Origin of the sequence: Pseudomonas sp. R1-18 (genome assembly GCF_051132095.1) — a bacterium.
GTDB lineage: Bacteria > Pseudomonadota > Gammaproteobacteria > Pseudomonadales > Pseudomonadaceae > Aquipseudomonas.
Map to the genome: position 1 here is coordinate 2,214,689 of NZ_CP071658.1, position 112,993 is coordinate 2,327,681.

104 protein-coding genes (1 of these 104 only partly in view) are annotated in these 112,993 nt (G+C 62.3%); 50 read left to right on the forward strand and 54 right to left on the reverse strand.

The window, feature by feature from the left end; translation table 11 throughout:
• The first annotated feature begins 18 nt into the window (after positions 1-18).
• Positions 19-945: a Gfo/Idh/MocA family protein gene (locus J3P77_RS10300; RefSeq protein WP_434681500.1), complete on the forward strand. Its 927-nt coding sequence runs from the start codon at positions 19-21 to the stop codon at positions 943-945.
• Between the two features lie 32 nt (positions 946-977).
• Here J3P77_RS10300 and J3P77_RS10305 read toward each other — a convergent pair whose 3' ends face one another.
• Positions 978-2,267, reverse strand: a complete 1,290-nt coding sequence (locus J3P77_RS10305; RefSeq protein ID WP_434681502.1) for an MFS transporter — start codon at positions 2,265-2,267, stop codon at positions 978-980.
• A gap of 134 nt (positions 2,268-2,401) precedes the next feature.
• Here J3P77_RS10305 and J3P77_RS10310 point away from each other — a divergent pair, with 134 nt between their 5' ends.
• From J3P77_RS10310 to J3P77_RS10320, 3 genes are all read left to right on the forward strand, one after another.
• On the forward strand, positions 2,402-2,869 hold the full coding sequence (locus J3P77_RS10310) for a winged helix-turn-helix transcriptional regulator (RefSeq protein WP_434681504.1): 468 nt from the start codon (positions 2,402-2,404) through the stop codon (positions 2,867-2,869).
• 45 nt (positions 2,870-2,914) lie between these two features.
• On the forward strand, positions 2,915-3,628 hold the full coding sequence (locus J3P77_RS10315; protein WP_434681505.1) for a tRNA (adenine(22)-N(1))-methyltransferase: 714 nt from the start codon (positions 2,915-2,917) through the stop codon (positions 3,626-3,628).
• Positions 3,629-3,729: 101 nt separating this feature from the next.
• Positions 3,730-4,695, forward strand: a complete 966-nt coding sequence (locus tag J3P77_RS10320) for an MBL fold metallo-hydrolase (RefSeq protein ID WP_434681506.1) — start codon at positions 3,730-3,732, stop codon at positions 4,693-4,695.
• 55 nt (positions 4,696-4,750) lie between these two features.
• Here the strand turns inward: J3P77_RS10320 and J3P77_RS10325 are convergent, their stop codons facing one another.
• The 6 genes from J3P77_RS10325 to J3P77_RS10350 form a co-directional block, all read right to left on the reverse strand.
• On the reverse strand, positions 4,751-6,121 hold the full coding sequence (locus tag J3P77_RS10325; RefSeq protein ID WP_434681507.1) for a uracil-xanthine permease family protein: 1,371 nt from the start codon (positions 6,119-6,121) through the stop codon (positions 4,751-4,753).
• 92 nt (positions 6,122-6,213) lie between these two features.
• Positions 6,214-6,642 carry an AraC family transcriptional regulator gene (locus tag J3P77_RS10330; RefSeq protein WP_434681508.1) on the reverse strand — a complete coding sequence of 143 codons (429 nt, stop codon included), beginning with the start codon at positions 6,640-6,642 and terminating at the stop codon, positions 6,214-6,216.
• 363 nt (positions 6,643-7,005) lie between these two features.
• Positions 7,006-7,692: an amino acid ABC transporter permease gene (locus J3P77_RS10335; protein ID WP_434681509.1), complete on the reverse strand. Its 687-nt coding sequence runs from the start codon at positions 7,690-7,692 to the stop codon at positions 7,006-7,008.
• Positions 7,685-8,434 (reverse strand): amino acid ABC transporter permease, encoded by a 750-nt coding sequence (locus J3P77_RS10340; protein ID WP_434681510.1) that lies wholly within the window; start codon positions 8,432-8,434, stop codon positions 7,685-7,687. The genes J3P77_RS10335 and J3P77_RS10340 overlap by 8 nt, the downstream gene beginning before the upstream one ends.
• Positions 8,435-8,444: 10 nt before the next feature.
• Positions 8,445-9,326, reverse strand: a complete 882-nt coding sequence (locus tag J3P77_RS10345) for a transporter substrate-binding domain-containing protein (protein WP_434681512.1) — start codon at positions 9,324-9,326, stop codon at positions 8,445-8,447.
• Between the two features lie 24 nt (positions 9,327-9,350).
• Positions 9,351-10,463 (reverse strand): trans-sulfuration enzyme family protein, encoded by a 1,113-nt coding sequence (locus J3P77_RS10350; RefSeq protein WP_434681513.1) that lies wholly within the window; start codon positions 10,461-10,463, stop codon positions 9,351-9,353.
• A 166-nt stretch (positions 10,464-10,629) separates the two neighbouring features.
• Between J3P77_RS10350 and J3P77_RS10355 the strand changes: the two genes are divergently transcribed.
• On the forward strand, positions 10,630-11,514 hold the full coding sequence (locus tag J3P77_RS10355) for a LysR substrate-binding domain-containing protein (protein WP_434681514.1): 885 nt from the start codon (positions 10,630-10,632) through the stop codon (positions 11,512-11,514).
• Positions 11,515-11,556: 42 nt separating this feature from the next.
• On the opposite strand, the gene J3P77_RS10360 is transcribed toward J3P77_RS10355, so the two are convergent.
• A complete protein-coding gene (locus tag J3P77_RS10360) occupies positions 11,557-12,444 on the reverse strand; it encodes an alpha/beta fold hydrolase (protein WP_434681515.1) in 888 nt (295 codons plus the stop codon).
• A gap of 98 nt (positions 12,445-12,542) precedes the next feature.
• Between J3P77_RS10360 and J3P77_RS10365 the strand changes: the two genes are divergently transcribed.
• Positions 12,543-13,124: a CGNR zinc finger domain-containing protein gene (locus J3P77_RS10365; protein WP_434681516.1), complete on the forward strand. Its 582-nt coding sequence runs from the start codon at positions 12,543-12,545 to the stop codon at positions 13,122-13,124.
• Between the two features lie 27 nt (positions 13,125-13,151).
• On the opposite strand, the gene J3P77_RS10370 is transcribed toward J3P77_RS10365, so the two are convergent.
• From J3P77_RS10370 to xylA, 4 genes are all read right to left on the reverse strand, one after another.
• Positions 13,152-14,288, reverse strand: a complete 1,137-nt coding sequence (locus tag J3P77_RS10370) for a sugar ABC transporter permease (protein WP_434681517.1) — start codon at positions 14,286-14,288, stop codon at positions 13,152-13,154.
• The gene (gene xylG / locus J3P77_RS10375; RefSeq protein WP_434681518.1) at positions 14,289-15,845 is read right to left on the reverse strand and encodes a D-xylose ABC transporter ATP-binding protein; all 1,557 of its coding nucleotides are present in this window, start codon (positions 15,843-15,845) and stop codon (positions 14,289-14,291) included.
• A 149-nt stretch (positions 15,846-15,994) separates the two neighbouring features.
• The gene (xylF, locus tag J3P77_RS10380) at positions 15,995-16,996 is read right to left on the reverse strand and encodes a D-xylose ABC transporter substrate-binding protein (protein ID WP_434681520.1); all 1,002 of its coding nucleotides are present in this window, start codon (positions 16,994-16,996) and stop codon (positions 15,995-15,997) included.
• Positions 16,997-17,143: 147 nt separating this feature from the next.
• Positions 17,144-18,460, reverse strand: a complete 1,317-nt coding sequence (gene xylA / locus J3P77_RS10385) for a xylose isomerase (RefSeq protein WP_434681521.1) — start codon at positions 18,458-18,460, stop codon at positions 17,144-17,146.
• Between the two features lie 170 nt (positions 18,461-18,630).
• Between xylA and J3P77_RS10390 the strand changes: the two genes are divergently transcribed.
• Positions 18,631-19,839 carry a XylR family transcriptional regulator gene (locus J3P77_RS10390; RefSeq protein ID WP_434681522.1) on the forward strand — a complete coding sequence of 403 codons (1,209 nt, stop codon included), beginning with the start codon at positions 18,631-18,633 and terminating at the stop codon, positions 19,837-19,839.
• 23 nt (positions 19,840-19,862) lie between these two features.
• A complete protein-coding gene (locus tag J3P77_RS10395) occupies positions 19,863-20,111 on the forward strand; it encodes a hypothetical protein (RefSeq protein WP_434681523.1) in 249 nt (82 codons plus the stop codon).
• Positions 20,112-20,187: 76 nt separating this feature from the next.
• Here J3P77_RS10395 and J3P77_RS10400 read toward each other — a convergent pair whose 3' ends face one another.
• Together J3P77_RS10400 and J3P77_RS10405 are read right to left on the reverse strand one after the other, a co-directional pair.
• Complete coding sequence (locus J3P77_RS10400; protein WP_434681524.1) at positions 20,188-21,753, reverse strand: hypothetical protein; 1,566 nt, start codon at positions 21,751-21,753, stop codon at positions 20,188-20,190.
• Between the two features lie 78 nt (positions 21,754-21,831).
• Positions 21,832-22,791, reverse strand: a complete 960-nt coding sequence (locus tag J3P77_RS10405) for a GlxA family transcriptional regulator (protein WP_434681527.1) — start codon at positions 22,789-22,791, stop codon at positions 21,832-21,834.
• Positions 22,792-22,979: 188 nt separating this feature from the next.
• Between J3P77_RS10405 and J3P77_RS10410 the strand changes: the two genes are divergently transcribed.
• The 3 genes from J3P77_RS10410 (at position 22,980) to J3P77_RS10420 (ending at position 25,874) form a co-directional block, all read left to right on the forward strand.
• Positions 22,980-23,573, forward strand: coding sequence for a TetR/AcrR family transcriptional regulator (locus J3P77_RS10410; protein ID WP_434681529.1), 594 nt, complete (start codon positions 22,980-22,982; stop codon positions 23,571-23,573).
• A gap of 24 nt (positions 23,574-23,597) precedes the next feature.
• Complete coding sequence (locus J3P77_RS10415) at positions 23,598-24,275, forward strand: type 1 glutamine amidotransferase domain-containing protein (RefSeq protein WP_434681531.1); 678 nt, start codon at positions 23,598-23,600, stop codon at positions 24,273-24,275.
• A gap of 144 nt (positions 24,276-24,419) precedes the next feature.
• Positions 24,420-25,874 carry an aldehyde dehydrogenase family protein gene (locus J3P77_RS10420; protein ID WP_434681533.1) on the forward strand — a complete coding sequence of 485 codons (1,455 nt, stop codon included), beginning with the start codon at positions 24,420-24,422 and terminating at the stop codon, positions 25,872-25,874.
• A 9-nt stretch (positions 25,875-25,883) separates the two neighbouring features.
• On the opposite strand, the gene pstS is transcribed toward J3P77_RS10420, so the two are convergent.
• From pstS to J3P77_RS10435, 3 genes are all read right to left on the reverse strand, one after another.
• Positions 25,884-26,999 (reverse strand): phosphate ABC transporter substrate-binding protein PstS, encoded by a 1,116-nt coding sequence (pstS, locus tag J3P77_RS10425; protein ID WP_434681535.1) that lies wholly within the window; start codon positions 26,997-26,999, stop codon positions 25,884-25,886.
• A gap of 8 nt (positions 27,000-27,007) precedes the next feature.
• A complete protein-coding gene (locus tag J3P77_RS10430; protein ID WP_434681538.1) occupies positions 27,008-28,693 on the reverse strand; it encodes a Na/Pi cotransporter family protein in 1,686 nt (561 codons plus the stop codon).
• Between the two features lie 226 nt (positions 28,694-28,919).
• Positions 28,920-29,078 carry a DUF2986 domain-containing protein gene (locus J3P77_RS10435; RefSeq protein WP_434681540.1) on the reverse strand — a complete coding sequence of 53 codons (159 nt, stop codon included), beginning with the start codon at positions 29,076-29,078 and terminating at the stop codon, positions 28,920-28,922.
• 144 nt (positions 29,079-29,222) lie between these two features.
• Between J3P77_RS10435 and J3P77_RS10440 the strand changes: the two genes are divergently transcribed.
• On the forward strand, positions 29,223-29,999 hold the full coding sequence (locus J3P77_RS10440; protein WP_434681542.1) for a DeoR/GlpR family DNA-binding transcription regulator: 777 nt from the start codon (positions 29,223-29,225) through the stop codon (positions 29,997-29,999).
• Positions 30,000-30,056: 57 nt separating this feature from the next.
• Here the strand turns inward: J3P77_RS10440 and J3P77_RS10445 are convergent, their stop codons facing one another.
• The 4 genes from J3P77_RS10445 to J3P77_RS10460 form a co-directional block, all read right to left on the reverse strand.
• Positions 30,057-30,836 carry a nucleotidyltransferase domain-containing protein gene (locus J3P77_RS10445; RefSeq protein WP_434681544.1) on the reverse strand — a complete coding sequence of 260 codons (780 nt, stop codon included), beginning with the start codon at positions 30,834-30,836 and terminating at the stop codon, positions 30,057-30,059.
• 117 nt (positions 30,837-30,953) lie between these two features.
• Complete coding sequence (locus J3P77_RS10450; RefSeq protein WP_434681547.1) at positions 30,954-33,410, reverse strand: TonB-dependent siderophore receptor; 2,457 nt, start codon at positions 33,408-33,410, stop codon at positions 30,954-30,956.
• Positions 33,411-33,564: 154 nt separating this feature from the next.
• Positions 33,565-34,545: a FecR domain-containing protein gene (locus J3P77_RS10455; protein ID WP_434681549.1), complete on the reverse strand. Its 981-nt coding sequence runs from the start codon at positions 34,543-34,545 to the stop codon at positions 33,565-33,567.
• Positions 34,542-35,057, reverse strand: coding sequence for a sigma-70 family RNA polymerase sigma factor (locus J3P77_RS10460; RefSeq protein ID WP_434681551.1), 516 nt, complete (start codon positions 35,055-35,057; stop codon positions 34,542-34,544). Before J3P77_RS10460 ends, J3P77_RS10455 begins: the two co-directional genes overlap by 4 nt.
• A gap of 276 nt (positions 35,058-35,333) precedes the next feature.
• Here J3P77_RS10460 and yfcF point away from each other — a divergent pair, with 276 nt between their 5' ends.
• A complete protein-coding gene (gene yfcF, locus J3P77_RS10465; protein WP_434681552.1) occupies positions 35,334-35,966 on the forward strand; it encodes a glutathione transferase in 633 nt (210 codons plus the stop codon).
• Positions 35,967-36,079: 113 nt separating this feature from the next.
• On the forward strand, positions 36,080-37,102 hold the full coding sequence (locus J3P77_RS10470) for an alpha/beta hydrolase (RefSeq protein WP_434681554.1): 1,023 nt from the start codon (positions 36,080-36,082) through the stop codon (positions 37,100-37,102).
• Positions 37,103-37,123: 21 nt separating this feature from the next.
• Here J3P77_RS10470 and J3P77_RS10475 read toward each other — a convergent pair whose 3' ends face one another.
• The gene (locus J3P77_RS10475) at positions 37,124-38,839 is read right to left on the reverse strand and encodes an amidase (protein WP_434681556.1); all 1,716 of its coding nucleotides are present in this window, start codon (positions 38,837-38,839) and stop codon (positions 37,124-37,126) included.
• On the opposite strand from J3P77_RS10475, the gene J3P77_RS10480 reads away from it, so the two are divergent.
• Together J3P77_RS10480 and J3P77_RS10485 are read left to right on the forward strand one after the other, a co-directional pair.
• Positions 38,826-39,236 (forward strand): hypothetical protein, encoded by a 411-nt coding sequence (locus J3P77_RS10480; RefSeq protein WP_434681558.1) that lies wholly within the window; start codon positions 38,826-38,828, stop codon positions 39,234-39,236. The two genes, J3P77_RS10475 and J3P77_RS10480, sit on opposite strands and share 14 nt — an antisense overlap.
• A 2-nt stretch (positions 39,237-39,238) precedes the next feature.
• Positions 39,239-39,589: a hypothetical protein gene (locus J3P77_RS10485; protein WP_434681560.1), complete on the forward strand. Its 351-nt coding sequence runs from the start codon at positions 39,239-39,241 to the stop codon at positions 39,587-39,589.
• A gap of 12 nt (positions 39,590-39,601) precedes the next feature.
• Here the strand turns inward: J3P77_RS10485 and J3P77_RS10490 are convergent, their stop codons facing one another.
• Positions 39,602-40,390 (reverse strand): exodeoxyribonuclease III, encoded by a 789-nt coding sequence (locus J3P77_RS10490; protein ID WP_434681562.1) that lies wholly within the window; start codon positions 40,388-40,390, stop codon positions 39,602-39,604.
• Between the two features lie 210 nt (positions 40,391-40,600).
• Between J3P77_RS10490 and J3P77_RS10495 the strand changes: the two genes are divergently transcribed.
• The 4 genes from J3P77_RS10495 to J3P77_RS10510 all read left to right on the forward strand — a co-directional run bounded on the left by J3P77_RS10495 (position 40,601) and on the right by J3P77_RS10510 (position 44,370).
• Positions 40,601-40,771: a hypothetical protein gene (locus J3P77_RS10495; protein ID WP_434681564.1), complete on the forward strand. Its 171-nt coding sequence runs from the start codon at positions 40,601-40,603 to the stop codon at positions 40,769-40,771.
• Between the two features lie 30 nt (positions 40,772-40,801).
• Positions 40,802-41,347 (forward strand): RNA 2',3'-cyclic phosphodiesterase, encoded by a 546-nt coding sequence (gene thpR / locus J3P77_RS10500; protein WP_434681566.1) that lies wholly within the window; start codon positions 40,802-40,804, stop codon positions 41,345-41,347.
• A gap of 151 nt (positions 41,348-41,498) precedes the next feature.
• Positions 41,499-41,744 carry a hypothetical protein gene (locus J3P77_RS10505; RefSeq protein ID WP_434681569.1) on the forward strand — a complete coding sequence of 82 codons (246 nt, stop codon included), beginning with the start codon at positions 41,499-41,501 and terminating at the stop codon, positions 41,742-41,744.
• A 274-nt stretch (positions 41,745-42,018) separates the two neighbouring features.
• On the forward strand, positions 42,019-44,370 hold the full coding sequence (locus tag J3P77_RS10510) for an FdhF/YdeP family oxidoreductase (RefSeq protein ID WP_434681571.1): 2,352 nt from the start codon (positions 42,019-42,021) through the stop codon (positions 44,368-44,370).
• A gap of 31 nt (positions 44,371-44,401) precedes the next feature.
• On the opposite strand, the gene J3P77_RS10515 is transcribed toward J3P77_RS10510, so the two are convergent.
• The 3 genes from J3P77_RS10515 to J3P77_RS10525 all read right to left on the reverse strand — a co-directional run bounded on the left by J3P77_RS10515 (position 44,402) and on the right by J3P77_RS10525 (position 47,033).
• The gene (locus tag J3P77_RS10515; RefSeq protein ID WP_434681572.1) at positions 44,402-45,409 is read right to left on the reverse strand and encodes a sensor histidine kinase; all 1,008 of its coding nucleotides are present in this window, start codon (positions 45,407-45,409) and stop codon (positions 44,402-44,404) included.
• On the reverse strand, positions 45,402-45,842 hold the full coding sequence (locus tag J3P77_RS10520; protein ID WP_434681573.1) for a response regulator: 441 nt from the start codon (positions 45,840-45,842) through the stop codon (positions 45,402-45,404). The genes J3P77_RS10515 and J3P77_RS10520 overlap by 8 nt, the downstream gene beginning before the upstream one ends.
• A 252-nt stretch (positions 45,843-46,094) precedes the next feature.
• Complete coding sequence (locus J3P77_RS10525) at positions 46,095-47,033, reverse strand: alpha/beta hydrolase (protein WP_434681575.1); 939 nt, start codon at positions 47,031-47,033, stop codon at positions 46,095-46,097.
• 532 nt (positions 47,034-47,565) lie between these two features.
• On the opposite strand from J3P77_RS10525, the gene J3P77_RS10530 reads away from it, so the two are divergent.
• The 3 genes from J3P77_RS10530 to J3P77_RS10540 all read left to right on the forward strand — a co-directional run bounded on the left by J3P77_RS10530 (position 47,566) and on the right by J3P77_RS10540 (position 51,470).
• The gene (locus J3P77_RS10530) at positions 47,566-48,888 is read left to right on the forward strand and encodes an MFS transporter (RefSeq protein ID WP_434681578.1); all 1,323 of its coding nucleotides are present in this window, start codon (positions 47,566-47,568) and stop codon (positions 48,886-48,888) included.
• A 190-nt stretch (positions 48,889-49,078) separates the two neighbouring features.
• Positions 49,079-49,396: a quaternary ammonium compound efflux SMR transporter SugE gene (gene sugE / locus J3P77_RS10535; RefSeq protein WP_434681580.1), complete on the forward strand. Its 318-nt coding sequence runs from the start codon at positions 49,079-49,081 to the stop codon at positions 49,394-49,396.
• 139 nt (positions 49,397-49,535) lie between these two features.
• A complete protein-coding gene (locus J3P77_RS10540) occupies positions 49,536-51,470 on the forward strand; it encodes a PAS domain S-box protein (protein ID WP_434681582.1) in 1,935 nt (644 codons plus the stop codon).
• 701 nt (positions 51,471-52,171) lie between these two features.
• Here the strand turns inward: J3P77_RS10540 and J3P77_RS10545 are convergent.
• Positions 52,172-52,633, reverse strand: a complete 462-nt coding sequence (locus J3P77_RS10545) for a globin domain-containing protein (protein ID WP_434681583.1) — start codon at positions 52,631-52,633, stop codon at positions 52,172-52,174.
• A gap of 102 nt (positions 52,634-52,735) precedes the next feature.
• Entirely contained in the window at positions 52,736-55,393 is a 2,658-nt protein-coding gene (locus J3P77_RS10550; protein WP_434681584.1) for an excinuclease ABC subunit A, read from the reverse strand.
• Between the two features lie 296 nt (positions 55,394-55,689).
• Between J3P77_RS10550 and J3P77_RS10555 the strand changes: the two genes are divergently transcribed.
• From J3P77_RS10555 to J3P77_RS10570, 4 genes are read left to right on the forward strand one after another with little or no spacing between them, the layout of a single operon-like run.
• Entirely contained in the window at positions 55,690-56,349 is a 660-nt protein-coding gene (locus J3P77_RS10555) for a paraquat-inducible protein A (RefSeq protein WP_434681585.1), read from the forward strand.
• Complete coding sequence (locus J3P77_RS10560) at positions 56,336-56,956, forward strand: paraquat-inducible protein A (protein WP_434681586.1); 621 nt, start codon at positions 56,336-56,338, stop codon at positions 56,954-56,956. The genes J3P77_RS10555 and J3P77_RS10560 overlap by 14 nt, the downstream gene beginning before the upstream one ends.
• Positions 56,943-59,252, forward strand: a complete 2,310-nt coding sequence (locus J3P77_RS10565; RefSeq protein ID WP_434681587.1) for an MlaD family protein — start codon at positions 56,943-56,945, stop codon at positions 59,250-59,252. The genes J3P77_RS10560 and J3P77_RS10565 overlap by 14 nt, the downstream gene beginning before the upstream one ends.
• Before the next feature lie 29 nt (positions 59,253-59,281).
• Positions 59,282-59,626 carry a hypothetical protein gene (locus J3P77_RS10570; RefSeq protein WP_434681588.1) on the forward strand — a complete coding sequence of 115 codons (345 nt, stop codon included), beginning with the start codon at positions 59,282-59,284 and terminating at the stop codon, positions 59,624-59,626.
• Positions 59,627-59,913: 287 nt separating this feature from the next.
• On the opposite strand, the gene J3P77_RS10575 is transcribed toward J3P77_RS10570, so the two are convergent.
• The 3 genes from J3P77_RS10575 to potE are packed head-to-tail and all read right to left on the reverse strand — an operon-like array spanning position 59,914 to position 64,307.
• Positions 59,914-60,588: a DUF3313 domain-containing protein gene (locus tag J3P77_RS10575; protein WP_434681589.1), complete on the reverse strand. Its 675-nt coding sequence runs from the start codon at positions 60,586-60,588 to the stop codon at positions 59,914-59,916.
• Positions 60,589-60,618: 30 nt separating this feature from the next.
• Positions 60,619-62,904 (reverse strand): Orn/Lys/Arg decarboxylase N-terminal domain-containing protein, encoded by a 2,286-nt coding sequence (locus J3P77_RS10580; RefSeq protein ID WP_434681590.1) that lies wholly within the window; start codon positions 62,902-62,904, stop codon positions 60,619-60,621.
• Positions 62,901-64,307 carry a putrescine-ornithine antiporter gene (gene potE, locus J3P77_RS10585; RefSeq protein WP_434681591.1) on the reverse strand — a complete coding sequence of 469 codons (1,407 nt, stop codon included), beginning with the start codon at positions 64,305-64,307 and terminating at the stop codon, positions 62,901-62,903. Before potE ends, J3P77_RS10580 begins: the two co-directional genes overlap by 4 nt.
• Before the next feature lie 405 nt (positions 64,308-64,712).
• Here potE and J3P77_RS10590 point away from each other — a divergent pair, with 405 nt between their 5' ends.
• Complete coding sequence (locus tag J3P77_RS10590; protein WP_434681592.1) at positions 64,713-65,156, forward strand: transporter suffix domain-containing protein; 444 nt, start codon at positions 64,713-64,715, stop codon at positions 65,154-65,156.
• Positions 65,157-65,938: 782 nt separating this feature from the next.
• On the opposite strand, the gene J3P77_RS10595 is transcribed toward J3P77_RS10590, so the two are convergent.
• The gene (locus J3P77_RS10595) at positions 65,939-68,734 is read right to left on the reverse strand and encodes a glycoside hydrolase family 3 protein (protein ID WP_434681594.1); all 2,796 of its coding nucleotides are present in this window, start codon (positions 68,732-68,734) and stop codon (positions 65,939-65,941) included.
• Positions 68,735-69,202: 468 nt separating this feature from the next.
• Here J3P77_RS10595 and J3P77_RS10600 point away from each other — a divergent pair, with 468 nt between their 5' ends.
• Genes J3P77_RS10600 through gspD form a run of 12 tightly spaced genes read left to right on the forward strand, consistent with a single transcriptional unit; the run spans position 69,203 to position 79,401 of the window.
• On the forward strand, positions 69,203-69,415 hold the full coding sequence (locus tag J3P77_RS10600; RefSeq protein WP_434681595.1) for a hypothetical protein: 213 nt from the start codon (positions 69,203-69,205) through the stop codon (positions 69,413-69,415).
• 58 nt (positions 69,416-69,473) lie between these two features.
• A complete protein-coding gene (gene gspE / locus J3P77_RS10605) occupies positions 69,474-71,129 on the forward strand; it encodes a type II secretion system ATPase GspE (RefSeq protein ID WP_434681596.1) in 1,656 nt (551 codons plus the stop codon).
• Between the two features lie 11 nt (positions 71,130-71,140).
• On the forward strand, positions 71,141-72,346 hold the full coding sequence (gspF, locus tag J3P77_RS10610; protein ID WP_434681597.1) for a type II secretion system inner membrane protein GspF: 1,206 nt from the start codon (positions 71,141-71,143) through the stop codon (positions 72,344-72,346).
• 10 nt (positions 72,347-72,356) lie between these two features.
• Positions 72,357-72,767: a type II secretion system major pseudopilin GspG gene (gene gspG, locus J3P77_RS10615; protein ID WP_434681599.1), complete on the forward strand. Its 411-nt coding sequence runs from the start codon at positions 72,357-72,359 to the stop codon at positions 72,765-72,767.
• Positions 72,764-73,201: a pilus assembly FimT family protein gene (locus J3P77_RS10620; RefSeq protein WP_434681600.1), complete on the forward strand. Its 438-nt coding sequence runs from the start codon at positions 72,764-72,766 to the stop codon at positions 73,199-73,201. Before gspG ends, J3P77_RS10620 begins: the two co-directional genes overlap by 4 nt.
• Positions 73,198-73,566 carry a type II secretion system protein gene (locus J3P77_RS10625; RefSeq protein WP_434681602.1) on the forward strand — a complete coding sequence of 123 codons (369 nt, stop codon included), beginning with the start codon at positions 73,198-73,200 and terminating at the stop codon, positions 73,564-73,566. Before J3P77_RS10620 ends, J3P77_RS10625 begins: the two co-directional genes overlap by 4 nt.
• Positions 73,563-74,183 carry a prepilin-type N-terminal cleavage/methylation domain-containing protein gene (locus J3P77_RS10630; protein ID WP_434681603.1) on the forward strand — a complete coding sequence of 207 codons (621 nt, stop codon included), beginning with the start codon at positions 73,563-73,565 and terminating at the stop codon, positions 74,181-74,183. The genes J3P77_RS10625 and J3P77_RS10630 overlap by 4 nt, the downstream gene beginning before the upstream one ends.
• Entirely contained in the window at positions 74,180-74,902 is a 723-nt protein-coding gene (locus tag J3P77_RS10635) for a general secretion pathway protein GspK (protein WP_434681604.1), read from the forward strand. Before J3P77_RS10630 ends, J3P77_RS10635 begins: the two co-directional genes overlap by 4 nt.
• An 11-nt stretch (positions 74,903-74,913) precedes the next feature.
• Positions 74,914-75,972 (forward strand): type II secretion system protein GspL, encoded by a 1,059-nt coding sequence (locus J3P77_RS10640; protein ID WP_434681606.1) that lies wholly within the window; start codon positions 74,914-74,916, stop codon positions 75,970-75,972.
• Complete coding sequence (gene gspM / locus J3P77_RS10645) at positions 75,947-76,570, forward strand: type II secretion system protein GspM (protein ID WP_434681607.1); 624 nt, start codon at positions 75,947-75,949, stop codon at positions 76,568-76,570. The genes J3P77_RS10640 and gspM overlap by 26 nt, the downstream gene beginning before the upstream one ends.
• The gene (locus J3P77_RS10650) at positions 76,567-77,145 is read left to right on the forward strand and encodes a hypothetical protein (protein WP_434681609.1); all 579 of its coding nucleotides are present in this window, start codon (positions 76,567-76,569) and stop codon (positions 77,143-77,145) included. Before gspM ends, J3P77_RS10650 begins: the two co-directional genes overlap by 4 nt.
• A 3-nt stretch (positions 77,146-77,148) precedes the next feature.
• On the forward strand, positions 77,149-79,401 hold the full coding sequence (gspD, locus tag J3P77_RS10655; RefSeq protein ID WP_434681610.1) for a type II secretion system secretin GspD: 2,253 nt from the start codon (positions 77,149-77,151) through the stop codon (positions 79,399-79,401).
• A 114-nt stretch (positions 79,402-79,515) separates the two neighbouring features.
• Here gspD and mqo read toward each other — a convergent pair whose 3' ends face one another.
• Positions 79,516-81,207, reverse strand: a complete 1,692-nt coding sequence (gene mqo, locus J3P77_RS10660) for a malate dehydrogenase (quinone) (protein WP_434681613.1) — start codon at positions 81,205-81,207, stop codon at positions 79,516-79,518.
• Between the two features lie 342 nt (positions 81,208-81,549).
• Here mqo and J3P77_RS10665 point away from each other — a divergent pair, with 342 nt between their 5' ends.
• Positions 81,550-82,029 (forward strand): MaoC family dehydratase, encoded by a 480-nt coding sequence (locus J3P77_RS10665; protein WP_434681615.1) that lies wholly within the window; start codon positions 81,550-81,552, stop codon positions 82,027-82,029.
• Between the two features lie 79 nt (positions 82,030-82,108).
• Here J3P77_RS10665 and J3P77_RS10670 read toward each other — a convergent pair whose 3' ends face one another.
• Positions 82,109-82,591 carry an Hsp20 family protein gene (locus J3P77_RS10670; RefSeq protein ID WP_434681617.1) on the reverse strand — a complete coding sequence of 161 codons (483 nt, stop codon included), beginning with the start codon at positions 82,589-82,591 and terminating at the stop codon, positions 82,109-82,111.
• A gap of 513 nt (positions 82,592-83,104) precedes the next feature.
• Here J3P77_RS10670 and katG point away from each other — a divergent pair.
• Positions 83,105-85,387 carry a catalase/peroxidase HPI gene (gene katG / locus J3P77_RS10675; protein ID WP_434681618.1) on the forward strand — a complete coding sequence of 761 codons (2,283 nt, stop codon included), beginning with the start codon at positions 83,105-83,107 and terminating at the stop codon, positions 85,385-85,387.
• A gap of 50 nt (positions 85,388-85,437) precedes the next feature.
• Here the strand turns inward: katG and J3P77_RS10680 are convergent, their stop codons facing one another.
• The 4 genes from J3P77_RS10680 to J3P77_RS10695 form a co-directional block, all read right to left on the reverse strand.
• The gene (locus J3P77_RS10680; protein ID WP_434681619.1) at positions 85,438-86,193 is read right to left on the reverse strand and encodes a phytanoyl-CoA dioxygenase family protein; all 756 of its coding nucleotides are present in this window, start codon (positions 86,191-86,193) and stop codon (positions 85,438-85,440) included.
• Between the two features lie 44 nt (positions 86,194-86,237).
• The gene (pvdP, locus tag J3P77_RS10685; RefSeq protein ID WP_434681621.1) at positions 86,238-87,872 is read right to left on the reverse strand and encodes a pyoverdine maturation tyrosinase PvdP; all 1,635 of its coding nucleotides are present in this window, start codon (positions 87,870-87,872) and stop codon (positions 86,238-86,240) included.
• Between the two features lie 375 nt (positions 87,873-88,247).
• Positions 88,248-89,540, reverse strand: coding sequence for a PQQ-dependent sugar dehydrogenase (locus J3P77_RS10690; protein WP_434681622.1), 1,293 nt, complete (start codon positions 89,538-89,540; stop codon positions 88,248-88,250).
• Positions 89,537-89,965, reverse strand: a complete 429-nt coding sequence (locus J3P77_RS10695) for a DUF2231 domain-containing protein (RefSeq protein WP_434681624.1) — start codon at positions 89,963-89,965, stop codon at positions 89,537-89,539. Before J3P77_RS10695 ends, J3P77_RS10690 begins: the two co-directional genes overlap by 4 nt.
• 262 nt (positions 89,966-90,227) lie before the next feature.
• On the opposite strand from J3P77_RS10695, the gene J3P77_RS10700 reads away from it, so the two are divergent.
• Together J3P77_RS10700 and J3P77_RS10705 are read left to right on the forward strand one after the other, a co-directional pair.
• On the forward strand, positions 90,228-91,337 hold the full coding sequence (locus tag J3P77_RS10700) for a hypothetical protein (RefSeq protein ID WP_434681626.1): 1,110 nt from the start codon (positions 90,228-90,230) through the stop codon (positions 91,335-91,337).
• A gap of 34 nt (positions 91,338-91,371) precedes the next feature.
• Positions 91,372-91,686, forward strand: a complete 315-nt coding sequence (locus J3P77_RS10705) for a hypothetical protein (protein ID WP_434681627.1) — start codon at positions 91,372-91,374, stop codon at positions 91,684-91,686.
• A gap of 156 nt (positions 91,687-91,842) precedes the next feature.
• Here J3P77_RS10705 and J3P77_RS10710 read toward each other — a convergent pair whose 3' ends face one another.
• From J3P77_RS10710 to J3P77_RS10735, 6 genes are all read right to left on the reverse strand, one after another.
• On the reverse strand, positions 91,843-92,373 hold the full coding sequence (locus tag J3P77_RS10710) for a glyoxalase superfamily protein (RefSeq protein ID WP_434681629.1): 531 nt from the start codon (positions 92,371-92,373) through the stop codon (positions 91,843-91,845).
• A 161-nt stretch (positions 92,374-92,534) separates the two neighbouring features.
• Complete coding sequence (locus J3P77_RS10715) at positions 92,535-93,713, reverse strand: MFS transporter (protein ID WP_434681631.1); 1,179 nt, start codon at positions 93,711-93,713, stop codon at positions 92,535-92,537.
• Between the two features lie 106 nt (positions 93,714-93,819).
• Positions 93,820-94,197 (reverse strand): GFA family protein, encoded by a 378-nt coding sequence (locus J3P77_RS10720; RefSeq protein ID WP_434681632.1) that lies wholly within the window; start codon positions 94,195-94,197, stop codon positions 93,820-93,822.
• Positions 94,198-94,279: 82 nt separating this feature from the next.
• Complete coding sequence (locus J3P77_RS10725) at positions 94,280-95,584, reverse strand: NAD(P)/FAD-dependent oxidoreductase (RefSeq protein WP_434681633.1); 1,305 nt, start codon at positions 95,582-95,584, stop codon at positions 94,280-94,282.
• Entirely contained in the window at positions 95,562-96,521 is a 960-nt protein-coding gene (locus tag J3P77_RS10730; RefSeq protein ID WP_434681635.1) for a dihydrodipicolinate synthase family protein, read from the reverse strand. The genes J3P77_RS10725 and J3P77_RS10730 overlap by 23 nt, the downstream gene beginning before the upstream one ends.
• A 102-nt stretch (positions 96,522-96,623) precedes the next feature.
• Positions 96,624-97,550 (reverse strand): 4-hydroxyproline epimerase, encoded by a 927-nt coding sequence (locus J3P77_RS10735; protein WP_434681637.1) that lies wholly within the window; start codon positions 97,548-97,550, stop codon positions 96,624-96,626.
• Positions 97,551-97,741: 191 nt separating this feature from the next.
• Here J3P77_RS10735 and J3P77_RS10740 point away from each other — a divergent pair, with 191 nt between their 5' ends.
• Positions 97,742-98,518, forward strand: coding sequence for a helix-turn-helix domain-containing protein (locus tag J3P77_RS10740; RefSeq protein WP_434681955.1), 777 nt, complete (start codon positions 97,742-97,744; stop codon positions 98,516-98,518).
• 60 nt (positions 98,519-98,578) lie between these two features.
• On the opposite strand, the gene J3P77_RS10745 is transcribed toward J3P77_RS10740, so the two are convergent.
• A complete protein-coding gene (locus J3P77_RS10745) occupies positions 98,579-99,772 on the reverse strand; it encodes an MFS transporter (protein WP_434681638.1) in 1,194 nt (397 codons plus the stop codon).
• A 174-nt stretch (positions 99,773-99,946) separates the two neighbouring features.
• Here J3P77_RS10745 and J3P77_RS10750 point away from each other — a divergent pair, with 174 nt between their 5' ends.
• From J3P77_RS10750 to J3P77_RS10765, 4 genes are all read left to right on the forward strand, one after another.
• Positions 99,947-100,837, forward strand: coding sequence for a LysR family transcriptional regulator (locus tag J3P77_RS10750; RefSeq protein WP_434681640.1), 891 nt, complete (start codon positions 99,947-99,949; stop codon positions 100,835-100,837).
• A gap of 145 nt (positions 100,838-100,982) precedes the next feature.
• Positions 100,983-101,699, forward strand: coding sequence for an AzlC family ABC transporter permease (locus J3P77_RS10755; protein ID WP_434681642.1), 717 nt, complete (start codon positions 100,983-100,985; stop codon positions 101,697-101,699).
• Positions 101,689-102,000 (forward strand): AzlD family protein, encoded by a 312-nt coding sequence (locus tag J3P77_RS10760; protein ID WP_434681644.1) that lies wholly within the window; start codon positions 101,689-101,691, stop codon positions 101,998-102,000. Before J3P77_RS10755 ends, J3P77_RS10760 begins: the two co-directional genes overlap by 11 nt.
• A gap of 95 nt (positions 102,001-102,095) precedes the next feature.
• The gene (locus J3P77_RS10765; protein ID WP_434681645.1) at positions 102,096-102,479 is read left to right on the forward strand and encodes a RidA family protein; all 384 of its coding nucleotides are present in this window, start codon (positions 102,096-102,098) and stop codon (positions 102,477-102,479) included.
• 83 nt (positions 102,480-102,562) lie between these two features.
• On the opposite strand, the gene J3P77_RS10770 is transcribed toward J3P77_RS10765, so the two are convergent.
• The gene (locus J3P77_RS10770; RefSeq protein WP_434681646.1) at positions 102,563-103,669 is read right to left on the reverse strand and encodes a Gfo/Idh/MocA family protein; all 1,107 of its coding nucleotides are present in this window, start codon (positions 103,667-103,669) and stop codon (positions 102,563-102,565) included.
• Between the two features lie 86 nt (positions 103,670-103,755).
• Complete coding sequence (locus J3P77_RS10775; RefSeq protein WP_434681647.1) at positions 103,756-104,160, reverse strand: RidA family protein; 405 nt, start codon at positions 104,158-104,160, stop codon at positions 103,756-103,758.
• A gap of 142 nt (positions 104,161-104,302) precedes the next feature.
• Between J3P77_RS10775 and J3P77_RS10780 the strand changes: the two genes are divergently transcribed.
• Entirely contained in the window at positions 104,303-105,244 is a 942-nt protein-coding gene (locus tag J3P77_RS10780; protein ID WP_434681648.1) for a LysR substrate-binding domain-containing protein, read from the forward strand.
• A 449-nt stretch (positions 105,245-105,693) separates the two neighbouring features.
• On the opposite strand, the gene J3P77_RS10785 is transcribed toward J3P77_RS10780, so the two are convergent.
• From J3P77_RS10785 to J3P77_RS10815, 7 genes are all read right to left on the reverse strand, one after another.
• Entirely contained in the window at positions 105,694-106,026 is a 333-nt protein-coding gene (locus J3P77_RS10785; RefSeq protein ID WP_434681649.1) for a DUF3325 domain-containing protein, read from the reverse strand.
• The gene (locus J3P77_RS10790; RefSeq protein WP_434681651.1) at positions 106,023-107,606 is read right to left on the reverse strand and encodes a PepSY-associated TM helix domain-containing protein; all 1,584 of its coding nucleotides are present in this window, start codon (positions 107,604-107,606) and stop codon (positions 106,023-106,025) included. The genes J3P77_RS10785 and J3P77_RS10790 overlap by 4 nt, the downstream gene beginning before the upstream one ends.
• A complete protein-coding gene (locus J3P77_RS10795; protein WP_434681652.1) occupies positions 107,603-107,890 on the reverse strand; it encodes a DUF3649 domain-containing protein in 288 nt (95 codons plus the stop codon). Before J3P77_RS10795 ends, J3P77_RS10790 begins: the two co-directional genes overlap by 4 nt.
• A gap of 57 nt (positions 107,891-107,947) precedes the next feature.
• Positions 107,948-110,179: a FepA family TonB-dependent siderophore receptor gene (locus J3P77_RS10800; protein WP_434681653.1), complete on the reverse strand. Its 2,232-nt coding sequence runs from the start codon at positions 110,177-110,179 to the stop codon at positions 107,948-107,950.
• A gap of 189 nt (positions 110,180-110,368) precedes the next feature.
• Positions 110,369-111,706 carry a histidine kinase sensor domain-containing protein gene (locus tag J3P77_RS10805; RefSeq protein WP_434681654.1) on the reverse strand — a complete coding sequence of 446 codons (1,338 nt, stop codon included), beginning with the start codon at positions 111,704-111,706 and terminating at the stop codon, positions 110,369-110,371.
• Entirely contained in the window at positions 111,703-112,434 is a 732-nt protein-coding gene (locus J3P77_RS10810; RefSeq protein WP_434681656.1) for a response regulator transcription factor, read from the reverse strand. Before J3P77_RS10810 ends, J3P77_RS10805 begins: the two co-directional genes overlap by 4 nt.
• Before the next feature lie 139 nt (positions 112,435-112,573).
• Positions 112,574-112,993, reverse strand: the 3' portion of a protein-coding gene (locus J3P77_RS10815; protein WP_434681657.1) for an SOS response-associated peptidase. Its footprint extends 303 nt past the window's final position; 420 of the gene's 723 nt are visible here — the last part of the coding sequence; its start codon lies beyond the right edge, outside the window — the gene reads right to left on this strand; it ends in the stop codon at positions 112,574-112,576.

Below are 112,993 nucleotides of genomic sequence, written 5' to 3' on the forward strand. Positions count from 1 at the left end.
AAAACACAGGAGTTACAGATGCAACCGATTCGTCTCGGTCTGGTGGGCTACGGCAAGATCGCCCAGGATCAACACGTACCCGCTATCCACGCCAACCCCGCTTTCGAGCTAGTGGCTGTCGCGACCCAAGGCCAGCCCTGCGCAGGCGTCGAGAATTTTCAGTCATTGGGCGAACTGCTGGAAAACGGTCCGCCGGTTGACGCGATTGCCTTTTGCACGCCCCCTCAAGGCCGATTCGCGCTGGTGCAACAGGCGCTGGACGCAGGCAAGCACGTACTCGTGGAAAAGCCGCCGTGCGCCACGCTGGGTGAAGCCATGATGCTGGTGGATCAGACCGCGCGGCAGGGCGTCAGCGGCTTGTTTGCCTGGCACTCGCGCTACGCGCCGGGTATCGCCGCAGCCCGGGACTGGCTGGCCAGCCGCACGCTGCAAAGTGTGCAGATCGACTGGAAGGAGGACGTGCGCAAATGGCACCCAGGCCAGGCCTGGATCTGGCAACCCGGCGGCCTGGGCGTCTTCGATCCGGGCATCAATGCCCTGTCGATTGCGACGCACCTGCTGCCGCTGCCGTTGTTCGTCCAGTCCGCCGAACTGCGCGTACCGGATAACTGTCAGTCGCCCATCGCGGCCAGCATCAGGATGTCCGACGCGCATCACCTCGATATCCGCGCCGAGTTCGACTTCGACCATGGCCATGACGAACTCTGGAGCATCGAGATCCGTTGCGCCGAAGGTACGCTGCGCCTGGACAACGGCGGCGCGCTGCTAAGTATCGACGGTGTGCGCCAGGCCGTTTCGGAGGAGGGCGAGTACGCTGCGGTGTATCGCCACTTCCAGCAACTGATCAGCGACAAGGCCAGCGATCTGGACCTGCAGCCGTTGCGACTGGTTGCGGACAGCTTCTTCGTGGGCAGCCGGACGCTGGTCGAGCCGTTCCACGATTGAACGCCCACTTGGCTTCTGTGGTGAGCGTGTGTTCATCGATGATCCATTCGAGGCGGGCGGCTCGTCGAGCTTCTGGAGGTGAGGAACCACAACGCCAAAGCTGTAGCGCTGATCAACGCCCCTGACAGGCTCACCGCCGTCCAGCCCCAGTGCGCGTAAATGTGCGTTGCGGCTGCGGCGCCGATGGCACTGCCCGCCGAGTAGAAACACATGTAGGCCCCGACCATGCGACTCTGGGCGTCGGGCCGTGCAGCAAACAGGTAGCTCTGGTTGGTGACGTGTACGGCTTGCACCGCAAAATCGAGCAGGACGATGCCGGCCACCAGCGCGATCAGTGACGTCTCGGTAAACGCAATCGGTAACCAGGATAGCGTCAACAGCGCCAGTGACACGCCGGTTACTCGCTGTCCCCAGCCACGATCCGCCCAGCGCCCGGCCCTTGTCGCCGCGAGCGCTCCGGCGACACCGGCCAACCCGAACAGGCCAATTGCCGAATGGGAAAGTGACAGCGGAGGGCTGCTCAACGGCAGTACCATGGCCGTCCACAACATGGAGAAGGCGGCAAACACAAACAGGGCCAGCAGGCCCCGTACCCGCAGAACGCGTTCGGTGAGGAACAGCCTGAAGAGCGACTGGAGGAGCGCGCCGTAAGACTGCGGATGCGGGGGCGCTGATGTAACGGGCAGTTTTCTCCACAGCACCGCCGCGATGGCCAACATCAGCCCGGACGAAACGAAGTAGACAGCGCGCCAGCCGGCAATATCGGCAATCAGCCCGGAGGCGAAACGCGCCAGAAGAATGCCCAGCACAATGCCGCTGGTGACGGTTCCCACCGCATGGCCACGTTGCGCAGGTGCGGCGAGTACAGCGGTATAGGCCACCAGAACCTGAACCACCACCGCCAGCAAACCCACCGCGACCATCGCGCCCAACAGACCTGCCCACCACTGCGAAGCGCCCGCTGCGGCAAGCGCCGCGGCAGACAGAATGATCTGAGCCAGAATCAATCGTCTGCGGTTTATCAAATCCCCCAACGGCACGAGCAACAGCAGCCCCAAGGCATAACCGATCTGGGTCGCTGTCACTACCAGACCTGTCGTAGCGGGTGCCACGTCCAGACTATGCGCCATGGCGTCGAGCAAAGGCTGTGCGAGATAGACGTTGGCGACAGCCAGCCCGCAGGTTGCTGAAAAAAGCAGCGTGGTCGAGCGTGAAAGTCTTTGGCAGCGGTCCGTCACGTCGCCGCCTGGGTGTTCGCCGACCCGGTGCGACGGACCTGCAACGGCTTGGCATTCACCGGGTGAATCTGCCTCTGCTTTCATATGCGCTTCCTTGTCGTTAGACTGGTTGCAATCTGCAACCGGCCGCCGATTCTTGCCTGAAGTGGTTTTTAAATGCAACCACATTCTGACGGTCGAAGACCGGTTTGCCGAGCCACGCCTGGAAGGTCAATGCAATGCTTGCCAATACATCCCCGCAGAACCACGAATGCCCGGTGGCGAGAGCTCTGGAAGCGGTCGGCGATCGCTGGTCGCTGATGATCATTCGCGACGCCTTTGATGGCGTTTGCCGATTCAGCGAGTTTCAGAAAAGCCTGGGTGTGGCGAAAAACATTCTGGCCGCGCGCTTGAAAGCTCTGGTCGAGGCGGGCGTCTTCGAGATACAGCCGGCATCCAACGGCAGCGCTTACAAGGAATACGTGCTGACCGAGAAAGGCCGCGCGATCTTTCCGCTGATCGTCTGCATGAGGCAGTGGGGCGAACGCTTCCTGTTCGAGCCGGGGGAACCGCGCTCAGTCCTTCTGGACAAGGAAGCCGGGCAGCCACTGATGTCGATGGAGGTTCGCTCTGTGAACGGCAACAAACTCGAAGCTTCGGACTGTCACAGGCTGAGCGCCGTCGATGGCGCGGCGGCGGGTTTGTGATCCGTTGTGTGAAATAGTGCAAGTCCGCAGTTAACGAGGTTTCAGTTGAACGAACAGACATTGTCCATGCGCCTGGAGCGAGTGGCGGCGCATGTACCGACCGGCGCGCGGCTGGCCGATATCGGCTCGGATCATGGTTACCTGCCCGTGGCGTTGCTACGCCGTGGCGTCATCGCTTCGGCAGTGGCCGGCGAGGTAGCCTTGACGCCGTTTGACGCAGCGCGGCGAACCGTGCGCGAGAATGGCCTGGAAGAGCTGGTCACCGTGCGTCTGGCAGACGGCCTTGCGGCTATCGAGCCCGATGACCGGATCACGGCAGTCAGCCTCTGCGGCATGGGCGGCGAGACGATTCGCGACATCCTTGCCGCTGGCAAGGCCCGGCTCAGCGGCAAGGCCCGGCTCAGCGGCAAGGAGCGGCTGGTGCTGCAACCCAACGGCGGCGAGCAGCCCCTGCGCCAATGGCTGATGGAAAACGGCTACCGGATTGTCTGCGAAGAAGTGCTGCGGGAAAACCGCTTCGACTACGAAATCATCGTGGCCGAGCCCTCCGGGCCCGTCACCTACAGCGCCGAACAACTGTACTTCGGCCCGCTGCAGATGCAGGCACGCAGCCCGGAGTTCCTGGCCAAATGGCAGCGTAAGCTGAAGCGAAAACAGCGCACGCTTGCCGGCTTTGCCAAGGCCAGAAGCCCGCTGCCCGAGGAGAAGACGCAGGAGCTCGAACGGCACACGCGCTGGATCACCGAGCTGTTGGCGTGATTGCGGTTCACAGCTTGTAACGCTAAGGGGCTCGCTCGGCTCGGCTCGGCTGTCGCTCGCCGGCGCGCTAGACTGCTCCTTTTCCGGCAAGGCCCACGACCATGTACCTGCAGTTTCTCGGCACTTCATCCGGCGCACCCACCAAGGCCCGCAACGTGAGCGGCACGGCCGTCATCGAGGCGTCAGGTAAAGCGTGGTATCTGGTGGACTGCGGAGAGGGCATCCAGCATCAATTACTGCGCACTTCGCTCTCGGTCGCCGACTTGCGCGCGATTTTCATCACTCATGTGCATGGCGACCACTGCTTCGGTCTGCCTGGATTGCTGGCCAGTGCTGGCATGTCCGGGCGCAGTGAAGCGCTGGATCTGGTGCTGCCGGCGGCTCTTCAAGCCTGGGTCCTGCAGAGTCTGGCCGTCAGCGAAACGTACCTGCCATTCGAACTGTGTTTCCACACGCTCGAAACGCTGACCCACTGGAGCAGCGGGACGATCGGGGTCAGCACCGTCGAGCTCTCGCATCGGGTGCCGAGTTACGGTTATGTATTCGCCGAGATCAATCCCGATCCGCGGCTGGACGTCGAGCGTCTGCAGGCTGACGGCATCCCACGAGGCCCGCTGTGGGGCGAGCTTGCGAAAGGGCACGATGTGGAGCATGGCGGGCGGCGGGTTACGGCGAGCGACTACCTTCGCGCTTCGCGCCCCGGCCGACGCATTATCGTATGCGGCGACAATGATCGTCCGGAGCTGCTGGCAGCCGCGGCTGAGGGTGCGGATGTGCTGGTCCACGAAGCCACGTTCACCCAGCCGGTTATGGATCGCGCTCAGTCGAGTTACGGCCATAGCACGGCTGCGGCGGTGGCGCGGTTTGCCGAACAGGCCGGGTTGCCAAACCTGGTGCTCACGCATTTCTCCGCGCGCTATCAGAACAACCCGCAACGCAGTCCTTCCATCGACGACATCCGCCAGGAGGCGACGTCGCACTACAACGGCCGCCTGATTCTGGCGGCCGATTTGCAGCGATATCACCTTGGCAAGGAAGGTCAATTGCTACCGGTAGAGCCGTTGTAGGCGGCGCAACGCCCGGTTTGAGCGGGCGATCCGCGCAATCAGGTATCTGCCCCGATCACTTTTGCTGTGGCAGGAACCAGTTCAGCAGCAGGGCACAGATGCCGCCGGTAGCAACGCCGGATTCGAGCACGTTGCGCAGCGCTGCCGGCATGTGCGCCAGAAACTCCGGTACCTGAGCAACGCCCAGGCCGAGCGCCAGCGATACGGCGATGATCAGCAAGGCACGGCGATCCAGTTCAATGCCGGCGAGGATATTGATGCCCGAGGCCGCGACGGCACCGAACATGACCATCGCCGCGCCGCCCAGCACAGGCTCCGGTACTGCCTGAATCACCCCGGCCACCGCCGGGAACAGACCCAGAACCACCAGCATCAGGGCGATCCAGGTACCGATGCGGCGGCTGGCGATGCCGGTCAGCTGAATCACGCCGTTATTCTGGGCGAAGATCGAGCTGGGAAACGTATTGAACACACCGGCCAGCAGCGAGTTGACGCCGTTGACCAGCACGCCGCCCTTGATGCGCTGCATCCAGAGCGGGCCTTCCACCGGCTGGCGCGACACCTTGCTGGTGGCAGTGACGTCGCCGATGGCTTCCAGCGAAGTGACCAGGTAAATCACCAGCATCGGAATGAACAGGCTCCAGGAAAAACCCAGCCCGAAGTGCAGCGGAGTGGGCACCTGGAAGAGCGCGGCCTGATGCATGCCGGTGAAATCCAGGCGACCCAGATAGCCCGCCAGGCCATAGCCCACCAGCAGCGCGATGACGATGGCGCAGCTGCGCATCCATACCAGTGGAATGCGATTGAGCACGACGATGACCGCCAGCACCACGCCCGACAACAACAGATTTTCGCCATTGGCGAAGGTGCCATTGGCCATGGCACCAAAGCCGCCGCCCATGCTGATCAGGCCGACCTTGATCAGGGTCAGGCCGATCATCAGCACCACGATGCCGGTCACCAGCGGAGTGATCAGCTTCTTGACGAAAGGCAGGATGCGCGAGATGCCGATTTCCACGAACGAGCCTGCGATCACCACGCCGAATATCGCCGCCATCACGCCTTCCACGGGCGTGCCTTGCTTGACCATCAGCGCGCCGCCGGCGATCAGCGGGCCGACGAAGTTGAAACTGGTGCCCTGGACAATCAGCAGGCCGGCACCCAGCGGGCCGAACCGGCGACACTGCACGTAGGTGGCGATACCGGAAACGACCAGACTCAGGGAAACGATCAGGTTCGTATCCCGGGACGAAACGCCCAGCGCCTGACAGATCAGCAAGGCCGGCGTGACGATCGGCACGATGATCGCGAGCAGGTGCTGGAGCGCGGCGAGGATTGCCACCAGCGGACGCGGGCGGTCTTCAAGACCGTAGATCAGATCATCGCCACGGCTGTCGGCCTTGGCTGGGGAGTTAGCTGGTTGCATGGTGAGGCCCGGGCAAAAAAGGGCGGATTCTACAGGCCGCGCGGGCAGATAAACAGATGCCCTTGACCACCGTAGCTACGCCATCCGGGCCGTCAAGCGGTCGCGTAGTTTTTTCGCCATTGCGCGGGGGTGATTCCGTACGAGCGACTGAAGGTGCGGGTGAAGTGTGGCTGATCACAGAAACCGCTCTCCAGGCTGATGTCGGACATCGTCCGATGCTTGCAAAGCAGCAGAGCCAGGGCCTTTTCCAGCTTGAGCTTCAGTAGCCAGGTTTGTGGGGACACGCCCGTTGCCTGCTTGAACGCCCGGGTAAAGTGGCTGCGTGACATGTGGCAACGCGCCGCGACCTCGTTGATTTTCAGCGATCCATGTAACTCGGCGGCCATGACTTCCTGCGCCTTGCGCACCCGCCAATCGATCCTCGCCGGCTCACTCGACGGCCCGCCATCGGCGGACTCGGAGGCCAGAGTGTTTGCAACCACGGCGTTGTTCTGGGATGAAAAGAAAGAGTATGGCTTCATATTGGGCCCTGCCTATGCAGCATCTTGCTTAACGTTGATGGGCATTCCGCACGGTGATACGGGACGCCGAAAAGTTAACGTGCAGGTGCTATTACCTCAAATGCCCATATGACTTGTATCTATTCGGATCTGATATAGAGGTGTTGATTTTTGGTTGCTGCCGCTGCGCGCCAGATCGCGAGCAAGCTAGCTCCTACGCCCTCCGGGCAGAAGCCTGGCCGGTGCGCTCTGAATCTGTAGCTGGCCGGGCGGCGCTCCGCTTGCCTGCGATCTGGCGCGCAGCGGCAGCAAAAGAGGATCACACGTAAGTGGGAGTAAGCTTGCAATCAGCGTGGAGATGCAGCGGGGTGGGGCGCGGCGGTACTACCGGTCGAAGCGCCGTTTCTGCAGCAGCCTGACCAAAGCGACTCCGGCACTGCAGATGCCGAGGTACACCGCCGCGGCGAGAAGGTAGAACTCGATAACGTAGTTATCCCGCTGGCCGATCATCGTGGCCATGCCCAGAAGGTCCTGAAGGCTGACGACATAAACCAGCGTCGTGTCCTTGAACAACCCGATCGACTGGCTGATCAATACCGGCGACATGTTCCTCAGCGCCTGAGGCACAAGAACGGAGGCAAAAGTCTGGGACTGGCTCAGGCCCAATGCTCTGGCGGCCTGCAGCTGCCCGTCCCGGATACCGCCGAACCCGGCGCGGATGATTTCGCAGTAGTACGCTGACTGCGTCAGGGACAGGGCAATGAGCGCCGAGGTCGTCGGGTCCATGGACGCATAGGGATTTCCACTGACGATCTTCAGAGCGTAGGGGGGCAGGGTGAACATCCAGAAAATCAGCAGGATGGTCGGAATCGCTCTGAAGCAATTCACGTAGTGGCCCGCCGCCGATGCCACGGCCTTCGGCGCCAGTTCCCTCAATGCCGCCAGTACGGTGCCCAGGAGCAGGCCGAGAACCAGCGCACCCGAAAACAGCGTCAGCGTGGTGCACAGGCCCTGCACGAGCTGAGGCGCGGCGGCCAAAAACTTCCAGACGATGGACTCGGGCTCAAACAAAGCGGCGCCTGCCTTGAACGATGTGCCGGGCACCGGAACGAGTGTCGAGCCTGCGCATGAGCAGGATCACCCCGTACGAGATCAGCATGTAAATCACGGTTGCCAGAAGGTACGCCTCAAGAGGCTGCCCCGAAAACTCCGCGAGCTGTCGGGATTGCCCGGTGAGTTCCATCAGGCCGATGGTCAGGGCGGCTGACGAGTTCTTGAAGACGTTCATGAAGTCCGAGGTCAGCGCCGGAAGCACAATGCGCAACGCCTGCGGTAACAGGATCAGTCGGTAACAGTCGGTGGCTTCCATGCCTAACGCTTTTGCCGCTTCCATCTGCCCGCGTGGCAGGGCGCGCAGTCCCGCATTGACCTGCTCGGCGACGCCCGCGCCGGTGTAGAAGGTGAGACACAGGACGATGCTCAGGAATTGGTTGCCCTGAGGGTTCATCTGTTTGATGGCGTCGCCCCATTCCGTGGGAAGCAGCTCGGGAAACAGGAAATACCAGAGAAGCAGCTGCACCAGCAGCGGGATGTTTCTGAACGTATGAACCACAGCGGTAGCGAGCCATTTGAGGGTGCCCGTACGCCGCGAACGAAAGATCCCGATCACCGTCCCCAGGCCCAGCGCCAGTACCCAGGACAACACGGAAATCGCAATGGTCCAGGCTATGCCCTCCGCCAGCAGGGCAGCATACAAGCCCTCGCCGGTGATGGACGGCTGGAACAGGAACGCCCAGTCCCAGTTGTAGTTCATACGACCGCGTTCATTGCAGCGGCTTGTCGCTGGGTGCGCGATACAGCTCGGTGTTTTCGCGCGACAGTGGCAGGGCCAGATTTATCCCGCCGCGCACATTGATCGGGCTGTTGAAGTATTTGTCATACAAGACGCGCATTTCCCCCGAGGTCTGCATACCCGCAATCACCTTGTCGGCGATGGCTTTGAACTCAGGGTCGCCTTTGCCCATCATGCAGCCATACGCCTCGTAGGTTCGAGGCACGCCCGTGACCTTCCAGGCAGAAGGGTCGCTGGCCGTGGCGATGTTTCCATGAAACATGATGTCGTCACCCATGGACGCAGTGGCCCGACCGGTCTCCACGGTCATGAAATTGGCGGCTGTATCCTTGGAGAGCAGGATGTCGATGTTCATCTTTTCCGCTGAATTGAGCTGCCGGAGCAGGCGCTCCGAAGTCGTTCCGGCTTCAACCACGACTCTTTTGCCCCTCAGGTCATCGAAGTCATTGATGCCTGAGTCCTTGCGAGTGAGCAGTCGGGTGCCGACGATAAAATAGCTGTCCGAAAACGCGACCTGGTGCTGGCGCTGCTCATTATTGGTGGTGGAGCTGCATTCCAGGTCAACAGTGCGATTGGCAATCAGCGCTACGCGGGTCTGCGGATTGAGAATGAAGGTCTTCACCTCCAGAGCGGGCAGCTGCAGCGTGTCCTTGATCTGCGCCACGATCCTTTGCGATATCTCCCAGCCAAAGCCCGCATTCTGACCGTGATCGTCGATGAAATTGAAAGGCGCCGAGGCTTCGCGCACGCCGACGGTGATCTGCCCGGTCGCGCGGATTTTCTCCAGGATCGCTCCCGATTCTGCAAATGCGACGCTAGGTAGTAAAGCCAGGAGGAGAGCTGCCCTGATCATCGATGCCCCTTCGTTATCAGCTTCTCAAAGAAGCAAATCGAACGCATTCTCCAGATCTTTTATCAAGGTTGCCAGTGGTTCCAGCCCGATATGCAGACGTATGATCCAAGGCGCCTGCGGCCAGCGTCCGGCGGTGCGCGCATCGGCCATGTCGGTCAGGGCGATCAGGCTCTGCGTGCCACCCCAACTGGCGCCGATCCTGAACACGCGCAGGGCGTCGACGAAACCTTCGATGCGTGTCAGATCCCGCTCCTTGAGCACCAGGCTGATCACCCCATTGGAGCCGGTGAAAAATCGTTTGTAGCGGGCGTGCTGGCTGTCGGTTTCCAGCGCCGGGTAGAACACCGCGTCCACGGCGGGATGAGTCGTAAGCCATTTGGCAACGTCGTATCCGTGCCTGGCGTGGTGATTGAGGCGAACGTCCAGGGTTTGCAGGCCTCGCAGGACGAGATAGGCGTCGTCCGAGGACACGCCGATCCCGAGCAGGATCATGGACGTGCGCAAGCGGTCGAAAAGTTCGGGGCCTGAGACGGTGCAGGCGCCCAGGCACACGTCGGAATGGCCGGACGCGTACTTGGACAACGCCGTGGCCACGATATCGATGCCGTGTTCGAACAGGTTGGTCCGGCCAAAACCCCAGGTATTGTCCATCATCACAAGCGCGCCGTGCGTGCGGGCCTGAGCGGCGATGACCGAGATGTCCTGAATCTCCATCGAATAAGAGCCTGGCGATTCCAGCAACACCAGGCGGGTCTGGTCATTCAGCCAGGGCTCGATGCTGCCCGCATCCGAAGGGAAGACGGAGTGCGTGATGCCGAAGCGCGACAGCACGCCTTTGCAGAACTCTTTGGTGGGGCCGTAGACGCAGTCGGCAATCAGTACGTGATCACCGCATCGAAGGCAGGAAAGCAGGGGCAGGGTGATCGCCGCCAGCCCCGAAGGTACGAGCATGGTGTGGGTGCCGCCTTCGATCTCGCTGACGCGCCATTCCAGCGTCTTGATCGTAGGATTTCCATACAGGCCATAGCTGAACCCCTCCAGCAAACGCTGTGACCGGTTCAGAAACTCGTGGGCTGACCGGTACACCACCGTGGTGGCTCTGTGGACGGGCACGGTCAGCGCCTCGAATTCAGGCATCGCCGGCTTGGATCCAGTCTTGATGGCAGACGTTTGCGGTGGTTTCAGGGGTTCCGGTTTCACGGGGCAGGTTCGCATTGGCAGGTAAAGTCTCCCACCTTGGGCGTTCCGGTCTATAACATCCAATGCTAATCTGACTTACCTCCATAACAGATCGGCATAGATTTTGAACCCTCGTCAGATAGAAGCGTTTCGCGCCGTCATGTTGACCGGCAGCACCACTCGCGCGGCCGAGATGATGCACACCTCGCAGCCGATGGTCAGCCGACTGGTGGGGCAACTGGAAACCCGCCTCAGGCTGCGGCTGTTTGAGCGCGAGTCGTCCAGGCTGCGTCCTACGCCTGAGGCCAAGGCTTTGTTCGTGGATGTTGAGCGTCTGTATTCGGGGCTGGATCAGCTTGAAAAGAAGGCCCGCAGCCTGAGGGAAGGGCGCAGCGGGCTGGTGAGTGTCGCCTGTCTGCCTGCGATGGCGTACGGACCCATGCCAAAAATACTGAGTGCGCTACGCCAACAGATGCCGGACCTGACGGTCCGTTTCGAGATCATGTCGTCGGTCGAAGTGCGCGAGCAGGTGGCGAGCGGCCGCTGCGACATCGGATTTGCCGCGGACGAAATCGACACCCACGGTCTGGTGGCACGCTCGGTCGCCCGACGCCGGGCCATGCTGGCAGTACCGGCGGGGCATCCGCTCGCGGAATTCGAGACGGTATCCGTCGAACGCATGGCGGACTTTCCGTACCTCGGGCTGTCCACCACCGATACCGCGCAGCGAGCCCTGAACACCCGGCTGGCCGAGGTGGGCAAGACCCTGAATGTCACGATCGAGACTCCCTACACGCTAACCATCGCCTCATTGATATCGGCGGGCGCAGGCATAGGCATTGTCGATCCCATTGCGCTGGAAGCCTTCGAGTGGCCCAACCTGGTCCTAATCAACCTAGAGCAGGAAGTCCACTTCAACACGCTGGTCCTGCACAACGCCACCGCGCCGCTGTCCGGCCCGGCAAAGAGGCTGGTCGAGCTGGCCGACGAGCACCTGAATCAGCCCTGAAACGGGACAGGGTCAGAGCCCGGGATCACAGCGGGCCTCCCGTCACCGGAGGTTTTCGTCGAGGAACTCACGGATGACAGGAATGATTTCCTTGCCGTGGGTTTCGAGCGCGAAGTGGCCGGTGTCGTAGAAGCGAATGTCCGCCTTGGCGATGTCGCGCTTCCAGGCTTGTGCTCCGGCGGGCAGAAAGAACGGATCGTTTTTCCCCCAGACCGCCAGAAGCGGCGGCTGACAAGCGCGGAAAAAGGCCTGAAATTCCGGGTACATTGCCACGTTGCTCGCGTAGTCCAGAACCAGATCAAGCTGGATATCGGCGTTTCCAGGCCTGGAAATCTGCAGCCCTTCCAGCGTGTAGCCGTCGGGTGATACCAGACTCGCATCGGCAACCCCCTCAAGGTATTGCCATTTGATCGACGCAGGCGTCGGGAAATCATGCAGCGCCTGACGATTCTGTTCAGTGGGCTCGCGCCAATACCTCTGGATCGGCGCCCAGCCATCGCCCAGTCCTTCTTCATAGGCATTGCCGTTTTGCGAAATGATCACCGTCACCCGTGACGGATGGGCAACGGCCAGGCGCCATCCGACAGGTGCGCCGTAGTCATGCACCATCAGCGCATATTTATCGAGTTTGAGCTGGTCTGCGAACTGGCCGATGGTCTGCGCAAGCTGGCTGAAGGTGTAGGCGTAGTCCTGCCGGGCCGGAGCTTCGGTGAAGCCGAACGCCGGCAGATCCGGCGCGATGACATGGTAGCGGTCAGCGAGCGCAGGGATCACATCGCGGAACATGAACGAAGAGGCCGCGAAGCCGTGCAGGAGCAACACTACCGGCGCGCCCGGGCTTCCGGCCTCGCGGTAGAAAACCTTTACGTTGCCCACCTGTTCATACCGGTAATGGATCTGACTGGCCGAGGCCGATGTGGACGAGCTCATGGTAAACCCCCTGTAACCGCTAAAATGTGTGTTTGAAGGTTACGAGGCATTCCGGTAACCTGTCAAACATCTTTTATTGGTTACCCACGATGACGAACATGACCACCCCTGTCAGCTCGGACGTTCTCTTTCTGGCCGACAACCCGGCTCTGGATTTCATCAACAGCGAATACGGAACCGGCGATCAGCGCCACGACTGTTTCACCGACGACGAAACCGTCCTGAGCTGGTTGGAAGCGGCGGGATTGCTGCCCCGAACATTTGAAGGCGCGGCCCCGCAAGGACTGCTGGCGCTTGCCCGCCAGTTACGTGACAGCTCAAGGGAGGTGATAACCGCGGCAATGTCCGGTGTCGCAGCCGAACTCAGTGTGATCAACCATGTGCTGGAAGCAGGCCGGCCGCTCCGGGCTCTGGAGTGGGAGGAGGGCGCGCGGGCGTTTCGCATGGTCAGCAGCCCTCGCGACACAAGCCCGGCTAGTCTGCTTGCGCCGGTAGCGGAATCTCTGGCCAGCCTGATTACCCATGAGAAGTTCGAATTCGTCCGCCAGTGCGAAGCCCATGACTGCGTCTTGCTCTTCCATGACCTGACCAAATCCCACCGCCGACGCTGGTGCAGCATGGCAACGTGCGGCAACCGCATGAAAGTCGCGGCATTCCGTTCCAGAAATAAACCGCAGTAGCGCCGCAGGAGTTCAGGTCGCGCTTCGTTATCGCCGCCCGGTCCGCGTACTCACGTCCACCCACACCGCGAGCACCAGGATGCTGCCCTTGACGATCATCTGCCAGTAGCTGTCCACGTCGAGCATGGACATGCCGTTGTCCAGGCTGGTGATGACCAGCGCACCGAGAAGGGCACCGTATACCGTGCCGGAGCCGCCGCGCATGGAGGTGCCGCCAATGAAGCAGGCGGCGATGGCGTCGAGTTCCCCCATGCTCCCGGCCGACGGCGAACCTGCCGCCAGGCGCGCAGTATTGACCACGCCCGCGAGCGCACACATCACGCCCATGATGCCGAAGATCCATAGCTTGACCGCCTGCACGTTGATGCCCGACAGCCGCGTGGCCTCCATGTTGCTGCCGACCGAGTAGACGCGGCGTCCGAACACGGTCTGGCTGGTGACGTAGCTGAACACGCCCAGCAGCACCAGCAACAGCAGCACCGGCACCGGGATGCCGTCGTAGCTGTTGAGGGTGTAGACGAAGCCGGCCAGTACCGCGCCGATCAGCACCACGCGTAGCACGTCACGCACCAGCGAATGCGCCGCCAGGCCGTGGAACGCGCGGTTGCGACGTTGCTTCCAGGTCAGAAACAGGGTCAGTGCGAAGAGCACGATGCCAAGGCCCGTGCCGACCGTATGCGGCAGATAGCCCTGGCCAAAGTAGACCAGCTCCGGCGACACCGGCGCGATGGTCGTGCCGTCGGTGATCCCCAGCAACACCCCGCGAAACGCCAGCATGCCGCCCAGTCCCACGATGAACGACGGGATGCGCAGGTAAGCCGTCATGTAGCCATTGGCAAGGCCGATCATCAGACCGCAAAGAGCAACCAGGCTCAGGTTCGCCAGTAGCGGAACGTGATAAATAACGTCAAGTATCGCCGCCATGCCTCCCAGCAGGCCCAGTAATGAGCCGACCGAAAGATCAATCTCGCCACTGATGATCACCAGCACCATGCCGCAGGCCAGAATTCCGGTGATGGACATCTGCCGCAGCAGGTTGGAAAGGTTGCGCGGGGTCAGAAACCCGCCGTCGGTCTGCCAGCTGAAAAACAGCCAGATAATCGCCACGGCGATCACCAGTGCGAGCATTTTGTAGCGGGTGAAAAGTTGTTTGACCTGATTCATCTACGCGGACTTCCGATCATTATTGTTTTGGTCAGCGGTCTGGCTGATAGCAGCGGCGAGCACCTGTTCCTGGGTCAGTTCATGGTTGATGAAGTCGCCGCGCAGCCGCCCCTCGCCGATCACCAGAACCCGGTCGGAAACGCCGAGCACTTCGGCAAGCTCCGAGGACACCATGATGATCGACACGCCTTCGGCCGCCAGCGCGCCCATCAACTTGTAGATTTCGTACTTGGCGCCGACATCCACGCCTCGGGTCGGCTCGTCCAGAATCAGCACCTTGGGCCGGGTCAACAGCATCTTCGCCAGCACCGCTTTCTGCTGGTTGCCGCCGGACAGGCTGGTGATCGGCAAAAACGGGCTCGCCGTCTTGAGGTGCATGCGCGCGATTTCCTGGTCGACGCAGGTCAGCTCGGCTTCGGCGTCGATGCGCGTCAGTTTCGAGTAGTTGTCCAGCACGGCCAGGGTGATGTTCTGGCCGACGCCCAGATCCGGGATGATGCCCTGGCGCTTGCGATCCTCCGGCACCATGCACAGGCCGGCGCGGATCGATTTGAGAGGCGTGCTGGTGTCGATCTGCTGACCGTTCAGCCAGACTTCTCCTTCGTGGCGACCGGGGTAGGCGCCGAACAGCGCTGAAACCAGTTCGGTACGCCCGGCGCCGACCAGCCCCGCGATGCCGAGGATTTCACCGCGCCTGAGCACGAACGAAATGTCGTCGACCCGCTTGCGTCTGGGGCTGTCGACGTCATAGCAGGTGACATGACGCGCTTCGAAAATCACTTCGCCCACGTCGTGTGGCTCGGTGGGGTACAGGTTGCTCATTTCCCGCCCGACCATCTGGGTGATGATCCTCGGGATGTTCATTTCCGCCATGGCGGTCGTGGCGATGTGTTTGCCGTCGCGAATGACCGAAATGGTGTCGCACACCGCAGCCACTTCATCGAGCTTGTGCGAGATGTAGACGCAGGCGACGCCCTTGGCCTTGAGGTCGCGGATGATATCCAGCAGCACCTCGATTTCCGAGCGGGTCAGGGCCGACGACGGCTCGTCGAGGATCAGCAGGCGCGCCTGTTTATTCAGCGCCTTGGCGATCTCCACCAACTGCTGGTAGCCGCCGCCGTACTGCGACACCGGCAGCGAAACGTTCATGTCAGGTACTTTCAGCTCACGCATCAGGGCTTCGGCGCGGCGGGTCATGGCCGGGTAATTCATGCGCCCGCCGGGCAGCGTCAGTTCATGGCCCATGAAAATGTTCTCAGTGACCGACAGATCGGGAACCAGGGTCAGCTCCTGGTGAATGATGACAATGCCGGCGGCTTCGGTTTCGCGGATCGACTGCGCCCTGAGCGGCTGGCCGTCCCAGAGGATTTCCCCGTCCCAGGTTCCATGCGGGTAGACGGCCGACAGCACTTTCATCAGCGTGGACTTACCGGCGCCGTTCTCACCGCACAATCCGACGCATTCACCTGGCCGGACCTTGATGTCGATGCCGTTGAGCGCTTTGACACCGCCGAAGGTTTTGACGATGCCGTTCATTTGCAGCAAGTAGTCGGACATTGCGAGGGCTCACTGATAAACAGGCGTGGACAGTCATGGCTCATGCAGGAGCGAATCTGTTCGCGAAGGCGGCAGCCCATCCACAGTCATCCCGACTGACCTGGCGCCATCGCGAGCAAACCGGCCCCGCTCCAAGGCTCACGCGCAGGTCATTTCCCGGCCAGCTGTGCCTTGGTGTAGAACCCGTCCTTTTCGAGCAGGTCGATGTTGTCGCGGGTCAACGGCGTCGGGGTCAGCAGAATGGTGTCGACTTTCTTGCTGCCGTTGTCGTACTGCGAGCTGTAGGTCGGTTTCTCGTTGCGCGCCAGCTGCACCGACAGCTTGGCCGCCTCGGAAGCGATCAGTTTGAGCGGCTTGTAGACAGTCATGGTCTGGGTGCCATCGATTACCCGCTTGACCGCTGCCAGGTCGGCGTCTTGCCCGGAAATCGGCACCTTGCCGGCCAGCTTCTGCGCCGCCAGTGCCTGGATCGCACCGCCTGCGGTGGCATCGTTGGACGCCACGATCCCGTCGATCTTGTTGTTATTCCGGGTCAGCGCGTTCTCGACGATGCTCAACGCTTCGGTGGGGTTCCATTCCTTGACCCACTGCTGGCCGACCACCTTGATGTCGCCCCTGTCGATGGCTGGTTGCAGTACTTTCATCTGGCCTTCACGCAGGATCTTGGCGTTGTTGTCGGTCGGCGCGCCGCCCAGCAGGAAGTAACTGCCTTTGGGCGCTGCATTCAACACGCCACTGGCCTGCATTTCGCCGACCTTTTCGTTATCGAATGAGATGTAGGCGTCGACATCGGCGTTGAGGATCAGCCGGTCGTAGGACACCACCTTGATCCCGGCCTTCTTGGCTTCGGCAACGGCATTGGTCAGTACGGTGGCGTTGAACGGCACGATCACGATGACGTCGACACCACGTGAGATGAGGTTTTCGATCTGGGAGATCTGCTTCTGCTCATTGGCGTCGGCCGATTGAACGAAGACCTTGGCGTTGAGCTTTTCCGCCGCTGCCACGAAGTAGTCCCGATCCCGTGACCATCGCTCCAGGCGCAGGTCATCGATGGAGAAGCCGATCTTGGGGTTGGTCGCGTCGGCCATGGCCGGGATCGACAGCAGCGCCAGGGCGCTGGCAAGAAGCGTGCGTTTGAACGTGTTCATGGTAATGCGTCCTTTTATTGTTTTTGGAAGACACTGCGTGACGATGTGCATCGCGCCGATAGAACTGTAGAAAATTCCTACACGCTGCGCGGACAGATTTGTCGCGAGAATGTAACCGCCCCGCGATGGCGCGGGGCAGGCTGGCCGTCAGGTGTAGATGAACCGGTTGACGACGTTTTCCAGCATTTCCTGTCTGCCACTTACGGGCTGGGGGTTGAGCTCGTTGGCGAACGCATGTTCGGCCAGCGACTGGAGGCTGAATTCGCCGGCCAGCACGCTCTGGCCCAGCGGCTGTTGCCAACCGGCGTAGCGCTGATCCTTGAACTGCTGCAGCCGGTCGTCCTGCACCATGGCGGCCGCGCGTTCCAGAGACAACGCCAGGACGTCCATCGCCGCGACATGACCGTGGAACAGATCGATCTCGTCCAGGCTCTGACGGCGGACCTTGGAGTCAAAGTTGAAGCCGCCGTTAGCGAAGCCACCCGCCTTGAGAATTTCGTAGATCGCCAACGTCATCTCTTCGACGCTGTTGGGGAACTGGTCGGTGTCCCAGCCGTTCTGCGGATCGCCGCGGTTGGCATCGATACTGCCGAAAATCCCCAGCGAGGCCGCCGTGGCGATTTCGTGATGGAAGCTGTGGCCGGCCAGCGTCGCGTGGTTGGCCTCGATGTTGACCTTGATCTCGTGTTCCAGGCCGAACTGCTGCAAAAAACCGAAGACGGTGGCGGTGTCGTAATCGTACTGGTGCTTGGTCGGCTCCTGCGGCTTGGGTTCGATCAGCAGGTCGCCCTTGAAGCCGATCTTGTGTTTGTGCTCCACGACCATGCGCATGAAGCGACCGAGTTGTTCGCGTTCGCGCTTCAGATCGGTATTGAGCAGGGTTTCGTAGCCCTCGCGGCCACCCCATAACACATAGTTGGAGCCTTTGAGGCGTTGCGTGGCGTTGAGGGCACTGAACACTTGAGCCGCCGCGCAGGCGAACACTTCGGGGTCGGGGTTGCTGGCGGCGCCTGCGGCAAAGCGCGGGTTGCTGAAGCAATTGGCGGTGCCCCAGAGCAGCTTGACGCCGCTCTGCTCCTGATGACGCTCCAGATGGTCGACCATCTGTGCGAAGTGATTGCGGTATTCCTTCAGCGAGCTGCCTTCCGGGGCCACATCGGTGTCGTGAAAGCAGTAGTAGTCGATACCCAGCTTGGTGAAGAACTCGAAAGCGGCCTCGGCCTTGCCGATAGCCAGCTCCAGCGGGTCGCCGGTGCGCTGCCATGGGCGCTTGAAGGTCGCTGCGCCGAACACATCGGAGCCCGGCCAGACAAAGGTATGCCAGTAACAGGCGGCCATGCGCAGGTGTTCGCGCATGGGTTTGCCGAGGATGATCCGGTCGGCGTCATAGTGGCGGAAAGCGAGGGGCGAATCGCTGGCGGGACCTTCATAGCGAACCCTGTCGACATCGGGGAAGTACGGCATGTGGCAATGTCCTTTTGTTGTTCTTGGCGGTGTCTCGATACTAGCAACGGCCCCGCGTCCGCCGATTACGAAACTCACCAACAAAGAGTGCGATTTTGAGTATTGAAAAGCCACGTGGGTGCGCCTAGGCTCTGCCGACACCCAGGTGCTGACCGGCCAGGATAAAAATAATGAAAACCGTACCGCCCGTTCACCGCATTGCGCTGTTGTTCAACGGCAGCAAGATCTACGACCGCGGCATCATCAGCGGCATTGGCAATTACCTCAGCAGCACCCGCGCGTCCTGGGACCTGTTCCTTGAGGAGGACTTTCTCTGCCGTCTGAACGGAATCGAGCGCTGGCAGGGTGACGGGATCATTGCCGACTTCGACGATCCGCTGATTGGCGAAGCACTGTCAGGAATCAGGTTGCCGGTAGTGGCGGTGGGCGGCTCCTATCAGGACGAACGCGCCTATCCCAAAGGAATTCCCTACGTTGCCACCGACAATCAGGCGCTCATGACGCTGGCGTACGAGCATCTGATCGAGGCCGGGTTGACGCGATTTGCCTGCTTCAGCCTGCCTGAAGCACAAGCCAATCGCTGGGCGCAGGAACGGGAAAAAGCCTTTCGCCACCTGATGCAGCGCGACGGCCTGCACGTTGAGGTGTATCGCGGCATGGGCACCAGCGCGCCGCTGTGGGACAGCGCCGTCGAGCAGCAGATCGCCTGGCTGGAGAGCCTGCCCAAGCCGATCGGCATCATCGCGGTCAGCGACGCCCGCGCCCGGCAACTGCTGCAGGCGTGCCTGACCGCCGGAATCGCCGTGCCGGAGCAGGTGGCGCTGATCGGCATCGACAACGACCCGCTGACGCGCAGCCTGACCCGCGTGCCACTGAGCTCGGTGGTTCAGGGGACCGAAACCATGGGCCGTACCGCCGCCCGGCTGCTTCATCAGATGCTGCATGGCATGCCGTCCACCGGCATGCAGTTTCTGGTTCCTCCCGACGCGATCAACGTGCAGGTGTCCAGCCTGCATCAGCCACTGGGTGACCCATATGTGATGCAGGCGCTGCTGTTCATCCGCCAGTACGCCTGCCAGGGCATCAAGACCGCACAAGTGGCGGCCTATGTCGGCGTGTCGCGCTCGTCACTGGAATCGCACTTTCGTCAGGTGCGCGGCTGCAGCGTGCACGACGAAATCCTGCGCTTCAAACTCGCCGCCGCGGCCAGGGGGCTGAAAAACGCCGACTCGACGATTGCTGACACCGCCCGCAGCTGCGGCTTCAAATCGGCGCAGTATCTGCACACCGTGTTTCGCCGTGAGTTCGGTTGCACGCCGCGTGAGTACCGGCACGCCAACGCGAGTGAACTGTCAGACGGGGTTGCGGCCTTACCCTGACAAGCGCCGAAGGAGGCAACCTGATGAACAATGATCAATTCAATCAATACGACGGGGAACGCTTCCACCAGCAAGTGGCAGCCCAGCTGGGCATCACGGTTGAAGAACTGAAGACCTGGATGATCAACGACATCGAGCGCGTCACCGAAGGCGGCGACGAAGTCGGGCACATGGTGGTGTTCCGCGAGTCCACGCCTGATGAAGTCCTCGACAAACTCAAAAACAAGCAGAGCCGTTTCACTGCGATGACCGGCGTGATCGCCGAGGAGTGAGTGGCTGGCGCTGCTGGTCGGACTGCCCCGCGCGGCGCTCCTGAGAGTCGCGCCGCCCGATCTACTCAAATACCAGCTAAAGCTCCGCTGACGCGGTTATGCGCAGCACGTTCCCGGCGCGATCCGCAGGCAGAGCAAGCAGCTGACTATAAAACTCCGTGTAGATCTGGCAAACGGTGTCAGGCTCATCAAGATATCTGGATGGCTGCCGTAAATATGCGCGTGCCTCGGGCCAGCGCTCCGCGACACGGCGCAAAATCTCGTCCAGATCGGCTTCCGCTAACGGTCCGGGAGGCGGCGTGTCCTGAGCTTGGAGCGCTGCGCTGATCAGGCCGCTCCAACCATCCAGAACCCGGCGGGCCGTCTCTGACGGCACTGTTCGCGCTATCGTGCTCCCTGACAAAGACTGGCCGGCAATGAATGAAGCGCAGAGCTTCGCGTCGCTTTTCTGAATGGCAAGCACCATATCCAGGTTCGACCGCCAGAGTTGCACCAGCGCTGTTGCGGGAGCGTCCTGCGTGAACATATGGGTCAGAATCCGTCCTCGCTTACGCGCCATCACGTCAAACCGGGCAAACGTCTCTACCGTCGCGAGGGCCTGCGATGCGGCGGCAAGTTCGCCCTGATAGAACTCGGGGTCGGCTTGAGATAAAACACGAAACAGCATCATCTCCTGCAGATAAGCATCCAGCTGTCCCTCTTTTCTGAGTTTTATCAGCCGAGCATCGATAAAGCGTCCCGCTGGCGCTGTGGCTGTGACAATGCGCTCACGTGTGAGCTCGTCCGGGGTGGGGAACCACATGTCGGCAGAACCGGTGTTCATGACCCTGTCGATGAAATCGCGAGTCACGCCCTGATCCAGCAGAGAACGACGATAACTGTCGACTAACACCTGTGGAGCGGTATCGGACCCGTAGAGGAACGCACCGTGATAACCCAAGCGGCCCCGTTCGCCCAGCCAACGATCCTTGCCAGCGCCAAATACCAGCGAACAGGCGCTCAGGCACTCTGCATTGGTGTAGGTGTCAAGATTCTTCTCCTGTATCAGGCGGGCCATGGCCATGGCGACGATGAGCGTTCCACCGTCACTGTCAAGTTGGATGGTTTTGACACCTGGGTGTTTGGTGAGCGCCTGTTCAAAATCTTTCAGGCTCGCGGAGGACAGGCCGCCCGACACTTCCAGTTGGTCGGGAGCAAGCAGCGTTATTTGAAGGGCCGGCAGGGCTTGCGGGTTCAACGCGAACTGAATCCCTGCCTTGATTGCTGGATAAAGGTCGACCGTGGCCACGTAAACCGAGTAGGACACGCCAACGGTCAATAACAGCCGTAATGCCGTTACCCAGTGCTGCTTGCCACCGCGCTGCTTGTGCCGATTTGCCGAACGCGTTACACCGACGACTTGCCAGACGCTAAGCATCAGCAGTCCTGCAAGTATCAGGATCACCGCGATTATTGTGGTCATCGGGCTTGGCGGATGGCGTAGCATCAGCCAGTAAAGAGGAAGCAGCAGGCCCAGGCACACCAAGGTCAAAAGGATCTCATTGACCCAGAAAGCCTTCACCAGCGACAACTCACCACGCCAGTGGCGGATCACATAGTGGCGCCGGCGTACGGCTACGAGTGGGTTGTCTAGTCGATCCATGACGGAAGTGTTCCTTGAGCATTGTTAAATGATTGGCGCGCACAGGGTTGCACCAGAGATCGTTGGCCGTGACCGGTATTACTTTGCTGCAGGCATTGCCTCCCTCATCTCGGAAAAAAACCTCTGCAATGCCTGCGGCGCCTGCCCGAACGCCCGCAAAAACGCCTGCCGCAGGCGTTCCCGGTCACCGAAGCCGGTTTCTCTGGCGATCACTTCAATCGGGTGGCGGCTGGTTTCCATCAGCGCGCGCGCGGCTTCCACTCGCAGGGACTCGATCGCCTTGGCTGGCGTCTGCCCGGTTTCCTCGCGAAATACCCGGCTGAACTGACGTGGGCTGAGCCGTGCCACAGCCGCCAGTGCTTCGACGGAGAGGTCCTCGCGCAGGTTTTCGCGTGCGTAAGCCAGCGCCAGCTGCACGCGATCGGACTTGGGGTCCAGTTCCAGCAAGGCGGAGAGCTGCGACTGTTCACTGCCTCGACGTTGGGGAATGACCAGCTTGCGCGCCACCTGACGGGCGAGGTCTCTGCCCAGGTCGTTCTCGACCATCGCCAGAGCCAGATCGACGCCTGCGCTCATGCCGGCGCCGGTCCACACCTGGCCGTCGACGACGAACAGTTTGTCCTCGTCCAGCTGGATCTCCGGGTAACGCTTGCGAAACGCAGGGGCGTGCAGCCAGTGCGTGGTTGCGCGTTTGCCCGCCAGCAGACCGGCTTCGGCCAGCACGAAGATGCCCATGCACAAGGACACCACGCGTCGCGACTGGGCGGACGCAGCCTTTACGAACTCGGCGAGGCTGGCTTCCGGCAATTGAAACTCCAGATAGCCGCTGACGATCAGCGAGTCGTAGCCCTCGGGCCGGATCGCTGTGGAATTGACCGAGAAGCCCTGGGACGACATCACCGCGCCGCCGGTCTCGGACACCAGATGGAATTCGTAGGCGGGCTCACCGCGCAGCAGGTTCGCGCACTCGAACACTGAGCCGATGGAGAGGCTCAGCGACTGGAAATTCGGATACACGACAAGGGCAACGCTGTGCATGGGCCTTTCCCCGGGGACATGTGGGGTGTCGATTGTCTGCGCCGCACCGGTTGCTGGCAACGTGTTTGTCGCCGGTCATGCGTGTCCGGAATCCTTGCGGATACGACATTGTGAGCGCAGGCCCCGACTCCTAACATCTGCTCCAACGGCTGAGACGACTGGTCTACTCAGCGAAGGGAGCGATAAACATGAACGAGCGCAAAAACGCCAGGCAACACATTCTTGCAGTCGCTCAGCAGATCGTCGGCAAGAAAGGATTTTCCGCGGTGGGCCTCAATGAAGTGCTCCAGGCCGCGCAAGTACCCAAGGGCTCGTTCTATCACCACTTTGCGTCGAAAGACGCGTTCGGCGAGGCGCTGCTGGAGGACTACTTCGAGAGCTACCTGGCCGACATGCGGCTGATCTTCGCTGGCAGTGAGCCAGAAAGCCGCAAGCTGCTGACGTACTGGCAGCGCTGGACCGACAACCAGTCAGGCCAGAACGATGCCGGTAAATGTCTGGCGGTAAAGCTGGGCGCGGAGGTCGCGGACCTGTCCGAGTCAATGCGTCAGGCCCTGGACCGCGGCACCTCGCAGATCATCCAGTGTCTGGCCGGCGCGCTGATGCTGGGTCAGGCGCAGGGGTCCCTGCGACTGGAGCAAGAGCCCGAACCGCTGGCAACACAACTGTATGCGCTGTGGCTGGGCGCAAGCGTCATGGCAAAGATCACCCGTACGTCCTTGCCTTTCGATCAAGCCTTGGCGATGACTCGACAGGCACTGGGCACTCCCGAATACATCTGACTCACTTATCCCGAGGAAACAGCAATGAAAGTATTAATGGTATTGACCTCTCATGACCAACTCGGCAACACCGGTCGTAAAACCGGCTTCTGGCTCGAAGAGTTCGCCGCGCCGTATTACACGTTCAAGGACGCCGGTGCCGAGATCGTGCTGGCATCGCCGGCAGGTGGCCAGCCGCCGCTGGACCCGAAAAGCGATGAGCCGGATTTCCAGACCGAACTGACCCGGCGCTTCAAGGCCGACCCCGCCGCCCAGCAGGCGCTGGCAAACACTGTGAAGCTGGAAACCGTAAGCGCTGAAGATTTTGACGCGGTGTTCTACCCGGGCGGCCATGGACCGCTGTGGGATCTGGCCGAGTCAAGCGTATCGATCGCCCTGATCGAAGCGTTTCAGCGCGCCGGCAAGCCGACCGCGTTCGTCTGCCACGCACCTGGCGTGCTGCGCCACGTCAAGGCCGCCGACGGCCAGCCGCTGGTCAAGGGGCGTCGCGTCAGCGGCTTCACCAACTCGGAAGAAGAGGGCGTAGGCCTTACCGACGTCGTGCCTTTCCTGATCGAGGACGAATTCCAGGCGCTGGGCGGGCGGTATGAAAAAGGTCCCGACTGGCAGTCCTTCGTCATCGAAGACGGACTGCTGATTACCGGACAGAACCCTGCCAGTTCCGAGGCCGCCGCTAAAGCGCTGGTCAATCGCCTGTCCTGATCCGCCCCGTCCACGCACACACACGAACACGCATAACCCCCGACCGCCGCGCGATTCTCGAACAGACATCGACAGTCTGTTCGCTGGATCGACGCGCCCGGACTTTCATGGCGTCGAGAACGCCAGATACCAAGGAGAATCGTCATGGCTGCCGTATTTGAAGAGAATGTTTCCGCCCAACCGTTCAATGGCCCTTATTACCTCAGCATCGCCGGCCAACTGGTAGAAACCGAGGCCACGTTCCCGGTGGTCAACCCTGCCACGGGAGAGGTCTTCGCCCATGCTCCAGCCGCCACCGCCGAGCAGCTGGACACTGCGATCAGCGCCGCCAAGGACGCCTTCAGGGGCTGGTCGGCGCTTGGCTACGAGCGTCGCCAGGCGTACTTGAATGCGTATGCCGATGCGCTGCAGGCACATCGCGACGAGCTGGCTCAGCTGCTGACCCTTGAACAGGGCAAGCCGCTCAAGACCGGGGCCGAGCCGGAGGTCGATCAGTCCATCTCATGGATTCGCCAGATCGCCGCGCGACGCATTCCGGTCGAAATCGTGGAAGAGAACGACAGCCACATCGTCGAGCTGCATCACACTCCGCTGGGCGTGATCGGCGCGATCACGCCGTGGAATTTCCCGGTGTTGCTCGCCTTGTGGAAGGTCGCGCCGGCCTTGATCACCGGCAACACCATGGTGATCAAACCGTCGCCCTTTACGCCGTTATCAACCCTGCGCTTCGGCCAGATCGCGCAGAGCGTGCTGCCGCCAGGCGTGCTGTCCATTGTGTCTGGCGGCAACGAGCTGGGCCCGCAGATGACTGCTCATCCGGACATCGCCAAGATCAGCTTTACCGGTTCCACCGAAACCGGCAAACACGTCATTCGTTCGGCGGCCGCAACCATGAAGCGCCTGACGCTGGAGATGGGCGGCAACGACGCCGCCATTGTGATGCCGGACGCTGACTGGCAGTCCATTATCCCTAAGTTGTTCTGGGGCGCGGTCGGTAACTCCGGGCAGTGGTGCGTCGGCATCAAGCGCCTTTACGTCCACCGTTCTTACCATCCGGCCTTCGTTTCGGCATTCGTCGATTACGCCAGGCAGCAGAAGATGGGCAATGGCATGGACCACGACGTCACCATCGGCCCGGTGCAGAACAAAATGCAGTTCGACAAGGTCCGGACGTTCCTCGACGACATTCAGCGCAACGGCCAGGATGTAGTGCTTGGCGGCAGCGTCGACGAGAGCCGGCCGGGCTACTTCATCCCCGTGACAATCGTGGACAATCCACCGGAAGACGCGATGATCGTCCAGCAGGAGCAGTTCGCGCCAATCGTGCCGATCCTGGTCTATGACGACATCGAAGACGTAATCGCGCGGGCCAACGACACCCCGTACGGCCTGGGCGGTTCGGTCTGGGGGCGAGACACTCAGGCTGCCGTGGCGGTCGCCAACCGTCTGGAAACCGGCATGGTCTGGGTCAACGAGATTCACACCCAGGGCGTGGATATTCCGTTCGGTGGCCACAAACAGTCCGGGCTCGGCACCGAGCATGGCGTCGAGGGACGCGCGCTGTTCACCAACCCGAAAACGGTGCTGATCAAGAAGTAGCCCGCAGCACTAAGCATTGCCTACCGGCGCCAGCAACTGCTGGCGCACTTGCTGGGCCAGCAGCGCGGGCAAGGCCACGTAACCCAGTTCCCTTGCGCTGTTTTGTCCGTTGGCCAGTGCCCAGGCCAGAAAAGCCCGGGCACGGCGGTCGCCGCTGGACCGGGGTTGCCGGTTCAGCAAGGCCAGAACAGTAGCGACAATCGGGTAGCTGGCTTCGCCCGGCGCGTTAATGAACTGCGGTTGGGTTTGTTCACTGGCCTTCCACGGCACGGCTTGGGTAGCGGCTGCGATGGACTCGGCGTCGGGCGCGACGAAGCGCCCGGCGCTGTTTTTCAATTGGACGACCTGCAGTTTGCTGGCCTGGGCTTGCACGGCGTCGAGGTAGCCGATGCTGCCCGGCGTCGCGGCCAGCTTCTGGGCAACGCCAGCGCTGCCGCGCGCGGCATTGCCAACCGGCCAGTGCACCAGGGCGTCGACGCCGACCGCTTCAAGCCATCCGGCATCCTGCGTCGCAAGGTAACGGGTCAGGGTGTAGGTGGTGCCCGAGCCTTCGATGCGCTGGACGGGTTCGATGACCTGGTCCGGCAACGCAATATCGGGGTTGAGGGAAATAATCGCCGCGTCGTTCCAGCGCGTGATCCGGCCTCGAAAGATCGCGGCCAGCGTCACGCCGTCGAGCCGCAAGCCGCCCCTGACGTCTGGAAGATGGGTAACGATGGCAACGCCGCCTGCCACCACCGGTATCTGGATCAACTCATGTCGGGCAAGCTCCTGCGCCGACAACGGCAGCTCACTGAAAGCGAAATCGACCGCCTTGGCTTGCAGGCGCAGTAGCCCTGCCTGTGAACCGACGGCTTCGTAGTCCAGTGCCGCGCCACCCAGCAGGTCACCATCAAGCCCGGCACTGCCGGCTGAAAGCTCGGTGCCGACAGGCCCGCCACGGTACAACTTGAGCCATTGCCGAACCAGCGGCAGGACGAAGGTAGAACCTGCGCCCTGCAACAGCGCCTGACCGAACGCATCCTGTGCAAGCGCTTGCGGCAGGAGGCATGTACCCAGCGTGCCGGCGCCCGCCAGCTGAATGAACCGGCGACGCGTGATGGAAGATGCCTGGCAGATGTCCATGGCTGTCCTCAAACGGGTTTGGCAAGCATGCCCGCAGGCGGATGGTCAGCAGCGCCCGAGCTTCCCTGGTTCAGCTCTCGCGAAACGGTCAAGCGCTCGTCGTTGATGCGCTGCACCAGAGTGATCGCGCGTTTGGCGCTGCCGAGCAGTGTCAGAATTGCACCGCGTTCGTCCCAGCCCAGCTTCTGTTCGTTTTGCAGACAACGCTCGCGTAGTTCGGCGAGCTTGTCGGCGTGAGCCTGCGGAAGGTAGATACCCTGTGGGCCGTTTTTCACAACAGGCTCGACGATGTCCAGGAGCGCTGTGACGATGGCCTGGCCGTTCGCGGAAAACAGTTGGCGCTCGATACGCCGCGTGATCTGCGACAGCGTTTCGGTCAGGCTGGCGTTGAAATCCTGCTCCTCGATCAGGCTGGCGAGCAGGTTGGTCTGGCGCGAGCTCAGGTCGTTGTTGAACATCTGCGCGGTATACGCGCGGATTTCCTGACTGAGGGTATCGAGTGCCTGCTCATGTTCGGCTGCGTTCTTCAACGCGCTGCGCTCGCCACGAGCAGCGGCAAGCAGCAGGCCCGCGCCCTGGGTATACCGCGCCAGTTCCTTGCTCACCGCAGCCACGCCGCTGTTGACGTCGCTCAGGGCGCCGCGGTCCAGATAGCGGGGCACGGCGTAGTCTTCTTCGGTGTTTCGGCTCGCGCCAACGCGTGACAGAACGCGGTCGAATACGCCGATGAAGGGGAACATCAGCGCCGTATTGAAGATGTTGAAGCCGATGGAGTAGACGCCCACCGCTACCGGAACCAGCGGGAAGGTTTCCTTGCCGTCGACCACGACTGACTTGGCTACATCCATGCCGAACAGGCCCATGGTCCACTGCAACAGGTCCATCGACAGGAAGAAGAGCGGGAACATCACCGCCACGCCGATCACGTTGAACGAGATATGCGCATAAGCCGCTCGCTTGGCGTTCTTCGACAGGTTGAGCGAAGCCAGCCAAGAGGTAACAGTCGTGCCCAGATCGGCGCCCAGCGAAAAAGCCACGGCAGTCTGCCAGTCCAGAACGCCCGCCGCGCCCAGGCCCATGACTATGCCGATGGTTGCCGAGGACGAGTGGATCATCGCCGTGATGCCCGCCGCTGTCAGCACGCAGATGGCCAGCCCGCCGAAGCTGTCGGCCTGCAGGCTGGAGATCACGCTCATGACCTCGGGCAGGTTACGTAACGGCTTGAGTCCGCCGGTCAGCAGGTTGAGGCCGTAGAAGATCAGCGAAAAGCCGATGATCGTGAGCGCGATATTCCGGACCTTGTCGCTCTTGCTGAACACATAGACCAGCGCGAACAGCCCGGCGAATATAAGCCCCAGCGGTCCCAGGGGCAGGGCAATCAGGCCGTTGCCGAGCGTGGTGCCGATGTTGGCTCCCATGATCACGCTGATCGCCGGTCGCAGCCCGACGACGCCCGCGTTGACCAGCCCGACCACCATGACGGTCATCGCGGTGCTCGACTGCAGAACCCCGGTAATCATGGTGCCAGCGGCAAGTCCTTTAGTGGGCGTGCCCGCCAGTCTGGCCAGCCAGGCCCGCATGCGGTTGGCGGCCAGATTGTTGATGCCGTCGGACATGAACTCCAGCCCAAGCATGAAGATGCCCAGCCCGCCAATGACGGGCACCAGCAATTCCTTGAAGATGTCGATATCCAAGACCCTTCTCCGATAGAGGGAGCGATTGCCAGCGCACATCTCGCCCACCGGCGTAAGCCGGTTGGCGCGCAGGGTTCGAAGACTGAACGCTAGAGGGGACGTGTGACGGTTCAGTGACAGCCTGGCTGCTGGATGGGCCTGGGCGACAGCCGGTGCGGCGATGGTGGTCAGCTATTCGAAGGAAAAACATCGTGCGCGGTTGCAATGCCCGCCGCGCTCCGGCACATCACTCGGATGCAACGCTGCCCTCGGCGTCGGATTCAGCCGCCAGCTTCAGGCGGTCAGCCTTGCTGATGTACTTCTTCTTATTGGGCGGTGCCAGCTTGGCACTGGCTTTTTTGGCATGGGCTTTGAGCAACTGGTTGATCTTTTTGCGACGATTCATGGCGTTCTATCCAGCGTTTGAGGATCGGATGATATCAGCTTGAACCAGGGGCGAAGGGACCACGCGAATTTGACGCCATCGTCGATAACCTGCATATTTCGCTCGGTTACGCTCGATGATGAGCGGTTATGCAGGTTTTGATGCATGACAACAGTTTCTGAAGTGTTTCCCGGCGAACGTCAGCAGTTGATTCGAGAACGCCTGGCCCGCTATGGCAGGGTCATAGCAGCAGACCTTGCGAGCGAGTTCAACGTTTCGGAGCACTCCGTACGCCGCGATCTGAGCGCGCTGGCGGCGGCCGGTTTGTGCAAGCGGGTGTATGGCGGCGCTATCCTGATGCGAGAAGCTGAAGGCCCGATCGAGGCACGGGTGTTGCAGGATACTTCACGCAAGGATCGCCTCGGCCAGGCAGCGGCTGCGCTGCTGACCGCGGGGCAGCACGTCTTCATCGACGCCGGGTCGACCAACCTGGCGATTGCCGCTGCCATCGACCCTGAACTGCAACTGACCGTGACGACCAATTCGCCGTTGATCGCGGTGCAGCTGATGAAGCTGCAATCGGCCGAGGTGATCCTGTTGGGTGGCCGCCTCAATCCGGTCACCGGTGGCGTCACCGGCTTGCGGGCTGTGCAGGAACTGCGGCAGTTCAACTTCGACCTGTGCTTTCTTGGCGCCTGCGCCATCGACCCGGCCAATGGGGTGACCGCATTCGGCCTCGACGACGCCGATTTCAAGCGCGCGGTAGTCGCCGCGAGCGGTCAGGTAATCGCGGCGGTGACCAATGAAAAGCTGTCCAGCGTCGCCCACTATCAGGTGGCGGAGTGCGAGGAAGTCGCGGCCCTCATCGTGGAACACGACGCACCGCGTGAGCGCCTGGACCCGTTTCTGGGCCGGATTTCCAGTGTGGTGAGCGCGCGGTAAGGTATGGCGGGCATCGATGCCTTTTCCAGCCCCAAGCCTTTCAAACCCAGGCCTCTTTCAACCCCAGGCTTCTTTCAGTACCGAGCGGAACAGTTCCGACAGCAACAGCTCGACCTCTCCGCGCTCGCTTCGTGTTGGTCTGATGGTCTCCAGTCGATCCAGCTCACGCTCGATGAACCGGTGAATCGGGACGACCTGCGGCGATAGACCCATCTCGGGCGACGCACGTTTTACCGCCAGCAGGTCATCGATGGCCTGCTGGAGCCCCGGGTCGTTTTCAATAACGTCTCGCAGTTTGTCGAACTCTATGGGTGCCGGCGTCCCGAATCTTTCCAGCCACCGTACGGACAACAACGGGCGCAGCACGTAAAAGTATTTTTTCAACGGCACCTGAGGGGTCTGTAAATAGCCCCGAAAGTTGGTTTTCGCCATGCTGCGGTAGTGGTAAATCCCGCTTTCGACCGAATACACCTGCGCAAGTAACTCTTTCGCTCGCTCGTGAAAACTTCCCGAGTGCTCGTAAACGATGTCGGACTGAACCCATTCAACGAAGCCCGGATTGGATTTCCAGAACAGGCGAAGCGCCTTGCGAAGATCCCAGCCGTTGATGTCCATGTCATCAACGATGGGATATTCGATGACGTCCCTTTGCTCTTCAAGGCCGACAGAAAGGTACCACTCGGGCCGATTCACGTAGATAAACCGCGCATCGTAATCGCTGTTGGGGGAAGCGAAACCCCAGGCGCGACTGCCTGATTCCACCGCCAGAAGTACTTTTACCTCATGCTCCCGTTCGGCCCGGCGAAGGCGGCCTCTGATTTCTTCCTGAATGGCCATGTCGATCATGAAATTGCTCTGACTGAATACATTTGCACTGCACGCTACTTGCCCGGCAACGCCCTGTCCAGTGCGCCTGGCGGCACAGGCTGTTTCAGGAACCGCAGCACCTCACCGCTACCGGAAGGTGCCGCGTAGCGTCAGCATGTGGTTGCGCGGTTCGCCGTACCAGTTGGTGGCGGACGTAGAGCCCACGGTTGCGTAGTAATGCTTGTCGAAGAGGTTGTTGGCGTTGTAGGTGAGCGTCCAGTGCTCATCCACCTCGTACTCGGCCAGAGCGTTCCAGACAGCGTATCCGGGCTGGCTGAAATCGTAAGCATTGGTCGCGCCGCCTGAAGTTACGGTGCCTCGGAAGAAGTTCGAGCTCTGCACGTTGGCGCCGCCACCGATCTTGAATTTCGACAGCGCACCGGGCAGTCGGTAGGTCGAGAACAGTTTCAACAGATGTTTGGGCGTCTGCGTGTTGAAGGTGTTGCTGGAGCTTCTGTTCTGGTTGATGTTGAAGGTGTAGCCGGCCATCAGCATCCAGTCGGGAAGTACCTCGCCGGAAATGGCCATGTCGATGCCTTTGCTGACTACCTCGCCGCTGCTTATCCAGCAGCAACTGCCGGCGAAGGCAAAATCGTCGACAGGATAGCTCGGGTCGCGGACGCCCTGATTTTCCCGCTTGGTGTAGTAGAGCGCGAGGCTGGTGTCGACCTTGCCGTCGAACAGCTCGCCTTTCAGACCCGTTTCATAGGTGGTGCCAACCAGAGGCTCCAGCGTACGCCCGGCGCCATCTTTGAGACTGACCTGGGGTTTGTAGATCTCCGAGTAGCTGCCATACAGCGACCACTCTTCGTTGAGGTCGTAGACCAGCCCACCGTAAGGCGTCAATTTGGTCGGCTCGCGCATGTCGATCGCTGACTGAGCAGTCCAGGTCGCGCCGGTGCGTGTCCGGTACAGCTGCTCGAACGAATAACGCTGCGCTCGCGCTCCGAGGATCAAATGCAGGGGTTCGGCCAGCTGCAGGCGCACGCTGCCGTAGACACCGTATTGGGTCTGGTCATTGGGTTGGTAGTCGCGACTGTAATTGCGGTCATTTGGCGGCTCGGGAAACGGCGTGCTGCCCGGATCAAAGACGTTGACCGGGCCGCCGGCGCTTGGGTAGCGCGTCGTACCTTGCCAGCGGCTGGAGATTTCCTGATAGTCGGCGCCCACCACCAGATCATGGTGCAGACCAAGCAGCTCGAAAGTGCCCGACAGGTTGGTGTCCCACATCCGCTGCTGGTTTTCCTGCTTCACCGAGGTCCCGAACCAGCTGAGTCCGGTGCCTGTTGCAGGATTGATCCCCACACCGTTGGTGGTGGCGGTCTTGAAATAGCCGTTATCCCAGATATCGGTGTAAGAGATGTTCAGCTTCCAGTCGTCGTTGAGGTAGTGGTCCACTTTGGCGAAGATTTCCCGGCCGGTGGTGTCGGTATAGGCCCAGTTCTGCGTCAGGCCGGTGCTGCGTGGCAGGCCAATGTCGGAACCGTCGAGGTAGCGGGGCAGCGAACCCTGCGTGCCGTTTTCGTGGGCTTTGTTGTAACGAAAGCCTGCGGTCAGCGTCGTGCTCTCGGTCACATCCGCTTCCATGACCCCGTACACGAACGGTTTTTCGGTGCTTCGGTTATCGGTGAAGTATTGCCGGTCGGTGTTGGCGACCACCAGTCGCCCGCGCAGCCGGGTGCCAAACGCAATGGGACCGGTGACGTCCAGCTCCTGGCGATAGTTATCCCAGCTGCCGGCCGATGCCGTGAGCTTGAGCTGGTAAGCGTCGAGCGGGCGCTTGCGGACCATGTTGACGATACCGCCGGGGTCGCCCGTACCACCGAACAGCGCGGCAGCACCACGCAGCACCTCAACGTGATCGAATTCGGCAAGGTCGTACACGTTCGACGAGTAGAAGCTGCCCAGCGAGGTGCCCAGTGCCATCGGGGCGGCACCGTCGAGCTGGATGTTCTGAACTGGAAAACCGCGAGAAAGAATTTCAAACGTGCGGTAGGTATTGCTCTGCAAGGTGATGCCGGGCGTCACCTGCATGGCTTCGTTGATGTCGGTCAACTGGCGGTCCGCGATCAACTGCTGGGTCAGTACCGAAACCGTCTGCGGCGTTTGTCGCAGGCTGACGGGTGTCTTCGAGCCGACGCTGACCAGACCTGGCCGGTAAGAGGCGGAGTTTTCGGTCGCCTGCCCCATGCCCTGGCCGGTGATGGTCGTCGCATCCAGGTCCAGCACGGCTGTCGATCGGTTGACCGGATGAAGCTGCCAGCCGCCAGCGTCGCTGCGGGATGGCGCGAGGCCGCTGCCCCCCAGCAGGGCGTCGAGGCCCGATTGCACCTCATACTCGCCTCGCAATGCCGGCGCCTGTTTCCCCTGAACAAGCGTCGGGTCGAAGGGAAGCGTGATGCCGGCAACCTGGGCAAAGCGATTCAGCGAATCCTCCAGCGGGCCGGCGGGCAGATCGTAGCGCCGGAGCTCGGTTTGTTCGGCCTGAACGCTGAAGCTTGCAATCGATGTGCTGGCAAGGCCCGCGCACAGGACACTGCGCATGGCGAGCGCCAGGGTGGTTCGACAGGACGGTCGGGATTGGATCGAGACGGATGACATGAATGACGGGCTCCATTCGAATGGCAGGGTGTTTTGCCTATCTGTCGAACAAACGAGGAAAACCCGCAGTGTTTTTTTGAGAAATTTGCTATCCCGCTCAGCGCGCGACGATGCGCGTCCAGAACGGTGCCAGGCGTTCGGCCCTGACCGGCAGCGCATCGCTCAGGGCGCTTATCGCCTGGTCGATGTCATCGAGCTGGAACACCCCGGAGATTTCCAGCGCGGCTATCTCTGGATCGCAACTCAACCAGCCGCGTCGATAACGCGCGAACTCCTGCACCAGTTGCTCCAGGCGCATGCGTCTGGCAACCAGTTGGCCTTGCGTCCAGGCGCTGGCGTTCATGCTGCTGGTCTCGACCCTGCGGCTGCCCTCGAGGTCGATCAGGTATTCCTCACCGACAGCAACGCGAACGGTCTGATGGCGTTCATGAATCGCCACCACGCCTTGCTCGACCCGCAGACGTGTGCTGTTGCGGTCTTCCCGAACGCCGAACGCAGTGCCGATCGCTTGAAGCCGCGCATGGCGGCTCTCGACCCATAGGCTGCGCACCACGCTTCCGGCGGCCGCATCCGGCCCTGTGGTAACGAATACTTCGCCTTGTCGCAGCGCGATCAGTCGCCGCTCGGCGCTGAATTGTATGTCCACAGCGCTAGCGGTGTTGAGGAGCAGACGTGTGCCGTCACTCAGGTTGATCTCACGGCGTTCGCCAACGGCAGTGGCGTAATCCGCCCCCCAACTGGCCGGTGCCCCTTGGCGCAACGCCATCGCCCCGGCTCCGCTAATGAGCAGGCCGACACCCAGCAACTTCAAGGCATTGCGTCGACCGACGCTCTGGGTGTGCAAGCGCTCAAGGGTGTCCAGCGCGATTGCGCTGGTAGAGCCGGGCAGGCTCTGGAACACCGAACCGCTGCTCTCGAGCGCTTGCCACGCCGCTTCGTGCAACGGATCTGCCTGACGCCAGCGCAGACACGCCTCGCGGGCCCGATCGTCTGCGCTGCCTGACTGCATTCGCACGAGCCAGCTGATGGCCTGGTCGAGTACTGCATCCGGCAGCTTCACCTGTGGACCTGGGTTCATTGCTGCGCCAGATAGCAGTGACGGATCGCACGGGCCATGTATTTTTCCACCGAGCTGAGGCTTACGCCAACGCGCCTGGCAATCTGCTTGTAGTCCATGCCTTCAAGGCGTGACAGCAGAAATGCCACTCGCACTTTGGGCGGCAAGCCGTCCAATAGCGCATCGATACGTGCCAGGGTTTCGAGCAGGATCAACTGGTCTTCGGGCGATGGCGCCTGCGCTTCCGGCAGGTGCGCGAGCGTCTCGCGATAGGCGCGCTCGACCCTCTGGCGTCGAACGCGGTCGACCAGCAGGCCGTGCGCCACCGTGCTGAGCCAGGCCCGTGGCTGGCGCAGCTCAGGGAGGCGCTCCGGTTTGCCGAGGATGTGCAGGAAGGTGTCGTGCGCCAGGTCAGCCGCGTTGTCGCCATGGCGTAGTCGTTTGCGCAGCCAGCCGAGTAGCCAGTCGTGATGGTCCAGGTAAAGCGTGTGGACATCGACGTGAGGAGCAGGGGAAGCGGATGGCGGCGTCACTGCGACCTCTACACGACAATAAGATGCATTTGAGAATACATCGCATTCTAGTGGAGGGCTGGTGAAGTGGGCAAGCGTCTTCTGTTTGCAGCGGGCTGCGCCGTGCCGCCCAGGCAGGCTTCGCAACCTGTCGAGAGCTCCGGCAAACGCTGGCGGGCAGGACGGACTCGAAGGCGTTCTCGGTATTCCCTGCTGGAATACGCCCATGAAAATCATGAATTTTATTTCCTGCCGCGCATCTCGTAGCGTGGGGTCTCTTGCATAAGGAGATGAACCATGAATGATGCCCGCCTGCGTTTGTATGTCGATGCCCAGTTCACCAGCCCCTACGCTATGTCGGCGTTCGTGGTGCTGCGCGAGAAAGGTATCGAATTTGATGTACGCACGCTTGATCTGGATGCGTCTGAGAACCGGACCGAGGACTATGCCCGGCTTTCGCAAACGCAGCGGGTACCGACGCTGGTGCACGACGGGTTTGCCCTGTCTGAGTCGTCGGCAATCACTGAGTATCTGGAAGAAGCCTTTACCCAGTCACCTGTCTACCCGTTGGGCGTGAGACAGCGAGCCAAGGCCCGACAAGTTCAGGCCTGGTTGCGCAGCGACCTGCTGCCCATTCGCCAGGAGCGATCTACATTGGTGGTGTTTTACGGTGTCAAGGCACAGCCACTGTCAGCCGCCGGCGAATCGGCGGCGCGCAAGCTGTTCAGCGCTGCACAAACGCTGCTCGCAGAGAGCCCTGAGTACCTCTTCGGTCAATGGTCGATTGCCGATGTCGACCTGGCCTTGATGCTCAACCGGCTGATACTGGGCGGCGACAAAGTGCCGCAGGAGCTGGTCGAGTATGCCCTGCGCCAGTGGCAGCGCCCCGCGGTACAGGAGTGGGTGAAGCTGCAAAGGCCTGCGCTGTAACGGCATTTCTGCGCCGTGGCGCGGTCTAGAGGGCTTGTCTGCCCGCTCCACAACGAGTGGGCCATTGTGCCTTAGGCGCCGGCAGCAGACCCGGCCTGAACAGCGAGGAAACGTTGGATATCAAACCGTCTTTGTCCTTTGATGAGCGTGAACTGGCGCAGGTGCACCGTTTCAACAGGAAGCTGGCATGGCTGCCACGGTTCCGGATCCGCAATCGCGTTACACCGGCGCTGATCCAGGCGCTCCTGCGCGTCGGCCAGTTGGGCGGCGATGCGAGAGTCGCCCGGCAAGGCCTGCGCGTTGAAAGTAAAACGGTCGGCTTCGACGGCGTGCCGGTCGCCGTACGTATCATCAGGCCCAAGGGTAAGCCCAAAGGCGTGGTGCTGGATTTCCATGGCGGTGGGTGGGTCATCGGTAACGCGCAGATGAACGATGACATGAACATTGCCATGGTCGAGGCGTGTGAAGTGGCCGTGGTGTCGGTCAATTATCGGCTCGCCACTTCAACGCCTATCGAGGGCCTGATGGATGACTGCCTGGCTGCCGCATGCTGGCTGTTGAGCGACGATTGCGAGGAGTTCACGGGTCTGCCGGTTATCGTTGTCGGCGAATCGGCAGGCGGGCATCTTGCGGTTGCCACTTTACTCAATCTGAAAACCCGGCCCGGGTTTCTCAAGCGTATCTGCGGCGCGGTCCTTTATTACGGCGTCTACGATCTGACGGGTACGCCCAGCGTGCGTGCCGCGGGTCCCGACACGCTGGTGCTGGACGGGCCCGGCATGGTCGATGCGCTTCGCATGCTGACGCCTGGGCTCAGCGATGAACAGCGCGGTCAGCCGCCGTTATCGCCGCTCCATGGCGACTTCACTGATTTCCCTCCGGCGCTCATGTTCGTCGGCGAGCTGGATCCGCTTCGCGACGACACGCTCCAGCTGGCGGAGCGCTGGGACGACTCGGCCACGGTCGAACTGCACCGGCTGCCCGCTGCGCCGCATGGCTTCATTCATTTCCCGACGATCATGGCGGGCAGGGTGCTTGGCTACAGCAGGGCCTGGATATCGAGCCGGATTGCCGCGCCGGAGTGCGGCCTGCGCTCGGGCGAAGCTGATGTGGCCGGCGGGAGCGGCCGGCACTGACCTCGCAGCGCCGCCTTGATGCTACCGCTGCGAGGATCGCAGTGGCGGAGTGCGAGGCGGGATCAGGCGCTTGCTGCCCGTGGACTCGAACGCCGAGGCAAAGCGCAACAGATTCGAATCGTCATACGCGCGCCCCGCGAACGTCAGCCCGACCGGCATGCCGATGTCCGCCATGACGCCCATGGGCACGGTGACAGTCGGCACCCCCAGGTGGCGAATGGCGAGGTTGCCGTTGGCGACCCACACACCGTTGCTCCACGCGATATCGGCCGAGTGTGGGTCCACATCGGCGTTCGCCGGGCCGACATCGGCCACAGTCGGGAACAGCACCGCATCCAGGCCGAGCGCCTGCATCCAGTCTTCCAGATCGATGCGCCGGGTCTGCTCCAGGCCACGCAGGCCATCGGCCAGGGTAGGGATCTCGTTCCAGGGCGTGATTCCGCGTTCGGCCATCCGGACATATTCATCCATGCCGGCTGCCAGATCGTCCTCACGGTTGGGCAGGGTGCCGGGATCGTGGGGGAAAATCTTCGCGCCATCGACGTCGGCCAGACGATTGAGTTTCGGATCGTCATTTGCCCGCAGGAAGTCATCGAACGCCCATGCCGACAAATCCCACAGTTCATGGTGCAAAAACTCTTTGGACACCAGCCCGCGGGTGAACACGGTCGGCGCGCCGGGACGGTCTCCTTCACAATTGGACACCAGCGGGAAATCCACTTCGATAACCTCGGCACCAGCCGCTTCCAGCAACCGGCGCGCGTCCTGCCAGAGGTCGATCACTGAAGGCCGAGTGTTGATGCGCTGGCCGGTCGGCCCGCCGATGCCCGGTTTTTCCGAGGTGCCGGCCAGCGGATCAGCATTGATGTACATGCGCGGCACGCCGAAACGCTTGCCGACCAACACCTCGGAACCCACGGCCAGCTCTGCGTAGCTTGCCGGTCGTACCGAGGCGACGCCCGGAATCGGAACCCAGGGCTGCATCCGCCACAGGTCGCCGCGCGGGTCGGGATCCTCCGCGACCACCACATCGAGCACTTCGAGCAGGTCAGCCATGGTTCTGGCGTAGGGCACTACTACATCCATGGTCGGCGTCAGCGGCCAGTTGCCGCGAACCGAAATCACGCCGCGCGAGGGGGTGTAGGCGCACAAGCCATTGTTGGAGGCGGGGCCGCGACCGCTCGACCAGGTTTCTTCCGCCATGCCGAAAGCGGCGAAGCTTGCCGCTGTCGCAGTGCCCGCGCCGTTTGATGAGCCGGAAGCAAAGGGCGCGGTGAGATAGTCGGCGTTGTAAGGGCTTTCCGCGCGGCCATAGACGCCGCGTTGCATGCCGCCGTTGGCCATCGGCGGCATATTGGTCTTGCCCAGGCAGATCGCTCCGGCGGCACGCAGCCGGCCGATGGTAAACGCATCACGCTGCGCAACCAGATCGGCGAACGCCGGGCTTCCCGACGCAGCGGTCAGGCCTTTGACCAGATAACTGTCCTTGGCGGTGTAGGGGATGCCATCCAGCGGCCCGAGCAATTTGCCTGCGGCCCGGCGCGCATCCGAGGCTTTTGCCTCTTCAAGCGCATCAGGATTGCGGACCACCACGGCGTTCAGCGCGGTAGCGGTGTCGACGCCGTCATAGGCGTCTATCCGTTCCATATAGGCCTGCACCAGCTCAACGGCGGTGGTGCGACCGGACGCAAGGGCGCCGCGCAGTTCGGCAATGGAAACTTCAGTGACTTCGATCATAGGGACCTTACCGCTTGCTGACGGAAAACGGCACAGGCGCTTTCAGCAAGCTGAATGTGGCGCGCAATGGCGGTGTGTGGCTCAAGCTGAATGTTCATGGCAATTTCTTCATCCGCTGCAATGCGATACGGGAGCTGAATTCATCGGCAAGCTTATCCGCAGCGTATGGCCCGGACAAAATTATTCTGCGCTGGCGTCGACTCTTGCAGCTGAGGATGGCGATTTTATTCCTATGCTAAACCTAATTAGAGTTATGTTTATGGCTCTGTTAAACTCGCCGTCCGGTCTTTTTTGGGTGTCGTCATGTGCTGGTTTGCATCAGTGCGGCCACGCCGCAGTAAGGGGCTTCGACAATCAAAACGGCGTTTCGCTGGTGTTTACGGCATTGATGGCTTGATTATGAAATACGAGCATTGGCTCGAACTGGCGATTTTGAGATCGGTGCAGGTGTTGAGCGACGACGAGTCCCGAAAACTGACATTCGGGCAGATCTACATGCAGCTGGTGCGCATCTGTCCAAGCGTTCCCTCCATCGCACAGTGCGTCATGGCCGTGGATGTGCTGGTCAGGGAGGGGCTCATTCTCTCGGAGAAAGTGCTGGATGCCGACCCGCGCTTTCCCTATACGCAGCACCTCATCACGGGGCTTACCGAAGTTGGTGCTGCGTCCCTGAGCAGTCTGGAACAGACCCCGCTGACGTCCGCCGGCCGAGCATGGTCGAGCATCGGCAGCCCTGGCCGATGCAGGTGAGGGGCAGGGCAATCACTCCGCGCCGCTCACTTCGATCCAGGTAGGTGCGTGGTCGCTGGCGTGCGCTTCGCCACGCACCCATGCGTCGACACCGGCACGCATAAGCCGGCTGGCGAGCACCGGGTTTAACAGCAGATGGTCGATTCGCAGCCCGGAGTTTTTCTGCCAGTGCTGTCGGAAATAATCCCAGAAGGTATAAACCCGTTCCCCGGGATGCAAATGACGGATCGAATCGGTCCAGCCCTGGGACAACAGACGCTCGAAACACTCGCGGCTTTCAGGCTGGATCAACGCGTCCTTCAGCCAGGAACGAGGGTTGTAGACATCCAGATCGGTCGGAATCACATTGAAGTCGCCAGCCAGCACCACGGGATGTTCACTCGCCTGCAAGCCTGCCGCATGGGCAATCAACTGCTCGAACCACCTGAGCTTGTAGTCGAACTTCGGACCCGGCTGCGGATTGCCATTGGGCAGGTACAGGCACCCGACAATCACGCCGTGGGCCGCGGCCTCGATATATCTGGCCTGGGTATCGTCTTCGGCGCCGGGCAGACCTTTGCGGATCAGTAACGGCTCGGCGTCCCGGGCCAGAATGGCCACGCCATTCCATGACGGCTGACCATGGTGCAGACAACCGTAGCCCGCGTCCTCCAGCTCCTGAGCCGGAAAGGCCGAATCGCGGGCCTTGAGCTCTTGCAGGCAGACCACATCCGGCTGCTCGCGCGCCAGCCATTGCAGAAGATTCGGCAGTCGCGCGCCAATACCATTGACGTTGAATGTGGCTATTTTCAGGTTGTCCATTCGCTGTGCCTCCAATGGTCCCGGTTCATCGAACTGCCTGTATTGCGCGGCTGGTGCCGGCATCGAGTGCGCATTTATCTGCGGATTCTGTTCTGAGGCGATCGCAAGACATTAGTTCGAGGTTTCTCCCGCTCAAGCAGGGGGAACGTTTGCAGCCCGGCTTTCTCCAAAACGATGTGGCAAGCATTTCATTCATTTCTGGAGGCGACTATGCAGCCCGAGACCGAAGGCAACGAAGAAAAGGGACCCAACCACGTTCCGTATATCAACGATCCCGGCAAACGCCCGCATCCCGACGGCGGCTCGCCACGGGACGGCGAGCCTGAAATCACGGATGCCAATGGCGAAAGCCTGGACAACGATGACAATGTCGCCGGTTGACTCAAGCAGGATCGGCAGAGGAGACCACGTGTGATCGATGCATCCGGTGAACCGCTCAGGCGACTGTTCTTCGCACTGGATTGCCCGCCCGAGCAACGACGGGCGATTGCCCGGTGGCGCGGAACGCTTGGGCTGCGCGCCGGGCGCCCGGTCCCGGCGGAAAACTTTCACGTCACGCTGCTGTTCCTCGGCGCGGTTGCAGCGGCGCAGGTGCCCGACATCTGCACGGCGGCCGCCAAGGTCCGGGTGCCGGGCAAGGCGGTCCGACTGATACTCGACCGACTGGACGTCTGGCGCCGGTCCGGCGTGATGGTGCTGGCCGCTGAGCAGGCGCCGCCGGAGCTGCTGCGTCTGGTCTACGCACTGGAGCAGGCCATGCTGCCCTTCGGTCTTGAAGACAGACCGAAGGAATTCCGACCGCATCTGACCCTGATGCGTGACTACCGCGCTCAGGTGCCGGAAGCGACGATACCTGCGGAGTTTTATCTGCGCGCCGAGCACTTCGCGTTGTACGAATCCCATAAAGGCGGCTACCGCGTCCTGGCCGAATGGCCGCTGCTGGCGGCTCACAGCTGAAAAGCGCACGCGCATTGCAGTTGCTCGCCAGATACCGAGCCAGCCGCCACCGACGACCGTCCGTCGACCTGTGCCGATCTCACCTCAACCGAATAGCAGGTAACCGCTCTAAACAAGTGATTCCAGCATTCGCGTAAATAAGGAGAACGCTATGCCTGTTTCTCACGATCTTTATCAAGACCTGCATTACCCGAGAGAAATCATTCAGCAGCGCCGCCAGACCGACCCGGAGCTGGACCGCCTGCTTGATGCGTATGTGGATATCGATAACCAGGTACTGGCGGCGGAATCCATCAGCGCCGGTAACGTCGACGATCAGGGACTGCGTGCCCTCAAGGAACGACGCCTGGCAACCAAGTACATGATTGAAAAGCAGCTGGACAAAGTTCGCGCCTAGGCTGAGATAGCCAATGGTGCATCGCGCGACACCACTGCCCATGCCTATCTGGGCCTGGGTTTTACAGTAGCGTGAACGCCTTAAACTCGCTCCTGATCCCGGCCTTGCGTCCGCTCGTGTCCGAGCCCGATGCAGGGCCGGGATCTTCGTTTGGCCGATAATAAACCGGCCTTTCATGACCGAGCGCAGGTCTTCTGAACCTTTTGTCTCTCCGCCCCCTCGTAACATTCGGACATAGCCGGGCCGTTCCGGATTTGCTTGCGAGGAACCACCAATGCAGCTGCTTCACCCCAAAGCGCACTATCGGCCTTACAGCTCGGCGTCGGGAGGCTGGGGCTCGGCGCAGTCAGTGATGCGCATCCTGTGGCGGGAACAGGCGGTGCGAAAAGGCTCGCTGGCCTTGTTGCGGCAAAACAAGCCCAAAGGCTTTGGCTGCGTCAGTTGCGCCTGGGCCAAGCCCGGCAACCCGCATGCGCTTGAGTTCTGTGAAAACGGTGCCAAGGCCACCGCCTGGGAACTGACGTCGCTGCGGACCGGCCCCGAGTTTTTCGAACGCCACACGCTCAGTGAATTGCGGACATGGTCTGATCACGCGCTGGAGCAGCATGGTCGCCTGACCCACCCATTGCGCTACGACCCGGCCACCGACCGTTATCTCCCGACTACCTGGGAGGCGGCCTATGCCGAGATCGGCACGCAGATGCGCGCGCTGGATCCCGAGCAGGTGGTGTTCTACGCTTCCGGCCGGGCATCGCTTGAAACCTCGTTCATGTATCAGCTGATGGCCCGCGCCTACGGCAGCAACAACCTGCCGGACAGCTCGAACATGTGCCACGAAAGCACCTCGGTCGGCTTGCAGGAGAGCATCGGCGTACCGGTCGGGACGGTGACGCTTGCCGATTTCGAGCACACCGACTGCCTGTTCTTCTTCGGCCAGAACGTAGGCAGCAACAGCCCGCGTATGCTTCATCCGCTGCAGGAAGCGCGCAAGCGGCAGGTGCCGATCATCACTTTTAACCCGATTCGCGAGCGCGGGCTGGAACGCTTCGTCAATCCGCAATCCCCCCGCGAAATGCTCGGCCCGGAATCGACGGTCATCAGCACCCAATACCATCAGGTGGCAATCGGCGGAGACATTGCGGCGTTGACCGGGATCATCAAGACGCTGCTGGCAATGGACGAGGCAGCCCGGGCGCAGGGTAAGCCTGCGGTGCTGGACCATGCTTTCATCAGTCAGCACACCGAGGGTTTCGACGCGCTGGTCGCACAAGTCGACGGTCACTCCTGGGCAGAGATCGAGCAGCGGTCGGGGCTGACCCGCGCGGCTCTGGAAGCGGCTGCCACGGTGTATGCCCGCAGTGAGCGAGTGATGGTGGTGTACGGCATGGGCATGACCCAGCACCGTCACGGCGTGGAGAACGTGCAGATGCTGGTCAACCTGTTGTTGCTGCGCGGCAACATCGGCAAGCCGGGCGCGGGGATCTGTCCGGTGCGCGGGCATTCCAACGTGCAGGGGCAACGCACGGTCGGCATCACCGAGGACCCGGCCAAGGTGCCGGCCGACAAGATCCAGCAGCTGTTCGGCTTCCAGGTGCCGGAACGCATGGGTACCAGTACCGTTGACGCCTGTGCCGGCATTATTGACGGCAGCATCAAGGGTTTTATCGGTCTGGGCGGCAATTTTCTGCGCGCCGTTCCCGACACCGGGCGCATGGAGCCTGCCTGGGCCAGCCTCGAAATCAATGTGCAGGTGGCGACCAAGCTCAATCGCACCCACCTTGTGCCGGGCAAACGTGCCTGGCTGCTGCCCTGTCTGGGCCGTATCGAAATTGATCGGCAGGAAGGGGTCGAGCAGGCTTATAGCACTGAAGACAGCACCGGGTGCATCCACGGCTGGAAGGGCACCACCGAGCCCGCGGGTGATCAGCTGCGCGCGGAAGTGGCGATTGTCGCCGGCCTGGCTCAGGCCATTCTCGGCGACAAGACGCGCATTCCGTGGGACGACTGGCGTCGTGATTACGCAAGGATTCGTGCGGCCATGGGCGCGGTCTACCCCGAGATCTTCCATGACATGGAAACACGTATGTGGGAGAAGGGCGGTTTTCATCGTCCGCTCGGCGCGTGCGAGCGACAGTGGGCGACCGAGTCGGGCAAGGCGCAGTTCATCGCCCCGCGAAGCCTCGATGAAAACGACGATGTCGCCGTCGGCGCCCGGCGCGACGTGCTGCAACTGATGACGCTGCGCAGCAATGACCAGTTCAACACCACGATCTATGGCTTTGACGATCGGTTTCGCGGCGTACACGGGACGCGCAGCGTCATCTTCCTCAACCGCAACGACGTGGTGCGCCTCGGCTACGCGCCCGGCGACTGGGTCATGCTGCGCACGGCCATCGAGCCTGAGGTGCGGCGCGAGGTCGGCCCGATGCAGATCATCGCCTACGATATTCCGACCGGTTGCGCGGCGGCGTACTACCCCGAGTGCAACCCGCTGGTGCCGCTATGGCACTACGCCGAGCGCAGCAAGGTTCCCGCTGCCAAGTCGGTGCCGATCACGCTCCACGCCGCGAACCCATCGGCGGTCGATGCGCGACTGGTGATTCCCGCCGGGGATCAGGTCCTGTAAACGCATGTGACATGCCGGCGGCGCGCAGGACTCAGGGAGCCGGAAACGTTACCCTGACCACCGCGCCGCCGTCGTTTTGTCGGCTGATCACAGCGTTACAGCGCTTGGCCAGAGCATCTATCAGCCCCAGACCGCGTACCTTCGACTTAGTCTCAGCAGGCTGATCAAGGTGCTGAGGCGCAAACCCCGGGCCTGTGTCCCGGACTGTGACCTGCACCGAATCATCCGCTAGCCGTTTGATCGAGAAGCCGAGAGTGCATGCTTCGCCACCGCCATGCTTGATGGCATTGGTGACAAGCTCATTGACGATCAGACCCAGTTCGGAAGCCAGCTTGAACGGCGCCCTGACGGACTGTACGTCGATAGACAACGGCGCTGCCGTACCGGTGTCCGCCTGGAGCGAAGCGCGGACCAGATTGGTCAGATACTCGGCAAGATCGACAAAACCGGTGGGGCTGCGATGCAGCTCGGCCTGTACGGCGCCCACGCCCTGAATCCGCGTGATGGCCGATTCCAGCAGACGCCTTGCTTCGTCGCCCTCGGCGCGCATCCTCGATATTTGCAAGAACGCGATGATGAGCTGCAGGTTGTTTTTGACCCGATGGTTGAGCTCGTCGAGCAGAACCTCCTGGTGCGCTTCAAGGTCCTTCTGCTCTGTGATGTCGATGCAGCTGCCGAAGTAGCCGGCAAACTCGCCCTTTCGATAGAACGGTGCGCCGTTGTCCAGAAACCAACGGTAAACGCCGTCGCTGCGACGCAGCCGGTAGGGCATGGTGAACCGTTCCCGGGCCTCAAAAGCTTCGGTGTAGATCTTCACGCAGCGATCGAAGTCGTCAGGATGTACATCTTCCGCCCAGCCAAAACCGAACAGCTGCTCCTGTGTCCTGTCGGTAAAATCCAGCCACGGCTTGTTGAACCAGTCGCAGAGTTTGTCCAGGCGCGACCTCCAGATCATCACCGGGGCGTTGTCGGCCAGTTCGCGAAATTCGGCCTCGCCAAGCTCTGCGGCGTGATCCGTGCCGTTGTCGGGTTCAGTCATTTTCATTTCCATACAAACGGCCTGATTCGGTAAAGATCATCAGAGGTCCGGGCATCGTGGTCGTCGGGGAAGGGCCACCCTTTATCAGTGCGTGGACGATGCGGGCACTTCGGGCGAGGTCATCGGGGGTGTAGGGCTTGGACAGCAAACCGAGCGCGTGACCGGTGTTTGTCTTGGCGACCTTGGTCTGGCCGCTTACATACAGCGACTGAATGGCGAATTGTTCGAACAGAACTCTGACAAGCTCGACGCCCTCGTCGTGGCCGTTAAGGTTGATGTCGACAAAGGCAAGGTCAGGGCTGCGTTCCTGAGCGAGCGTGAGGGCCTGACTGACGTCGTAAGCCGGGCCGACCACCTCGTGACCGTCTTCTTCGAGCGCAATTTCCGCCAGAAGGGCCAGTATGGGATCGTCTTCAACCAACAGGATACGCATTCAGTTGTTCTCGATTACAGCAAGGGTCAGGTGCTTTGGTGCGGTGGTCGGCGCTCCGATCAATGTCGGAGGCCAAGGTGCGGCCTGCCAGGGGTCGCTGTCTCCTGGAGTGTCTCGCTGGACGGCCGGGATGACCCCGCCTGGCGCGGCGATGGCGGTCAGTATGCCCGACATGACATGCCATGTGTCAGGAAACGTTACGCCTCCTGCCGTGTCCAGGGCGGGGTTTAAAGCGCATCAGGTAGCACCCGGCTACTCGGTCATCTTCTTTAGAGCGCGCACGATGTCCTCGGCGGACTGCTGCGTTACAGCGCCCGGATGCTGATCGAACATATGCGGAACGCCGGGGTAGACGTGCAGTTCAACCGGCACGGCGCAGCGCGAAAGTTGCAGGGCGAACGCGACGCCTTCGTCCAGAAACAGGTCCAGCGCGCCGACACTCAGAAAGCTGGCCGGCAGGCCGCTGAGGTCACTGGCCAGCGCCGGTGAAAAGTGCGCCTGGCGCTGGTCGTCCAGCGCATAGGAGCCCTGCATGCATTGCCAGCAGAACCGGTTTGCGTCGCGCGTCCAGCTCAAATGGCCGGTGGTGGGATTGTCGTGAGGTGCCTGCGCCTGACCGGTGCGGTGATCGAGCATGGGATAGACCATCAGCAGCCCGGCGAGCTGATGTTCGCCTTTGTCACGCGCCAGAATTGCCGTTGCCGCAGCCAGCCCACCGCCGGCGCTGTGGCCCATGATGACCACGCGCGCGGGGTCGACGTGCAAGGAGCTGCTCTGCTCGAAAATCCATTTCAACGCCTGGTAGCAGTCTTCCAGAGGGACAGGAAAAGGATGTTCAGGCGCAAGGCGATAGTCGACGGCGACGATCAGAATCTCCAGTTCCTGCGCCAGCCCGGCCAGATAGTCATCAGCCATCTCCGGCCTGCCCAGCACAAAACCGCCGCCATGGATGTACAGCATTGCAGGCAGACTTTCCGCTGACGGGTTCGCTGGCCGATACACGCAAAGACGCAGGTTGTGGCCGTCCAGCGGTGAGATGATCTGGCGTTGGTCGCCACGAGACAGCTCCATTGCTTTATAGGATGCGTCGATCCGCGCTCTGATGGCGGGCAGCTCGGAGAGGGTCCAGCGGCTCATCGGCTCGTTAATGAAGGCTGCGTATTCGGGGTCAAGCAATTGGTCAAACTTCATGGGCGGTCCTTTCTTTCGGGGCCGGCCATCCGGGGCGTGAAACCCGGGGCAGCAGCGAGGCCCGTTTCTTATTCGAAAGCCAGACCTGTATCACGACCGGCCGGCATGCCGGCTGCCGATGGCAGGCCCTTTGCGTTCAGGTTTAACACAAGAAGCCGGTCGGGTCGAAACAGCCATGTCGCGCGACGCGGCCAGCAAACCGTCGGGCTGATTTCCGTTAAAAATCCGCTCGCTGTCTCTTCTACTCGGCACGCTCTGCCGCTACCATTGCGCGCCCCGGTTTTTGCATGCCGGGAGGTTTGCAATGCTGGCGTCCCGCCGGCCCTGCACATGGTCCGAAACTCGCCCGCCACTCACTGCAGCGGCGTCGAGCGAAGCCGAGTCACCCATTTCCGTTCATTCGTCACGCCCCGGCACCCGCCGAGAGGCGCCGTTGTTCGTGGTTTGGAAATATTTTTTGCGCTGCACCCGCGGCGCTTGTTTCACCCGCCATGGGCGGGTTGGCAATCGATCAACGAGGTCTTGAGGGAATATGTCTGTCCAACTGCTGGCCATGGCGCTGGCGCCTTTGCTTGGGCTGTTCATCATCAGTATCGGCAACGGGATGCTTTCGTCGCTCACCACATTAAGGCTCGATGCGTTAGGCGAATCGGCCACCATGGTCGGCGTGGTGTCGTCAGCTTATTTCATCGGGTTGACCCTGGGTTCGATCTTCAATGACCGGCTCATCGTCCGGATCGGCCACATCCGCGCTTACAGCTGCTTCGCGGCGCTGATCGCCACCAGCATTCTGTTCCAGGGAATGTCCACCGAACCGTGGACGTGGTTTGCGCTGCGTCTGATCAACGGCTGGGCCAGCGTCGGGGTGTTTCTGGTCGTGGAGAGCTGGCTGCTGCTGGCGGCCGATCCCAAGATTCGCGGGCGCCTGCTGGCGATGTACATGATCGCCCTGTATGGCGCGGGCCTGCTCGGCCAAGCCAACCTTGGCGCTATCTCACAGACGGGCGACACCATACCGTTCATGATCGCCGCGATTCTCGCTTCGCTGTCGCTGCTGCCGATCGTGATGATTCCCCGCGTGACGCCCATCGTCGAGCGCGCCGAACCACTGATGCCCCTGCAACTGTTGCGCAGCACGCCAACCGGCGTGATCGGCTGTTTCGGGTCCGGCATCGCCATCGCCGCGGTGTACACCTTGCTGCCGCTGTACCTGCAACGCATCGGGATGGACGTGGCGGAAGTCGGGTACATGATGGCCAGCGTGATTCTTGGCGCGATGTTGCTGCAGTATCCGGTCGGACGCTGGTCCGACCATCAGGACCGGCAACTGGTACTGATCGTGCTGGGTGCCGCATGCGCGGTTCTGTCGGTGGTTATCCTGATGCTGCCGCCGACCTCGCCGCTGCTGACCGTAGCGTTCTTTCTGCTGGGCGGCGGGGTGTTCGCGATCTATCCGGTCGCAGTCAGTCACTCCGCGGACCACGCCTCGTCCGGTGCGATCGTGCGCATGATTCAGGGCCTGCTGCTGATCAACTCGCTCGGCTCTGCGATCAGCCCGCTGCTGATTTCTCCGCTGATGACCAGGGTCGGCGAGGCAGGGCTGTTCTGGGCGATGGCGGTGCTCAACGTCTGTCTGGTGGCGCTTTTCGTATGGCGTCGAGGCAAGCGTTCGGAGCCGGTCACCGCGGCACCCTTTACCGCCGCCGCGCAAATGTCGCCGGTCGGCGTGGAGCTGCGAGTGACCGAAGACCTGGCCCAGGCGGTGCACGACCACCAGCTGGAAACCGAAGCGGCCGCTCAAGAGCAAGCGGAGCAGGAACAGGCCGTGCAGCCGATACTGCGCAACGCATCGTAGAGCTTCAGGCTTCGACAAGGCAGCGCATGCCGGGCAGGTCGCCCGGATTTGGCCGGCCACCGGTTTCGTCGTATGCTGCGCCAGCAATCGGTTGTGGGCGCAATGCCCATGCACCGACTTGAGGACGACCTCACCCATTTTCGGGCATGGCTATCCGGGACGGCCCGGTTCTTTGACAAGGGGACCGAGCATGGCTTGGGTTTATCTTTTGCTGGCGGGTGTGCTGGAAGTGGTCTGGGCGTTCGCCATGAAAAACTCGGATGGCTTCAGCAAGCTCACGCCGTCAGTCATTACCATGGTGGCGATGATCGCAAGCTTCGGCCTGCTGGCAGTTGCGATGAAAAGTCTGCCGCTTGGCACCGCTTATACCATCTGGACGGGCATCGGGGCGGTCGGCGCTTTCATCGTCGGCATCACCGTGCTCGGCGAGCCGGTCAATACGTGGCGGATTCTGGCGGCGGTGTTGATCGTAAGCGGGCTGGTGATGATGAAAGTGTCGTCCAGTTAAGCGCGGTCAAGCTCAGACAGTTCCTGATGCCCCCACAGGAGCGCATGGCACGGGCAGTGCATTGATGCGTGCTTGATATCGCGCGCTGAATGCCCAACCATGCGCCCCATTTCGACCCCTATCGCCATCGAGTCGCCAGATGAATCAAGCTCCGCCACAACCCTTGGTTGATGATCGGTACAAGTTGCTGGTCGATTCGGTTACTGACTACGCCATCTACATGCTCGGGCCCACCGGTGAGGTGGCCAGCTGGAACCCTGGCGCCAGGCGTTTCAAGGGGTACGAAGCGCACGAGATCATCGGCCAGCATTTCTCTCGCTTCTACACCGAGGAAGACCGCGCGTCGGATCTTCCGCAGCGCGCGCTCGCCACTGCCGCGCAGGAAGGCCGGTTCGAAAAAGAAGGCTGGCGGCTGCGCAAGGACGGCACGCGTTTCTGGTGCCATGTAGTGATCGACCCGATCCGCTCTCCGGACGGCGAAATCGTCGGCTTCGCCAAGGTGACTCGCGACCTCACCGAGCAACGCCTGGCCCAGGAGACCCTGCGCCAGTCCCAGGAGCAATTCCGTCTGCTGGTCCAGGGCGTCACCGACTACGCCATCTATATGCTTGATCCGACCGGACGGATCACCAACTGGAATTCGGGCGCACAGCGCATCAAGGGTTATGCACCCGAAGAAGTCATCGGCAGGCACTTTTCGCTGTTTTTCGAGGAGCCCGAGCGTCTGGCCGGGGTGCCGGAACGCAGCCTGCATACAGCACGGGCCGAAGGACGTTTCGAAAATCAGGGCTGGCGGGTCCGCAAGGACGGCAGCCGTTTCATGGCCAACATCGTCATCGATGCCATTCGCAGCGACGGCGGCGAGCTGCTGGGCTACGCCAAGATCACGCGCGACATCACCGAGTCGGTGGAAGCCCAGCGGGCACTCGATCAGGCGAAGGAGGCGTTGTTCCAGTCGCAGAAGATGGAATCCCTGGGTCAGCTCACTGGTGGTATCGCCCACGACTTCAACAACCTGCTGATGGCGATCCTCGGCAGCCTGGAAATCGTGCGCAAGCGGGTGCCGGAAGACCCGCGCGTGACACCGTTGCTGAACAACGCCATTCAAGGCGCTCAGCGCGGTGCCTCGTTGACCCGCAGGATGCTCGCCTTCGCCCGACGGCAGCAGCTGGTGCTGGAGCTGATCGATGTGGCGGCCATGGTCCGCGGCATGTCCGAGTTGCTGCAAAGCTCGCTCGGCACGCGTGTCCAGATCGACACGCGCTTCCCGCTGTTCCTGCGATCGGTGCGCGCCGATAACCATCAACTGGAGCTTGCCGTGCTGAACCTGGCGCTCAACGCCCGGGACGCGATGCCCGATGGCGGCACGCTGACTATTGAGGCCAAAGAGCACCAGGTTGCCGACACGCCGGGCGGGCTCGCGCCAGGCGCCTACATCTGCCTGTCGTTGCGGGACACCGGCGAGGGCATGGATGCCGCTACGCTGGCCAAGGCAACTGAACCTTTTTTCACCACCAAGGGGGTGGGCAAGGGCACTGGCCTTGGTTTGTCGATGGTGCATGGCCTGGCCGAGCAGATCGGCGGCAAACTGGTTCTCAACAGCAGCAAGCCGGGCGGCACCACCGCCGAACTCTGGCTGCCAGCGGTCGACGGCGTCGCCTCGGGTCCCGAGCAGACCTCCGCCGAGCAGTCGCGCCGCACCCGGGCATGCACGGTGTTGGCAGTGGATGATGATCCGCTGATCCTGTTCAGCACTGCGGTGATGCTTGAGGACATGGGTTACAGCGTACTGACCGCGGGCTCTGCGGAGCAGGCGTTGGTCGTTCTTGATGAGTCCGGGAAGGGCGTCGACGTGCTGGTGACCGATCAGATGATGCCAGGCATGACCGGGACAGAGCTGGCCGAGCGGGCACGAGCTGCCCGGCCTGATCTTCCGGTCCTGCTGGTAACCGGCTACGACGATGGCGACAGTACGGTCGGCCTGTATCCGCAGTTGTCCAAACCCTTTGATCAACAACGCCTGGCAACGGGGCTGGCGGACCTGCTGGATCAATGGAATCTGCCGCCTGCGTGATGCCGTGCCCAGGCTGACCGGTGCAGGAGCCGTCACGCTCTGATGAGCGGACGCCGCCCGACGGATCGCCGCTGTAAAGGCGCAAGGCGATCTCAAGCCGGGCACGAAAGCCAGTAACAACGCGGTCGAGGCCTGTGGGCAGATCCAGATGCTGCATAATGGCCGCCACCGGTTTCGCCTTTACGGCGACCCCCTTTTTGTTACGGCAAAAAGGGGGGAAAAACCATTGCTCCTGGTTTCGGCCCCTTCGGGGTTCCCTCGCTCCGGCGCTGCTCCGGGGGCCGCACCGATGGGCCGTCCCTGGCCCTACGGCGCTAACTCGCCATCCATGGCTCGTTTCCCCCTGCGCAACGCCTCCACTCGGCCTGCACAAGTCGCGTTCTGCGTCGCCAGCGACATCGTTGTAAGAGCCAAATGTCTTTCGTCACTCTGATCAGCGGGCGCAGCCAGACGGATAGCCGCCCGACGGATCGCCGCCCGGTCCGCTCCCACGGCTTGCGCAGACTCTGTTGGAGCTAGCTTGCTGGCGAGGACATGACAACAGACGACACAACAGCTGCGACTGTGCCGGCCTCTTCGCCAGCAAGACGGATCGCCGCCTGCTGGCTCCCAGATGGATATCCTGCGCCCGTGCCTGCACCTGAATCTGCGTAGCGATCGGGCGGCGATCCGTCGCGCGGCCCTTCGCTTGTCCGCAAAAGCTATGCTCGCGCGGCGTTGCTTGAGACGTCCCGATACAGCGCTTTTTCACGCTCGATCATCAGGTCGGCAAGGTACCAGTACGCCTGGCCCCACGCGTTGAGGATTTCATCGGTAGCAGCATCGCCCAGCACATCCTTGATGGCCGGCAACAGCGCTTCAGCCACTGCCGGGTAATGTTCGGCTTTCACTCGGGTTGCCACATGGCGCGCACAGATCGCGTTGACTGCGCCTTCGATCACCTCAAGCCGGTCGACGTTATTGGCAAAGGCCAGGATCGCCGCCGCCAGGCGTTTGGGCTGCTCCCCGGATTTCTGCGCAGCCTGATCGAACAGCGCCGCGATGTCCGGATTGACGAACAGGCGCTCGTACATCCGCGTGGTGATAGCCACGCCATGCTGCTGCAACGCCGGTGCCGTCGATTTGATCACTGCAATGGTTTCGGGTGAAAGCGGCTCGCTCATACATCACTCCACATCGGCTTTTATGTAATACGGTGTCCCGAGTCTAGACTCACGAGCGCCCTCTGTAACTGAGCTACATCAGTGTTCTGGCCGATGCGGGCGCTACAGAGCCCGCTTGAGAAATGGCGCCGTGCGGCTTTGCGCACAGTCCGCGACTTGGCTCGGTGTGCCGCTCGCCACCACCTTGCCACCGGCGGTCCCGGCGCCCGGTCCGATGTCGATCACCCAGTCGCTCTGGGCAACCACCCGCATATCGTGCTCGACCACCACCACCGTGTGGCCGCTGTCCACCAGGCGGTTCAGCTGTATCAACAGACGATCCACGTCCTGCGGATGCAGGCCGTTGGTCGGTTCGTCCAGAACGTACAAGGTTTCACCTCGCGCTGTGCGCTGCAGCTCGGTCGCGAGCTTTATCCTCTGCGCCTCGCCGCCGGACAGTTCGGTCGCAGGCTGACCCAGGCGCAGATAACCAAGGCCGATGTCTTGCAAAACCTGAAGCGAGCGCCGGGCTGCCGGTTGCCCGGCGAACACGTCACAGGCCTGATCGACGGTCAGTTGCAGAACCTGCGAGATGTTCAGACCCTGCCAGTTCACTGCCAGCGTTTCGGGGTTATAGCGTGCTCCGTGACACGTAGGGCAGGGCGCGTAGACGCTGGGCATGAACAGCAGTTCCACACTGACGAAGCCTTCGCCTTCGCAGGTCTCGCAACGGCCTTTGGCGACGTTGAAAGAGAACCGGCCGGCATCGAAGCCAAGCTCCCGCGCCTGCTCGGTCGCGGCGAATAACTTGCGTACGTGATCGAACAGGCCGGTGTAGGTCGCGAGGTTCGAGCGCGGGGTCCGGCCGATGGGTTTCTGGTCGACCTGAACCAGCCGTCTGACGGTTTCGAGACCGGCGCTGACGTGACCAGCGCTGGTCTGCACCGGTTCGTCTTCCAGGCTCTGCTCATCAGTCTCGGCATTGTTGGCGGTCTGGCCGAGGTGAGCACCGACCAGTTCCAGCAGCGCCTGGCTGACCAGGCTGGACTTGCCCGAGCCGGAAATTCCGGTAACCGCCGTGAAACAGCCGAGCGGGAAAGCCGCGTCGAGGTTGTCGAGATTGTTGCGGGTGATGCCTTCGAGCCGCAGCCAGTTGCGCGGTTCGCGCAGGTTGCGGCCCGGCGTGTTCTGCCCCGAGGCCTGCTCGGGAAACAGATAGGCTCGGGTCCGCGATTCGCCAACCTGCTCAAGCCCCGCCGGCGGCCCGCTATAAAGGATGAGGCCTCCGTGTTCGCCAGCGTCCGGGCCGACGTCGATGATCCAGTCGGCGCGGCGCATGGTGTCCAGGTCATGCTCGACCACAAACACCGAATTTCCGGTCGCCTTGAGACGCTGCAGCGCACCGAACAGCGCTTCGCTGTCGGCGGGATGCAGGCCGGCAGAGGGCTCATCCAGCACATAGATGACACCGAACAGCTGGGAGTTGAGCTGGGTGGCCAGGCGCAGGCGTTGCAGTTCGCCGGAAGACAGCGTGGGCGTACTGCGTTCCATGGCCAGGTAGCCGAGGCCGAGGTCGATCAGGGTGACGATGCGCTCCAGCAGTTCGGCGGCAATACGTTGCGCCGCGAGGCGTTTTTCCACGGAGAGATTGGGCGTATGGCGGGCATCCGGGCCGCCGGCGTGCGGGTTTTCACCTTTGGCCGCGCGCTGTTCGCGTGCCGCGCGGGTCTGCTGATGGCTGAGGATAGCACCGGGCTCTTCGGCCTGCTGAAGATAGTCGGGGGCGGCGACGGCCTTGAGCACTTCGGCCAGATCGAGCAACGGCAGGTGCGACAGCTCCGCGATGTCCATGCCGGCAAAGGTGACGGTCAAGGCTTCACGTTTGAGACGCTTGCCGTCGCAGACAGGGCAGGCGCTGGCACGCATATATTGCGAAACGCGTTTGCGCATCTGGGCGCTTTGCGAGTGCATGAACGTGTGCATCAGGTAACGCCGCGCACCGCTGAAAGTGCCCTGATAACTGGGCTCGAGCTTGCGTTTCAGTGCACTGCGCGTCTGCTCCGGGGTCAGCCCGGCGTACACCGGAACCGTGGGTGTTTCTTCGGTGAACAGAATCCAGTCGCGCTGCTCTTTTGGCAGGTCGCGCCAGGGAATGTCCACGTCATAGCCGAGGGTCACCAGAATGTCGCGCAGATTCTGGCCCTGCCACGCCATTGGCCATGCGGCCACGGCTCGCTCGCGGATCGTCAACGACGGGTCCGGAACCATCGACGCTTCCGTCACCTCATACACGCGCCCCAGCCCGTGACATTCCGGGCAGGCGCCTTGCGGCGTATTGGGCGAGAAGTCTTCGGCATAAAGCATGGGCTGGTCGGCGGGGTAACTGCCGGCCCGCGAGTAGAGCATGCGGATCAGACTCGACAGGGTGGTCACGCTGCCCACCGATGAACGCGCACTGGGCGTGCCACGCTGCTGTTGCAATGCGACGGCTGGCGGCAGACCTTCGATGGCCTCCACATCCGGGACGCCGACCTGATCGATCAGGCGCCGGGCGTAGGGCGCAACTGACTCGAAATAGCGGCGTTGCGCTTCGGCATAAAGGGTCGAAAAAGCCAGCGATGATTTGCCAGACCCCGATACGCCGGTGAACACCACCAGCGCATCGCGAGGGATTTCCACGCTGACGTTCTTCAGGTTGTGTTCGCGGGCGCCACGCACCCGGACGAAGCCACTGCTTTGAGGCAAGGCGGGGTTTGAGACGGTCGGCTTGTGTGACGGCATTAAGCGTTCCTTGTGAGGTGCGTGGTTTGCGGCCTGGCTCTGCAAGCAGACAGAAGGGTGCCGGAATCGAACGGTGCGGCGACGCAGCGGCGCGAGTGTCCCGAACGGCCCTGTATGGAAGCCGATCCTGAGCTACGCTGATCAACACTCCGGCGGCTCGCTGATCACCGGGGTGAAAGGTATGACGCGCAGCGCGTGTCCCGGTTCCTGCTCGTTTGGGTTGGAGGCCGCATCAGGTTGCTGCCCGAACGACCTTGCGCATTCCTTACTGCATCTCGAATGCCGGAATAGCCACCATGCATGCAGCCATCGCGGGACCGGACGGGTCGCAACGCCCACTGAGCACTCTGGTGGCGTGTCATGAGTGCGACTGGCTGATGGTCAGAATGCCGGTGGCCGCCGGCGAGAGCGCGCAATGTCCGCGCTGCGGTTATGAACTGTACAGCCATCGCCGAGGTATGTTGCAGCGCTGTCTGGCATTGACAGTGGCGGCCTTGCTGCTCTTCATTCCGGCCAACTTCCTGCCGCTGATCTCCTTGAAAATGCTCGGGCATCACGCTCAAGACAGCGTGTGGGCGGGCGTACAGGCGTTGTGGCGCACCGGCATGCCGGCGATTGCCTTGGTGGTGCTGCTTTGCGCAATGGTGATTCCGCTGGTGAAGCTGCTGTGCGTGCTGGCGGTGCTATTGAGCATCCGGTTCAACCGCGCACGTCATATCGGGTTGCTGCTCTACCGCATTTATCACCGTTGTCGCGCATGGGGCATGCTTGAGATCTACCTGATGGGTTCGCTGGTGGCCATGGTCAAACTGGCCGGGCTGGCTCAACTGACTCTGGGTGTCGGTGCCGCTTGTTTCGTCGCGCTGGTGCTGCTTCAGATCTGGCTTGAGGTGACGCTGTCCTCGCATCAGATCTGGGAAGCCTTGTCGGGGGAGGACGTCCATGCGTGCCATTGATGCTGGAATTCTGGTCTGTCCGGATTGCCATCGGCTGGCGCCGATGCAGCCGAACGGCAGCGCCGAGTGCACGCGTTGCGGCGCCGCGCTGCACGCGCGTCGACCAGACAGCCTGAAACGCACCTGGGCGCTGCTGCTGACGTCGCTGATCCTGTATGCGCCGGCTAATCTGCTGCCGATCATGACCGTCAACACCCTGGGCAGTGGCGAGCCGGACACCATCATGTCCGGCGTACTGACGTTGATCCGCTTGGAGATGTGGCCCATCGCAGCCGTGGTGTTCGTGGCCAGCATCGCGGTGCCGACCTTCAAGTTGGTGGCCATGGCCGTATTGCTGTATTCGGTGCAGCGCAGGCTGGCCATGTCTCCCCGTCAGAGGGCAGTGATGTTTCGCTTCATCGAATGGATCGGTCGCTGGTCGATGCTCGATATTTTTGTCATTGGCATTCTGGTGGCGCTGGTCGATTTCGGTCATCTGGCGAGCATCGAAGCAGGTTATGGCGCGGTGGCATTTGCAAGCGTCGTGGTGCTTACCATGCTGGCCGCGCTGGCTTTCGATCCACGACTGATCTGGGATAACACAGATGCCGCCCATGGCCAGCCCTGAGAACTCCGAGCCCGTCATCCGGCCGGCGTCCAGCTGGTCGGTGATCTGGATTTTGCCCATTCTGGCGTTGTTGATCGGTGGTTGGCTGTTGTGGCGGGCCTACGATCAGGCCGGCGTGGAAATCCAGGTGATCTTCGCCACGGGGGAAGGCCTGCAGGCGGGCAAGACCGAAGTCATTTTCAAGGGCATGCCGATCGGCAAGCTCAAAAGTATGACGCTGGATGAGAGCGGCGCGCGGCGTGGTGTTATCGCCACGCTGGAAATGGACAAGCGCGTCGAACCCTACCTGCTCCAGCGCACGCGATTCTGGCTGGTCAAACCCAGCGTGAGCCTGGCTGGCGTGTCCGGCCTCGAAACCCTGATGTCAGGTAATTACATTGCCGCGAGCCCCGGTGACGGCGAGCCGACACGCGAATACGTGGCGCTCGCCGAGCCGCCGCCGCTGGCCGATACCTTGCCTGGGCTGCACCTGACCTTGCGCGCCGAACGACTCGGTTCCCTGAGCCGGGAAAGCCCGGTGTTCTACAAACAGATCGTGGTGGGCCGGGTCAAGAGCCACGGTCTGGCCGCCGACCAGGCCGCGGTTGAAGTGAAGATAGTCATCGATCCCGAGTACGCTTCGCTGGTGCGCCAGAACACCCGCTTCTGGAACGCCAGCGGTGTGACCGTCGACGCCGGGCTGACTGGCGTGAAAGTCCGCACCGAATCGCTTGCGAGCATCATCGGCGGCGGCATCGCCTTTGCTTCGCGCGATCAGGAGCGGGACCCTCCACTGAGCGATACATCCCAGGTGATCCCGTTGTATGAGGACTTCGACGCCGCGCAAGTGGGCATTGTGGTCAAGGTAAGGTTTCCGGATTTCGAGGGATTGCAGGCCGGGCACACGCCGGTGATGTACAAAGGCATCCACGTCGGGACACTGAAAAGCCTGGTCGGCACCGATGACCTGAACAGTGCGGCGGCGGAGCTGACCCTCGACCCGCGCGCCGAGCCGTATCTGCTCGAAGGCACCGAATTCTGGGTGGTCAAGCCGACCATCTCGCTCGCGGGCATCAGTGGCCTTGAGGCGCTGGTCAAGGGTAACTACATCGCCGTGCGTCCTGGCAAGAAAGGCGCGCCTGCCGCGCGCGAATTCGTCGCCCGCACCAAGCCGCCGCCGCTGGACCCGCGCGCGCCCGGCCTGCATATGGTGCTGTTCGCAAGCGTACTGGGTTCGCTGGAGGTGGGCAGCCCTGTGCTCTACAAGCAGATCAAGGTCGGCTCGGTGCAAAGTTATCAGTTGTCGCGAGACCGTACCCAAGTGGCGCTGGGGGTGCATATCGAGCCGGACTACGGCGGATTGATCAACACTTCGACGCGTTTCTGGAACGCCAGCGGGGTCACGCTTACCGGCGGGCTGGCCGGCATAAAGCTCAAGAGCGAGTCACTGCAAAGCCTGCTGGCGGGCGGAATCAGTTTCGAAACGCCCAATCCCGCAGCGCCGGTCTCCACCAGAAAAGTCCAGCGCTTCAATCTGTTTGCCGACCGCGACAGCGCGATGAAGCCCGGCGTGCTGGTCAGCATCCAGGTCGAGGACGGCGAGGGCCTGCGTCCGGGCGCACCTATTCGCTACAAAGGGCTGGATATCGGTACGGTGGAAAGCCTTGAGCTGTCCTCCAGCCTGACGACAGTGGTGCTGAAAGCCAGGATCACCGAGGGCGCGGAGCGGGTCGCACGAGCCGGCACGCAGTTCTGGGTGGTCAAGCCGCAGTTGGGGCTGACCCGGGCGGCCAATCTGGAGACCGTGCTGACTGGCCGCTACGTTCAGGTGCAGCCTTCGCCAAGGCCAGGCGTGACCCAGACCTCATTCACGGCGCTGGATGGCCCGCCCGCGCAGGTTGAACCCGAAGCGGGGCTGAGCCTGGTCCTCAGCACGGCGCGGCGCGGTTCGATCAAGCCTGGAGTCGAGGTGACCTACCGGGAGATCCCGGTGGGTAAAGTCACCCGCGTCCAACTGGGGCCCAGCGCCGACCGGGTGCTGATCCACATTCTGATCGAGCCGCGCTACGCGACACTGGTGCGCAGCGGCAGTCGCTTCTGGCACGCCAGCGGTTTCGGGTTTGACTGGGCGCTGTTCAAGGGCGCAACGATTCGCACCGAGTCGGTCGAGGCTCTGCTGGAAGGCGGAATCGCTTTCGCGACGCCCGATAGTGCGCAGATGGGCACGCCTGCACGGCCCGAACAGACCTTCGCGCTGATGGACGAAGCCGATGAGGAATGGCTGAAATGGGCGCCAAGTATCAAGCTGGCACCGTGATCGCTGCCCGGTCCGGGTACAGGAGACCGATGAAAAAGTTGTGGCAGCAGTACCTCGCCTTGCTGGAAAACGACCTTAGCGCGAAGGTTTTCGACAACGTCAAAAACCTGCTGGTCTGCGCGCTGCTGTTCGCCGCCGGCACCAGCGCGCTACGCGGTGAGCACCCGGTGCTGCTCGGGCTGCTGGGGACACAGGTCGCCGGCTGGAGCCTGATCGCGATCTCGGCGGTGCTGATGTTTCTCAACATCAGCGACGGCCCGCACCGCGTGGCCCGCCAGCGCTACCACGTTGTGATCCTGGTGGTGCTATGGGCTTTCTATCTGGTCGTGGCCATGAGAATCGTCGAGATCGTCTGGAATTTCAGATCGGACTGACTGACCGAGCACTTCGGTGTCGCTCCGGCCTGGACCGAGACACAAGCCCGGCCCGGACTTGTGGGAGCGGACTTGTCCGCGAAGAGGCCTGTACAGGCTCACCTCCCGCTTCGCTCGTCACGACGCTTTCGCGGACAAGTCCGCTCCCACTAAAATCCGCGTCTGAAGCTGATCCCCAAGACCCGCCGGACTTGTCGGAGCGGACTTGTCCGCGAAGAGGCCTGTACAGGCTTAGCTCCCGCTTTGCTTGTCACGACGCCTTCGCGGACAAGTCCGCTCCCACCCGTCTAAGGCTTGGCCACCAGTTTCTGATAACCCATGCGCATGTCCGTAGCCCAGCCGTCCAGTACTGGCTTCACATCTTCCAGCGTCAGCTGGGTGGCATCGTTTTCCAGAGGCGTACCGGAGCCTTTGCGCACCAGCTGACCCACTATCTTTTTGCTGTCGCCATCCAGGAACGCCAGTTCTGTGGCGATGACCACAATCTGGTCGCGGCCCCCGGCAGCGGTGTTGACCGCGGCGGCGACCAGCGCTATGGGGATGATCTCATAGGGCTGCAAACCCTCGGTGCTGGTGTAAACCGCGGTGATGGCCGGGCGCACGACGATGGTGCCGGGGCCGGGACCTTGTGCGAGCGGCAGATCCTTGCCCAGTTCGCGCTTGAGCGCGGTGTCGTAATATCTGGAAATCGACTGCAACGCCTGGCTGCTGACCACCGCGGTTGGCTGTGGCATCGGATAGAACTGGCTCGGCTCTATATAGACCTGCGTATAACGCGCCGGGTCGATGTCCGCAGTGATCCAGCGCATGACCGGCGCGCCAGTGGCGCTTTTCTCAGGCTTGAGCTGGCTGTAATCCTTGAGAAAGCCGGAATAATCGCCGGGGTCAACCTGTGAACTGGTACATGCGCCAAGGGCCAGCACAGCGCAGCAGCACACTGCTTTCACGGCCTTGATGTTCATCGAGTCACTCCTTGTCTGCGTAAAAGCCGGTTATCTGAGTACCAGCAGGTGATAGGTCCCTGCTTCGTTCTCGATGCCATGGGTGTCGTGGGTAAAGCCTGGGAACGACGCGTCGAAATGCTCCAGCGCGCTGAGGTAGCCCAGTACCGGACCGTCGGCGAGCCCCGCGTTCTCTCCGGGCATGAGCAACGGTATGCCCGGCGGATAAGGCACGATCCCGGTGGCGGCGATCCGCCCGGCGGCTTCGGCGAGGGGTACCAGTTCCACTTCGTTTCTCACCAGCTTTTCATAGGCTTCCACCGGACTGAACTCCGCCTGCGGCAACAGACCGAACGCCTTGGACATGGTCGACGTCGTGCGGTATTGCTTCATGGCGGCAAAGATTTCTTCAGCCAGGTCGCGCAGCCCCATGCCCGCGTAGCGTTGTTGATTGGCGGTCAGCAGGTCGGGCAGGCAAAGCTCCAGTTCCAGGTTGCTGTCGTAGTCGCGCTTGAAGTCCAGCAGCGCGTTGACCAGCGTGCCCCATTTGCCTTTGGTGATGCCGATGGAAAACAGGAACAGGATGGTGAAATCGGTGGTTTTCTCGACCACGATCCCCTGATGCCCCAGGTAGGCAGTGAGCACGCAGGCAGGGATACCGAAATCCAGCAGCTCGCCATCGTCGCCCATGCCCGGGCTGAGCACGGACACCTTGATCGGGTCGAGCATGCAGTAACCTTCTTCGATATCCCCAAACCCGTGCCATACCTCGTTGGGGTGCAGCACCCAACAAGCGGGGTCGGTCTTGAGCGCTACCGGGTCGGCCTTGTGAAATGGCACCGACACGCCGTCGACCTTGACCGACGGCGGCTGCCAGCACGAGAAAAACCAGTCGTCGTGGCCGAGCATTTCGCTTTTCATCCGCGAGATGACCTGGCGAAAGGCAATGGCTTCCTCGATGGATTCATTGGTCAGAATCTGCCCGCTGGGCGCTTCCATCATGGCTGAGCTCACGTCGCACGAAGCCATGATCGCGTAGTTGGGCGACGTCGAGGCATGCATCATGAACGACTCGTTGAAACGCCCGTGGGGGATCGGGTTACGACCGTTGCGCACGTGAATCATCGACGCCTGGGAGAGTGCCGCGAGCAGTTTGTGGGTGGACTGCGTGGCGAACACAGTGGGCCGCGATTCATCGTGGTCTTCCGGGCTGCCGTGCATGGCGAAGCGTTCGCGGTACAACGGGTTGAACCGCGCATAGCCGTACCAGGCCTCGTCGAAATGCAGACGGTCGACGCTGGCGCCGAGCAGCTGTTCGACCCGCGTAACGTTATAGGTAAGGCCGTCGTAGGTGGAGTTGGTGATGATCGCATGTACCGGCGTCGGGTCGATGCGCTCTTTCACCAGCGGGTTGTTGGCGATGGCGGCCTGAATTGCTTCACGGCTCAGGGTCTGCGGCAGGATCGGGCCGATGATGCCGTAGCGGTTACGGGTCGGCACCAGATAAGTCGGGATGGCACCTGACAAGGTCATCGCGTGCTCGGCCGATTTATGACAATTGCGGTCGCACAGCGCGATCTGGTCGCGGGTGACGCTCGCCATCAGGATGACGCGGTTGGACATCGATGAGCCATTGGTCACGTAATAGGTGCGATGCGCGCCAAAGACCTTTGCCGCATAGCGCTCGCCCTGGCCGATCGGGCCGCTGTGGTCAAGCAGCGAACCCAGTTCACCGACCGAAATCGACAGGTCCGAACGCAGCAGGTTCTCGCCGAAGAACTCATAAAACGCTCGACCCGCCGTGCTCTTGAGAAACGCCGTGCCGCCGGCGTGGCCGGGCGTGTGCCAGGAGTATTCGTAGGAGCGGGCGAACCGCAGCAAGGCGCCGAACATCGGCGGCAGGACCGCCTGCCGATAGCGCTCGATCGCGGCGAATATGCGGCCGCTGAGGAAGCGACTGGTGTCTTCGGGCAGCCAGATGAAGTCATCGGCGTGCTGCATCACGATCAACGGAATGTTCGAAGCGGTGCTGCGATCACTGATCAGAAACACCGGAACGCGGGTGTTGCGCTCGCGAAGATCGGTCAGCAACCGGATGCATTCGACGCGATCTTCGCTCTCGTCCATCTCCCAACTGAGCAGGACGCACTGGATGGCAGGATCGGAGTGGAGAATCGACGTCGCGTCGGCGAGGCTTTCCGAGAGCAGCACGCTGATCGAGCGCGCCTCCACGTCACTGAGGAGCTGGTTCAACGCTCGGCCGAACACGGTACGTTTGTCGGGGGCGCTGCTGATCAGCAAGGCCAGCATGCCGAGCAGCGGTTTGGATTCCGTCATGCGCGTATCTCCTGCAGGTTTTCAAGGCTGTTGACCGGCACCGGTTCAGCGGTGATGTGCTGGGCACTGACGGTCTGGGTGGGCACGCTGTTGTTCAGCGCTTCGAGGCGAATCAGACGGTTATTGACGAAGCCGAACAGGGTGTAGCCGAAGATGGTCGCGACGCCGCCGAGCATCAGCGCCTGGGCACCGGAGCTGTACAGCGCCAGATAGCTGTAGGCGGCGCCGACCCATGCGACGATATTGGAAATCAGCGCCTGCTGAGGAGGCACCTGAGACACCATCTGGATCGTCATCAGCGACGCCATCGACAGGATGTACGGCACCAGATTGGTCACTACCGCGAGGTTGACCAGAATGTCGAACTGTTTGCTCAGGTCGGGGCTGATCGTCAGCAGCGCCAGCGCCGTCTGCAACGCAAGCAGGATCAGCATGCCGACGATGGGCGTGCCGGCCCTGTTGACCTTCGCGAACACGGGGATGAAGTAGCCGGTGTCCGCCGAGCTTTTGAAGACCTGCGCAATGGTGAACTGCCAACCCAATAGCGAGCCGACGCAGGCCAGCACCATCAAGGCCATTACCAGATCACCGATCATGGGGCTGAACATTTTGGCGAACACCAGTCCGAAAGGCGCCGTCGAGCTGGCGAGTTCAGCGTTGTCGACGATGCCGGCAATCACGTTGGTGGAAACGATGTAGATCACCGCCGCGCCAAGCGTGCCGCCAAGTACCGCGATGGGCACGTTCTTCTCGGGGTTCTCGACCGCGTCGGTGTTGGCGCATGCCGATTCCAGCCCGAGGAATGCCCAGAGAGTAATTGCCACCGAAGCGCCGGCCGCTTCTAACCAGCCCTTGTCATGCGGGTTCCAGCCGGCCGCGTAAATGCTGCTGTCAAACCAGAACCAGCCCACCGTCGACACCAGGACGACCGGAGCGATGACCCCCCAGACGGTAATCGAGCCGATCTTGCCGGTAATCCGTGCCCCGCCGAAGTTCGCAAAGGTGGTGATCCATAACAATGCGATAGTGGCCAGCCCGACCTGCAATGAGTTGAGCTGTATATTAAAAAGCACCTGGATATAACCAACAGCTGTAATGCTGATCGCCACGTTCGCGATCAAAAGCGACAGGCCATATGTGTAGTTGGTGATGTAGTTGCCACTTTTGCCGAAGGTATATTCGGCGTAACCGCCCATGCCGCCGGTCTTTCGACTGAGCATGCCGCAGCGCGCGAAGGCATAAGCCAGAGCCAGCGAACCCGTCGCCGTTACCAGCCATGACAATATTGAAATAGCGCCAACTTCGGCGAGTTTTGAAGGGAGTAGCACAATTCCCGAGCCCAACATGTTGACCGCCGTCAACATAGTGAGCTGTCCCACGCTCATTTTCTTTGCGCCTGACATTGGATTGCTTCCCGATGCGTTAGAGGAGCCTTAGGCATAGCAAAGCACGAGCGGAATACAAGTTAGTGACCGGATTTAGTGCGGGTTTATTAAAAAATCCGAACAACGGTAAGTTAATCATCTGTACTGGCAGATTGTCGCACCGAGTGCTCTGAAGTTTAGCTGGTGAAAAAAACGAGCGGAATTAACCGCATAGCGGAACCGTCACTAGTCGGGTGCTCCTGTTGTCGGTTTACAGGCGCTGGAGACTTGTAGCACAAGGCTGGCGGGCGATCAGGGTGCTACGCTGCTTAACAGTTCAGATGTTGACCACGGCCTGAATTCACTTTAATTGGAGTCGCTATCATGGCTTATCAAGCGTCAGAATCAACGTCCGGCGGATGGCGTTTCCAGTGCGGCATCGGCATGATCATTCTGATAATTGTCTCGTGGGTTCTGGTGCCCATCGCTTCCGCCGCCGGCGTTTCAGGCACCGGAATAGCAACACTGGTCGGAGTACTTTTCATATCCAACAAAGTGCTGCTGATAGCCGCAATCGCGGTCATGGGCAAGTCGGGTTTTCAGGAGTTGAAGGCTCAACTGCATAAATACATTAAATCCGTCGTTTCCTGGCCCGCAGAGGTCGGAACGCTCCGGCATCGGGCAGGCGTGGTGTTGTTCTGCATACCGGTCGTTGCAGCGTTTCTGGACCATCATCTTGACGTGCTGGCTCCACAAATCAGTCCGTACAAGTTGCAGCTTCGACTGCTGGGCGATGTGATGCTGATCGCCAGCGTCTTCCTGCTGGGCGCGAACTTCTGGGAAAAGCTGCGAGCGCTCTTCGTCCGGACTGCCAGAGTGGCTTTGTAGGAGCGGACTTGTCCGCGAAGGGCCCGTGCGGCGACAGATAATCTCTCGCCTGTTACAACGCCTCCGCGGATAAGCGGAGCACCGCCCGACGGATCGCCGCCCGACGGATCGCCGCCCGGTCTCTACCACAAAGTGATCCTTCACATCGCCAGTCCAGACACCGCCAACCGCGACGTTGGTGCAGGCCGAGTGGAGGTGTCGCGGAGCCGGGGAGCGAGGCAGGACGCCGAGCCAGCGCCGCTGGGCCAGGGACGGCCCATCGGTGCGGCCCGGTGGAGCGGCGCCGGAAGGAGGGAACCCCGCAGGGGCCCAACCCGGAGCAATGGCTTTGGTTACTTTGGCCGAAACCAAAGTGACGCGCCGTAAAGGCGCAAAGCGATCTCAAGCCGGCCGCGAAAGCCAGTAACTACGCGGTTGAGGCCGGTGGGCAGATCCGGATGCTGCATAACGACCGCCACCGGTTTCGCCTTTACGGCGACCCCCTTTTGTTTTGGCAAAGGGGGGAAAACCATTTGCTCCTGGTTCCGGCGCCTTCGGGGTTCCCTCCCTCCGGCGCTGCTCCGGGGGCCGCGCCGATGGGCCGTCCCTGGCCCTACGGCGCTAACTCGCCATCCATGGCTCGTTTCCCCCTGCGCAACGCCTACGCTCGGCCTGCACAAGTCGCGTTCTGCGCCGCCCGCGCCATTGTCGCTTGAGCCAACTCTCTTTCATCACCTCTGATGAGCGAGCGGCGACCCGCTTGTCCACGAAGGGCTCGTGCAGACGCCCCCAACCGCAACACATCATTGAGCGCTTCCACCTACCGGACTTTCACCTCTCGAACTTCCACCTCCCGAACTGCCGCCGCCCGAGCCGGGCGGTGTCACTGGAGGGGTGACAGGTGGAGTCGCCGGATCGTCGATATCGTCGCCCGCGGCCTGGTCCGCGTCCGGGCTGCGGTTCAGCTGCCGGGCCGTGACTCGCGTGGCGGCCAGCACCGATGGCGGCAGCGGATTGCTGCTGCCAACCGAGAGCGACTGCCGATACAGACTGAGCAGGCGGGTTCTCAAGCGAATGTCATCCGACGCAGCGCCCACGCTGATATCGAACACATCCGGGTCGATCACCCAGTTGCTGCTGCCGGGGTTGTAGTACGCCAACGAGCGACCGTTGAGTTCGATGGTCACGCGACGGCTCTGTCCGGGCTGCAGCAGGACCTTGCGATAACCCTTGAGCTCCTTGATTGGACGGTCGACGCGTGGATTGCGCTGGCCCACGTACAACTGCGCGACTTCCGCGCCGGCACGCTGGCCGGTGTTGGTAACGTCGAACGACACGCGGATCGGCAGATCGCCGATAGCGACCGCGGGCGTGATGCGAATGTCCGAATAGCTGAACTGGGTATACGACAGCCCGTAGCCGAACGGGTAGAGCGGCCTGGTGCCTTTTTTGTCGTAGCCGCGGTAGCCGAGGTACAGATCATTCGCATAGCTGATTTCGGTGATGGTCCCTTCGTTGTCAAACTGCGGAAAATCCGCGTAGAGCGGGTTGTCCTCGATATTGCGTTCAAGGCTGATTGGCATTTTCGCCGAAGGGTTGACGCGGCCGAAGATGATTTCGGCCAGCGCCTGGCCGCCGTTCTGGCCGGGGTAAAACGCGTGCAGCAGCCCGGACACCTGATCGACCCAATCGCTTACCTTCAGACCGGTCCCGCCATGCAAGGCGACGACGGTCCTGGGGTTCTGACTGGCGATGCTCTGAATCAGCTGGCTCTGATACTCCGGCAGCTCGAACGGGTGGTCCCAGCCTTCACCTTCGTATTCGTTGCTATTACCGGCCGCAACCAGCACCACGTCGTAGTCGGCGATGTTGCTCGGCGCAACCAGTGATGCCCAGCTCATGCGCACGCCGGTGTAGCCGCCCAGGCTCGCGACATAACCGGGCCTGCGCGAATATTCCAGCGTCACGTCGTAGGTCTGGCCGGCCTGCAGCGACAGCTTGGCGTATTCGGGAATAGTGGGGGGGATGAAGTTGTTGGGCAGTGGCAGTCCGTCGCCGTTGTCGATGATGCGCTGGCCGTTGACCGTCAAGCGGATCACCCCGTCGGCCCGCACCTTGAAAATGTGCTCGCCGCTGATGGTCGGGGTGACCCGTCCGCTCCAGCGAATCGAAGTGCTGGCGGTGTTGCCATCCGTAGGCAGACCGGTGTCGCTGTCCCAGTCCAGGTCGACGTAGGTTTCCGCACGGGTCGCCGCGGGGGTTCCGGACCAGTCGGCGTTGGTGAAGTACTCGGCGTTCAGACCGGCTACCGAAGTGGTGCCGTCGCTGGCCAGATGGCTCCAGACGACACCGGCCGGATCCAGTGAAAGACTGTCGAGGAATGTCACTTCCGCATTGGACGCGACTTGCGCCATGCCGCTGGTTTCGCTTACATAATTGCGCGCCGATATGAAGGCGCTGCCAAAGCCGGTAGGCGGCGCGTATTTGCCAAGATCACCGACCACCGCAATTCTCTGCACGTTATTACGGTCCAGCGGCAGGAAGTTGTCCTTGTTCTTCAGCAGAACAATACCTTCGCGCGCGACATTCAAGGCGGCCTGATTACTGGCCGGATTATCCATGTCGTGATTTCTCAGCGGGACATAAGTATCGAAGTCGAACAGGTAGATCTGGCGGAGAATGCGCAGCACTTTATCATCAATGGTGGCGACACTCAGAACACCACTTTCAATATACGGCGTGAGCACGGTACTGTTCATTTGCGTGCCGAACAGCATGTCGACATCTGTGCCGGCCTGGGCGGCATTGAGTCCGTTGATCACCGCGCCATAGTCGGATTGTACAAACCCGGCATAACCCCATTGGGTTTTAAGGATTTCCCGTAACAGCAGACTGTTTTCGCAGGCATATTCGCCGTTGACTTTCTGAAAGGAACACATCATCAGCGCAACTTTGCCGTTCTTCGCCGCTGACTCGAAGGGCGGCAATGTTATTTCCCTGAGTACCCGTTCCGGCGTGGTCTGGTTGAGAACAAAGCGATTGGTTTCCTGATCGTTGGCCGCGTAGTGTTTGGCGTCGGCCCAGACACCTTGCGACTGAATGCCGTTGATGACGGCCGGAGCCATGCTCGCACCGAGAAACGGATCTTCGCCGGTCAGGTATTCGAAGTTGCGTCCGCCATAGGGCGTCCGGTAGGTGTTCATCCCGGGGCCCGTGATGTAGTGATAGCCGCCGGTGGCCGTGTCATAACCCAGCGCCCGGCCGAAATCCACGGCTCTTCGCAAGTTGAACGTGGACGCAAGGCTCGGCCCGCTGGGGTACACGACGCCCTGTTCATTACCCTGATTGGTGTAGCGCACGCCAAGGCCGCCGTCCGCGCCGAGAATCTGCGGCAGATTGAAACGGGGTTGAGGCTTGATGTCCCAGCCACCGGTGCCGCCAAGATAGTTGAATTTTTCTTCCAGAGTCATCTGACTGAGGGTCTGCTGAGCCATGGCCTCGGCTTCCTGTGCATTCCGGGCAACGGCGGAGCTGGTGTAGAACTGGGCAATACTGACAGCGAGAAGGGTCAAAGCAGTTGCAAATCGTGGTGAAGTCATTGTTCTCATTTTAATTACTCCCACCGGCGATCTTCCGAAAAAAGATCGGGCGTAATAATAACGAACGAGGCCAAAGTGTTAATCAGGTATTACAGATTTGCCCAAAAGTGCCTGTAATAAGGACTGCGGAGAGTCTGTACCGCTCCGCTTTGTCGGGCGCATCGTCATTCTGCAGTTCCCGCCTCGTATAGCCGTTGTTATTGCCGGGATGGCGGTTTTATAACCTCCCTTCAATAACCCGTGCATAGGACGCCCAAACCATAAAAGCTGTCAAATGCCAGCGGCGCAGCGGTTATTGTAATTATCTATCCGCTGTTTGTTTTTTATAAATTCCGCAGTGCCAGGTGCCGACGGTGTTACGCAGGTTGCGCGGTTGGCAATGCACGGCTAAGGTGACTTCTTGATTCACTCAAAGGACGGAGAACATTCATCGGGATACTTGCTTAGCTAACTAAGTTGGAGAATTTTATGAAGCGCTCCATAACAACGATAACGGTATTGATCGCGCTGCTCGCAGTATCAACTCTGGCAAGAGGTGCCGACGCTACGAACACCGCAGGCGCCGCGGATTCAAAAGTCATGACCCAGACTCACGACACCAAGGCGGCGGGCGGCAAACATGACAATTCGACAAAAGGCGGCCGTCCCGCCACCCAGACTGGAACCACTACCAAGCCTTGACCGCGGCGCTGAACGCGACACTGCGCACGACCATGACGCAGCTTTGTGCCAGTGGCTTATGTCGAATGCCGGCCTCAAGGCTGGCGATCTGGAGCGGGTATCACGGCTGCTGCCTGACGGGGCGGAGCGCGGTGAACTGCCGGGGATCCTGACCCGGCTGGGCATCGTTTCCGAGCTTGAGATGGCGCAAGCCTGGGCGGCGGTATTCGGACTGCCGCTGCTGAGCGCCAGCGAGGCGCCCGTCTCACTCGATCCGCTGCCGCCGGTCAGCGAACGGTTTCTGCGCCACCAGCACGTCGTGCCTGTGGGATGGGAGACAGACAGCTTGCAGATAATGACCAGTGATCCGGGTGATCCTTATCCAGCCCGCGCGATGAGTTTCGCCTGCCAGACCGGGGTGCGGCTGCGCGTAGGGACGCGCAGCGACATAGAGGCTCTGATCGAGCGCTATTACGGCACCGGTCGCTCGGCCATGGGCAGCATCGTCGACAACATTGACAGCGACTCGGGCGGTCAGGCCGAAGACATCGAACATCTGCGCGACCTCGCCAGCGAGGCTCCGGTGATCCGCATGGTCAACCTGATCCTGCAGCGCGCGCTGGAACAGCGGGCATCGGACGTTCATATCGAGCCGTTCGAGCATCTGTTCAAAGTGCGGTATCGCATCGACGGCGTGCTGATCGATGGCGAGGCGCCGCCGGCCGCGTCTGCACCGGCCGTGATTTCGCGGATCAAGATCATGGCGCACCTGGATATCGCCGAGCGTCGCCTGCCTCAGGATGGGCGGATCATGCTGCGCCTGCAAGGCAGGGAGCTGGATCTGCGGGTGTCGACCGTGCCGACCCGTTTCGGCGAATCGGTCGTCATGCGGTTGCTCGATCGCCGGACCGTGAGTTTCGATCTGCAAAGCCTGGGTTTCGATCAGCAGCAGTTACCGGGTCTGCTGGCGCTTCTTGAACGTCCGCACGGCATTTTGCTGGTGACCGGGCCGACCGGTTCCGGGAAGACGACCACGCTGTATACGGCGCTGACCCGCCTCAACACCAGCGAGCGGAAAATCATCACCGTCGAAGACCCGGTCGAATACCAGATCGAGGGGATCAACCAGATTCAGGTCAAACCTTCGATCGGTCTGGATTTCGCCATGACGTTGCGCTCGATCGTGCGCCAGGACCCGGACGTGATCATGATCGGCGAGATGCGCGATCTGGAAACCTGCCGCATCGCCATCCAGTCGTCGCTGACTGGCCACCTCGTGCTGTCGACACTGCACACCAACAGTGCGGCTGCGAGCATTACCCGCCTGCTGGATATGGGGGTGGAAGGCTACATGATCGCGTCCACCGTCATCGGCGTTCTGGCTCAGCGCCTGGTCCGCAGGCTAGACCCTGAGCATTGCGAAGCGTTCGACGCGCCCGCGGCCCTGGTGGCCGCGCACGACCTGGAACGCTTTACCTCGCAGCGTCCGGTGCGACTGTACCGCCCCAGACCCGGCGCGCCGGGCGGTGGTTACCACGGCAGGTGCGCGATCACTGAACTGCTGGTGATGGACGACGAGCTGCGCACCCTGCTGATGAGCCATGCCGATGCCGGCACGCTGGAGCAGGCGGCGCGGCGCGGCGGGCTGCGTACGCTCTATGAAGATGGCCTGCGCCAGGCGCTGGCCGGAGTCACAACTCTGGAAGAGGTGCTGCGCGTCACGCGCAGCGAGTGAGCAGACCCATCATGGCGATGTTTCGTTTTCGCGTTCTGGAAACCGATGGCAGCACGCGTCAGGGCCTGATGGAGGCGGGTGATCCGCTGGATCTCGCCCGCCAGTTGCAGCGTCAGGGGGCAATGGTCCTGCACGTCGAACCGGCGCATGAAAACTGGGCGCGGTGGCGCCTGGACCGCCGCCTGGGTGCCCAGGCGTTGCTGGCGTTCACCGAGCAGCTGGCGATTCTGCTCAACGCCGGGCTGCCGCTTGAGCGCGCTCTGGGCATTCTGATCCAGCAGCCGGGAAGCGAGCAGTCACGCATGCGACCGGTATTGATCCGCGTACGTGAACGGGTCAAGGCCGGGCAGCCATTGTCGGCGGCGCTGGCCGAAGAGCCCGGGCAGTTCAGCGGCTTGTACCTGAGCCTGGTGCAAGCGGGTGAGGCGGGCGGTGCCTTGCAGGAAAGCCTGCGGCAACTGAGCGATTACCTGGAACGCAGCCTGGCGCTGCGTGGCGAGGTGATCAATGCGCTGATCTATCCGGCGTTTCTGGTGGTGGGCGTGCTCGGTTCACTGGTCTTGCTGTTGGCGTATGTGGTGCCACAGTTCGTGCCGATCTTTCAGGATCTGGGTGTGCCGATCCCGCTGGTGACCGAGCTGATTCTGGGCCTTGGCGACTTCTTCAACCGGTTCGGGTTGCTGGTGCTGGCCGCCCTGGTGATCACGGGCGTGGTCGCGAGTCGGGCGTTGCGTAGCCCGGCGCGGCGCGTCCACTGGGACCGGCGGCTGCTCGCCTGGCCGGTCGCCGGCCCGTTGCTGCAACGTCTGGAAGCCGCGCGCCTGGCACGGACGCTCGGCACGCTGTTGCAGAACGGGGTCGGCCTGCTTGCCGCGCTGAAAATCGTCGCGGAGGTGGCGACCAATCAGGCTGTCCGCGCCCAGGTGCAGGCGGCCATCGACAGCGTGAAAAGCGGCGGATCGCTGGGGCTGGCATTGGCCAGCGACAGACTGCTGCCGGATCTGGCGCTGCAGATGATTCATGTCGGTGAAGAGGCCGGCCAGCTCGACACCATGTTGCTCAAGGTCGCTGAAGTCTTCGACGGTGAAACCCGACGCAGCATTGCCCGCCTGCTGGCGGCTCTGGTCCCGACGCTGACCATCGTCATGGCGGTGCTGGTGGCGTTCATCATGCTGGCCATCATGCTGCCGCTGATGAGCCTCACCAGCAATATCTGAGGGTTCGATCATGACGTTCCGGGCGCGCCCGCGTGGCTTCACCCTGTTGGAGATGCTGGCGGTCATCGTGCTGCTGGGCATCGTCGCGACCATTGTGGTGCGACAGGTCGGCAGTAATGTCGACAAAGGCAAGTACGGTGCCGGCAAGGCGCAACTGGCCAGCCTGAGTATGAAAATCGAAGGCTACGGTCTGGACATGGGGGCGCCGCCCGGCACACTGGCTCAACTGGTGGAAAAGCCCGCCGGCGCGACCCACTGGTCCGGGCCTTACGCCAAGCCGTCGGACCTCAAGGACCCGTTCGGACACGAGTTCGGCTATCGCTCCCCCGGTCAGCACGGCAGCTTCGATCTGGTGTTCTACGGTCAGGACGGCCAGCCAGGCGGCGAAGGCTACAGCGCCGATCTGGGTAACTGGGAATGAACGCCCGCGCGTCGGCAGGCGGGTTCACGCTGCTGGAGCTGATCATGGTCATCGCCTTGGTGGCGCTGGCGCTCGGTGTGCTGGGCAGCGGGCTGGGACGCGGACTGCAAGCGGCGCGTGAGCGGCAGGCGCTGGGCGAAATCGTCGCGGCGTTGCGTCAGACGCGCACGCAAGCCGTGCTCAACGGCGCGGCCAGACAACTGCAGTTCGACCTGCAGGCTCGCAGCTTTCAGGTGCCCGGCCAGGCTCCTCGCCGCTGGCCTGAAAGCCTTGCCTTACAGCTGACCACCGCGGCCGAACTGGGCCCGGCCGTAGCGTTTTTCGCCGACGGCAGCTCCAGTGGCGGGCACCTGCTGATTGACCGAAAAGGGCGGCGCTGGCGCATAGACATCGGCTGGCTCACCGGTCATGTTGACTGGCAGGTGGTGCGATGAAGCGCGTGGCCGGTGGATTCGGGCTGCTGGAAATGCTCGCGGCGCTGGCCATATTTGCCCTGGGCTGCACGGTGTTGCTGGTCGCGTTCGGCCAGGCGGCGCGGACCCTGGAGCAGGTTCGCGCCGGCGACCGTCTCAGCCTGGCGATCCGGACGGTACTGGATGAGCAGCGGGAACAGCCGCTTCAGGTCGGGGTGCGCCAGGGCGTCGAGGGCGGCGTGGACTGGCAGGTGCGGGTCAGTCGCGAGCCCGGTCCCGCGGCCCTGTTACCGCTGTTTCGAGTCCAGCTTACGGTCGGCGAAGCGGGCCGCGAGCTGCGGGTCAGCACCCTGGTTGTTCAGTCACAGCCGAAGCTTGCACCATGAGGCGGTCGCAGCGCGGCTTTACCTTACTGGAGATGCTGCTGGCGCTGGGGCTGCTCGGGGTTTTGATGGGGCTGCTCGGCACGGCGCTGGTGGGCGCAAACCGCGCGTTGCTCGCCGGGGAGCGCTACAGCCAGCGGCTGGAAGAAATGCGCTCGACGCAGAATTTTCTGTACCGGGCTTTGCAGGGCGCCTTGCCGCTGGAGATCGGGGCATCGGGGGGCGAACAGGTCATGGTGTTCGACGGCCAGCGCCGGCAGCTGAGCTTTGCAGCCGGGTTGCACAGCGCGCTCGGCGGCGGCATTCGGCTGCATGTCGTCGAGACCGTGCCAAGCGGCGCTGGCCGGGCCATGCAGGTTCGTTTCGCGCATCTGGCCCGCACCGGCGGAGCCTCGTGGGGGCAGCCGCAGATTCTGCTCCACGACGTTCGTGCCTTGCGGTTCAGTTATCGCGGCCGCGACGAGCAGGGCAGGCCGACTGACTGGTTGACCCAATGGCCCTGGCCGTCGAGGCTGCCACAAGCGGTGCGCATCGAAATGACCAGCGACGGGCCTGTGCCCTGGTTCGCCCAAGTGGTCGCCCTGCGTCTGGAGCTTAGCGGTTTGCAGGCCGCGCCATGAAACATCAGCGCGGGATGGCGCTGTTGATGGTGTTATGGACCATGGCGCTGCTGTCCATATTGCTCGGCACGCTGGTGGTCGAGGTGCGCCAGCAAGCACGGTTGGCGTTGTGGCAGCGCGAGCACACCCGAGCGAGTCTGGCGGCGGAGGCCGGAATGAACCTGGCCGTAAGAATGCTCAGTGATCCCGCGCTGAATCGCCGCTGGGTCGCCGATGGCACAACCCAGACGCTGGTGTTCGACGACGCCCGGTTACAGGTGTCGGTTCGCAGCGAGCGCGGCAAGCTCGACCTGAACGCCGCACCGGCCGCCGATTTTGCCCGGCTGCTGATGCTGCTCGGGGCGTCACCGGCTCAGGCGCGCGGTCTTGCGGACAGCCTTGAGCAGCGTCGGAGCCTGGGTCAGCCTCCGTTGCGGGCGCTCGAAGAGCTACGCGATCTGGCGACGATGAGCGCCGCGTTGTATCTGGCGGTGCGTGCCCACGTCACTGTGTGGAGCGGGCTGGAGTCGCCAGAGCCGGCCTTCGCCACGCCGGTTCTGCAACGCGCGCTGAATCTTCCGGGCCTGCCGCCGCTTGGCGCTGACGCCGGGCAGGCGCTGGAGATTCGCGTGCAAGCCTATTTACCCGACGGGTTCACCGCCGCGCTCGACAGCACGGTACTACTGTTACCCATGGAGAGCGGTGTACGGCCTTTCAGGGTCGTGCGCTATAACGAGTGAGGTCATCGCTCATGAGTTCCGAATCCCTTTGGCGCCGGCAGGCACGGCTCAAAGCGCAGTGGCCAGGCAGCGCCGCGCGGGCGTTCCTTTACGCCTGGGGCCGGGAATTGCTCGCCAGCCTGCCTCTGGCGATGCAGCGCTCGTTTCGATCCGGCAACGAGCCGCGTCGGTTCAACTGGCCGCTGACCGATGCCGCTGAACTGCCAGCCGATAAGCCGCCTAGACCCGGAACCCGCGGCGTGCTGGATCTGCCCAACGACGCCGTGTTGCTGCACAGCCTTACTCTGCCCGCCGCGGCGGCGCGCGATCTGCACCAACTGATCAGTTATGAGCTGGACCGCTTCACGCCATTCAGTGCCGAGCAGGTCTACTACGCCGTGCGCCGTGAGCCCGGCAGCGATGAGCGGCCCAGGGTCACACTTGTGCTGGTGCGTCGCGAGTTTCTCGATCAATGCCTGAGCGATTGCCAGGCCGTCGGACTTGAACTGGAAGCGGTGGACGTGCGCGATACCGGCGGCGCGCCGATGGGTATAAACCTGTTGCCTGCTCAGTATCGACCGGCCGGCAATCAGCGAGGCCGCATTCTGACCATGGCGCTCAGCCTGGCCTGTATCGCGCTGGTCATTGCCATCCCGCTGCTCTGGCTTCACAACCGCGAGTCCGCGCTGGCCACCATGCAGGCCGAGGTTCAGGAGCTGCGCCAGCAGGCCGGTGAGGTGGCTGCGCTGCGCAATGCCTGGGATAACTCGCGGGGCGCAATGCGGTTTCTGATCGAACGCCGGACGCGTCAGCCGGGGCGCGCGCAGCTGCTGAGTGAGCTGACTGGCTGCCTGCAGTCGGACACCTGGCTGCAAAGTCTGGAGATCGACGTCGAAGGGCAGGTCGATATGGCTGGCCTGAGCGCACGGGCCAGCGGGCTGATCGGGCAGATCAAGGAATGCCCGCATCTTGCGGAGCCGCAGTTCCAAGGCGTGATTCAGCCGGACCCGGCCAGCGGCCGCGAGCGCTTTTACCTGCGCGCCAGAGTCCGCGGGGAGGCCGGTCATGCGGCGCTCACTGACCGCTCGTGAACGCCGTATCGGCGCGTGGCTGCTGGTGGCGTTGCTGCTGGCTGTCTTCCATGGCCTGATCGTCGAGCCGCTTGTCCTCGGCCCCTTGCGTCAGGTGGAAACTCAAATGGCCGTGGTCCGCGAGCAGCACCAGCGCTTCGAGCGATTGCTCGCCCAGCGTGATCGCTTGCAAAAGACGATGCAGGCCACGCCGACTGTCGAGGCGCTGGATGGCATGCTGCTGGAAGGCGACGACCCCAGCGCGGTTGCCGCGGACCTGATGCAGAGTGTCGCTCAGAAAGTAGCGGCCAACGCGTCGCGGGGTGCCGGATGTGAACTCACGCAGCGGATGCCGATCGTTGCTCAGGAACAGGCTGCGGAGCCGTTTCGCGCCGTACGGCTGAGCCTTGACCTCAACTGCGCCATCGAACCGCTTGCGGCCCTGTTGCACCAGCTGGAAACGAGTCAACCCTGGCTGTTCGTCGACGAACTGAGGATCCGCAGAGCCGGCAACGCGCCAGTCGACGGGGGGGCGGGGCGTATGAGTGTGCACATGCTGGTCAGTGGTTATCTGGTCAGGAGCGCTTCTACGTCTGATACGCAAGAGTCGGGGCAATGAGCGCCTGGCGCCAACCGCTGATTCAGGGCCTGGCGGCTCTGACGCTGGTGCTTGCCCTGGTGGTGGTCTGGCTGCTGAGCGGCGCGGGTCGCGAGCCGGTATGGTCCCAGACCACGGAACCGGCTACCGACCCGACCTCGACGGCGCTCCCAGTGCTGCCCGCGCCAGTCGCCCTCGACAGTTTGGCCAATACCTGGCAGACGCCGCTGTTCAGCCCGACCCGCCAGCCCGACCAGGCCGCGCGTACCGTCAGGGCAGGCGCGGCCGACCTTGGCGGCCTGAAGCTGACTGGCATCGTGTTCGCCCAAGGCGTTCGCCGCGCGCTGTTCAAACAGGCGGATGGCCGCGACCTGAGCCTGCGCGAAGGCGCAAAGCTGGGTAACGGCTGGCGTTTGCAACACATAGAACAACAGGCCGTGCAGTTCGAGCTCGACGGTCGTACTCAGCGTCTGCAGCTGCCCACGCCCAGGCTGCCGAATATCAAAAGCGTGGGGCCTGCAGGCAAGTCCGTTCCATCCGCATCGAGCGCTGCCGACGGGCTCGCACCTCCAACCGCTGTAGTCGAAGGTCGCTAAACCATGCCGTCATCCGTTCACATCACAGCGTTTGCCGTGTTATGCATCCTCGGCGGATGCACCGCGCCCCATGCGCTGGACGAGGACGACAGCCTCACGCGGGAGGCCTTGCGTGGAACGGGCATGCAGCGCGGCCCTGTGCCGGAGGAAAGCCTGTCGGCGACGCCCGGCAGCGCGCCGGGCCCGGCGAGTCGCGCGCAGCGCCAGATCATCCGGGGCAATCAGCGCTTCATTCAGGGGCCCGCCAATACGGTGGGCCGCCCCGTCCCGATGGGGCCGCGTCAGGGCGACGGCAGCGGCGGGGTGATGTTCAACTTCAACAACCAGTCGATTGTCGCGGTCATCAACACCATCATGGGCGACCTGCTGCAAGAGAGTTACAGCATTTCCCAGGGGGTGACGGGCGAGGTGTCTTTCTCGACTTCCAGCCCGGTGGACAAGGCTCAGTCGATGGCTATCCTCGAATCGCTGTTGTCGTGGACCAACAACGCGATGATCCGTCAGGGTGATCGCTACCTCATCCTGCCGGCCAGTCAGGCGGTCGCCGGCCAACTGGTGCCGTCCATTGGCATGCGCCAGCCGGGCGCCGGGCTGTCGGTGCGGCTGTTTCCGCTGCGCTTCATTTCGGCGACGGAAATGCAGAAACTGCTCAAGCCCTTCGCACGGGAAAACGCCTTCCTGCTGGTGGACCCGGCGCGCAATCTGCTGGGCATGGCGGGCACCGCCGATGAGCTGGCCAACTATCAGGCCAGCATCGACACCTTCGATGTCGACTGGCTGCGTGGTATGTCCATCGGCGTGTTCGGGTTGCAACGTGCAACGGTTGCCGAACTACTCCCCGAGTTGCAGAAGGTGTTTGGCCCGGACAGCGGCACGCCGCTCGCCGGCATGCTGCGCTTCATGCCCATCGAACGCACCAATTCGGTGGTCGCCATCTCCTCGCAACCGCAGTACCTGGAGGAAGTGGGTGAATGGATTCGCACCATCGACAACGGCGGCGGTAATGAACCGCAGCTCTACGTATATGACGTGCGTAACATGAAGGCCACCGATCTGGGCCGCTACCTGCGGCAGATCTATGGTTCCGGGCAGATCCAGGATGAAGCCGCGGTCGAGGTCGCGCCGGGCATGAACACCACCACCCTGTCATCGCCCATCGGCGGTCGCCAGAACGGCGGCGGGCTCGACAGTCAGGGTAGCGGACTGAGCGGCGGGTTGAGCGGTAGCTCGGGCGGCGGCCGCAACAACAGCTCCTTCATGCAGAACGACGTCGGGCGCAACCCGGCCGCCACCGATACGGACACCGAGGTCGGTGCCGAAGAAGAGCCGGGCGCGGACGGTCGCAAACAACTGGACGACAGCACCCGTATCACCGCGCAAAAGAGCAGCAACCAACTGTTGATACGAACCCGACCGAGCCAGTGGGCGGAAATCGAAAGCGCCATCCGCCGCCTCGACAACCCGCCGATGCAAGTGCAGATCGAAACACGCATCCTTGAGGTGTCGCTCACTGATGAACTGGATCTGGGCGTGCAGTGGTATCTGGGCCAACTGGCGGGCAATTCCACAACGCCCGGTATCGGCAACGCGCGCGGCAGTCAGGGCGCGCTGGGTTTTGGCGGGGTCGGGCTGGGCGCCGCCGATACCTTCTTCTACTCATTCGTCGGCGGCGATCTGCAAGTGGCGATTCGCGCGCTGGAGACCAATGGCAAAACCCAGGTGCTGTCCGCGCCGTCGCTGGTGGTGATGAACAACCAGCAGGCGCAGATTCAGGTAGGCGACAACATCCCCATCAGCCAGACCACGGTCAATACCATCAACACCGACACGACCCTGAGCAGTGTCGAGTATGTGCAGACCGGTGTGATTCTGGACGTGGTGCCGCGCATCAATCCTGGCGGTCTGGTGTACATGGACATCAAGCAACAGGTCAGCGATGCCAACGACACTGCTGATCCTGACGTCAATCCGCGCATATCCACGCGCTCCATCGCTACTCAGGTGGCGGTGCAAAGTGGCCAGACCGTACTGCTCGGCGGGCTGATCCAGCAGGACGACGCCCAGGGTGTCAGCAAAGTGCCGTATCTGGGGTCGATCCCAGGGCTGGGCTGGCTGTTCGGTGCATCGTCGCGCAGCAAAGGCCGCACCGAGCTGATCGTGCTGATTACCCCGCGTGTCGTCACCAGTAACAGTGAAGCGCGGGAGATAACCGACGAATACCAGCGTCAGTTCAAACTCATCCAGCGCCCGAGATGACGGGTCATGGGCGCCGCTGCAGCGAACGAAAACCAGCAGGCCCGGAGATATCCGGGCCTGTGGCATGCACAACGGCTGACGCTGAGCTATTGCGGTTTCAGGAGTCCTGATGTTTCAGGGCTTCTTCGCGTCCGACTTCTGGCTCTCGGGCTTGAGCGGCTCGGGGTTCAGATCGGGGTCGATGGCGCTGTTCTTCTGGCCGACCGGGTCGGTGGCCGGCTTGACGGCGGCCGGATGATCTTCGATGGAAGGCGGCGGCGTCAGTTGCAGGACGCGCGAGGTATACGTCCATTCCTCCATCACGCGCTTGGGGTCGTCGTTGAGGCGTGTGCCGTAGCTGGGGATGACCTGATGCAGTTTCTCCTGCCAGGCCGGTGTGGCGACCTTGTCCTTGAAGAGGCGTTGCAGCACGTCCAGCATGATCGGTGCCGCGGTCGATGCGCCTGGCGATGCGCCGAGCAGACCGGCGATGCTGCCATCCTTGGAACTTACGACTTCGGTGCCCAGCTTGAGAACGCCACCCTTTTGCTCATCGCGCTTGATGATCTGCACGCGTTGGCCCGCTTGCCACAAGCGCCAGTCTTCCTTCTTGGCGTGCGGGAAGTATTCCTTGAGCGCGTTGAAGCGGTCGTCATCAGACTGCATCAGTTGCCCGGCCAGGTATTGCACCAGATCAAACTGGTCGACACCTACCTTGGTCATCGGCCAGACGTTGTGGAGCGTCATGCTGGCGAACAGGTCGAAGTAAGAACCCTCCTTGAGGAACTTGGTGGAGAAGGTTGCGAACGGCCCGAACAGAATCACTCGCTTGCCGTCCAGCACGCGAGTGTCCAGGTGCGGAACCGACATCGGCGGCGCGCCGGTCGACGCGATTCCGTAGGCTTTGGCCATATGCTGCTCGGCAATGGTCGGGTTCTCGGTGACAAGGAACGAACCACCGACCGGGAAACCTGCGTAGTCCTTGGCTTCCGGTATGCCGGCTTTCTGCAGCAGCGGGAGCGCGGCGCCGCCGGCACCGACGAACAGGAACTTGGCGTCGGTGGCCGAAGTAGTGCCGTCCTTCAGGTTTTCGTACTCCACATGCCAGGAGCCATCTTCGTTTCTCGTGATGTTCTGAACTTCGTGAGAGACCTTGAGGGTGAAGTTGGGCTTGCTTTGCAGATGGCCGACGAACTGGCGGGTTATTTCACCAAAGTTCACGTCGGTACCGATCGGCGTCCAGGTCACGGCAAGTTTCTGGTTGGGGTCGCGGCCTTCCATCATCAGCGGCACCCACTTTCTGATCTGTTCGTGATCCTCGGAGAATTGCATAGGGCGGAACAACGGGCTGGCTTGTAACGCCTCATAACGCTTCTTCAGGAAACTGATGTTGTCATCGCCCCAGACAAAGCTCATGTGCGGTGTCGAATTGATGAACGAGCGGGGATTCTTCAGCACACCCGCCTGCACCTGCCAGGCCAGGAACTGCCGGGTTATCTGGAACGCTTCGTTGATCTCGATAGCTTTGGTGATGTTGATCTTGCCGTCCGGGTCCTGGGGCGTGTAGTTCAGCTCGGCCAGTGCCGAATGGCCGGTCCCCGCGTTGTTCCAGCCGTTGGAGCTTTCTTCAGCCACCTTGTCGAGGCGTTCCACCATTTCCATCGACCAGCCCGGCTCCAGCTCGTTGAGCCAGATGCCAAGCGTGGAACTCATGATGCCGCCTCCCACCAGCAAGACATCGACCTTCTTCGTTTCGGCAGCCTGTGCACTACCAATGCTTATGGAAATACCCACGGCTGCTATGGCCATAAAGATCGTGTCTTTCATATCTCACTACTCCATCGGGGGAACCGCCTGCCCCGTACTTTTGCCGGTACTGTTGAAAGATTGCCGGTGCAGGGTCTTGCCCGCTCCTGGCCAGGTTGCACTTGCCGCCTGGCTCACTTTTCCGACCGCGCTGCTACGGGACTGTGCCAAGTCGGCGACGGATGGTGTTACGCGGTGTTACGAACTCCTGTTAACGGCCGGCTATTGATGTAGCGGCCGCAACTCGATCCACTACCAAGGGGCACAGCATTACCTGCTCCGGCGGCTTGAAGAACACGGTTTTGTCATTACGCTGATGGAGGCGCAGTCACTTGGGCTGCAACTGTATTACGGAGCTTTTCAATGGCAGCTGAGCAGACGCAGGATGTGCTTTATCTGGAAGACCTGACGGTCGGGCGAACCTTCGCCAGCCGCACTTACGTGATGGAACCGGAGCGTATCAAGGCCTTTGCCGAAGAATTCGATCCTCAACCGTTCCACCTCGACCCTGAGGCCGCGCAGCAGAGTTTTTTCCAGGGCCTGGCGGCGAGCGGCTGGCATACCTCGGCGGTGATCATGAGGCTGCTGGTGGAAAGCGTTCCGCTGGCGCACGGGCTGATCGGCGCCAACAGCGAGGTGAGCTGGCCACGGGCAACGCGCCCCGGCGATGTTTTGCGGGTGATAAGCACGATCAAGGAGAACGCGCCGTCGAACTCCAGGCCTGATCGCGGCTGGGTCATCATCGAGAGCGTCGCGCTTAATCAGGACGACGAAATCTGCCAGCGCACTCGTTCTCGGGTTCTGGCTTTTCGCCGTGACGCGGCGGAGCGCGCTGCGACGTAGGAACACATTTGTTCGCAACAGAGCGGCAGGTCGCGGGCGAGCGCGCTGCTGCGGACAAAAGCGGGACGCATATCCTGGCTTATGGAGCGCCCTTGGCCGGCCACGACCGGTTGAATTGCCGCCCATCGAGATCGTCGCCCGGCGTCTGAATGGTGATCCTTCGGGTCCTGGCCTCCTCGGGGACGGCGCGCAGCAGGAAAATCGTCAGCAGGCCGTTTTTGAAGGTGGCACCCTGCACCTCGATGTGATCGGCGAGGTGGAAGACCAGCCGAAACGTCCCGTGGGCGATGCCCTGATGCAGGTAAGTCGCGCCTGCATCGGTCACGGCTTCGCCGCCGCAGACGATCAGCACGCTTTTTTCGATCTTGAGTTCCAGGTCATCGGCACAGAGGCCCGCGGCGGCAATGGCAATGCGGTAATGGTCGTTTCCGTAGCGTTCGATGTTATGGGGCGGATAGCAAGAGGCTGTTTCGCTGCGCAGCGCTGACTCCAACAAATCGTTGAAACGGTCGAAACCCACCGAGTGACGGAGCAGCGGTGCCAGTGAAATTGCAGTAGCCATGTCCAAATCTCCTGAGTGTCACACGGTGATCAAGACGCGAGTCGCATTCGGCTTCGCATCTAACAGTTAGGCCTACTGGCGGAAAAAAACAAGCACATGCACCCGCGATTTCCGTCGGCTGCGCGGCCTTGCAAGGCGGCGGTTGCCGGCTCGCAGCGTTGGCCCTGCGGGTCCTGGCGGAAGTGGGCGCCACGCGGATTGGGCTGACAGAGTCTCTCTATCGATCACGAATGCTTTGACTATTAGAAGTCTGGCGCAACGCGACTAGGCTTGACCTAGCGTCGGCTTCGGCCGTCCCGCTTAGCCTGAACGTAAACAAGATGAGCTCAAGCTTACTGCGCACTTTGTGGACTCGCGTGCCGGCGGTTTTCGCCGCCGCCTGAGTCTGTCAGAACCGACCGATTGATTGATCGCGCGACCGGTCCGGCACCGTGAGCTACAGCGTTCACTCGCCGCTGTCCGACGCCTGCATGGGCGGATGGCTGGATGAAGACGACCAAAGGTGGATCAATCATGTCAACCGAATCGAAATGCCCGTTCAACCATGCTGCCGGCGGCGGGACGACCAACCGTGACTGGTGGCCGAACCAGCTCAATCTCAGGATTCTTCACCAGCATTCCTCGCTCAGCAATCCGATGGGTGAAGGCTTTGACTATGCCAGCGAGTTCAAGAGCCTGGACTTTGCCGCTGTCAAAAGGGATCTGTTGGAAGTCATGACCAGGTCACAGGACTGGTGGCCGGCGGATTTCGGCCACTACGGTCCGCTGTTCGTGCGCATGGCCTGGCACAGCGCCGGCACGTACCGCACGGCTGACGGGCGGGGCGGCGCGGGTGCCGGTCAGCAGCGATTCGCACCGCTCAACAGCTGGCCCGACAACGTCAACCTCGACAAAGCGCGCCGACTGATCTGGCCGATCAAGCAGAAGTACGGCCGCAAGATTTCCTGGGCGGACCTGATCGTTCTGACCGGCAACGTGGCCCTCGAATCCATGGGTTTCAAGACGTTCGGTTTTTCCGGAGGCCGCGCGGATGTCTGGGAACCCGCTGAGGACGTGTATTGGGGCGCGGAAACCACCTGGCTTGGCGGCGAAGACCGTTATGGCGCTCACAAGGACATGCAACAGCCGGGCGAGGGCACGCTGGTAGCCGAGCCGGAACATCACGGCGAAGAACAGACCCGCACCGACCCCGCCGGGCGTAATCTGGAGATGCCGCTGGCAGCGGTGCAGATGGGCCTGATCTACGTGAACCCCGAAGGCCCCGAGGGCGTGCCGGATCCAGAGGCGTCGGCGAAGGATATTCGTGAAACCTTCGGTCGCATGGCGATGAACGATGAAGAAACCGTTGCGCTGATCGCCGGTGGGCATGCGTTCGGCAAGACCCACGGCGCAGGCCCCGCCGACAACGTCGGCGCCGAGCCCGAAGCCGCAGGCCTGGAAGAGCAGGGACTGGGCTGGCGCAGCAGCTTCGGCAGCGGCAAAGCCGGCGATACGATCACCAGCGGCCTGGAAGTGACCTGGACGTCGACACCGACCCGTTGGAGCAACGAGTACCTGGAAAACTTGTTCGGCTTCGAGTGGGAGCGGACCAAGAGCCCGGCCGGTGCCAACCAGTGGAAGCCGGTGAACGGCGCCGGTGCCGGGAAGATCCCGCACGCCCACGATCCAGCGAGGCGGCAGGAGCCGCGCATGCTCACCTCCGATCTGGCGCTGCGTTTCGATCCGGCGTATGAACAGATCGCCAGACGCTTTCTGGAGAATCCGCAGCTTCTGGATGACGCGTTCGCGCGTGCCTGGTTCAAGTTGACGCATCGCGACATGGGGCCTCTCGCTCGCTATCTGGGCCCGGAAACGCCAGGCGAAGAGCTGCTCTGGCAAGACCCGATACCGGAGGTGAATCACCCGCTGGTCGATGAGAACGATGTGACTGCGCTGAAGGGCAAGATCCTTGCCTCGGGGCTTTCGGTGTCGCAGCTGGTGTCCACCGCCTGGGCGGCGGCTTCCACCTTCCGTGGCTCGGACAAGCGGGGCGGTGCCAACGGCGGACGTCTGCGCCTGGAGCCGCAGAGAGCCTGGCCGGTCAACGAGCCTCAACAGCTGGCCACCGTGCTGGAAACGCTTGAGGGCATACGCAACGAGTTCAACGGGACTCAGTCTGGCGGCAAGCAGATCTCGCTGGCTGACCTGATCGTCCTGGCGGGTAACGCGGGTGTCGAACAGGCGGCGAAGGACGCAGGCCATCCCGTGGCCGTACCGTTTACACCGGGCCGCATGGACGCCTCGCAAGAGCAGACCGATGTCGTGTCCTTCAGCGTTCTTGAGCCGTTTGCCGACGGATTCCGTAATTACCTCAAGGGCCGTTATCGGGTATCCGCGGAAAAGCTGCTGGTCGACAAGGCGCAGTTGCTGACCCTCACCGCGCCGCAGATGACCGTTCTGCTCGGTGGCCTGCGGGTACTGGATATCAACGTCGGGCAAAGCAGCTACGGCGTGCTGACGCGTCGGCCTGGAACCCTGACCAACGACTTCTTCAGAAACCTGTTGGACATGAGTGTGCAATGGAAGCCAACCTCGGACGCCAACGAAACCTTCGAAGCCCGCGACCGCCAGACCGGAGAGATCAAATGGACAGGCACGCGTGTCGATCTGGTGTTCAGCTCGCACGCCCAACTGCGGGCGCTGAGTGAGGTGTATGCCAGCGACGACGCGCAGGAGAAGTTCGTCGCCGACTTCGTGGCGGTGTGGAACAAAGTCATGAATCTGGACCGCTTTGACATTGCCGCGCAGGGTCGCTGATCCGTAGCCGGATCGTCGGTTTGCCGCCCGGACCGGAATCCGGGCGGCGATCAGTCATATTCAGCCTCTGCGTGGTCGCCCAGCAAACGTCGCTGGCGTGGCGTCGCGGCGGCGATGATCGCCGGGTCGAACCGCCACTCCAGATAAGGCGAAAATTTCTGCGCCACCATGCGGCGTCCGTAGTGAACCTGAAGCATGTAACGACTACGGTGCGGATCGCGGTTGGGGCTGCCGCCGTGCCAGAGTTCACTGCGAAACACCAGGGCATCGCCCGCCCGGCAGTGGATCGGATGGGGCGGTTTCCCGCGCCAGTGCGTTTCGCCCGCCTGGGGCGGTCGGCCTGCCCGATGGCTGCCGGGTATCACCCGGGTCGGTGCCAGGGCTTCGTCGATATCGTCCAGATACAGTTGCAGGGTGCAAATGGTCATCGGCAGTTCGAAGGCCGGATCGTCCAGCAGCTGCGGCGGCATTGCCATCACTAACTGAGGCAGGTGGTCGAGGTGCAGGTCACTGCCGATGAAGCCGGGATGGCAACGCCAGGCCGTCTGGCCGATCACATGGCAGTCGGCGCCCAGCACGGCCTCGGCCAGATCGATGGCTGCAGGCAGGTCGAGGAACAGCAGCCAGAACGGATCCCGGTTGAACACGCATTTGTAGTGATCAAGCACGCCCTGATAGTCCCAGTGCTGCGCCCGCAAGGCATCGATGGCATGGCGCGCCGCCCGGACGCGGTCCTGATCGATCAGCGCTGGCAGCAGGGTATAGCCGTCGTGGTGCAGAGCCTGTGCATGTTCGATGGTAGTCACCGATGGTTCCTCGTGGCGGCCGCGACGCGCTGTGTTCACACAGGCTACACCTTGCCGTGGGTGCGCACGGGCAGGTTGCGTGCATAATCCGGGCGTCGCGGCGCTCGTTGCACGGCGTCAGATGCATCATCGTCGTTACGGGTGGCGATTTCCAATGCCAGTTTCATGACGTCGATGTCGGCTTCCATGGGTTTGATGGCGTTGATGCCGGGCTGCGAAAAGCAGCCGTGGGTCAGCGGCCCCATCCATGGTTGATCGATCTCGACCCATGGACCTGGCTCGAACCAATCGACGTCCAGCAATCGGCGCCGCACCACCTGGCCTGGATGCACGCGTTGGTGGGCGTCGAACCAGTCTTCCAGGCGGTCGTCGATCCAGCCGTGGAAGCACCAGAACACCGGGTTGAGATGGGATGACAGCGAGTCGACCAGGCAGTCGTATTCGGGGCCAAACCAGCGCTGGGAGAAATCGGCGGGTTCGCGGCCGGCCGGCACCAGGCTGCCGTCGCCCGGATCACGCGGAATACTGGCCCAGCGGATATGCAACCAGTCGTGCAGCCCCAACTCAACCTCGGTGCCGAACTGCCCCAGTGTCAGACGCGACAGATACTCGACATCGCGGTAGCGTGAATCCCACATCTGGAAGTTGGCGTGGAACGCTTCGGGGCTTTTCAGAATCTCCAGGCCTTCGGTAAACCTTTCGTCAGAGGGGCTCAGCCAGATCGGCGGCACAGAACAACCGTCGACGTTTTCAAAGTAGCGCGCGAAGCCCGCCCAGTCCTGCTCCACGGCGGGATGGGGAAGGGGAAAATGTCGCCAGGCGGGTGGCGCGTTCAATGGGCGGGCGATGGTCAGCATGTGGCGGTGCATGAAGAAAAAATCCACGCCTGAGCCATTGCGATCCATATTGCGACCTCGCGCATGCCGTTCCTTGTCCAGCGGGCCTGGTTGCCATCCCAGCCCGCGCAATGCGTTGCGTTGCGCCTGGGACAATTCGTGCCAACGGTCTCGCGAGGCGTGCCAGAGCTGGTGGTAAAGGCGGTTCTCCGGGGCTGTCCCCCAGGCCAGCAGCTCCTTGCTGCAACCCCGATGCTGACGGGCAGTGGGCATCGGACGCTTGATCATCTCGATCCCACGGCCCGGCACGGGCAGACCGCTGCTTGCGCCCATCGTCTGGACGCGACCGGTCAACAGCTCTGTTCGCAGCCCATCGCGGGCAGCTTTGGCATCATCGAGCATGACCGTGAATTCACAGATCGGCACATAGCGTGTCGAATCCCGGTCCAGCAGTTTCCAGCGTATCGAGGCGGGGGAGGCACCCACCAGGTCGCCGACCACCTTGTAGCGTGGCAGCGTCGACGCGCGCAGGTTATCCGGTGTATCGAGAAAACCGCGCAATGCGCGGCCCCGCTCGGCGGTGTCCAGAAACAGCTCCATCCCTTGCCCGTGCAAACCGTACGTCGGATCGGGTTCCCCGCTGATATTCACTGTCCAGATTCCGCGAAGCCGGCTGCTCAGCCGTTGCATGGAACGCTCTGCGGGCTCGACGCGGGCCTCGGGCGGTGTGCCATCGTGTTTCTCAAGAAAATTACTGACTTTGCGAGTGCCAAACCAGGCGGCAGGCACCAGAGCGCTCGTTACAGCCAGTCCGGCCAACAGACTCCGTCGCGTCAATCGCATCTCAATCTTCCTTTATCAAGATCAGCCTGAACGAGGCTTTGTTTGATGATAGGAAGTAGGGTTAGTTGATTTATTGACGATTTACAAGGCGTTTTAAATAACGTCAGATGATTGACACAAAACCGCTGATGACCAGCATTTTTCCATCGTGTCGAAAAGGCAAAGCCTGCTACAGACCGCGTAAAACGGGGCTAGGAGGGCAACAGGTAGTGGACGGGCGATGATGTTAGAAATTCGAGACGGCTGGATGAAAATGCCATTACGGAAGAGCAACTGCATCTGTTCGACGCTGGGCGCGTCGCCACCAGCGGGGAGCTGGCGGCTTCGCTATCGGCTGGAACCCGGAGGCGGCGACGCACCTCCGGTTCTGCGGACTTACTGGTTGCGAGTGACTCTCCAGATTGTATTGGCAAGGTCGTCGGCGATGATCAGTGCGCCGCGCGGATCGACGGTGACACCGACCGGCCGGCCACGGGTCTTGCCATCGGCATCGCGGAAGCCGGTGGCAAAGTCGATGGGCTCGCCGGCAGGGCGACCGTTGCTGAATGGCACAAAGATCACCTTGTAACCCACAGGGTTCGGACGGTTCCAGCTGCCGTGCTCGCCGACGAAGGCACCGTTGGCGAATTTCTCGCCCATTGCCGGTTCCGAAAAGTCGACGCCGAGTGCAGCGACGTGCGACCCCAGGCTGTAGTCCGGTTTGATGGCAGCCGCCACTTTGGCCGGGTTCTGTGGCTGGGCGCGCGGATCGACGTTCTGGCCCCAGTAGCTGTACGGCCAGCCGTAGAATCCGCCTTCGCGCACCGAAGTCAGGTAATCGGGCACCAGATCCGGCCCCAGTTCGTCACGCTCGTTGACCACCGACCACAACTGCCCGGTTTCCGGCTGAATCGTCAGGGCGGTCGGGTTGCGCAGGCCTGTAGCGTAAGGACGGTGCGCGCCGGTCTGGGCATCGATCTGCCAGACCAGTGCGCGGTCTAGTTCGGCTTCCATCCCGCGCTCGGTGATGTTGCTGTTCGAGCCGATGCCGACGTACAGGTAGCGGCCATCGGGGCTGATGGTCAGCGCCTTGGTCCAGTGGTGGTTGATCTCGGCCGGCAGGTCGGTGAGCTTTGTCGGCTCGCCGCTGGCTTTGGTCTGGCCTTCCTGATAGTCGAAGCGGACCAGCGCATCCTGGTTGGCGACGTACAGCTTGTTGTCGGCGAACGCCAGGCCGTACGGCGCGTTCAGGTTCTCGGCAAATACTGTTTTCGTCTCGTAGGAGCCGTCGCCGTCGGCATCGCGCAGCAGAGTCAGGCGGTTACCGCCCTTGACCTGGGTGTTGCCCTTGGCCTTGATGACGCTGGCGATCACGTCCTTGGGTTTGAGCTTCGCGGCGCTGCCGCCACGGCCCTCGGCAACGATGATGTCGCCGTTGGGCAGCACCAGCGTCTGTCTCGGGATTCGCAGATCGGTCGCGATGGCAGTGATGCTGAAGCCTTCGGGTACGGTCGGCTTCTGATCACCCCATGCCGCCGGCTCGGCAATCTTCATGCTCGGCAGCAGGCCGCGCTCCTGTTCAGGCAGCTTGGGGTCCGGGCCGAGGGCTTGCTTGCTTTCCCCTTCGCCACCGCATGCGCTCAACAACAACGCCATACTCAAGGCAGTCAGTGCGATTGGTGGTCTCATTGCGCATCTCCCGAACGTAGGTTGGTCAGTCCCAGCCACGCGGTGACGCACGCCAGTACCGTTACGATCACCGACAGAATCAGGCTGGAAGGCATGGTGGCCCAAGCGTCCTTGGCGTGTTCGAAGGCGTTGATCAGGCCCAGCACCCACGTCACCAGCAACAGCAGGAAATACACAGTCGGGCGACCGGCCTTGCGATCGGCGCGGATGAGGTTGACCAGCCCGAACAGCAACGCAAGACCGCAGAACAGCAGCCCGCCTGCGATCAGCCAGGAAGCGAAGTTGCTCCACTGGATCTGGTAGGTCTGGTAGTAGGCGATGTCATTCAACAATGCACCGAGAAACAGCGGAACGGTTCCGGCAAGCAAGATCGCATGCAGCGGGCTTGGCGTGCTTCGGTAAACGGGGTGGGCGGTAACGGTCACGGCGGCTCCTTATCGTTCAACGACCCTGGACTCATGCTCAGCGCGGATGCGCTGACCCATCAGGCTCGCGCAAATTGCGCATATGCAAAGAGCGTCTGCCGTTGGCGTTAGTTCAACGCATCAGTCAAGTGAAACATATTGAAAGATTTGCGCGGGCAGGGCACCGGTTGCGCCATCTGCCAGCCGGTTGTGCCTCGCCCGGTCCTGCTACCTATACTCCGGTTACAGCATCAGGTCAGATCCACTTCCAGGAAGTCGCGCCTTGAACCTGCGTTCGCTGATTGTCGCCGTGCCAGTCGGCGTGCTAGCCGCACTGGCGGGTTGCGCCTCGACCCCGCCGGTGCCGGTGAAGGTCACGCCGGTATACGTTTCCCCGGATACCTGGCGGCAGGTGGACAGGGAAATCGTCGATGCTTCACGGCGGGCCACCGAACAGGCCAAGGTATTCGCCCGAGGCTCCATGGATCACTGGCGCACGCGGGTCTATCAGCAGACCGAAGAACAGTTCATACCGTGGTTCAGCAGCTATTGGACCCAGGAATGGCTGTCGATGAAGGTCGGTTGGTACACCTTGAGCGCGAAGGGTGAAGAAGACGCGTCGGCCAGGCGACTGGCGGCGTATCTGCTGGAGGAGTACCACAAGCAGGTGCTGGCACCCGTGGCGGTGGAAATCGATCCGGATGCCATTCTGGGCCAGGCAACCGCCTGGTACGCGCAACAGATGGGCACCCAGCTGAAACAGATTGCCCAACGCCATCGGGTGCCGATGGCGCAACTCAACGGCCGCATCGAAAAAATCCCCGCGATCAAGCTGGGCCCGCCCACCGCGCGCAATGCTTCGCTGTTGCAGATCGTAAACACCGAGCCGTTGCACAGCTTGCCCGCGTACGCAGCATTGATCGAGCGGATTCACCAGGCCGGCGGTGACCGGGGTATCGGTTCGACGGATGCCGGCATGGCGCCGGTGGCCACCCGTGCAAGCAAGCGCATCGAGGCAGAGATGGCGCCGCGCAGCGCCGCCAGCGCGGTTGCGGCGGTAGCAGGAAAACTGGCGGGCGCGTTGATCTCGGTAGGTGTCATCGGCGTGCGGGCAATCATTCAGGCCAACGATCGCCCGGACAGCGAGGCCTTGATCCGCCAGACCCTCGGCTCGTCATTCGACAAGGCCTGGGTCAAGCTGGTCCAGAATCCCACGACCGGCGTGATGGCGGGCACGCTGTACCTGGCGGGTCAGATCGAAGGCAGCCTGGCGGTTGAATACCAGAGCAGCAAGGTTCAGGGCGAAGGACTCCAGAGCAGCAACGACGACACGAGCTACGCCGAGCCTTCACTCAGGCGGACGGCCCCGGAATACCCCGAGGACATTCGCTGATACGCAGTGCCTGCACCACGTAGAGGAGAAAGTAATGAAGGCAAGACAACCGATCCACTGTTTTTCACGTAGCGTGGTTTCCTTGAGCCTGCCGTCATTGCTCACGCTCAGCCTGGCGTTGACCGCCGGGTGCTCGGGCAAGCCATCCACCAGCCGCTATATGGTCGCGAGCGTCGGGTCAAACTGCTATGCGAAAGCGCTGCCTACCGCTGGCACGGGCGGTCTGGCCTGGGGTGACACCCTCAACATGGCGCGCAAGAAATCCATGTCCAACTGCATGCGCTATGCCGGTCGATCGGGCGGAACACCCAGCACCTGTCAGGTAGTCGTGGCGCAATGCAAAAACTGAGCGAGGGATTTGCCCGGCGTTCGTCAAGCCGGGCCGAATCAAGGAATACGAGCTGGCGCAGCTACCTGTGGATCAGTTGCCGCTTGAGCGTCCGGTCTGGCTCGCATTTCATGAGGATTCGAGTCAGGCTCCGGCGCCTGCCGGCCGCAAGGGTCCTCAGCTCTGGCAGAACCTGATGCGGTTGCCGAACGGGTCGTGGACTTCCAGAATCTGGCCCCAGTCCTGCTGAACGATTTCCGGTCGGCCATAGCCGTAGCGCCGGGCTGTCAGCTCTTGGTGAAGCAGGTCGATGTTCTGCACCGGCATGAATATCGTCGAGCCGGGGCTGGCGTCGCCGTGATGCTCTGAAAGATGAAGCTGTACACCGCCGCGGCCGATACCCAGGTACAGCGGCAGGTCTGCCGCGAAGCGATGTTCGAATTCGACGGTGAAACCCAGAAAGTCCAGGTAGAACTCTCGTGCCTTGGTTTCGTCGAACATCCGCAGGATCGGGATGGGCTTGTCGAAAGTGATCGACCGCTGAGCGGGCTGGCCGGGCAGCAGCGCTGCCGCGGTGTTCCAGTCCTTGTGACCCAGTTGTCGGGCGACCAGCTCAAGGGCGGCGCTGTGGGATACGTCGTGGCCTTGCGCCTCCAGCGAGGTGCGCAGCCGCCTGGCCATCTGCCTGGCTTGCTCGATTGAAAACATCATGACTCCTGTCGCCGGGGTTTGCTGGCGCTCGCGTTGCCAAACCCGGACGTTCAAGAGAACTGACGTGGTTTGCACATACACCTGCTTTCACCATTCCGGTCGGAGCGAGCGGCGGGCAGCAGTAGCCCGCGTCGATAGTACAGGGTCGTGGCCAGGACTCAAGCGCAGGGTTTGACGACAGCGCGCGCGGGCCATGGTCGCGCCAGGCTGAGCAGCCCCAACAGCGCCATGCCTGCGCCCACCCACAGCGGCGCGCGCAGGCCGTAACCGGCGTCGATCACGCTGCCGCCGGCCCAGCTGCCAAAGGCGAGCCCCGCGGTGATAACCGAAGTGTGCAGGGTATTGACCAGCGCACCCGGCTCCGCGGCTTTCATCACCCGCGCGACCATCGCCGGGTTCAGCGCGACGCCGGTCAAGCCCACTGCGATAAAGCAGCCCAGGTTCAGCCACAGATGGTCACCCGCCAGAGCGAATCCGGTCAGCGCCAGCACCAGTAAGGCAAGACCCCAGCCCAGCGCTGGCAGGGTATGGCTGTCGGCAATGCGGCCGACGAGCATATTGCCCACAAGGTTGGCAACACCGTAGAGCGCCAGCAGCGGCGCCACGTGCTCGGGTGCAATGCCCACTTCCTGAATCAGAATGGGCGTGCAATAGCTGAACGCGGCGAAGGTTGCGCCGATGATCAGCCCGCTGGTGACGTAAGCGGCCCAGAGGCTGCGGTTTTTCAGCGCCGCCCACTGCCGGCCGAGGGCAGGTTCGCTGCCGGCCGCGACTGTCGGCAAGCGGCTTGCCGCCAGCGCCGTGCAGATCAGAGCCAGCGCCACGACCAGCCAGGAACTGGCCCGCCAGCCGAAATGGTGCTCGGCCCAGGCGGTCATCGGCACCCCGGCAACGGGTGACAGCATCAGCCCGGCCAACACGACCGAAACCGCCTTGCCACGAGCGTGAGGCGCGACCAGCCCTGCGCAAAGCGTCATGCACAGGCCGATGCACGCGGCGCTCGACACGCCCATCAGGATCCGGGCCAGTGCCAGCACCGTGTAGCTCGGCGCCGCGGCGGCAAGCGCACCCGCAACTACATAAACCGCCAGCAGCCCGACCAGTGCGCGCTTGTTGCTGACGCCGCGCGCAAGCAGCAACAGCGTGACGGGCGGGCCGCCCAATGCCATGCCCAGGGCATACAGCGCGATCAGGTTGCCCACCTGGGCCAGGCTCACGGAAAAGGCGGCGGCCAGCGCCGGCATCATGCCTGCGACCATGAATTCGGCGGTTACCAGAGAAAAGATCGTCAACCCCAGCAGGTAGACAGTGGAGGGCAGCGTAGAGCGGGTGGTCATCAGGTGTCTCGAACAGGAACAAAGCCGGCCACCCTAAGGAATGTGGACCGGATGGTCAAATCTCTATGACCGGGTGCAAGGCTCCGCCAGCCTGGCGCTAGTTGCGCTACGACGATTCCCGATCACCCACATAGCGCTTCAGAAACGGGAAGCGCGGTAGCCAGGATTCGCGCCTGATGGTCCAGCATTCGTAGGTCGGTTTGAACTGGTCCGGCGCGTCCAGCGAACCCAGGTTCAGTTCGATTTCCCCCGCAGAGCGTGAGAACACCGACGATCCGCAGCGGGGACAGAAGCACCGGCCGGCGTATTCGCGGGTTTCGCCTTTTATGGTCACGGCTGCTTCCGGGAAGATCGCGGCGGCGTAGAACAGCGCGCCGTGGTGCTTGCGGCAGTCCAGGCAATGACACAGACCTGTACGGTCGGGCAGTCCCGAGGCTTCGAATCGAACGTCGCCGCACAGGCAACCACCAGTGAACCGCTTCATGTCGCACCTCCATCGCCATCCGCCCAATCGATGGCTCTGAAGGCTAGCAGCTCCTGATGCCGCGCCCTGTGGGGGCTCAACCTTAAAACCGGTCCAGACGGAACGCGGCTAGTGTGGGCGGTGTTTGAAGAGCGGTGTCAGCTGTTGCGGGCGCGGCGAGCCCGGCGACCCGCTCGGCGGTAATCGCCGCCTGGGTGAGCCCCAGATGCTGATGACCGAAGGCGAGCAGTACCTTGCCGTCGCAGACCCGGTCGATGATCGGCAACGAGTCCGGCAGCGACGGGCGAAAGCCCATCCAGGGTGTAGCGGCCTCGATATTCAGCTCTTCGCGAAACAGCCCTTGGCTGAGTCTGTGCAGCTGCCAGGCGCGAGCCATGTTGGGCGGGCTTTCAAGGCCCGCGAACTCGACGGTCCCGGCGAGCCTGAGGCCTTCGCTCATCGGCGTCATGATGAACCGCCGCTCCAGCGACGTGACGGCAAAGGGCAGCTTGTCGGGCTCGCCAGGCAACATCAGGTGATAGCCACGCTCGGTGTCCAGCGGCACCCCTTTGCCGGTCAACTGCCGGGTAAGTGTGGCCGAATGGGCGCCGCAGGCGATCAGCACTTGCCGGGCGTCCAGACCGCCAACGGCGGTATCCAGCGACACGCCACTTTCACGCAACACGGCGCCAGTGACCTGTGTTTTCTGGAAGATCACCCCGGCCGCTTTTGCCGCCTCGACCAACGCGCATACGACCTTGTAAGGATCGATGAAATGGCCGGTCGCCGGAAAAAACAGGCCGCCGAGAAAATGCTCGCTCAGCTGCGGCGCCGCCTGGCGTACGGCTTCGGGAGGCCAGAGGTCTACCGGCACCCCGTGCTCGCGCATGCGTGTCTGCAAGGCCAGCAGGGCGGGACGCGATTCGGGGCGTTCGAACACCAGCAACGAGCCATCCTGTCTGAGCAGGTCTGGCCGGTCGATGGCGGCGAGCAAGCGTCGCCAGGCGGCAAGGCTCTGCTCGTTCAGCGCGCGCAGCCCCGCGACGGTTCGTTGCCGCGGCTCGGCGCGCAGGTTCAGCAGCAGGCGGGCGAACCATGGCGCCGCTTGCGGCAAGTATTTCCAGTCCAGACGCAGCGGGCCCATGGGGTCCAGCAGCATGCCAGGCAAGCGTTTGAGGATAGACAGGTCGGCGATGGGGAATACTTGCTCGGTCGCCAGGTGTCCCGCGTTGCCAAACGAGGCACCGCGTCCTGGCTCCAGCGAATCGAGCACCAGCACCTGGCGACCCTGTCTGGCCAGCGCCAGTGCGCAGGCAACGCCAATGATGCCGGCGCCGACCACGGCAATGTCTGCCGCCTGGCGCCTGTCTTTACGACGCTGCACTTCAGCGGCCGTCTGGGAAGTCACTGTGTGCGGAAGACCAGCTGGCGTACCAACGGCGAAACAGCGTGTATTGCTGCTCGGCATAACGACGCTGGGCGTCGCTCAGCGCATCGGTTTCGTTGAAATGCAGGTCGTAGCCGGAATCGCCGTTGAGCGTCATCAGGTGCTTGTAATACAGCACAAGGTCGGTGCCTTCATCGAACGATGACAGCACGGCAAGCGCCGATTCCAGCTCAGTTGCCAGTCGCCGCGCCTGGGCGTCCCCGTCGGCGGCCTGTCTGCTCAGCGCCACCAGACGCAGCACCTCGCGCGGCAGTGCGTTGCCGATGCCGGTGATTGCGCCGGTTGCGTTGCAGTTGACGAAGCCATGGACCACTTGGGTATCGACACCGACCAGAAGCGCGACCTCATCATCTTGAGAAGTGATGTGTTCGGCGGCATGGCGCATGTCCGCAGCGCCGCCGAACTCCTTGAAGCCGATCAGGTTGGGGTGTAGGCGACGCAACTCGAAAAACAGCTCGGCGCGCGTGGCGAAACCGTAATACGGGCTGTTGTAGATGACTGCCGGCAACTGCGGCGCGGCCGCAAGGATCGCGCAAAAATGGGCTTTCTGTGCCGCATGTGAACTCCCGCGAGACAGCAACCGCGGGATGACCATCAGGCCCTGCGCGCCGACTCTGGCCGCATGCGTCGCATGGGCCACCGCCTCGCGGCTGTTGACGGCGCCGGTCCCGACGATGGTCGGAACGCCCGCCGCCACCAGGCGTGCAACCCCTTGTTGACGCTGGTCCTCGCTGAGCAGCGGCCAGTCGCCCATCGAGCCGCAATAGACCACTGCGTTCATGCCCAGCGCGATCAGCTCGCTTGCCTTGGCGACCAATGCATCGAAATCCGGTTTGCGCTCTGCCGTGCAAGGCGTCATCAGAGCAGGGATGACGCCGGTGAAGATGCTGTTGTTCATGGTAGTTCCCTTGACATGGTAGTTCCCTGGACATGATGGCCCCCTGAAGAGGGTCATTCGGATTCGATGCGTTTGCCCGTCTTTGTTTACAGGCCCGAGGGTTCACAAGCCCCAGGCGAACGGGTCCTGCTCGTCGATCAGCAGGGTGCTGGCGGCCGTCACATAGGCGCGGCCAGTGATGAAGGGCCGGATGCGCTCGCCGTCCCGTTCGAACCTGCCTTCGAACCGGCTGCCGGTGATCCCGGCCTGAATCCAGCGCTCGCCCTCGGCCAGTTTGCCGTCCGCCGCCAGGCACGCCAGCTTGGCGCTGGTGCCGGTCCCACAGGGTGAGCGGTCGTAGGCCTTGCCCGGACACATCACGAAATTGCGGCTGTCGGCATGGTCATCGTCGGCGAACAGTTCGACATGGTCGATGAGCGCGCCGTCGTCGCCACGGACACCTTGCGCTTCCAGCGCCTGCAGCATCTTCCAGGTGAAGTCGCTCAGTGCTTCGACATTGCCCATCTCAAGCGACTGGCCATGCTCCGACACCAGATAGAACCAGTTGCCGCCCCAGGCGATGTCGCCATGGAACCGGCCATGGCCAGGCACGTCGACCGGGACCTGCCGGCGGTAGCGATAGGCTGGAACGTTGCCCAGCGTGACCGAGCCGTCCTCGTGCAGCGTGGCGGTGACCTGGCCGACCGGCGTGTCGATTCTGTGCTCGCCCGGAGCCATCAGCCCCAGATGACGCAGGGACGCGACCAGCCCGATGGTGCCATGGCCGCACATGCCGAGGTAGCCGGTGTTGTTGAAGAAGATTACGCCACACGTGGCCTCGGCCGAGACCGGCTCGCAATACAACGCGCCGACCAGCACGTCATTGCCGCGCGGTTCTAGCAGGCAGGCGCGACGCCACTGATCGTGTTGCTCGCGCAGCTCATCGCGCCGCTCGGCCATGGTGCGGCCGGACAATGTGGGGAAACCTTCCATCACCAGGCGGGTGGGTTCGCCGCCGGTGTGTGAATCGATGACTTGCACCTGTTTCATAGGGCTGTCCATGGGGTACGGATCCGGTTGGCTGCAGCTGCCTCTACAGTGACCGCATCATGGCGCGGGCGCTTGATGACTTTCGTTATTGCGGATGACGAAATCGGCACAATTGCTCAGACCGGATCGGTGTCTTGTGGCGCTTATGAATGTTAGATTCACGCCCGACGATCAGCAGCAAGGGGCAAGTGATGACGCCAAACACACTCGCTGCGCTGTGCCAGAGCAGTGGTCCGGGGCGGCCGGACAGTATCGAGGACATGCTCAAAGGCGTGGCGCCGTTACTGCCGATGCTGGACGTGATTCCTAATGCGGTGATTTTCATCAAGGATCTTCACGCCCGCTACCTGATGGCCAACCGAACGCTGGTCGAGCGGTGCGGATTCCGGGATTTGCAGCCGCTGCTCGGAAAAACCAGCGCGCAGGTCTTTCCCGCCCAGTTGGGGCCCGCTTACACCGAGCAGGACCGGCGGGTATTGCAGCAGGGTCTGTCGCTGGAGAATCAGCTGGAACTGCACCTGTACGGCAGTCGCGAACCTGGCTGGTGCCTGACCCACAAACGACCCATCCGGGACAGACAGGACCGGATCATTGGTCTGGCAGGGATTTCCGTGGATCTGCAATCGGCCAGCGACAGTCATCCCGCTTACCAGCGCCTCGCCGCCGTGGACGAATACATTCGCGCGCACTTCAGCCGCCCGGTGACCATGAGCGAGCTGACGGAGATCGCCGGAACGTCGGTTGCGCAGCTGGAAAGGTACTGCAAACGGATATTCCACCTCACGCCGCGGCAGATGATCCATAAGGTTCGTCTGGAGCATGCGCATCGGCTGCTGCTCAGCGACCTTCCGATCACCGATGTCGCTTTGCGCTGTGGCTATACCGACCACAGCGCGTTCACGCGTCAGTTCAAGACCCTGACCGGCTTCACACCCCGGCAATACCGGCAAGCAATGGGCGAGCGATAGATGCCTGCGCAAGCGTACGGTCTGCCAAGACCATTGCTGTCGAGGGCGGCTGCACGCCTGTCAGTGACGAACGGGAGCGGCGCGGGAGACGATCACCGCCAGCATCGCTCCGGCCAGAAGCAGCGCGGCGCTGGCGCCGAACGTTGCCTGGTAGCCGACGCGGTCGTACAGCAGTCCGCCGCAGGTGGCGCCGAGTGTAATCGCCAGCTGGATCATCGCGACCATCAGGCCGCCGCCGGCCTCCGCGTCGCGCGGCAGGGTTCTCGACAGCCAGGTGAACCAGCCCACCGGCGCGGCAGTGGCGATCAATCCCCAGGCTCCGAGCATGACCGCGGTGACGCCGATGTGGTCGCCAAATATCAGCAACGCGAATGCGATCCCCGCCATCAGCAGCGGAATGGTGATCAGGACGCGATACAGGTTGTGGGTCAGCAGTGAGCCGATCAGCAGGGTGCCTGCCAGCCCCGCGACGCCGATCAACAGCAATACCAACGACAGCCCGTACACATCCACGCCCGTGACGGTTTCGAGAAATGGTCGCAGATAGGTGAACAGCGCGAATTGACCCATAAACAGCAGCGCGACAGCCGTCATGCCCAGGGCGACCTTGGCACTGCCGAGCAACCGGAAGACGCCGACCGAAGAACCCGCTCCATGCTCGGCCGGCATCTTTGGCAACGTGAGCGCCTGCCAGCACAGCGCGACGGCCGCCACTGGCACCACGCAGAAGAACGCTCCGCGCCAGCCGATCTGCGCGCCCAGAAAGCTGCCGAGCGGCGCGGCCACTGCAGTCGCCAGGGCACTGCCGCCCTGCAACACGGCAAGGGCTTTGGGCACGAAGGTTTGCGGCGCAATGCGCATCATCACCGCCGTCGACATCGACCAGCAGCCGCCAATCGCAATCCCCAGCAGCGCGCGGCCGGCCATCAACGTCGTGTAGTCAGGCGCGACGGCAACCAGGACGCCGGAAAACACCATCAGTCCGGTCATGGACAGCAACAGGGTCTTGCGGTCCAGTCTGCGTGTCAGCGAGGCGATGAACAGGCTGGTCAGGACCGCGAAAATGCCCGAGATCGAGATGGCTTGCCCGGCCTGGCCCTCGGTGAGGCGGAGTTCGTCCGCAATTGGAGTGAGCAGGCTCACCGGCATGAATTCCGACGCCACCAGAGCGAAGGCGCACAGCGACATCGCCAGCACGGCGCCCCAGACCTGGCGCGTAGCAGACTGGACGGGCAGGGCGGTGGTTGTGGTCATTGAAGGTCCTTGGAGGATAAGGCTCGGGCTCCGAGCGAATGGTCAGCTGTAAGGGCACATCGTGCGGGCTTGCCGTATTGTCATGGAATGGGGCATGCTTGATAAGCTAATGAACACTGAACCACGCTATAAGCGCAGCTTATCAATATCCATCAGCCCGCCGGGCCGCACGCCATGCCTCGACACAACCTCAACGACCTGCATGCCTTTGTGATGGTGGCCCGGGAAGGCAGCTTCACCCGCGCGGCCGCCCGGTTGGGCGTCACCCAGTCGGCGCTCAGTCAGACGCTTTCCGGGCTCGAAAAACGCCTGGAGATTCGCCTGCTGACCCGCACCACGCGCAGCGTTTCGCCCACCGCCGCCGGTGAGCGGCTGATGCAGAGCATCGGTCAGCGCTTCGACGAAATCGAAATCGAGCTGGACGCCTTGACCGAGCTGCGCGACAAACCCGCCGGCACGGTGCGTATCACCTGTGGTGATTTCGTGCTTCAGTCGACCCTGCTGCCCAAACTGACACCGGTGTTGCTTGCCTATCCGGACATCAAAGTCGAGTTCGACATCAACTACGGTTTTCGCGACATCGTGGCCGACCGCTTCGATGCGGGCGTGCGCTTCAGCGATACGGTTCACAAAGACATGATCGCCGTGCCGATCGGGCCGCAACTGCGCATGGCGGCTGTCGCGTCACCGGCTTACTTTGCGCGCAACCCGCCGCCCAAAAAGCCGCAGGATCTGGTCAACCATCGTTGTATCGATATCCGTTTTCCCACCAAAGGCGCCGTGGACGCGTGGGAATTCGAGCGCCGGGGGCGCAAGGTCAATGTCCGTGTCGAAGGCCAGCTGATCTTCAACACCACACCCCATATCGCGGCGGCGGCAGTCGATGGACTGGGGATAGCCTACCTGCCCGAAGACGAGTTCAAGCCTCATCTGGACGAGGGCCGGCTGGTGCGCGTTCTTGAAGACTGGTGCCCGTGGTTCTCCGGATACCACCTTTACTACCCGAGCCGACGCTTGCCTTCACCGGCCTTCAAGCTGGTGCTTGAGGCTTTGCGCGCAAGGTAACCGCGGACTTCGCCTTGAAAGCAGCGCGGTTTGTGGCGTCCTGACCTGTAGACGCAGGTGGTCTGGATGGTAGTCTTCGCGGGCCCGCGCAGCGCTGGAGTCAGTCGCGGTATGAAAGGAGTCATTCTGTGAAGGAGGCAATATCTTGTCATCTGTAGACGAGGGTTTATCCCGCCTGCAACTCGATGGTGTATGGGCGGGTTTCAGGCAACTGCTGCCCATCTCCCTGTTTGTGGTCGTTTTCGGCATTGCATTCGGCCTGGCAGCTGCGCAGACCGGGCTTGATGATTCGGTCATTGTCATGATGAGCGGCCTGGTTTTCGCCGGGGCGTCGCAATTTGCCGTGCTCAAGCTGTGGGGAGCCGAAGTCCCGCTGATCCCGCTGATCGTCACAGTGTTCGCGATCAACGCCCGGCACTTGCTGATGGGAGCGACCTTGTACCCCTGGCTGCGCAATCTGCCGCCTGCCCGGCGTTACGGGGTCATGCTGGTGGTATCGGACGCCAACTGGGCAATGTCCATGCAGGCTTTCGGCCGTGGCGAACCGGGCCTGGGGCTGTTGCTCGGCGGCGGCATTGCGTTGTGGTCGACGTGGCTGCTGGGCAGCTGGCTCGGGCTCTATTTCGGGGCGGCGATCGCCGATCCGGTGAGCTGGGGGCTGGACATGGTGATGGGCTGCTTTCTGCTGGCGATGGTAGCGGGGGGCAAAAAGGACTTGCGCATACTGGTCATCTGGGGCGTGGCGGCCTGCGCATCGCTGCTGGCGTACAAGTACCTGCCGGCCAACAGTCATGTGGTAGTGGGTGCAATAGCAGGCGGCCTGCTGGGTGCGGTATGGATGGAGAAGCACGATGCACATTGACGCGACCACCGGCTCCGGTGCATTTCTCATCGTTCTGATCATGGCGATCGTCACGCTGGCCACCCGGTGGGGCGGTGTTTTCGTGATGTCGTTCGTACCCATCAACCGTCGGGTTCAACTGTTCATCGGGGCCATGTCCGGCTCGGTGCTGGTCGCACTTCTTGCGCCGCTGGCAGTGGCGGGCGACAGCGGCGCACGGCTCGCATTGCTGACCACGGCGGTGGTCATGTTGCTGATCAAAAAGCCGCTGCCCGCCATCGCGGCGGGAATTGCCGCCGCAGCGCTGATCCGGCAGATCTGAAACCGAGGGCGTCATGGTGTTATCGGATGACGCCTGTAAACTTCGCCCTCGATCCAGCCTTCAATTCCGCTCTAAATCAGACAAAAGAGACCCTAATGGCAAACTCCGACATCACCTTCCTCCCCGACCCGGACGCCGAGTCCATCTCATCCGACGTGGCAGGCTTCGGTGGGCTGCTGGTTTCCACGCAGATTCCAACGCGTGCCGACGGCAGTCTGGAACTGGGCGGAATCGTCGAGCAGAGCGAATGCACGCTGCAGGCGCTGAGGGTTGCGCTGGAGCGGGCCGGCAGTTCCATGGATCGCGTGCTGCACCTGACCATCTACCTGACCGATATGGCCGACCGCGCCGCGTTCAACGAAGTGTACCAACGCTTTTTCGCCAGGCCCTGGCCAGTACGCGCCGCGGTCGGCGTGTCCGCGCTGGCGGTGGAAGGCATGCGTGTGGAAGTCACCGCGATGGCGGCCAAGGGCAACTGAGGTCCTTCCGCGTCTGGTTGAACGACAGGCGCTTGCAGGCATTGGCCTGGCTGCAAGCGCCGGTCAGAGTTCAGCGGCAGACGTTATTCGGTCGGCGACTCCGTGTTGATGTATTCCGGAGCCTTGGCCAGCGGGTACTGGCGCTGCTGGCTGCGACGGGCGGGTTGTCTGGATGGCAGCGGATCAAGTTTCTGCGGCTGTCCGGTTTCCAGCGCTCGCTCGATGGCCTGAACCACAAGGACATCACGCCAGCCTTCCTCGCCGTCCGGCTCTGGAGCCTGGTCATTGAGAATGCAGTCCGAAAAGTAGGCGGTCTCGCCGGCGAACTGATCCACCACCGGATGAACGTGCTCGCGGGTCTGCTCGCCGATCGTGGCGCGGTAGCTGATCGCCACGCCTTCCCCGTATCCGAAGCACGGTGACGCATCGATATGGCCGCCGGTCGCCAACAGCTGAAAACGCTCGCTGTCCGGCAGACTGGAACTGACAGTGAACTGCGCCAGACGCTCGTCCGGGAATCGCAGGGAAACGGTAACGGTGTCGGGCGTGCTCATCTTGCTGCCGGGGGTGCGGATGCCGGTTGCGCTGACTTCGATTGGCTCGGCATTGAACAGCTGGCGAACCATGTTCAGCGGATAAGGCCCCATGTCACTCACAGGCCCCGCGGCAAAGCCATGCTCGGTACGATGGTTGCTGGCTTTGACGGTCTGGGTGAAGGTCGAGGTGAACAGGCGCGGGTCGCCGAATTCTTTCGCTTGTACCCGCTCGATCATCTCCAGCGTGCCCGGCTCGCAATGCAGGCGGTAAGCGATCATCAGTTTTGCGCCGGAGCGTTTCGAGGCTTCGATCATCGCCTGGCAGTCGGCCTCGCTGGTGGCCATGGGCTTTTCCAGCAGCACATGGATGCCGGCTTCCAGAGCGGGCACCACGAACTGCCGATGCAGAAAGTTGGGGGTTGCAACGTAGACCGCGTCGACCTCACCGGATGCCAGCAGACTGGCGTAGTCGTCATAGCTGTAGCTTTTGAGTCCGTACTGACGCGCCAGGCGGTCGGCCTTTACCGGGTCGCCGGTCACCAGTGCGGTCATGACTGAGTTCTCCGTCTGACCGACACCGGGCATGAACGCGCCCTGGGAAATTGATCCGCCCGCTACTACGCCATAGCGGATTTTGCCGTCTGAACTGGGCATTACAAGGCTCCTGGTCAGTGGGCAGACGATGTGCCTGCCCCTGAAAAGTGAGCCCTGTGAATGCCCTGAGTTCCATCCGATTCGGTTTACTGCTGCTCGGCCTCGGGCAGACGGGCGACGACCTTGATCTCGAAATCGAAGCCATACAGCCAGGTGACGCCAACGCCGGTCAGCGTCGGATGGGGTGCTTCGCCCCAGAATTCCGGGACGATCGCCCACACGGTTTCGAAATTTTTCTGCGGGTCGACGATAAACATCGTGACGTCAATCACGTCATCGAAGGTGCAATCCGCAGCGGCCAGGACCGCGTTGAGGTTGGTGAAGGCCAGGCGCACCTGTTGCTTGAGGTCCGGCTCCGGCGAGCCGTCTTCACGGCTGCCCACCTGCCCGGAAACGAATAGCAGACCATTGGTACGAACGGCCGGCGAATAACGGTTGCGCTCATACAGCGCCTGGCGTCCAGCAGGGAATACAACGTCGCGATGGGGCATGAGTCTCTCCAGTCGGAAGGTCTTAACGAACTGATTTGTCGTTGAAGAGACTCTAGGCGCTTGCGCGAAGGCGATAAATGGCCAACCCTAGCCAGCACTGTTTGTAAATTCCAAACAATCGCCGCCATAAGCAGGGGCTCCGATGGACCGATTCGACGCGATGCAGGCGTTTGCGCGGGTAGTGGAAGCGGGCAGCTTCACCAAAGCCGCCGATACCCTGCACATGAGCAAAACCAGCGTGACGCAGCTGGTGCAACAGCTCGAAGCCCGCCTGCGGGTCAAGCTGCTGAACCGTACCACGCGCCAGGTCAAGCTGACCGCCGATGGTGCGGTTTTCTACGAGCGCGCGGTGCGCCTGCTGGCTGATCTGGACGACGCGGAAACCAGCCTGTCCGCCGCGGCCGCGCTGCCCAGAGGCCGGTTGCGGGTCGACGTGCCGAGCCCGTTCGCCAACCTGATTCTGGTCCCGGCGCTGCCCGCGTTCCATGCGCGCTACCCGGATATCCAGATCGATATGGGCGTGAGCGACCGCGTCGTGGACCTGATCGGTGAAAACGTCGACTGCGTGGTGCGCGGCGGCGAACCGACCGATCAGGGGCTGGTGGCGCGGCGGGTGGGGGATCTGCGCCTTGGCGTTTATGCGGCGCCAGGCTACCTGCAACGTCTCGGCACGCCCGCGCACCCCCGGGAGCTGGAGGATTCGGATCATCGAATCGTCGGTTTTCTGTGGGCACGCAGCGGCAAAGCCTTGCCTTACGCAATGCGCCGCGACACCGAGACCGTCCACATCCAGGGCCGCTACGTGCTGGCGGTAGACGACGGCAATGCGTATCTGGCCGCAGGTCTGGCTGGCCTGGGCCTGCTCTGGTTGCCCGATTACATGGCGCGACAACCGTTGGCCCGGGGTGAACTGCTGCCATTGTTCGAGGACTGGCAGCTTGAACCCATGCCGATGTACATCGCCTACCCGCCAAATCGCCATATCAGCCTGAAGCTGCGAGTGTTCATCGACTGGGTCATCGAATTGATGAACGAGCACGCCCCGGTGATTGATCGATCTACCATGGACGAGCGCGAGCTGTAGGCGCGCGCTTGCCCGCGATGACACATCTGCTGCGCCTGTTCCGGCCTCCTCGCGGCTAAAGCCGCTCGTATAGCTTGCTGTGCTGCGGCCCTGTGGGAGATTCTATGTTTGGGGGAAGCCCTAAACCGCCCTTGGGCAGAAACTCCTGGTGCCCGCGAATCCGCTTTTGATTCTGCCCGCAGGGCGTGGGAGTGAGCTTGCTCGCGATCTGGCGCGTAGCGGCAGTAATCCTGGCGACCTTGGTTATACCGCATGAACCATCTTGCTGCCGGTTCCCGGCAGATCGCAGGCAAGCCAGCTCCTACAGTTCGTGCAGCGCTGCGGTTCTTGTGGGAGCTTGCTCGCGATTGCTCTTTATCAGACGATGCAGATGTGTAGCTGGAACGGCACTATCGCCAGCAAGCTGGCTCCGCAAGATCAGCTCCCGCTCCACGGCGTTTCGCCCGTTGTCAAAACAGCGTGAGCAGCCCGACCACCAGCCAGCCGATAAACAGCAACGCGATCAGCCAGCGCATGACATAGGGCGACAGCATGACCAGCGCCAGGCCGGTCAGGGATACCAGGCCGAACCAGCCCACCGGGCCCATGGCCCAGCCCCAGCTGGCCACGCTGCTGGCGAAGCTCGCCGCCAGCGCCAGCCAGCCAAGCGCGCGCAGGGCTCGCAGTAGCCCTGCGCGGGGCGGACGTTGCAGCAGCTGCCGGTGGTGCCGCTCCAGCCCCAGGCACAGCCCGAACATGCCGCTGCTGGCCAGCAGCGCGGCGGTTAGCAGAGCAAGGCTCATCCATTCACCTCCGCTGTATCAGGGGAACGCCGACGCGCGGGGCGTGGCTCCACAGGTCGGCCCAGCTTCCAGGTCAGCCAGGTCAGCACGACGCCGATCACCACGCTGCTTGCTTCCACATAGAGCGCGATACCCTGCGTGGAGGGGATGCCTGGCACCGCCAGACTCAGCAATGGCAAGCCCAGACACAGCAGCGCTGTCAGCCCCAGCTGCTCGCGCCATGCCGCCATTCGCGGGCGCACGATGGCATGGCCAAAGCTCGCCAGCCACACCAGGAAGAATACCTGTACCTCATGGCTACCGCGCTGCGCCAGGTCGATCGGCAGCAGACGATTCGCCCACAGGAAGGCCACGCAGGCCAGCGGCAGTCCGGCAACGATGGTGACGTTGAGGCGTTCGGCGGCGTGGTAGAGCAGGGCGGCGACAGCGCCTTCACTGTCATGCCGACGCCGCCGTTTGACAGTGAACAGCACCACGCCCGTTGCAAGCATCGCGCAGCTCGCCAGGCCGCAGAGGAAATACAGCCAGCGCATCGGGTAACCGCCGAACTGCGCAAAATGCAGGCCGGACATGACTTTCTGGGTCAACAGGCTCGGTCGGCTCTCCGCTGGCGGACGCAGAACTTTGCCGGTCACGCCGTCGAACAGCATGCTCTGGCCCTTGGTCAATTCGATGCGGTTGCCCAGCACCGGTCGAGCTTCGATGCGCATGTCAGCGCGGCCCGGATTCTGGATCGTCAGACCGGCGACTGGTCCCATCAGCCGTTCGGCTTCAGCGAGCAGCGGGCCGAGCGGCGTCAGTGGCGTCGCCGCCTGAGACGCCGAAGCTACCGCGTCGCGACGGTGTTCGGCGCCCTGGGGTCTGTTTCCGGCCTGCCGTTCGACCGGCGCGCCACGGATCGCCCGTGTCGCGGCGTCGCGGTCGCCATCAAACAGCGCGTCGATACCGGCGGGCATGTAGATCAGGTAGAAAATCACCAGCCCGGTGTAGGTAATCATCAAGTGAAAAGGCAGCACCAGCACTGCAGTGGCGTTATGCGCATCCAGCCATGAGCGCTGGCCCTTGGCGGGCCGAAAGGTGAAAAACTCCTTGAAGAACTTCTTGTGAATCACGATGCCGCTGACCAGCGCCACCAACATGGCCATCGCGGCCAGGCCGACTACCCAGATGCCGATGTTGCGTGGCAGGTCGAGGGTGAAGTGGAAACGGAAGAAAAAGTTGCCACCCGCGGTTTCACGAACGTCCAGAACCTGGCCGTTGTGCGGATCGAGGTAGGTGCTGGTGCCACGCCTTTGCTCACCGGCCGACGCCGTCAGGGCAGGCGACCGATCGGTCGGAAGGCCAATGTTCCAGCTCCGGGCTTGCGGCTGCGTGGCGGCGAGATGGTCCAGCGCCACTTGCGCCGCTTGCACCTGGTCCAGCGAATGGACCGGGATTTCCGGACGCATCCAGCCGTCGATTTCCTTGTCGAAAACCGCGAGCGTGCCAGTCAGAAATATCGCGAACAACAGCCAGCCGAAGATCAGCCCGCTCCAGGTGTGCAGCCACGATAGCGATTGGGTGATGGTTTTGTTTTTCATCCCAGGCGCTCCAGCCATTGCGGCCAGAAACCGATGGCGCTCAAGGGCAGCGCCAACGCGATGCCTGCCCAGGCCCGCCGCGCGCTGCGGCAAGCGAAGGCCCACAGGATCGCCAGGGTATAGACCACGAACGACAACAGGCTGGCGGTGACCAGCGCATCGACCTTGTCCAGCGGCAGCAGGCGTGCCAGCGCGGCGGTGAAGGCGTAAGTAAACAGATAGCCGCCCAGCAGGGCGGCGGTGATTCGGGAAATCGTCGGCCAGAGGGCGGACTTTGTTTTCATGGCGTTTACTCGTGAGTAGCCACAGGCAGTGCCCGGCGCGGGGGCCGGGTGTTACGGTCAGAACGACGTGGTGATCGAGGCGTAGATGGAACGTCCCGGTTCGTTGTAGGTGCTGGCGCCAGCGCTGGTGCCTGCGCCTTCGCGGTATACGCGCTTGTCGAACAGGTTATTGAGGCCCGCACTGAGCGACAGGTTCTTGTTCACCTCGTAGGTCCCGCCGATGCCCCACACGTGGTACGGGTCAAGCGTGCGCAGTTCGTTGGCGGCGGTCACCGGAGCTTCGCGCAGCGGATTGAGCTGCCTTGGTTCCTGCTTGCCGTAGTAGGTGCCGGTCAGGCTCAGCGACAGCGCGTCGTTCACCTGCCAGTCCAGCATGGTATTGACCGTGTACTTGGGAGTTACCGACAACGGGTTGCCGTCGCCGTCCTTGTTTTCCTGCATGTAGGTGAAGTTGGTGTTCCAGCTCAGGGTCTCGCCGTTGTCGCCCAGCAGCGGAACGCCGAGGTTGCCTTCCCAACCCTTGACGACTGCGTCCTTGGCGTTGTCCCACTGCAGGATCGCTTCGTTGATGGCTGTGCGGTCGACAAGGTCGTTCGAGGAGACGATCTTGTTCTCGTAGTCGTTGCGGAAGTACGTGACGCCGGCGCTCCAGCCATCGCGGGCGAAGCTGACGCCCAGTTCCTTGTTGATGCTGATTTCCGGGTCCAGGTTCTCGTTGCCCAGCACGTAGCAGCCGGTCGAACTCAGGCTCGGTGCGCAGCCGTTGCCGTTACTGCGGTACAGGTAGTTGGGGTTGGACTGGTACAGGTTCGGCGCTTTGAACGCCCGCGCGATGCCGCCCTTGAGGGTGATGTCGTCGGTCAGTTTGTAAGACGAGTTGAGGCTCGGGCTCCAGTTCGCGCCGAACTGGTCGTGATGATCGAGGCGCAGGCCCGGCGTGAGGTACCACTTGGGCGTCAGCTCGATATTGTCTTCGAGGAACACCGCCATGATGGTGGCGTCCATGTCGGTTGCGCGGGAGCCGGCTGCCGAGTTGGGCAGGCTGGTGCCAATGGCGCGATCCATGGTGCTGGGATCGTCCAGGACCTGGCGGTTCCATTCGGAACCCAGGGTCAGGGTCTGCGGCACCAGGATTTCCAGGGGAATATCCAGCTGGCCTTGCAGCAGATAGCTGTCGTAAGTGCTGGTGCTCTTGTCGGCATTGGCGCTGATGTCGCCGTCGACCGAGCCGGTCTGGCCTTCGAGCAGGCGGTTGTTGCGCGTCTTCTCGTACTGCGCCAGCAGGCGCGAGGTACCGAATTCCCAGTCTCCGCGGTGAGTGACAGCGAAGTTCTGGCGATACATGGTGTTGGTTTCGCGGCCCAGCCAGCTATTGATGGTGCTGTCCGGCACCAGCGATTCGGTCGCGCCGGTACCGACGTCGCCCGAATAGATGTTGCCCTGGCGGCTATAACCGGTTTCGAAATCGATGGTCTGCTGCGGGTCGAGGGCCCAGCTGAGCAGCGCGTTAACGTCTTTATTGCGCACGCCTTCGCGGCCTGCCGCCAGCGATGCACCGGAGGCGGTATGGTCCTGGTTGATGTCGGCATCGTCTGCGTCGGTCTTGTTGAGGTTGCCGTAGACGCGGAACGTCAGCGCATCGGTCAGAGGGCCCGACAGGCTGAAGGTGGTGCGTTTGGTGACGCCTTCGGCGTCGTCCTCCGGCATGTTGGTGTAGGCGGTGAGGGAACCGGACAGCTTTTCGGTCGGGCGCTTGGTGATGATGTTGACCACGCCGCCCATGGAACCCGAGCCATAGCGCGCCGCCGCCGGGCCGCGCAGTACTTCGATGCTTTCCACTTCGTTGGCCGGCACCCAGTTGCTGTCGCCACGGGTATCGCGCTCGCCGGAGCGGGTGTACCGCACCGAGTTGCGTGAGGTAACCGGCTTGCCGTCGATCAGAATCAGGGTGTTCTCCGGCCCCATGCCGCGCAGGTCGATCTGCCGGTTGTTGCCACGGGTGCCGCTGGCGCTGTTGCCGGTCAGGTTGACGCCTGGCATCTTGCGCACGATGTCCGACAAGTCGTTGACCGGCGGTCGCTTCTTGATGTCATCAGCGGTGATGAGCGATACGCCCGAGGCCTGTTTCAATTCCTGCTCGGCGGTGGCGACCACATGGGTATCCGTGAGCTGCAGGGCATCCTGCTGTGCGGGCGCACCGACTTCGCGGGTGTCTTCAGCCATCACGATCGAGGGTGAAGCGGCCAGCAAGGCCAGGAAAAGGTGGCTGAGCTTGAACTGCGCTTGCATCTACAACACTCCTGTTGCCTTGAAAACGTTGCCTTCGCGACCGGGTCGGGGAGGCAGCGGCTGAATAGCCTTGTAACGTCGGGAGCAGGGAGTGAGCTTCACGCTACCAGCCGGTAATCACGGCTCATCCAAGTCCCTGGATGGCGGGATGATAGTGATTCGCAAATGAGAGTAAATATATTTTACACTTTATACACTTGGCAGCCGCAGATGCACGCGCAGCCCTGGCCCGGCATTCTCCGCCCGGATATCGCCACCCAGCGACCGCACTACGCTGCGCGCTATCGAAAGCCCGAGACCGAAGCCATCGCCACCGGGTCGGGCGGCGTGCAAACGGGTAAAAGGCTGGAACATCTGTTCCAGCTTGTCAGGATCGACGCCGGGCCCCTGATCCTCGATCCACAGGTGCCAGTTGCTGTCATCGCGGGATCCGCCGAATCGCACTACGCCCTGTTCGGGTGAATGGCGAATGGCATTGCGCAAGATATTCTCGAACACCTGCGCCAGGCCATTCAGGTTACCCAGTACGCAGCAGTCTTGCGGTACGTCACAGGGCAGGCGCTCGGGCGGCCAGCCGGTTTCGAAGCAGGCATCCTCGCGCAGCAATTCCCACAGTTCGCCCATCGCCACGGGCTCGACCGGCAATTGCGGGCGCTCGGTATCCAGCCATACCAGCTCCAGCGTGTCATTGATCAGCCGTTCCATGATCTGCACCTCACGCTCCTGCCGCTGGCGCATGGCGTCGATATTCAGCTCGCGCTCGCCGGCCACCCGTAAGCGACTCAGTGGTGTGCGCAGCTCGTGGGACAGCGCGCGCAGCAACTGGCGCTGGAATACGACCGTGCCTTCAACGCGGTCGGCCATGTGGTTCAGCGCGCGTGCCAGTTCGCCCAGCTCGTCGCGCCTTCCCGCCAGGCGCGTGCCGACGCGTGCCGCCAGGTCACCAGTGCCCAGCGCATTGGCCTGACGGCGCAAGATCACCATCGGCGCGATCAGCACCCGATACAGGAGGACCGCCAGCAGTAGTGCGAGACTTGTCGGCAGTACTTGTTGCAGCAGCGCTTCCCAGAGATTCTGATGCTGACGCGGGTGGAAACGCCGCGGCAGGTCCATCACCAGTCGGCCCTTGGAATCGCTGAAGGGAATGTAAAAGGTCGGCCAGCCGTCAGGACGCCCGATCAGCCAGTCCAGCCTGCGGACGAAATCCAGTCGGGCTTTGTCGCTTTCCGTAAGCGGCGTGGACGACAGCGACTGATCGTGCTCGCCGACTGCCACGGCCCACACCTGCTCACGCTGGCGCAGGTCGCGCAGGAAACGCTCGACACCTTCGGCGCCACGTTCCTGCAAGGCTTGTTCGGCCTGACGGGCATAAGCGGTCATGCCGCGCTTGGCCGGCTCCCCGAGCCGCGCTGTTGCCTCATGAAGGCGCTTGCTCAGGTCCACCTGCAGGCTGACCACCAGCAGACACAACACGGCCAGCATGCCGATCAGCTTCCACAGCAGCGAATGACGGTTCGGCAGTTTCATGGCAGAAGCCGGGTCAGCACGTAACCGGTGCCGCGCACCGTTTCGATCCGGGTGCCGTTATAGCCAGTCGCTTGCAGCTTGCGACGGATGCGGCTGACGTGCATGTCCAGGCTGCGATCGTGCAGGGAATATGCCCGGTGCATGGCCTGTTGGTACAGGAACGCCTTGCTCATGACTTCGCCGATATGATCGAGCAGCACTTCAAGAATCCGGTATTCAGTGGTGCTCAGATCGGCCCAGATACCGTTATGGCAGACGTCACAGCGTTGCTTGTCGAGCCGCAGCAGCGGGTCGCCAGCGACCGGCACGCTGCCCGATTCCTGGCTTGATTGCTGCTCGTAGGCCACGCGCCGCAGCACCGCGTCGATGCGTACGTCCATCTCCAGCATGCTGAACGGCTTGGGCAGGTAATCGTCCGCGCCCTGACTGAAGCCGATGATGCGGTCCTGTTCCGCGCCGAGCGCCGACATCAGAATCACCGGCAAGCGCTGGCGCTGGCGCAACTCGGATAGCACCTCCAGACCGCTGCTGCCGGGCAGCATGATGTCCATCAGGATCAGGTCGAATTCCTGCGAACGAACCAGGTTCACGACTTCATCGCCGTCGTGGCGCAGGGTGACGGCAAAACCCCGTCGGCCGAGATGCCCGGCCAGATGCGCCGCCAGCAGCGGGTCGTCCTCCACGGCCAGGATGCGTGGTTGCGGGCGAAGTTGAGGGGAAGAGGGCATGGATATCAAACCTTTAATGCGGCAACGCCCCGGTCGGGTGACCGGGGCGTTGCAACTGCCAGGCGCCGACGTCAGGCGCGCTTATCGAGCGGAATGCTAACAAATATCAGTCGCAACGTTAATGGTAATTATTCTTATATCAGTTTGCCAACGGAGGATTGGCGTTATCCGCATCCGGCAGCGGCTCTATGAGCCCCGCACCCTGGTTTCTGACGTTGCCTACCGCTTTACCGACGGCAAACCACTCGAAGTCTTCTACCGGACGACAAGCATCCCGCGCGATGGCTTCGGCGCGATGAGCGGGCAAGCCCGGCTCGATCCATTCCCGTGCCGCCTCGGGCGCCAGCACCACGGGCCGCCGGTCATGGATGTCCACCATGCCGGAATCACTGGCCGCCGTGATGACTACAAAACCGTCGCCCTCATGGGGTTCAAGGCCCGGGTGCACTTGGGCGAGAGCAGCGAAGAACATCGGTTCCTGGCTTTTCAGGCGGATGTAGAACGGCTGTTTTCGCTTGGCGTCGTTCGGATCCTGGACCCATTCGAACCAGCCGCTGGC

Excerpts from the sequence above, each read along its gene's own strand:
- J3P77_RS10300 (WP_434681500.1), top strand. The coding sequence starts at position 19 with ATGCAACCGATTCGTCTCGGTCTGGTGGGCTACGGCAAGATCGCCCAG.
- J3P77_RS10305 (WP_434681502.1), bottom strand. The coding sequence starts at position 2,267 with ATGAAAGCAGAGGCAGATTCACCCGGTGAATGCCAAGCCGTTGCAGGT.
- J3P77_RS10310 (WP_434681504.1), top strand. The coding sequence starts at position 2,402 with ATGCTTGCCAATACATCCCCGCAGAACCACGAATGCCCGGTGGCGAGA.
- J3P77_RS10320 (WP_434681506.1), top strand. The coding sequence starts at position 3,730 with ATGTACCTGCAGTTTCTCGGCACTTCATCCGGCGCACCCACCAAGGCC.
- J3P77_RS10325 (WP_434681507.1), bottom strand. The coding sequence starts at position 6,121 with ATGCAACCAGCTAACTCCCCAGCCAAGGCCGACAGCCGTGGCGATGAT.
- J3P77_RS10330 (WP_434681508.1), bottom strand. The coding sequence starts at position 6,642 with ATGAAGCCATACTCTTTCTTTTCATCCCAGAACAACGCCGTGGTTGCA.
- J3P77_RS10340 (WP_434681510.1), bottom strand. The coding sequence starts at position 8,434 with ATGAACTACAACTGGGACTGGGCGTTCCTGTTCCAGCCGTCCATCACC.
- J3P77_RS10345 (WP_434681512.1), bottom strand. The coding sequence starts at position 9,326 with ATGATCAGGGCAGCTCTCCTCCTGGCTTTACTACCTAGCGTCGCATTT.
- J3P77_RS10350 (WP_434681513.1), bottom strand. The coding sequence starts at position 10,463 with ATGCCTGAATTCGAGGCGCTGACCGTGCCCGTCCACAGAGCCACCACG.
- J3P77_RS10360 (WP_434681515.1), bottom strand. The coding sequence starts at position 12,444 with ATGAGCTCGTCCACATCGGCCTCGGCCAGTCAGATCCATTACCGGTAT.
- J3P77_RS10365 (WP_434681516.1), top strand. The coding sequence starts at position 12,543 with ATGACCACCCCTGTCAGCTCGGACGTTCTCTTTCTGGCCGACAACCCG.
- J3P77_RS10370 (WP_434681517.1), bottom strand. The coding sequence starts at position 14,288 with ATGAATCAGGTCAAACAACTTTTCACCCGCTACAAAATGCTCGCACTG.
- xylG (WP_434681518.1), bottom strand. The coding sequence starts at position 15,845 with ATGTCCGACTACTTGCTGCAAATGAACGGCATCGTCAAAACCTTCGGC.
- xylF (WP_434681520.1), bottom strand. The coding sequence starts at position 16,996 with ATGAACACGTTCAAACGCACGCTTCTTGCCAGCGCCCTGGCGCTGCTG.
- xylA (WP_434681521.1), bottom strand. The coding sequence starts at position 18,460 with ATGCCGTACTTCCCCGATGTCGACAGGGTTCGCTATGAAGGTCCCGCC.
- J3P77_RS10390 (WP_434681522.1), top strand. The coding sequence starts at position 18,631 with ATGAAAACCGTACCGCCCGTTCACCGCATTGCGCTGTTGTTCAACGGC.
- J3P77_RS10395 (WP_434681523.1), top strand. The coding sequence starts at position 19,863 with ATGAACAATGATCAATTCAATCAATACGACGGGGAACGCTTCCACCAG.
- J3P77_RS10400 (WP_434681524.1), bottom strand. The coding sequence starts at position 21,753 with ATGGATCGACTAGACAACCCACTCGTAGCCGTACGCCGGCGCCACTAT.
- J3P77_RS10405 (WP_434681527.1), bottom strand. The coding sequence starts at position 22,791 with ATGCACAGCGTTGCCCTTGTCGTGTATCCGAATTTCCAGTCGCTGAGC.
- J3P77_RS10410 (WP_434681529.1), top strand. The coding sequence starts at position 22,980 with ATGAACGAGCGCAAAAACGCCAGGCAACACATTCTTGCAGTCGCTCAG.
- J3P77_RS10415 (WP_434681531.1), top strand. The coding sequence starts at position 23,598 with ATGAAAGTATTAATGGTATTGACCTCTCATGACCAACTCGGCAACACC.
- J3P77_RS10420 (WP_434681533.1), top strand. The coding sequence starts at position 24,420 with ATGGCTGCCGTATTTGAAGAGAATGTTTCCGCCCAACCGTTCAATGGC.
- pstS (WP_434681535.1), bottom strand. The coding sequence starts at position 26,999 with ATGGACATCTGCCAGGCATCTTCCATCACGCGTCGCCGGTTCATTCAG.
- J3P77_RS10435 (WP_434681540.1), bottom strand. The coding sequence starts at position 29,078 with ATGAATCGTCGCAAAAAGATCAACCAGTTGCTCAAAGCCCATGCCAAA.
- J3P77_RS10440 (WP_434681542.1), top strand. The coding sequence starts at position 29,223 with ATGACAACAGTTTCTGAAGTGTTTCCCGGCGAACGTCAGCAGTTGATT.
- J3P77_RS10445 (WP_434681544.1), bottom strand. The coding sequence starts at position 30,836 with ATGGCCATTCAGGAAGAAATCAGAGGCCGCCTTCGCCGGGCCGAACGG.
- J3P77_RS10450 (WP_434681547.1), bottom strand. The coding sequence starts at position 33,410 with ATGCGCAGTGTCCTGTGCGCGGGCCTTGCCAGCACATCGATTGCAAGC.
- J3P77_RS10455 (WP_434681549.1), bottom strand. The coding sequence starts at position 34,545 with ATGAACCCAGGTCCACAGGTGAAGCTGCCGGATGCAGTACTCGACCAG.
- yfcF (WP_434681552.1), top strand. The coding sequence starts at position 35,334 with ATGAATGATGCCCGCCTGCGTTTGTATGTCGATGCCCAGTTCACCAGC.
- J3P77_RS10475 (WP_434681556.1), bottom strand. The coding sequence starts at position 38,839 with ATGATCGAAGTCACTGAAGTTTCCATTGCCGAACTGCGCGGCGCCCTT.
- J3P77_RS10485 (WP_434681560.1), top strand. The coding sequence starts at position 39,239 with ATGAAATACGAGCATTGGCTCGAACTGGCGATTTTGAGATCGGTGCAG.
- J3P77_RS10490 (WP_434681562.1), bottom strand. The coding sequence starts at position 40,390 with ATGGACAACCTGAAAATAGCCACATTCAACGTCAATGGTATTGGCGCG.
- J3P77_RS10495 (WP_434681564.1), top strand. The coding sequence starts at position 40,601 with ATGCAGCCCGAGACCGAAGGCAACGAAGAAAAGGGACCCAACCACGTT.
- J3P77_RS10505 (WP_434681569.1), top strand. The coding sequence starts at position 41,499 with ATGCCTGTTTCTCACGATCTTTATCAAGACCTGCATTACCCGAGAGAA.
- J3P77_RS10510 (WP_434681571.1), top strand. The coding sequence starts at position 42,019 with ATGCAGCTGCTTCACCCCAAAGCGCACTATCGGCCTTACAGCTCGGCG.
- J3P77_RS10515 (WP_434681572.1), bottom strand. The coding sequence starts at position 45,409 with ATGACTGAACCCGACAACGGCACGGATCACGCCGCAGAGCTTGGCGAG.
- J3P77_RS10520 (WP_434681573.1), bottom strand. The coding sequence starts at position 45,842 with ATGCGTATCCTGTTGGTTGAAGACGATCCCATACTGGCCCTTCTGGCG.
- J3P77_RS10525 (WP_434681575.1), bottom strand. The coding sequence starts at position 47,033 with ATGAAGTTTGACCAATTGCTTGACCCCGAATACGCAGCCTTCATTAAC.
- J3P77_RS10530 (WP_434681578.1), top strand. The coding sequence starts at position 47,566 with ATGTCTGTCCAACTGCTGGCCATGGCGCTGGCGCCTTTGCTTGGGCTG.
- sugE (WP_434681580.1), top strand. The coding sequence starts at position 49,079 with ATGGCTTGGGTTTATCTTTTGCTGGCGGGTGTGCTGGAAGTGGTCTGG.
- J3P77_RS10540 (WP_434681582.1), top strand. The coding sequence starts at position 49,536 with ATGAATCAAGCTCCGCCACAACCCTTGGTTGATGATCGGTACAAGTTG.
- J3P77_RS10545 (WP_434681583.1), bottom strand. The coding sequence starts at position 52,633 with ATGAGCGAGCCGCTTTCACCCGAAACCATTGCAGTGATCAAATCGACG.
- J3P77_RS10550 (WP_434681584.1), bottom strand. The coding sequence starts at position 55,393 with ATGCCGTCACACAAGCCGACCGTCTCAAACCCCGCCTTGCCTCAAAGC.
- J3P77_RS10555 (WP_434681585.1), top strand. The coding sequence starts at position 55,690 with ATGCATGCAGCCATCGCGGGACCGGACGGGTCGCAACGCCCACTGAGC.
- J3P77_RS10560 (WP_434681586.1), top strand. The coding sequence starts at position 56,336 with ATGCGTGCCATTGATGCTGGAATTCTGGTCTGTCCGGATTGCCATCGG.
- J3P77_RS10565 (WP_434681587.1), top strand. The coding sequence starts at position 56,943 with ATGGCCAGCCCTGAGAACTCCGAGCCCGTCATCCGGCCGGCGTCCAGC.
- J3P77_RS10570 (WP_434681588.1), top strand. The coding sequence starts at position 59,282 with ATGAAAAAGTTGTGGCAGCAGTACCTCGCCTTGCTGGAAAACGACCTT.
- J3P77_RS10575 (WP_434681589.1), bottom strand. The coding sequence starts at position 60,588 with ATGAACATCAAGGCCGTGAAAGCAGTGTGCTGCTGCGCTGTGCTGGCC.
- J3P77_RS10580 (WP_434681590.1), bottom strand. The coding sequence starts at position 62,904 with ATGACGGAATCCAAACCGCTGCTCGGCATGCTGGCCTTGCTGATCAGC.
- potE (WP_434681591.1), bottom strand. The coding sequence starts at position 64,307 with ATGTCAGGCGCAAAGAAAATGAGCGTGGGACAGCTCACTATGTTGACG.
- J3P77_RS10590 (WP_434681592.1), top strand. The coding sequence starts at position 64,713 with ATGATCATTCTGATAATTGTCTCGTGGGTTCTGGTGCCCATCGCTTCC.
- J3P77_RS10595 (WP_434681594.1), bottom strand. The coding sequence starts at position 68,734 with ATGACTTCACCACGATTTGCAACTGCTTTGACCCTTCTCGCTGTCAGT.
- J3P77_RS10600 (WP_434681595.1), top strand. The coding sequence starts at position 69,203 with ATGAAGCGCTCCATAACAACGATAACGGTATTGATCGCGCTGCTCGCA.
- gspE (WP_434681596.1), top strand. The coding sequence starts at position 69,474 with ATGTCGAATGCCGGCCTCAAGGCTGGCGATCTGGAGCGGGTATCACGG.
- gspF (WP_434681597.1), top strand. The coding sequence starts at position 71,141 with ATGGCGATGTTTCGTTTTCGCGTTCTGGAAACCGATGGCAGCACGCGT.
- gspG (WP_434681599.1), top strand. The coding sequence starts at position 72,357 with ATGACGTTCCGGGCGCGCCCGCGTGGCTTCACCCTGTTGGAGATGCTG.
- J3P77_RS10620 (WP_434681600.1), top strand. The coding sequence starts at position 72,764 with ATGAACGCCCGCGCGTCGGCAGGCGGGTTCACGCTGCTGGAGCTGATC.
- J3P77_RS10625 (WP_434681602.1), top strand. The coding sequence starts at position 73,198 with ATGAAGCGCGTGGCCGGTGGATTCGGGCTGCTGGAAATGCTCGCGGCG.
- J3P77_RS10630 (WP_434681603.1), top strand. The coding sequence starts at position 73,563 with ATGAGGCGGTCGCAGCGCGGCTTTACCTTACTGGAGATGCTGCTGGCG.
- J3P77_RS10635 (WP_434681604.1), top strand. The coding sequence starts at position 74,180 with ATGAAACATCAGCGCGGGATGGCGCTGTTGATGGTGTTATGGACCATG.
- J3P77_RS10640 (WP_434681606.1), top strand. The coding sequence starts at position 74,914 with ATGAGTTCCGAATCCCTTTGGCGCCGGCAGGCACGGCTCAAAGCGCAG.
- gspM (WP_434681607.1), top strand. The coding sequence starts at position 75,947 with ATGCGGCGCTCACTGACCGCTCGTGAACGCCGTATCGGCGCGTGGCTG.
- J3P77_RS10650 (WP_434681609.1), top strand. The coding sequence starts at position 76,567 with ATGAGCGCCTGGCGCCAACCGCTGATTCAGGGCCTGGCGGCTCTGACG.
- gspD (WP_434681610.1), top strand. The coding sequence starts at position 77,149 with ATGCCGTCATCCGTTCACATCACAGCGTTTGCCGTGTTATGCATCCTC.
- mqo (WP_434681613.1), bottom strand. The coding sequence starts at position 81,207 with ATGAAAGACACGATCTTTATGGCCATAGCAGCCGTGGGTATTTCCATA.
- J3P77_RS10665 (WP_434681615.1), top strand. The coding sequence starts at position 81,550 with ATGGCAGCTGAGCAGACGCAGGATGTGCTTTATCTGGAAGACCTGACG.
- J3P77_RS10670 (WP_434681617.1), bottom strand. The coding sequence starts at position 82,591 with ATGGCTACTGCAATTTCACTGGCACCGCTGCTCCGTCACTCGGTGGGT.
- katG (WP_434681618.1), top strand. The coding sequence starts at position 83,105 with ATGTCAACCGAATCGAAATGCCCGTTCAACCATGCTGCCGGCGGCGGG.
- pvdP (WP_434681621.1), bottom strand. The coding sequence starts at position 87,872 with ATGCGATTGACGCGACGGAGTCTGTTGGCCGGACTGGCTGTAACGAGC.
- J3P77_RS10690 (WP_434681622.1), bottom strand. The coding sequence starts at position 89,540 with ATGAGACCACCAATCGCACTGACTGCCTTGAGTATGGCGTTGTTGTTG.
- J3P77_RS10705 (WP_434681627.1), top strand. The coding sequence starts at position 91,372 with ATGAAGGCAAGACAACCGATCCACTGTTTTTCACGTAGCGTGGTTTCC.
- J3P77_RS10710 (WP_434681629.1), bottom strand. The coding sequence starts at position 92,373 with ATGTTTTCAATCGAGCAAGCCAGGCAGATGGCCAGGCGGCTGCGCACC.
- J3P77_RS10715 (WP_434681631.1), bottom strand. The coding sequence starts at position 93,713 with ATGACCACCCGCTCTACGCTGCCCTCCACTGTCTACCTGCTGGGGTTG.
- J3P77_RS10720 (WP_434681632.1), bottom strand. The coding sequence starts at position 94,197 with ATGAAGCGGTTCACTGGTGGTTGCCTGTGCGGCGACGTTCGATTCGAA.
- J3P77_RS10730 (WP_434681635.1), bottom strand. The coding sequence starts at position 96,521 with ATGAACAACAGCATCTTCACCGGCGTCATCCCTGCTCTGATGACGCCT.
- J3P77_RS10735 (WP_434681637.1), bottom strand. The coding sequence starts at position 97,550 with ATGAAACAGGTGCAAGTCATCGATTCACACACCGGCGGCGAACCCACC.
- J3P77_RS10740 (WP_434681955.1), top strand. The coding sequence starts at position 97,742 with ATGACGCCAAACACACTCGCTGCGCTGTGCCAGAGCAGTGGTCCGGGG.
- J3P77_RS10745 (WP_434681638.1), bottom strand. The coding sequence starts at position 99,772 with ATGACCACAACCACCGCCCTGCCCGTCCAGTCTGCTACGCGCCAGGTC.
- J3P77_RS10750 (WP_434681640.1), top strand. The coding sequence starts at position 99,947 with ATGCCTCGACACAACCTCAACGACCTGCATGCCTTTGTGATGGTGGCC.
- J3P77_RS10760 (WP_434681644.1), top strand. The coding sequence starts at position 101,689 with ATGCACATTGACGCGACCACCGGCTCCGGTGCATTTCTCATCGTTCTG.
- J3P77_RS10765 (WP_434681645.1), top strand. The coding sequence starts at position 102,096 with ATGGCAAACTCCGACATCACCTTCCTCCCCGACCCGGACGCCGAGTCC.
- J3P77_RS10770 (WP_434681646.1), bottom strand. The coding sequence starts at position 103,669 with ATGCCCAGTTCAGACGGCAAAATCCGCTATGGCGTAGTAGCGGGCGGA.
- J3P77_RS10775 (WP_434681647.1), bottom strand. The coding sequence starts at position 104,160 with ATGCCCCATCGCGACGTTGTATTCCCTGCTGGACGCCAGGCGCTGTAT.
- J3P77_RS10780 (WP_434681648.1), top strand. The coding sequence starts at position 104,303 with ATGGACCGATTCGACGCGATGCAGGCGTTTGCGCGGGTAGTGGAAGCG.
- J3P77_RS10785 (WP_434681649.1), bottom strand. The coding sequence starts at position 106,026 with ATGAGCCTTGCTCTGCTAACCGCCGCGCTGCTGGCCAGCAGCGGCATG.
- J3P77_RS10790 (WP_434681651.1), bottom strand. The coding sequence starts at position 107,606 with ATGAAAAACAAAACCATCACCCAATCGCTATCGTGGCTGCACACCTGG.
- J3P77_RS10795 (WP_434681652.1), bottom strand. The coding sequence starts at position 107,890 with ATGAAAACAAAGTCCGCCCTCTGGCCGACGATTTCCCGAATCACCGCC.
- J3P77_RS10800 (WP_434681653.1), bottom strand. The coding sequence starts at position 110,179 with ATGCAAGCGCAGTTCAAGCTCAGCCACCTTTTCCTGGCCTTGCTGGCC.
- J3P77_RS10805 (WP_434681654.1), bottom strand. The coding sequence starts at position 111,706 with ATGAAACTGCCGAACCGTCATTCGCTGCTGTGGAAGCTGATCGGCATG.
- J3P77_RS10810 (WP_434681656.1), bottom strand. The coding sequence starts at position 112,434 with ATGCCCTCTTCCCCTCAACTTCGCCCGCAACCACGCATCCTGGCCGTG.